General features: G+C 67.2%; 85 protein-coding genes, 3 tRNA genes and 1 pseudogene (1 of these 89 only partly in view). 35 read left to right on the top strand and 54 right to left on the bottom strand.

All coding sequences use genetic code 11. The annotated features are described in order from the left end of the window. Nucleotides 1-268 precede the first annotated feature (268 nt). Together RDCOP1_RS13940 and RDCOP1_RS13935 are read left to right on the top strand one after the other, a co-directional pair. Nucleotides 269-1,414, top strand: coding sequence for a DNA cytosine methyltransferase (locus RDCOP1_RS13940; RefSeq protein WP_072701421.1), 1,146 nt, complete (start codon nucleotides 269-271; stop codon nucleotides 1,412-1,414). Between the two features lie 22 nt (nucleotides 1,415-1,436). After that, nucleotides 1,437-1,928: a very short patch repair endonuclease gene (locus RDCOP1_RS13935; RefSeq protein WP_072701540.1), complete on the top strand. Its 492-nt coding sequence runs from the start codon at nucleotides 1,437-1,439 to the stop codon at nucleotides 1,926-1,928. 192 nt (nucleotides 1,929-2,120) lie between these two features. Here RDCOP1_RS13935 and RDCOP1_RS13930 read toward each other — a convergent pair whose 3' ends face one another. After that, nucleotides 2,121-3,269 (bottom strand): acyl-CoA dehydrogenase family protein, encoded by a 1,149-nt coding sequence (locus RDCOP1_RS13930; RefSeq protein WP_072701419.1) that lies wholly within the window; start codon nucleotides 3,267-3,269, stop codon nucleotides 2,121-2,123. Then, nucleotides 3,269-4,501 carry an acyl-CoA dehydrogenase family protein gene (locus RDCOP1_RS13925; RefSeq protein WP_072701538.1) on the bottom strand — a complete coding sequence of 411 codons (1,233 nt, stop codon included), beginning with the start codon at nucleotides 4,499-4,501 and terminating at the stop codon, nucleotides 3,269-3,271. Before RDCOP1_RS13925 ends, RDCOP1_RS13930 begins: the two co-directional genes overlap by 1 nt. 367 nt (nucleotides 4,502-4,868) lie before the next feature. Between RDCOP1_RS13925 and RDCOP1_RS13920 the strand changes: the two genes are divergently transcribed. Beyond that, nucleotides 4,869-5,762 (top strand): TIGR03619 family F420-dependent LLM class oxidoreductase, encoded by an 894-nt coding sequence (locus RDCOP1_RS13920; RefSeq protein ID WP_072701417.1) that lies wholly within the window; start codon nucleotides 4,869-4,871, stop codon nucleotides 5,760-5,762. Nucleotides 5,763-6,181: 419 nt separating this feature from the next. Here the strand turns inward: RDCOP1_RS13920 and ykgO are convergent, their stop codons facing one another. The 4 genes from ykgO to rpmB form a co-directional block, all read right to left on the bottom strand. Further along, on the bottom strand, nucleotides 6,182-6,304 hold the full coding sequence (gene ykgO, locus RDCOP1_RS13915) for a type B 50S ribosomal protein L36 (RefSeq protein WP_072701415.1): 123 nt from the start codon (nucleotides 6,302-6,304) through the stop codon (nucleotides 6,182-6,184). 148 nt (nucleotides 6,305-6,452) lie between these two features. After that, nucleotides 6,453-6,758, bottom strand: a complete 306-nt coding sequence (gene rpsN / locus RDCOP1_RS13910) for a 30S ribosomal protein S14 (RefSeq protein WP_072701413.1) — start codon at nucleotides 6,756-6,758, stop codon at nucleotides 6,453-6,455. Between the two features lie 2 nt (nucleotides 6,759-6,760). Then, entirely contained in the window at nucleotides 6,761-6,925 is a 165-nt protein-coding gene (gene rpmG, locus RDCOP1_RS13905; protein WP_072701411.1) for a 50S ribosomal protein L33, read from the bottom strand. Continuing rightward, complete coding sequence (rpmB, locus tag RDCOP1_RS13900) at nucleotides 6,925-7,161, bottom strand: 50S ribosomal protein L28 (RefSeq protein WP_072701409.1); 237 nt, start codon at nucleotides 7,159-7,161, stop codon at nucleotides 6,925-6,927. The genes rpmG and rpmB overlap by 1 nt, the downstream gene beginning before the upstream one ends. A 109-nt stretch (nucleotides 7,162-7,270) precedes the next feature. Here rpmB and mrf point away from each other — a divergent pair, with 109 nt between their 5' ends. From mrf to rpmF, 3 genes are read left to right on the top strand one after another with little or no spacing between them, the layout of a single operon-like run. Then, the gene (mrf, locus tag RDCOP1_RS13895) at nucleotides 7,271-8,485 is read left to right on the top strand and encodes a ribosome hibernation factor-recruiting GTPase MRF (RefSeq protein ID WP_084722608.1); all 1,215 of its coding nucleotides are present in this window, start codon (nucleotides 7,271-7,273) and stop codon (nucleotides 8,483-8,485) included. After that, nucleotides 8,482-8,733: a type B 50S ribosomal protein L31 gene (locus RDCOP1_RS13890; protein ID WP_072701405.1), complete on the top strand. Its 252-nt coding sequence runs from the start codon at nucleotides 8,482-8,484 to the stop codon at nucleotides 8,731-8,733. The genes mrf and RDCOP1_RS13890 overlap by 4 nt, the downstream gene beginning before the upstream one ends. Nucleotides 8,734-8,759: 26 nt before the next feature. After that, nucleotides 8,760-8,933 carry a 50S ribosomal protein L32 gene (gene rpmF / locus RDCOP1_RS13885; RefSeq protein ID WP_072701403.1) on the top strand — a complete coding sequence of 58 codons (174 nt, stop codon included), beginning with the start codon at nucleotides 8,760-8,762 and terminating at the stop codon, nucleotides 8,931-8,933. A gap of 301 nt (nucleotides 8,934-9,234) precedes the next feature. Here rpmF and RDCOP1_RS13880 read toward each other — a convergent pair. The 3 genes from RDCOP1_RS13880 to RDCOP1_RS13870 all read right to left on the bottom strand — a co-directional run bounded on the left by RDCOP1_RS13880 (nucleotide 9,235) and on the right by RDCOP1_RS13870 (nucleotide 10,073). Continuing rightward, nucleotides 9,235-9,307, bottom strand: a tRNA-Arg gene (locus RDCOP1_RS13880). A gap of 36 nt (nucleotides 9,308-9,343) precedes the next feature. Continuing rightward, a tRNA-Ser gene (locus RDCOP1_RS13875) sits at nucleotides 9,344-9,435 on the bottom strand. A gap of 74 nt (nucleotides 9,436-9,509) precedes the next feature. After that, complete coding sequence (locus RDCOP1_RS13870) at nucleotides 9,510-10,073, bottom strand: dienelactone hydrolase family protein (RefSeq protein ID WP_231922856.1); 564 nt, start codon at nucleotides 10,071-10,073, stop codon at nucleotides 9,510-9,512. Nucleotides 10,074-10,282: 209 nt separating this feature from the next. On the opposite strand from RDCOP1_RS13870, the gene hisC reads away from it, so the two are divergent. Then, nucleotides 10,283-11,362 carry a histidinol-phosphate transaminase gene (gene hisC, locus RDCOP1_RS13865; RefSeq protein WP_072701402.1) on the top strand — a complete coding sequence of 360 codons (1,080 nt, stop codon included), beginning with the start codon at nucleotides 10,283-10,285 and terminating at the stop codon, nucleotides 11,360-11,362. 100 nt (nucleotides 11,363-11,462) lie between these two features. After that, entirely contained in the window at nucleotides 11,463-13,148 is a 1,686-nt protein-coding gene (locus tag RDCOP1_RS13860) for a bifunctional metallophosphatase/5'-nucleotidase (protein ID WP_072701400.1), read from the top strand. Between the two features lie 9 nt (nucleotides 13,149-13,157). Here RDCOP1_RS13860 and RDCOP1_RS13855 read toward each other — a convergent pair whose 3' ends face one another. Then, nucleotides 13,158-14,126 carry an alpha/beta hydrolase gene (locus RDCOP1_RS13855; protein WP_072701398.1) on the bottom strand — a complete coding sequence of 323 codons (969 nt, stop codon included), beginning with the start codon at nucleotides 14,124-14,126 and terminating at the stop codon, nucleotides 13,158-13,160. A 183-nt stretch (nucleotides 14,127-14,309) separates the two neighbouring features. Between RDCOP1_RS13855 and RDCOP1_RS13850 the strand changes: the two genes are divergently transcribed. Next, complete coding sequence (locus tag RDCOP1_RS13850; protein ID WP_072701396.1) at nucleotides 14,310-14,723, top strand: flavodoxin domain-containing protein; 414 nt, start codon at nucleotides 14,310-14,312, stop codon at nucleotides 14,721-14,723. Between the two features lie 106 nt (nucleotides 14,724-14,829). Here RDCOP1_RS13850 and RDCOP1_RS13845 read toward each other — a convergent pair. Together RDCOP1_RS13845 and RDCOP1_RS13840 are read right to left on the bottom strand one after the other, a co-directional pair. Continuing rightward, nucleotides 14,830-14,914: transfer RNA gene (locus RDCOP1_RS13845), tRNA-Ser, on the bottom strand. A 28-nt stretch (nucleotides 14,915-14,942) separates the two neighbouring features. Then, a complete protein-coding gene (locus RDCOP1_RS13840; protein WP_072701394.1) occupies nucleotides 14,943-15,413 on the bottom strand; it encodes a MarR family winged helix-turn-helix transcriptional regulator in 471 nt (156 codons plus the stop codon). Nucleotides 15,414-15,520: 107 nt separating this feature from the next. On the opposite strand from RDCOP1_RS13840, the gene RDCOP1_RS13835 reads away from it, so the two are divergent. Continuing rightward, a complete protein-coding gene (locus tag RDCOP1_RS13835) occupies nucleotides 15,521-16,507 on the top strand; it encodes an NAD(P)H-quinone oxidoreductase (RefSeq protein ID WP_072701392.1) in 987 nt (328 codons plus the stop codon). A 4-nt stretch (nucleotides 16,508-16,511) separates the two neighbouring features. Here RDCOP1_RS13835 and RDCOP1_RS13830 read toward each other — a convergent pair whose 3' ends face one another. Beyond that, entirely contained in the window at nucleotides 16,512-17,711 is a 1,200-nt protein-coding gene (locus RDCOP1_RS13830; protein WP_072701391.1) for a cysteine desulfurase-like protein, read from the bottom strand. A gap of 177 nt (nucleotides 17,712-17,888) precedes the next feature. Here RDCOP1_RS13830 and RDCOP1_RS13825 point away from each other — a divergent pair, with 177 nt between their 5' ends. From RDCOP1_RS13825 to RDCOP1_RS13810, 4 genes are all read left to right on the top strand, one after another. Beyond that, nucleotides 17,889-18,467: a bacterial proteasome activator family protein gene (locus RDCOP1_RS13825; protein ID WP_072701389.1), complete on the top strand. Its 579-nt coding sequence runs from the start codon at nucleotides 17,889-17,891 to the stop codon at nucleotides 18,465-18,467. A gap of 44 nt (nucleotides 18,468-18,511) precedes the next feature. Further along, nucleotides 18,512-19,375 (top strand): galactan export ABC transporter ATP-binding subunit Wzt/RfbE, encoded by an 864-nt coding sequence (gene wzt / locus RDCOP1_RS13820; protein ID WP_111731686.1) that lies wholly within the window; start codon nucleotides 18,512-18,514, stop codon nucleotides 19,373-19,375. After that, on the top strand, nucleotides 19,368-20,264 hold the full coding sequence (gene glfT1 / locus RDCOP1_RS13815) for a galactofuranosyltransferase GlfT1 (RefSeq protein ID WP_231922857.1): 897 nt from the start codon (nucleotides 19,368-19,370) through the stop codon (nucleotides 20,262-20,264). Before wzt ends, glfT1 begins: the two co-directional genes overlap by 8 nt. A gap of 87 nt (nucleotides 20,265-20,351) precedes the next feature. Next, nucleotides 20,352-22,133 (top strand): AMP-dependent synthetase/ligase, encoded by a 1,782-nt coding sequence (locus RDCOP1_RS13810; protein ID WP_072701385.1) that lies wholly within the window; start codon nucleotides 20,352-20,354, stop codon nucleotides 22,131-22,133. Between the two features lie 91 nt (nucleotides 22,134-22,224). Here RDCOP1_RS13810 and RDCOP1_RS13805 read toward each other — a convergent pair whose 3' ends face one another. Then, nucleotides 22,225-22,803, bottom strand: coding sequence for a hypothetical protein (locus tag RDCOP1_RS13805; RefSeq protein WP_072701384.1), 579 nt, complete (start codon nucleotides 22,801-22,803; stop codon nucleotides 22,225-22,227). A 149-nt stretch (nucleotides 22,804-22,952) separates the two neighbouring features. Between RDCOP1_RS13805 and wzm the strand changes: the two genes are divergently transcribed. After that, on the top strand, nucleotides 22,953-23,798 hold the full coding sequence (gene wzm, locus RDCOP1_RS13800) for a galactan export ABC transporter permease subunit Wzm/RfbD (protein WP_084722607.1): 846 nt from the start codon (nucleotides 22,953-22,955) through the stop codon (nucleotides 23,796-23,798). Here wzm and RDCOP1_RS13795 read toward each other — a convergent pair. From RDCOP1_RS13795 to rfbB, 3 genes are all read right to left on the bottom strand, one after another. Beyond that, nucleotides 23,786-25,312: a glycosyltransferase family 39 protein gene (locus RDCOP1_RS13795; protein ID WP_072701382.1), complete on the bottom strand. Its 1,527-nt coding sequence runs from the start codon at nucleotides 25,310-25,312 to the stop codon at nucleotides 23,786-23,788. The genes wzm and RDCOP1_RS13795 overlap by 13 nt on opposite strands. Before the next feature lie 3 nt (nucleotides 25,313-25,315). Then, the gene (locus RDCOP1_RS13790; RefSeq protein WP_072701380.1) at nucleotides 25,316-27,220 is read right to left on the bottom strand and encodes a glycosyltransferase; all 1,905 of its coding nucleotides are present in this window, start codon (nucleotides 27,218-27,220) and stop codon (nucleotides 25,316-25,318) included. Nucleotides 27,221-27,364: 144 nt separating this feature from the next. Next, on the bottom strand, nucleotides 27,365-28,372 hold the full coding sequence (rfbB, locus tag RDCOP1_RS13785; protein WP_072701378.1) for a dTDP-glucose 4,6-dehydratase: 1,008 nt from the start codon (nucleotides 28,370-28,372) through the stop codon (nucleotides 27,365-27,367). Nucleotides 28,373-28,429: 57 nt separating this feature from the next. On the opposite strand from rfbB, the gene rfbA reads away from it, so the two are divergent. From rfbA to RDCOP1_RS13770, 3 genes are read left to right on the top strand one after another with little or no spacing between them, the layout of a single operon-like run. Beyond that, complete coding sequence (gene rfbA, locus RDCOP1_RS13780) at nucleotides 28,430-29,305, top strand: glucose-1-phosphate thymidylyltransferase RfbA (protein WP_072701376.1); 876 nt, start codon at nucleotides 28,430-28,432, stop codon at nucleotides 29,303-29,305. A gap of 3 nt (nucleotides 29,306-29,308) precedes the next feature. Then, nucleotides 29,309-29,890: a dTDP-4-dehydrorhamnose 3,5-epimerase gene (rfbC, locus tag RDCOP1_RS13775; RefSeq protein WP_072701374.1), complete on the top strand. Its 582-nt coding sequence runs from the start codon at nucleotides 29,309-29,311 to the stop codon at nucleotides 29,888-29,890. Between the two features lie 8 nt (nucleotides 29,891-29,898). Next, entirely contained in the window at nucleotides 29,899-30,861 is a 963-nt protein-coding gene (locus RDCOP1_RS13770; RefSeq protein WP_307718197.1) for a PDDEXK-like endonuclease domain-containing protein, read from the top strand. Nucleotides 30,862-30,909: 48 nt separating this feature from the next. Here RDCOP1_RS13770 and RDCOP1_RS13765 read toward each other — a convergent pair whose 3' ends face one another. Then, nucleotides 30,910-31,389, bottom strand: a complete 480-nt coding sequence (locus RDCOP1_RS13765; RefSeq protein WP_084722620.1) for a GtrA family protein — start codon at nucleotides 31,387-31,389, stop codon at nucleotides 30,910-30,912. A 72-nt stretch (nucleotides 31,390-31,461) separates the two neighbouring features. On the opposite strand from RDCOP1_RS13765, the gene RDCOP1_RS13760 reads away from it, so the two are divergent. The 4 genes from RDCOP1_RS13760 to RDCOP1_RS13745 all read left to right on the top strand — a co-directional run bounded on the left by RDCOP1_RS13760 (nucleotide 31,462) and on the right by RDCOP1_RS13745 (nucleotide 36,089). Next, on the top strand, nucleotides 31,462-31,839 hold the full coding sequence (locus RDCOP1_RS13760; RefSeq protein ID WP_072701528.1) for a VOC family protein: 378 nt from the start codon (nucleotides 31,462-31,464) through the stop codon (nucleotides 31,837-31,839). A gap of 47 nt (nucleotides 31,840-31,886) precedes the next feature. Further along, nucleotides 31,887-33,311 carry a decaprenylphosphoryl-beta-D-ribose oxidase gene (gene dprE1, locus RDCOP1_RS13755; protein ID WP_072701369.1) on the top strand — a complete coding sequence of 475 codons (1,425 nt, stop codon included), beginning with the start codon at nucleotides 31,887-31,889 and terminating at the stop codon, nucleotides 33,309-33,311. Further along, nucleotides 33,311-34,072 (top strand): decaprenylphospho-beta-D-erythro-pentofuranosid-2-ulose 2-reductase, encoded by a 762-nt coding sequence (dprE2, locus tag RDCOP1_RS13750; protein WP_072701367.1) that lies wholly within the window; start codon nucleotides 33,311-33,313, stop codon nucleotides 34,070-34,072. The genes dprE1 and dprE2 overlap by 1 nt, the downstream gene beginning before the upstream one ends. A 148-nt stretch (nucleotides 34,073-34,220) precedes the next feature. Continuing rightward, nucleotides 34,221-36,089, top strand: a complete 1,869-nt coding sequence (locus RDCOP1_RS13745) for a galactan 5-O-arabinofuranosyltransferase (RefSeq protein WP_072701526.1) — start codon at nucleotides 34,221-34,223, stop codon at nucleotides 36,087-36,089. Here RDCOP1_RS13745 and RDCOP1_RS13740 read toward each other — a convergent pair. Beyond that, nucleotides 36,067-36,495 (bottom strand): DoxX family protein, encoded by a 429-nt coding sequence (locus tag RDCOP1_RS13740; RefSeq protein ID WP_072701365.1) that lies wholly within the window; start codon nucleotides 36,493-36,495, stop codon nucleotides 36,067-36,069. The two genes, RDCOP1_RS13745 and RDCOP1_RS13740, sit on opposite strands and share 23 nt — an antisense overlap. Before the next feature lie 72 nt (nucleotides 36,496-36,567). After that, a complete protein-coding gene (locus tag RDCOP1_RS13735) occupies nucleotides 36,568-39,351 on the bottom strand; it encodes an FAD-binding and (Fe-S)-binding domain-containing protein (RefSeq protein WP_072701363.1) in 2,784 nt (927 codons plus the stop codon). A 120-nt stretch (nucleotides 39,352-39,471) separates the two neighbouring features. Here RDCOP1_RS13735 and RDCOP1_RS13730 point away from each other — a divergent pair, with 120 nt between their 5' ends. The 3 genes from RDCOP1_RS13730 (at nucleotide 39,472) to RDCOP1_RS13720 (ending at nucleotide 46,821) form a co-directional block, all read left to right on the top strand. Beyond that, nucleotides 39,472-42,756 carry an arabinosyltransferase domain-containing protein gene (locus RDCOP1_RS13730; protein ID WP_072701361.1) on the top strand — a complete coding sequence of 1,095 codons (3,285 nt, stop codon included), beginning with the start codon at nucleotides 39,472-39,474 and terminating at the stop codon, nucleotides 42,754-42,756. Nucleotides 42,757-42,800: 44 nt separating this feature from the next. Then, the gene (locus tag RDCOP1_RS13725) at nucleotides 42,801-46,109 is read left to right on the top strand and encodes an arabinosyltransferase domain-containing protein (protein ID WP_072701359.1); all 3,309 of its coding nucleotides are present in this window, start codon (nucleotides 42,801-42,803) and stop codon (nucleotides 46,107-46,109) included. A 70-nt stretch (nucleotides 46,110-46,179) separates the two neighbouring features. Then, nucleotides 46,180-46,821: a TetR/AcrR family transcriptional regulator gene (locus RDCOP1_RS13720; RefSeq protein ID WP_072701357.1), complete on the top strand. Its 642-nt coding sequence runs from the start codon at nucleotides 46,180-46,182 to the stop codon at nucleotides 46,819-46,821. A 76-nt stretch (nucleotides 46,822-46,897) separates the two neighbouring features. Here RDCOP1_RS13720 and RDCOP1_RS13715 read toward each other — a convergent pair whose 3' ends face one another. The 14 genes from RDCOP1_RS13715 to RDCOP1_RS13650 form a co-directional block, all read right to left on the bottom strand. Continuing rightward, nucleotides 46,898-48,442, bottom strand: a complete 1,545-nt coding sequence (locus RDCOP1_RS13715) for an acyl-CoA carboxylase subunit beta (protein ID WP_072701355.1) — start codon at nucleotides 48,440-48,442, stop codon at nucleotides 46,898-46,900. Between the two features lie 7 nt (nucleotides 48,443-48,449). Beyond that, on the bottom strand, nucleotides 48,450-53,423 hold the full coding sequence (gene pks13 / locus RDCOP1_RS13710) for a polyketide synthase Pks13 (RefSeq protein WP_072701524.1): 4,974 nt from the start codon (nucleotides 53,421-53,423) through the stop codon (nucleotides 48,450-48,452). A 51-nt stretch (nucleotides 53,424-53,474) separates the two neighbouring features. After that, on the bottom strand, nucleotides 53,475-55,364 hold the full coding sequence (gene fadD32 / locus RDCOP1_RS13705) for a long-chain-fatty-acid--AMP ligase FadD32 (RefSeq protein WP_072701353.1): 1,890 nt from the start codon (nucleotides 55,362-55,364) through the stop codon (nucleotides 53,475-53,477). 560 nt (nucleotides 55,365-55,924) lie between these two features. After that, nucleotides 55,925-56,887 (bottom strand): cutinase family protein, encoded by a 963-nt coding sequence (locus RDCOP1_RS13700; protein WP_072701351.1) that lies wholly within the window; start codon nucleotides 56,885-56,887, stop codon nucleotides 55,925-55,927. A gap of 14 nt (nucleotides 56,888-56,901) precedes the next feature. Then, a complete protein-coding gene (locus RDCOP1_RS13695) occupies nucleotides 56,902-57,447 on the bottom strand; it encodes a DUF732 domain-containing protein (RefSeq protein ID WP_072701349.1) in 546 nt (181 codons plus the stop codon). Between the two features lie 130 nt (nucleotides 57,448-57,577). Continuing rightward, nucleotides 57,578-59,506 (bottom strand): alpha/beta hydrolase-fold protein, encoded by a 1,929-nt coding sequence (locus RDCOP1_RS13690; protein WP_072701347.1) that lies wholly within the window; start codon nucleotides 59,504-59,506, stop codon nucleotides 57,578-57,580. A 216-nt stretch (nucleotides 59,507-59,722) separates the two neighbouring features. Beyond that, entirely contained in the window at nucleotides 59,723-60,733 is a 1,011-nt protein-coding gene (locus tag RDCOP1_RS13685) for an alpha/beta hydrolase (RefSeq protein WP_072701345.1), read from the bottom strand. A 255-nt stretch (nucleotides 60,734-60,988) separates the two neighbouring features. Continuing rightward, the gene (locus tag RDCOP1_RS13680; RefSeq protein ID WP_111731689.1) at nucleotides 60,989-62,818 is read right to left on the bottom strand and encodes an arabinofuranosyltransferase AftB family protein; all 1,830 of its coding nucleotides are present in this window, start codon (nucleotides 62,816-62,818) and stop codon (nucleotides 60,989-60,991) included. A gap of 118 nt (nucleotides 62,819-62,936) precedes the next feature. Then, nucleotides 62,937-63,842, bottom strand: coding sequence for a decaprenyl-phosphate phosphoribosyltransferase (locus RDCOP1_RS13675; RefSeq protein ID WP_072701342.1), 906 nt, complete (start codon nucleotides 63,840-63,842; stop codon nucleotides 62,937-62,939). Then, nucleotides 63,839-64,336 (bottom strand): phosphatase PAP2 family protein, encoded by a 498-nt coding sequence (locus tag RDCOP1_RS13670; protein ID WP_072701520.1) that lies wholly within the window; start codon nucleotides 64,334-64,336, stop codon nucleotides 63,839-63,841. Before RDCOP1_RS13670 ends, RDCOP1_RS13675 begins: the two co-directional genes overlap by 4 nt. 58 nt (nucleotides 64,337-64,394) lie before the next feature. Beyond that, the gene (locus tag RDCOP1_RS13665; RefSeq protein ID WP_072701340.1) at nucleotides 64,395-66,284 is read right to left on the bottom strand and encodes a glycosyltransferase; all 1,890 of its coding nucleotides are present in this window, start codon (nucleotides 66,282-66,284) and stop codon (nucleotides 64,395-64,397) included. Next, nucleotides 66,281-67,504: a UDP-galactopyranose mutase gene (glf, locus tag RDCOP1_RS13660; RefSeq protein ID WP_072701338.1), complete on the bottom strand. Its 1,224-nt coding sequence runs from the start codon at nucleotides 67,502-67,504 to the stop codon at nucleotides 66,281-66,283. Before glf ends, RDCOP1_RS13665 begins: the two co-directional genes overlap by 4 nt. A gap of 73 nt (nucleotides 67,505-67,577) precedes the next feature. After that, a complete protein-coding gene (locus RDCOP1_RS13655; protein WP_072701336.1) occupies nucleotides 67,578-68,333 on the bottom strand; it encodes a MerR family transcriptional regulator in 756 nt (251 codons plus the stop codon). Nucleotides 68,334-68,491: 158 nt separating this feature from the next. Next, the gene (locus RDCOP1_RS13650; RefSeq protein WP_072701334.1) at nucleotides 68,492-70,054 is read right to left on the bottom strand and encodes a SpoIID/LytB domain-containing protein; all 1,563 of its coding nucleotides are present in this window, start codon (nucleotides 70,052-70,054) and stop codon (nucleotides 68,492-68,494) included. A 291-nt stretch (nucleotides 70,055-70,345) separates the two neighbouring features. Between RDCOP1_RS13650 and RDCOP1_RS13645 the strand changes: the two genes are divergently transcribed. Further along, the gene (locus RDCOP1_RS13645; protein WP_072701332.1) at nucleotides 70,346-72,370 is read left to right on the top strand and encodes an N-acetylmuramoyl-L-alanine amidase; all 2,025 of its coding nucleotides are present in this window, start codon (nucleotides 70,346-70,348) and stop codon (nucleotides 72,368-72,370) included. 27 nt (nucleotides 72,371-72,397) lie between these two features. Here RDCOP1_RS13645 and RDCOP1_RS13640 read toward each other — a convergent pair whose 3' ends face one another. Together RDCOP1_RS13640 and RDCOP1_RS13635 are read right to left on the bottom strand one after the other, a co-directional pair. Next, a complete protein-coding gene (locus RDCOP1_RS13640) occupies nucleotides 72,398-73,219 on the bottom strand; it encodes a Cof-type HAD-IIB family hydrolase (RefSeq protein ID WP_072701516.1) in 822 nt (273 codons plus the stop codon). Between the two features lie 4 nt (nucleotides 73,220-73,223). Further along, the gene (locus tag RDCOP1_RS13635; protein WP_072701518.1) at nucleotides 73,224-74,021 is read right to left on the bottom strand and encodes a lysophospholipid acyltransferase family protein; all 798 of its coding nucleotides are present in this window, start codon (nucleotides 74,019-74,021) and stop codon (nucleotides 73,224-73,226) included. A gap of 125 nt (nucleotides 74,022-74,146) precedes the next feature. Here RDCOP1_RS13635 and RDCOP1_RS13630 point away from each other — a divergent pair, with 125 nt between their 5' ends. After that, entirely contained in the window at nucleotides 74,147-75,730 is a 1,584-nt protein-coding gene (locus RDCOP1_RS13630; protein ID WP_072701330.1) for a Rieske 2Fe-2S domain-containing protein, read from the top strand. Between the two features lie 19 nt (nucleotides 75,731-75,749). Here RDCOP1_RS13630 and RDCOP1_RS13625 read toward each other — a convergent pair whose 3' ends face one another. Further along, the gene (locus RDCOP1_RS13625; RefSeq protein ID WP_072701328.1) at nucleotides 75,750-76,769 is read right to left on the bottom strand and encodes a hypothetical protein; all 1,020 of its coding nucleotides are present in this window, start codon (nucleotides 76,767-76,769) and stop codon (nucleotides 75,750-75,752) included. A gap of 23 nt (nucleotides 76,770-76,792) precedes the next feature. Then, a complete protein-coding gene (locus RDCOP1_RS13620; protein WP_231922858.1) occupies nucleotides 76,793-77,986 on the bottom strand; it encodes an MFS transporter in 1,194 nt (397 codons plus the stop codon). 144 nt (nucleotides 77,987-78,130) lie between these two features. On the opposite strand from RDCOP1_RS13620, the gene RDCOP1_RS13615 reads away from it, so the two are divergent. Continuing rightward, nucleotides 78,131-78,604, top strand: a complete 474-nt coding sequence (locus tag RDCOP1_RS13615) for a PaaI family thioesterase (RefSeq protein ID WP_111731690.1) — start codon at nucleotides 78,131-78,133, stop codon at nucleotides 78,602-78,604. A 5-nt stretch (nucleotides 78,605-78,609) separates the two neighbouring features. On the opposite strand, the pseudogene RDCOP1_RS13610 reads toward RDCOP1_RS13615, so the two are convergent. Then, nucleotides 78,610-78,955, bottom strand: a pseudogene (locus tag RDCOP1_RS13610) (hypothetical protein); the annotation flags it as partial. Nucleotides 78,956-79,017: 62 nt separating this feature from the next. Here RDCOP1_RS13610 and RDCOP1_RS13605 point away from each other — a divergent pair. After that, nucleotides 79,018-79,584: a dTDP-4-dehydrorhamnose 3,5-epimerase family protein gene (locus RDCOP1_RS13605; RefSeq protein ID WP_072701325.1), complete on the top strand. Its 567-nt coding sequence runs from the start codon at nucleotides 79,018-79,020 to the stop codon at nucleotides 79,582-79,584. Nucleotides 79,585-79,607: 23 nt separating this feature from the next. Here RDCOP1_RS13605 and RDCOP1_RS13600 read toward each other — a convergent pair whose 3' ends face one another. The 3 genes from RDCOP1_RS13600 to RDCOP1_RS13590 all read right to left on the bottom strand — a co-directional run bounded on the left by RDCOP1_RS13600 (nucleotide 79,608) and on the right by RDCOP1_RS13590 (nucleotide 81,801). After that, a complete protein-coding gene (locus RDCOP1_RS13600) occupies nucleotides 79,608-79,823 on the bottom strand; it encodes a hypothetical protein (RefSeq protein ID WP_143152197.1) in 216 nt (71 codons plus the stop codon). A 315-nt stretch (nucleotides 79,824-80,138) separates the two neighbouring features. Further along, nucleotides 80,139-81,398, bottom strand: coding sequence for a serine--tRNA ligase (serS, locus tag RDCOP1_RS13595; RefSeq protein ID WP_072701321.1), 1,260 nt, complete (start codon nucleotides 81,396-81,398; stop codon nucleotides 80,139-80,141). A gap of 10 nt (nucleotides 81,399-81,408) precedes the next feature. After that, entirely contained in the window at nucleotides 81,409-81,801 is a 393-nt protein-coding gene (locus RDCOP1_RS13590) for an ankyrin repeat domain-containing protein (protein WP_072701319.1), read from the bottom strand. A 46-nt stretch (nucleotides 81,802-81,847) separates the two neighbouring features. Here RDCOP1_RS13590 and RDCOP1_RS13585 point away from each other — a divergent pair, with 46 nt between their 5' ends. Then, nucleotides 81,848-82,897 carry a septum formation family protein gene (locus tag RDCOP1_RS13585; protein ID WP_072701317.1) on the top strand — a complete coding sequence of 350 codons (1,050 nt, stop codon included), beginning with the start codon at nucleotides 81,848-81,850 and terminating at the stop codon, nucleotides 82,895-82,897. Between the two features lie 11 nt (nucleotides 82,898-82,908). Beyond that, nucleotides 82,909-83,247, top strand: coding sequence for a metallopeptidase family protein (locus tag RDCOP1_RS13580; RefSeq protein ID WP_084722618.1), 339 nt, complete (start codon nucleotides 82,909-82,911; stop codon nucleotides 83,245-83,247). 28 nt (nucleotides 83,248-83,275) lie between these two features. On the opposite strand, the gene RDCOP1_RS21525 is transcribed toward RDCOP1_RS13580, so the two are convergent. Then, on the bottom strand, nucleotides 83,276-83,437 hold the full coding sequence (locus RDCOP1_RS21525; protein ID WP_169848893.1) for a hypothetical protein: 162 nt from the start codon (nucleotides 83,435-83,437) through the stop codon (nucleotides 83,276-83,278). A gap of 199 nt (nucleotides 83,438-83,636) precedes the next feature. Between RDCOP1_RS21525 and RDCOP1_RS13575 the strand changes: the two genes are divergently transcribed. Then, a complete protein-coding gene (locus tag RDCOP1_RS13575) occupies nucleotides 83,637-84,038 on the top strand; it encodes a nuclear transport factor 2 family protein (RefSeq protein WP_072701314.1) in 402 nt (133 codons plus the stop codon). A gap of 27 nt (nucleotides 84,039-84,065) precedes the next feature. Continuing rightward, the gene (locus RDCOP1_RS13570; protein WP_072701312.1) at nucleotides 84,066-85,037 is read left to right on the top strand and encodes an NAD(P)H-dependent flavin oxidoreductase; all 972 of its coding nucleotides are present in this window, start codon (nucleotides 84,066-84,068) and stop codon (nucleotides 85,035-85,037) included. Between the two features lie 85 nt (nucleotides 85,038-85,122). Here the strand turns inward: RDCOP1_RS13570 and RDCOP1_RS13565 are convergent, their stop codons facing one another. From RDCOP1_RS13565 to RDCOP1_RS13535, 7 genes are all read right to left on the bottom strand, one after another. After that, nucleotides 85,123-85,410, bottom strand: coding sequence for a putative quinol monooxygenase (locus RDCOP1_RS13565; RefSeq protein WP_072701512.1), 288 nt, complete (start codon nucleotides 85,408-85,410; stop codon nucleotides 85,123-85,125). Nucleotides 85,411-85,528: 118 nt separating this feature from the next. Next, on the bottom strand, nucleotides 85,529-85,939 hold the full coding sequence (locus RDCOP1_RS13560; protein WP_072701310.1) for an NUDIX hydrolase: 411 nt from the start codon (nucleotides 85,937-85,939) through the stop codon (nucleotides 85,529-85,531). A gap of 41 nt (nucleotides 85,940-85,980) precedes the next feature. Continuing rightward, entirely contained in the window at nucleotides 85,981-86,382 is a 402-nt protein-coding gene (locus tag RDCOP1_RS13555; RefSeq protein WP_072701308.1) for a TIGR03668 family PPOX class F420-dependent oxidoreductase, read from the bottom strand. A 40-nt stretch (nucleotides 86,383-86,422) separates the two neighbouring features. Further along, nucleotides 86,423-87,181, bottom strand: coding sequence for an SDR family NAD(P)-dependent oxidoreductase (locus RDCOP1_RS13550; RefSeq protein ID WP_072701306.1), 759 nt, complete (start codon nucleotides 87,179-87,181; stop codon nucleotides 86,423-86,425). 106 nt (nucleotides 87,182-87,287) lie between these two features. Next, nucleotides 87,288-87,956, bottom strand: a complete 669-nt coding sequence (locus RDCOP1_RS13545) for a TetR/AcrR family transcriptional regulator (RefSeq protein ID WP_072701304.1) — start codon at nucleotides 87,954-87,956, stop codon at nucleotides 87,288-87,290. Between the two features lie 61 nt (nucleotides 87,957-88,017). Further along, nucleotides 88,018-88,779, bottom strand: a complete 762-nt coding sequence (locus tag RDCOP1_RS13540) for a 3-hydroxyacyl-CoA dehydrogenase (RefSeq protein WP_072701303.1) — start codon at nucleotides 88,777-88,779, stop codon at nucleotides 88,018-88,020. A 47-nt stretch (nucleotides 88,780-88,826) separates the two neighbouring features. Further along, nucleotides 88,827-90,020 (bottom strand): thiolase family protein, encoded by a 1,194-nt coding sequence (locus tag RDCOP1_RS13535; protein ID WP_072701301.1) that lies wholly within the window; start codon nucleotides 90,018-90,020, stop codon nucleotides 88,827-88,829. A gap of 249 nt (nucleotides 90,021-90,269) precedes the next feature. Between RDCOP1_RS13535 and RDCOP1_RS13530 the strand changes: the two genes are divergently transcribed. Further along, complete coding sequence (locus RDCOP1_RS13530) at nucleotides 90,270-91,049, top strand: enoyl-CoA hydratase (RefSeq protein ID WP_072701299.1); 780 nt, start codon at nucleotides 90,270-90,272, stop codon at nucleotides 91,047-91,049. A gap of 33 nt (nucleotides 91,050-91,082) precedes the next feature. On the opposite strand, the gene RDCOP1_RS13525 is transcribed toward RDCOP1_RS13530, so the two are convergent. From RDCOP1_RS13525 to RDCOP1_RS13510, 4 genes are all read right to left on the bottom strand, one after another. Beyond that, nucleotides 91,083-91,757 carry a TetR/AcrR family transcriptional regulator gene (locus tag RDCOP1_RS13525; protein WP_072701297.1) on the bottom strand — a complete coding sequence of 225 codons (675 nt, stop codon included), beginning with the start codon at nucleotides 91,755-91,757 and terminating at the stop codon, nucleotides 91,083-91,085. Nucleotides 91,758-91,915: 158 nt separating this feature from the next. After that, on the bottom strand, nucleotides 91,916-92,578 hold the full coding sequence (locus RDCOP1_RS13520; RefSeq protein WP_072701295.1) for a histidine phosphatase family protein: 663 nt from the start codon (nucleotides 92,576-92,578) through the stop codon (nucleotides 91,916-91,918). A gap of 2 nt (nucleotides 92,579-92,580) precedes the next feature. Next, the gene (pheA, locus tag RDCOP1_RS13515) at nucleotides 92,581-93,489 is read right to left on the bottom strand and encodes a prephenate dehydratase (RefSeq protein ID WP_072701293.1); all 909 of its coding nucleotides are present in this window, start codon (nucleotides 93,487-93,489) and stop codon (nucleotides 92,581-92,583) included. Between the two features lie 57 nt (nucleotides 93,490-93,546). After that, nucleotides 93,547-94,209: a hypothetical protein gene (locus RDCOP1_RS13510; RefSeq protein ID WP_072701291.1), complete on the bottom strand. Its 663-nt coding sequence runs from the start codon at nucleotides 94,207-94,209 to the stop codon at nucleotides 93,547-93,549. Between the two features lie 106 nt (nucleotides 94,210-94,315). Here RDCOP1_RS13510 and RDCOP1_RS13505 point away from each other — a divergent pair, with 106 nt between their 5' ends. Continuing rightward, on the top strand, nucleotides 94,316-94,987 hold the 5' portion of the coding sequence (locus RDCOP1_RS13505) for a DUF2470 domain-containing protein (RefSeq protein WP_072701289.1). 96 nt of this gene lie beyond the right edge of the window; 672 of the gene's 768 nt are visible here — the first part of the coding sequence; the start codon lies at nucleotides 94,316-94,318; its stop codon lies off the right edge, out of view.

Genomic DNA, 94,987 nt, shown 5'->3' with positions numbered 1-94,987 from the left:
CTGGTTTCTGGCGAAGGACCGGCCGATATCGTGCAACTTCGGAGGCGACGGCACCCGTCTACGCAGAGAAAGGGGTGCCTGCATGCGCCTGGCATCGCCGGCTCGTCCCCTGAGGAGCTGTCTGTATAGATAGGCCGAGATACATAGACCGAGATACATAGACCGAGCTCCACGCGTGTTCCTGCGTCGGCTCACAGATCGTCGTACTACTCGAGTAACGTTCTCGCTGAGTTGAGCGAGGAAGGGTGCCGTGACGTCGTCGGGGAACATGGTGGGGCTGTTCGCCGGAATCGGCGGTCTCGAGCTGGGGCTCGGGGAGAACGGGTGGAACACCGAACTCCTCTGTGAAGTCGACCCCGGCGCGCAAGCGGTGCTGCGTGCCCGGTTCCCCGATGTTCCCCTCCACCCCGACGTGACCCAGCTGCGCTCACTGCCGCAAGGAACAGAACTCGTAGCGGCCGGTTTCCCTTGTCAGGATCTGTCGCAGGCAGGCCGCACCGCCGGCATCACCGGAACCAAGTCGAGCCTCGTCGACGAGGTGTTCCGTCTGGTTCGGCGGAAGAACGGCCCCCGATGGCTGGTCATCGAAAATGTTCCGTTCATGCTCCAGCTCGGTCGCGGCGCCGCGATGCGCCACATCACCGATGCTCTCGAAGACCTCGGATACGCCTGGGCCTACCGGGTCGTCGACGCCCGGGCGTTCGGTCTTCCGCAGCGCAGGAACCGCGTCCTCATGGTTGCCTCCCGTACCGACGATCCCCGTGCTGTCCTGTTCGGGCAGGACGCGGGCCTGCCGGTCGACGGCAATCCGGACCTGCACCCGTGCGGTTTCTACTGGACCGAAGGTGTGCGCGGACTTGGCTGGGCAGTCAACGCCGTGCCGACCCTCAAGGGCGGTTCCACCCTCGGTATCGCCAGTCCGCCGGCCGTGCGCTTGCCGTCCGGCGAGATCGTGACGCCGGGACTGACAGACGCCGAACGGCTCCAGGGATTCGATCCCGACTGGACCGCACCCGCCACCCAGGCAGTGGGTGTGCGCACCGGACACCGCTGGCGACTGGTCGGCAATGCGGTCAGCGTCCGGATGGCGACCTGGGTGGGACACCGGCTGAGCCATCAGATCGACTACACCTCCGATCACGAGACACCTCTCGAACCCGGCGACGCCTGGCCGACCGCCGCCTGGGGTGCCCACCGCAAAGCGTTCCGCGTTCACGAATCGCAGTGGCCCGTCCACGAGCCCTACGAGGACCTCGGCGGATTCCTCGACGACGCGCGGTTGCTGTCCGCGCGCGCGACCGCCGGCTTTCTCCGGCGCGCTCGGTCGGGCAACCTGCGGTTCGTCCCCGGCTTTCTCGACGACGTCGAGAACCACCTGGACCGCATGGGCGGCTTCCCACAGGCTGCGGCATAACGGGAAGGGCACAGGAGTGGAGATGCATCCGTCCGATCAGCCGCGGCCCGCACGACCGCAGACAGACGCGCGCACCAGCGCACGGATGAGCCGTCAACGTCGGCGGGACACCGCTCCGGAAGTCGCCTTGCGTCGGGAACTCCATCGTCGCGGTCTGCGCTTCTACGTCGACCGGGCGCCGCTTCCGGGGGTGCGCAGACGCGCCGACCTGGTCTTTCCCCGGCGCCGGGTCGCGGTGTATGTGGACGGTTGCTTCTGGCACCGATGCCCGCTGCACGCGACCGATCCGAAGAACAATGCCCGGTGGTGGGCCGACAAGCTTGCCCGCAACGTCGAGCGCGACCGCGACACCGATTCCCGTCTGGCCGCAGCGGGGTGGACGGTCGTCCGGATCTGGGAACACGAGGATCCGATGACGGCGGCAACGCAGGTCGCGGATGCGCTCGCGCCGGTCGCACCACCCGCCGAGGACTCCCCGCCGGACGTCTCCGAGGAGGACTCCGATACCGATTGAGCAATTCTGCCGATGCGGCGAGCGGAGCTGCTGCGCTTCACTGGAGACATGTTCCAGCAGAAAACACACGCCCGACCGCTGCTCGACGACTCGATGACCAGCAAGTCGGACCTGATTCTCGTTGCCTCCATGGCCGTGATCGCGGCGATATGGTGGCTGCTGCTCTGACGCTCCCTCGGCGCCTCGTCCGCGTCAGGCCCTGGTGAGTTCTGCGTACCGCGCGACGTGGTGGTCGGCCGTACCGAACTCGTACTCGATTGTCGTCAGCCGCTTGAAGTAGTGCCCGACAGCCAGCTCCTCGGTCATCCCCATCCCGCCGTGCAACTGGACAGCATTCTGGCCGATGAAACGTGCCGCGCGACTGATGGTCGCCTTCGCGGCCGACACGGCCCGGGCGCGGGCCGGGCCGTCCGCGTCGAGATGCATGACCGCCAGGTATACGGCGGAGACGGCCTGCTCGAGTTCCATGTACATGTCGACCATGCGGTGCTGCAGCACCTGGAAACTGCCGATCGGCTGGCCGAACTGCTGTCGTTGTTTCGTGTACTCGACAGTGTCGGCGAGAACCTTTCGCATCAGACCCACTGCTTCTGCCGCCACCGCGGTGGTCGCTTCTTCGACAGCGCGCGACACGGACGGCCACGCACCACCTTCGTCGCCGAGCAGAGCGTCCGCGGGGAGGCGCAGGCCCGTGAAGGCCAGATCTGCCGCGCGTCGATCGTCGATCGTGCGATACGAGTGCATCTCCACTCCGGCCGGCGGGTTCGCAGGATCGAACTCGACCAGGAACAACGACACCCCCTCGGTGTCGCGCCGGTCACCGGAGGTGCGGGCCGTCACCAGCAGGTGGGTCGCGAGCGGCGCACTCGTGACGACGATCTTGGCACCGTCGACGACCCATTCGTCGCCGTCACGGCGCGCGGTGGTCATCACATCGTGGAAGGCGTAGCCGCTCGTCGGTTCGGTCGCCGCGAATGCCGTGACGGCGTCACCGGATGCGATCGATTCGAGGACGCCCTGAGCGCGGGACCCGCCGGCACGTTCGAGCATGCCGCCACCGAGAACCACCGTGTCCACGAAGGGCTCCACGACGAGGGCGTGCCCGAGTGCTTCGGCCACGACCATCAGTTCGACCGGGCCTCCGCTCATGCCCCCGACGTCTTCGGGAAGAGTGGCGCCGAGGATCCCGAGTTCCCGGGCGAAGGCGCGCCACACATCCGGTTGCCAGCCCTCGCCCGTGGTCACTGCCTTTCGGCTCCGGGCAAGGTCGTACCGGCTCGCAAGAAACTTGGTGATCGAATCACGAAGGAGTTCTTGTTCTTTGCTCAAACCGAAGTCCATCAGAGCCCCAATGCTGCTTTGGCGAGAATGTTTCGCTGAATCTCGTTGCTGCCGGCGTAGATAGATCCGGCACGGTCGTTGAAGTAGCGCAGCGGCGCCACCGCCTGCCATTCCTCACCGCTGACGTAACCGTCTGCGGGGGGCTCGTAGTCGGCGACGGGGCCACCGGGTGCGGTCACGTGCGGCTGGTACACGCGGCCCCGCGGTCCGGCGGCTTCGAGCGTCAGTTGTGTGAGCGTCTGGCTCAGCTCGGTGCCGAGCACCTTGAGCATGGACGACGCCGGGCCCGGGTCCTTGCCCGCGGACAATTCTGCGAGGGTGCGGTATTCGAGGATTTCCAGCACATCGGTGCGGATGCGAGCATCCGCAAGCTTTGCGGCGAATGCGGGATCGTCGACGAGCGGGCGGCCGTCGGGGCCGGGTTGTCCCGCCGCGGCAACCGCGATTCGCTCAGCCAATACCTGGAGGGCGGGCGCAGCAGCAGCTCCGCCGCGCTCGAACACGAGCAGGTATTTCGCGACCGTCCAGCCCTGGTCGATTTCGCCGAGGACGTTCTTCTTCGGCACCCGGACACCGTCGAAGAAGACCTGGTTCTGCACCTCTTCGCCGGAGGTCATCACGAGGGGGCGGATTTCGATGCCGGGTGAGGTCATGTCGATGAGCAGGAAAGTGATGCCCTGCTGCTTCCGCCCGGTCTTGGAGGTGCGCACGAGCGCGAACATCCAGTTCGCCTCGGTTGCATGGGTGGTCCAGATCTTGCTGCCGGTCACGACGAGGTCGTAGCCGTCGTCGACAGCACTCATGCTGAGCGAGGCGAGATCGGAACCGGATTCGGGTTCCGAGTAGCCCTGGCAGAAGAAGACATCACCCGTAAGGATGCCCGGCAGGAAGAAATCCTTCTGTTCCTGGGTGCCGTAGGCGACGATCGCATGCGCGACCATCCTGATGCCCATGGGCGACAACGACGGTGCGCCTGCGAGGATCGATTCGCGGCCGAAGATGTAGTGCTGCGTCTGTGTCCAGTCGCATCCTCCGTACTCCACCGGCCACGCCGGTGCAGCCCAGCCTCGCTCGTGGAGGATCCGCTGCCATTCCATGCTCGCCTTGTGGTCGGAATAGACGCTGGTGGCGAGTCGGCCGGCACGTCTCAGTTCCGGGGTGAGTTTCTCGTCGAGAAACGCGCGCACCTCGTCTCGGAAGGCGGCGTCGGCGTCGGACCACGCAAGTTCCATGTCTTCTCCCCCGCAGCGCGCGACCACCAATTCTCGGTAGATCGTGCGAATCATCGTTAACTTCTGGGCACTGGTGCGGAATCTACTGTCGTACGGCCAAGCTCGTCAATAGATCTCATTTACCCGGCACTACCGGCTTGATCGGCGTTTACGCCCGAATCGGACGGAAGCAGGCGACGGGGCGACTCCGACAAAAGGTGGTGAGACGTCGCATTCACTCGTGTGTGACAGGGGAAGATAGCCCTCACGACCATTGGTGACTGTCGTCACAACATGCTGTAGAACAAGCTTCTGGATAATCGACAAGATCACTCTCGGATTGGATACCCATGTCTCTCACACGACCCCGGTACACGGAGGTAGCCCGTTGAAGTTCTGGACCGGAACCGCATTCATGAAAACGACCGAGATGCCGGCCGTAGCGACCATGCTCGATCAGGCGGGATTCCACGGCGTACTCGTCTCGGACCACCTGATCTATCCGAAAGAGATGAAGACCGTCTATCCGGGGCACGAGAGCGGAAAGATGTTCTGGCACCCCGAAACCGACTGGCCCGACGCGTGGGTGCTCATCGGTGCGATGGCAGCGGTCACGGAGAACCTGCACTTCGGGAACAACGTCTACATCGCCCCGTCGCGGCCCATCCTCGAGGTCGTCAAGCAGGTGGGCACCGCCGCCGCGATCTCACACGGCCGCGTCTCCATCGGCCTCTCCGCCGGTTGGATGCGCGAGGAATTCGAGTTGCTGGGCCAGGACTTCGACAACCGCGGGCCACGCCTCAACGAGATGATCCTGGCACTGCGCGAACTGTGGAAGGGCGGATGGGTCTCCTTCAAGGGCGACTACTACGACATCCCCGAGATGACGATCGAGCCGCATCCGCCGTCTCCCGTGCCGATCCTGTGCGGAGGAGAATCCCCCGCCGCCCTCAAGCGTGCGGCCCGCTACTGCGACGGGTGGGTCGGCACCGCCTACACCATCGACGACGCGGAGAAATGGATCGAGCGGATCAACGGCTACCGCCGCGAATTCGGACGTGAGAATCAGCCGTTCGACATCATCGTCGGTCTACGCGACCAGCCGTCCACCGAGTTGTACAAGCGCGCCGAGAAGATCGGCATCACCGGCGTGATGTGCTCGCCGTGGGCGAACTGGGAAGCTACCCACTCCGGCGACCACGACCACCTGCTCGGAACTGCGGAGCGGTATCGCGAGCCCATCGAGCGTTTCGCGGAGGACATCATCGCGAAGCTGGTGTGACGAAGCCGGTGTGACAGCGCCTCTATGCGAAACGACCTCGCCGAGCTTCCGGCGAGGTCGTTTCGTGAGTGCGCCCGAAGGGATTCGAACCCCTGACCTTCCGTTATGAGTCACGTCATTTTCCGATCGATTCCGATGGACGCCGAGTAGTAGCAATCGATAGCGCCTACCAGCCCGTGATGCTCGCTGCTCACGCCGTGGCCCTGGTCGGGGTCACGGCGTTGATCGTCTTCGTCGAGACCACCGTGCACCGGTGTGGGCGCTGTGCCCGGCGGATCCGTAGCGCGCTGACGTATGTACCGCGGCGGTCCGACGTCACTTTGTCCACGGCGCCGGCGCCGGTCCCGGTCACCGGGTACCTCACAGGGGCATTCGGGACATCGCACTGTCGACCGGGCCGACGTGCGTGGGATAGGCCGTCAGCGCTGGCGGGCTTTGAACCGCGGATTGTGCTTGTTGATCACATACACCCGCCCGCGGCGGCGGACGACCTGGGAACCGGGTTGGTTCTTCAGGGACTTCAGTGATGCGCGGACTTTCATGTCGTGCCTCCTGGCCGGGGAATACTGCCTACGGGGCAGGTGTGCCCTCGTCGGCGTGGTGTCTTCGAGGTACTCAGCGGTGGGTGCCGGTGTACGGTCGCCTGCGTCTTCCTTTCAGGTCCTCGTTCGGGTGCCATCGTCGAGCGGGTTACCAGCTCGACTTGCGCACGCCGGGCAGATCGCCCCGGTGCGCCAGTTCACGCACCCGCACCCGCGAAAGGCCGAACTTGCGGAGGTGGCCGCGGGGGCGCCCGTCCGCGGCGTCGCGGTTGCGCACTCGCACCGGGCTGGCGTCGCGGGGCAGGCGCTGCAAGGAGGCCTGGGCGGCAGCTCGTTCCTCGGGGGTGCTCGCCGGCCGTCGCACGATCTCTTTGAGCTCGGCGCGCCGGTCAGCGTAGCGGGCCACGACCAGCCGGCGCTGCTCGTTGCGGGCGATCTTCGATTTTTTCGCCACGGCTATTTCTCCTCGCGGAACTCGACGTGCCGGCGCAGCACGGGGTCGTACTTGCGCAGCACGAGGCGGTCGGGATCGTTGCGGCGGTTCTTGCGGGTGACGTACGTGGTGCCGGTTCCGGCGGTCGAGCGCAATTTCGCGATCGGACGGATCTCGTTGCGGGCCATCAGATCTTCTCCCCTCGGGCGCGCAGTCGGGCGACGACGGCATCGATGCCGTCCCGGTCGATGGTCTTGATGCCCTTCGCCGAGACGGTCAGGGTGACCCGTCGCCTCTCGGAGGGCACGAAGTATGTCTTGCGCTGGATGTTGGGGTTCCAGCGCCGGGTGGTGCGGACGTGGGAATGAGACACGGTTTTTCCGAATGCGGGTATACGCCCGGTGACTTGGCAGTGCGCCGACACGGTGTCCTCTCCGTCGCCATCAGCGTTAGCGACAATCGTTTTCGACAAGCGTCGACCGGGACTGTACGCTCACCAAAAGCAAATGACAATCATTATCGAAAGGATTCCCGTGACGAGCCGGACACCGCTGATCCTCGTCGCCGGGTGGCGCGGACCGACCGAGCAGACCGCACACTCCCTGTTGCGACCCGGCACGATCGTCGTACGACACAACCTGGCCGACCTCCACGAAGGCATCGTGCGCCGCACCCTGACCACGGCCGACGACGAACGCGAAGAAATCCTCGAACTCACGCACGGCTGCGTCTCCTGCACGCTGCGCGAAGACCTGCTGCCGCTGCTGCGTCGCCTGCACGACCGCAGCAACGTCGACCGCATCGTGCTGCTGCTCGATCCCCTGATCGAACCCGAAGCACTGTGCTGGGCGATCGAACACCTCGTGGTCGCAGACATCGTCGGCCGAGTCGACGCGCCGGCCGCCCACGATGTGCGCATCGATGCCACGGTGACCTGCGTCGACGCCGACACCTGGCTCGCCGACGCCACCGGAGACGACGAACTCGACGACGACCGCACCACCGCGCAGGTCGTCGTCGGTCAGGTCGAGTTCGCCGACGCCCTCGTCGTCCGGCCGGGAGCCGACGGATGGCACCAGGCACGGCTGCACGCGGTCCTGTCGCGGCTCGCCCCCGATGCGCCCGTGATCTGGGGCGAGCACGGCGATGTGGAGAACCTGCTCCGGCGCATCCCGCCGACCGCACGGCGTGGAGCGGTCTCCGACGCGCACTCCCCCCTGCTGCGCGGCCAGCCACCGCTCGGGGAGGACTGCGGGATCGAGCTGTTCGAATTCTCCGCCCGTCGTCCCTTCCATCCCGGACGACTCCACGAGGCAATCGACGTCCTGCTCGACGGCGTGGTCCGCGTCCGCGGCCGGGCCTGGGTCGCCACGCAACCCGACAACGCCCTGCTCCTCGAGTCCGCCGGGAGCGGACTTCGCGCGGCGCACGCCGGGCCGTGGCTCGCCGCCATGACACCGGAACAACTCGACAAGACAAGTCCCGAACGGCAAGTCCTGGCGGCACTGCGCTGGGACGAGAACTACGGCGACCGCGACACCTCACTGGCGATCCTCACCCACGACGCCGATCCCGACGCGATCCGCACCGCGCTGCAGTGGGCATTGCTCACCGACACCGAATTCTCCCAGCCCCACCTGTGGGCGAGCTGGCCCGACCCATTCGGCGAATATCACGAAGACCCTTGTGAACCAACGACTCACACCGAACCGGAAACGTCACTGACCGAAGGAGAGCAACGCCGATGAAACCCGGAATCCACCCCGAGTACCACCCTGTCGTGTTTCAGGACGCCAACACCGGAACCGCATTTCTCACCCGCTCCACCGCCCGATCCGATCGGACGATCGAATGGTCCGACGGGAATACCTACCCGCTGATCATCGCGGACGTCACCAGCGCCTCGCACCCGTTCTGGACCGGAACGGCCCGGACACTCGACACCGCCGGCCGCGTCGAAAAATTCGAACGCAAGTACGGCCGCCGCCGTCCCTGATTCCGTCTCTTCGAAAGGAACTTGTCATGGCTGTACCCAAACGCCGCACCTCCCGCGCCAACACCCGCTCCCGGCGCTCCCAGTGGACCGCGGCCGTCCCCGCCCTCGTCCCGGTAACCGTCGACGGCGCCGTCCACCGGGTCCCACGGCGCCTGGTGAAGGCGGTGCACGCGGGCTTGCTCGACCCCCGGGAGCTCTGACCTGAACGGGCGGTGCGCCCGGTAGTCGATCGGGCCGGGTCCCGTTCCCGGTGACCGGATCGGTTCGATCTGCCGGTCAGCTGAGCGGCAGACCCGCGACCCGGCGGCCGGCCCGAAGGTCGGGAACGAGCAGATGCACCGGCGCGTCACCGTCCGCAACAGTCACGATCTCCGGAACGCAGTTGCCAGGCAAAAATTCCGACGGCGGCGGGCTGCCGCGACAGCCGTGTCGTCGGCACTCCTTATCACGACACGAGAAAGCCCCTCGTCAGCATTGCTGCTGATGAGGGGCTTTTCAGAGTGCGCCCGAAGGGATTCGAACCCCTAACCTTCTGATCCGTAGTCAGATGCTCTATCCGTTGAGCTACGGGCGCAAGTTATTCAATTGTCGTCAGTGACGGTACACCAACTGGCGGAGGCGAGAGGATTTGAACCTCCGGTCCCCGGTAAGGGGGACAACTCATTAGCAGTGAGTCCCATTCGGCCGCTCTGGCACGCCTCCTCGGGGATTCGAAGCTCTCGAACCGCCGGGACGAAAGATTACACATGGTCCGGCCTGAAACGCAAAACGGCTGGTCAGCGCAGGTGAGTGTCGAACCAGTCGAAGATGCGGCGACGCGCGTCGAGGATCGCCGCTTCGGAGGTGTCCGTCTCCGGATCGACCGAGTCGGTTTCGATCGGCGGTTCGTCGGGCCGGTGCGCGAGCCCTTCGTAGCTGACCACAAGCGCCGGGGCGTCCGACCGCCCCGCCGCTTCGCGCAGAGCATCGACCTCGGCCGGCGGCGTCTCGGGATCGTCGTCGCCGTACAGGCCGAGCCACGGCGCCCGCAGCGACCTCACAACGTCGACCAGAGGCCGGGCACCCTCCTTCACCGGTCGCACGATGCCGCGTGACCCCACGCTCACCACCGCGCCGACGACCCGTTCCGTGGCGACGTAGAGCGCAGCGGTGCCCGCGTCGTCGAATCCGAGCACACCGATCATGTCGGGGGCGATCCCCTGCTCCCTGATCCACTCGAACGTCGCGTCGGCGTTCGCGTAGAACAGCTCTCCGAAAGGCTCGGGGCTCGCCGCCTCGGGAGCATCCCGCGTGGGCTCGGGTGCGACGACGAGCCAGCTGTCGTCGGCGAGGCTCTCCATGAATCGGAGCAGAGTCGGTGGAAGCCGCTCCGAACGGTGCAATACCACGATGCTGCCGCGCGGCCTCGAATCCGGACGAATCACCGTCAGTGGTACATCCCCTGTACCACCGCTTTGCGGCGCAGCATCGTTGCTGATTTCCGGCATGCTGTCCACGATGACACGCCCACCGGGTACCCGCACGCAATCGTCGGGAGCATAATCGGCTGGTGACCCCTCGGACCCGACCCGATCTCGCCTCGATCCCGGCCTACGTTCCCGGACGCACGTTTCCCGGCGCTGTGAAGCTCGCCAGCAACGAGACGACATCCGGTCCGTTGCCCTCCGTGCGCGAGGCAATCCTCGAATCCGCGCTGGACGTGAACAGGTATCCGGACAACGGCGCGGTGGAGCTGATCGCGACGCTGTCGGAGCGCCTGCAGGTCCCCGCGGAGAACATCGCGGTGGGATGCGGGTCGGTGAGCTTGTGTCAGGAGCTCGTTCAGATCACCTGCGAGCCCGGCGACGAGGTGATCTTCCCGTGGCGATCGTTCGAGGCGTACCCGGTGGTCGTGGCCGTCGCGGCAGCGACGGCCGTACCCGTGGCGAACACCCCCGAGCACGGACACGACCTGAAAGCGATGCTCGCGGCGATCACGGACCGCACGCGTCTGATCTTCGTCTGTAATCCCAACAACCCGACCGGATCCCTGATCGGCAGAACCGAGCTGGAAGAGTTCCTCGACGCGGTTCCGGCGGATGTCGTCGTCGCGCTCGACGAGGCGTATTTCGAGTACGTTCGGCCCACTTCGAACGTCGACGTCGCGGACGGTCTCGAACTGGCGAAGAACCGCGACAACGTGGTCGTGCTGCGCACGTTCTCCAAGGCCTACGGACTCGCGGGTCTCCGGGTCGGGTACGCGGTCGCCGCTCCCGAACTCACCACGGCTCTGAGCAAGGTGCACACCCCGTTCTCGGTCAACACGATCGCGCAGAAAGCGGCGGTTGCGTCCCTCGCGGCCGCCGATGAACTGCTGGCGCGCACCGAGAGTGTCGTCGCCGAGCGGCACCGTGTGCGCGACGCGTTGCTCGAAGCCGGCTACGACGTACCCGGGAGCGGCGCGAATTTCCTCTGGTTGCCTCTCGGCGACCGGTCTGCGCCGTTCGCGGAGGCAGCGGCCGAGGCAGGCGTGATCCTGCGGAACTTCACCGGCGACGGCACGCGCGTGACGATCGGCGACCCGCACGAGAACGACCGCTTCCTCGCATTCGCGACGGGACCCGGCCGCGCGCTCGCAGGCATCGCGTGATCTGTGACGAGACCCAACCGTTATCCCCAGGTATCGGTGACGTGACCCTGCGCTGACACACTCGGGCGATTGGTACGAACCCGACCCCGGAGGCTGCTGCATGATCGGAGACAAGGCACGACGTGCCCTGTCCGCATGCGCTCTCACTGCAGCCCTATGTGCGGGCACCGCCGTTACGCCCGCCGGTGCCGCGTCCCAGAACACGGTGCCCGTGCGCATGATCGCATTCGGAGATCTCCACGGCAATCTCCTACCCCCGCAGGGGTCACGCAGCGAGGTGGTCCGGTCGGACGGCGCGTCAGTCGCCGCAGGTGGGGTAGCCCATCTTGCGGCCTACGTGCGCCAGCTGCGCGGCCAAGCAGAGCACTCGATGCTGTATGCGGTGGGCGACACCTGGGGTTCGTCGCCGCTCGAATCCGCGATGTTCCACGACGAACCCACCATCGAACTGCTCAACAATCTCGATGTCACCGCAGCCGCTCTCGGCAACCACGAACTCGACAACGGTTACGAGGAGCTCCAACGATTGCGGGACGGCGGATGCCACCCCGACGAAGGATGCCGGTACAGCGAGACGTTCGAGGGAGCCCGATTCCCTCTCCTCGCCGCGAACCTCACCAGAGCCGACGGAGCGCCCGCCGCGCTCCCGTTCAGCGTGAACTACGCCGACGGCATCCCGGTAGGCGTCATCGGCGTACTACCCAGCAACACACCGGAGTTCATCCGATCCGATGCCATCGCGGGCCTGAATTTCGGCGACGAGATCGAGGCCGTCGATCGGACCGCCGACATTCTCGATTCGCTCGGGGTCCGCGCGATCGTGCTGCTCTACAAAGGTGACATCGGTACCGGCGGAGAGAGCAACCCGTGCAATCCGGCCGACGGCCCCGCGAACGTCGTCGCCACCACCGTCTCCCCGAAGGTCGACCTGATCGTCACGTCCGACGGCGACAAGCATTTCAACTGCACTTATCCCGATCCTCTCGGCCGGCCACGCGCGGTCGTGCAGGGCGCCTCCCACGGACGCATCATCTCCGTCGCGGATCTGATGATCGATCGCGAGACCCGCGACGTGCAGCGGGATCACACCGTCACCTTCACCCAGGTCATCACCCACGACATCGAGCCGGATCCGGAAACCCAGGAGTTCGTCGCACGCGCGGTCGAGCTGTCCGATGAGGTCGCCGGACGCCGCGTCGGGTCTGCAGCGGACGACATCACGCGTGAACCCGGGCCCAGCGGCGAATCCGCACTGGGAAATCTCGTCGCCGATGCTCAGCTCGCAGCGGCCCGTTCGGCGGGAGCGCAAGTCGCCCTGACCAATCCGGGCGGTCTTCGCAGCGACCTCATGTGCGGCGAGAACGGAATGGTCACATACGGACAAACTTACGCAGCACAACCGTTCGGTAACCGCCTCCAGGTCCTCGAACTCACCGGCGCACAGCTGGACGAACTTCTCGAACAGCAATTCCAGACGACGGCGACCGGAGCACCCCTCGAATGGATCCTCGCGCCGTCATACAACTTTCGATACACCCTCGACCGCATCGCTCCACGAGGCGAACGCATCCGCGACATCACAATCGACGGTGAGGAAATCGATCCCGATCAGCACTACCGCGTCGTGGTCAACGATTTCCTCGCCGAAGGTGGAGACGGCTTCGACGTCTTCACCCAGGCGCGACATCGAACCGGCGCGGGTGAGGAACTCGATGCCCTCAACGCATACTTCGCGACCCAGGACCCGGTCGCCCCTCCCTCGACAGACCGCATTCACATGCACTGATATCGATTTCTACAGCCGGAGAGCGTTTTTCAGCGTCGGCCACGCCGTCTTTATGTCGTTCTGCCAGTACTCCCACGAGTGCGTGCCCCAGGGCCGATAGACGACGTCCGCCGGGATATCCAATTGCCGCAGGCGACGATCGAAAGTGATCGTGCACGCCAGTGTTCCGAACTCGAGCGGCGTCCCGCCGGACAGCAGATCTTCACCGAATCCGAGGTCGTTCGGTCCGACGAGACCGTTTCCGGTACTCAGGAAAACCTCTTTGCCCCTCAGCCGCTCGGCAAGGAGATACGAATCGTGTTCCTCCCAGACCGGGTCACCGGGTGGTCCCCACATGTTGTCCGGATTCCCACCCTTGTAGGCCACGGTTCCACGCACCGAATCGCGAGACGACTCGCGTGAGGTGTCGAAGCATCCGCTCAGTGCCGCAACGCCTCGATACAGGTCGGGGTGCCGCGTGATCAGGTTCATCGCGCCGGTTGCCCCCATCGATAATCCGGCGATCGCGTTTACTCCGTTGCCGTGGAACCGTTCGTCGATGATCGGGGGCAGTTCTTCCGTCAGGAAGGTCTCCCAGCGGTTGATACCGAGTACCGGGTCCGCAGTCCGCCAATCCGTGTAATAACTCGCGGTGCCACCGACCGGCAGCACGACATTGACGTTCTTGTCTGCGAAGAACTCCTCGATGTCGGTGCGCTGAGTCCACGTGCTTTCGCGGAACTCCGACTCCTCGCCCGCGCTGACCCCGTCGAGCAGGTACAACGTCGGACGGGGCCCGTCGCTCACAGGATGGAGCACCTGCACCCGGACGACGCGCTGCATGGCGGGCGAGAACACCTCGACGTCCGTCCGCCGGTCGCCTACCGGTGCTATCTGTTCGATCGCTGCGACGGCCGCCGGCTGGGCAGCTGCATACGACGGAAATCCCAACGTCGACAGCAAAACCACACCGAATGCAGTGGTGATTCTTTTCAGCATCGAACTCCCCGTCCCCCGACGATACGGATCTTGACCCCAGCCCGGACGCAGGTAGCGGCCAACCCGACTGGGAGCTGCCCAAGCCCCTTCCACGGGGATCGTGACACGTCCCGGGGGCAGCCGCAGCCGTACGGCTGTTGCATTCATGTTTCCCCGGTTCGTCCACGGGGAAACCCCGAAAGCATGACCGTACTCGTCGTAGCCGGGAGCAACCGAGGAGTGACTCATCAGGTCGCGGAGGTGATCGCAGAGTCGCTGGGCAGACGCGATATCGAGGTCACGCTGGGCGAGGTGGGCGATCTCGACCGCGTGGTGGAGTTCGAGGCCGTCATCATCGGGAGCGGAGCGGAGAGCGGTAAGTGGCCGGCCGAAGCCGGCGAACTGTGCCGGCGCTACGCGGACGCGCTGACTCAGCAGCAGGTGTGGTTGTTCTCCGCGCCGGTGGAGGAGAACAGCGCCATCCGCGGCGAGGTGGAAGTGCCCGAACTCCTGGCGGCTCTCGCCGCGCGCGATCACAAATACTTTCCGAGTCCTGATCCCGACGAGGTCATGGCCTGGACGTCGTTCATCGCGGACGAACTCGAGGGAAACAGCTGATACGCGCGGTCGATACTCCGTCCGCCCGTGCAGGCGGCCCACACCGTCCGACGACCGAGATACAACGAGCCCCCCACCTGTAGTCGCAGGTGAGGGGCTCGTCCGGCGGAAGCGGAGGGATTTGAACCCCCGTTGGTTTTACCCAAGCTCGCTTTCAAGGCGAGTGCATTCGGCCGCTCTGCCACGCTTCCGTCGCAAATCCTAACCGCATCGCGGGGGCTAGTGGTCGGCGAGGGCTTCGTCGATCCGGCCGAAGATCTGCGCGAGTGCCTTGACCTGGCTCTTGGAGAGCAGGCCGATGAGATTACAGCGCACATCGCGGACATGGGTGGGAGCGGCTTCGGCGAGCCGTCGGCGCCCTTCATCGGTGACGGAGGCCAGCACACCACGACCGTCGTCGGGGCACGACCCGCGCACGACCAGCTTCTGCTCCTCCATGCGGCGGATCTGATGCGTCAGGCGGCTACGCGACGAGAGGACACCGTCGGCGAGTTCGCTCATGCGGAGCGAGCCGTCCGGCGCCTCGGAAAGCAGGACCAGGATGCGGTACTCCGCCAACGACAATCCGTGTCGCTCCTGCAGATTTCGGTTGAGCACATCCATCAGGCGGGCGTTGCCGTCCATGTAGTTGCGCCAGGCGGTCTGCTCTTCCGCGGTCAACCAGTCCGGCTCGTCCTGTTCGCTCGTCACGCGGAAAGTCTAATCGCGCAGCCCGGTCGCAGGGTTCGCCGCGCGACGCGACGGGCACGCGGAGAGGGAATGACCACCCGCGGTGCGTACACGCTAGCGTCGGGGTCATGCACGCAATCGTCGTTACCGAACCCGGTGGTCCCGAGGTTCTCCGGTGGACCGAATATCCCGACCCCACGCTCGGCCCCGGCCAGGTCCTCCTCGATGTCGCAGCGACCGCAGTCAATCGCGCCGACCTTCTGCAACGTCGTGGTCTCTACCCGCCGCCTCCCGGCGCCAGCGAAATCCTCGGGCTCGAATGCTCGGGTGTGATCGCAGAACTCGGTGAGGGCGTGAGCGGCTGGAACATCGGCGACCACGTATGCGCGCTCCTGTCCGGAGGCGGTTACGCCGAACAGGTCGTCGTCTCGGCGGCCCAGCTTCTGCCGGTGCCGGCCGGAATCGATATCGCTGTGGCGGCGTCTCTCCCGGAGATCGCCTGCACCGTGTGGTCGAACGTGGTGATGACGGCGGGACTTCAACGCGGTGACGTGCTGCTCGTCCACGGGGGCGGCGGAGGTATCGGCACCCACGCGATCCAGGTCGGTAAGGCGCTCGGCGCAAAGGTCGCGGTCACCGCGTCGGCAGGGAAGCTCGACCGGTGCCGGGAACTCGGCGCGGATCTTGCGATCGACTATCGCAGCCAGGATTTCGTCACCGAGGTGCGCAACGCGTTCGGTGGTGCGGACGTGGTGCTCGACAACATGGGCGCCGCGTACCTGTCCCGCAACATCGATGTGCTCGCACCCGACGGTCGGCTCGTCGTGATCGGTATGCAGGGCGGCACCAAGGGCGAGATGAACTTCGCCAAGCTTCTCGCCAAGCGCGGGCACGTGATCGCAACGGGTCTGCGCGGTCGGCCGGACACAGGAAAGTCGGGCAAGAGCGCAATCGTCGCGTCGGTCCGCGAACACCTGTGGCCGCTGATCGAAGAGGCGAAGGTGCAGCCGGTGGTGCACGCGGAACTTCCCATCACGGAGGCGGCGCGAGCGCACGAGATGCTCGACGGGCCCGACACCGTCGGCAAGGTGGTACTACGGGTCGGACGAAGCTGACTCGTCAGAGGTTGCGCAACTCGCGGACGAGCTGGTCGATCTCGAAAGTGGTGGTGTAGGGCGCAAGGCCGACGCTGACGGCCCCGCCTTCGTCGCTCACTCCGAGCGAGTCGAGCAGCCGGCTCGTGCCGCGAGTGCTTGCCATCGTCTCGATCCGCCGGTCGGCCAGGTGTGCCGCGACCTTTTCCGCGGGCACACCCTCGACGGTGAAGCTGAGCGTGGGCACCCGGCTCGACGCCCTGCCCAGCACCATGACACCGGTGAGACTGTCGAGTTGCCGCAGCAGGCGATCGAACAGACCGTCCTGATAGTCCTGCATCGAGCTGATCGACGTTTCCAGACGGCTCCGGCGACTACCGGAGGCGGTGTCGTCGAGCGAGGCGAGGAAGTCGATGGAGGCGGGCAGTCCGGCCAGCAGACCGAACTGGTGCCCGCCGACCTCGAGCCGCTCGGGACCACGGGCATGCGGGTCGAGCGACATCGCGGGCACGCGATCGAGGTGGGAAGGGTCCCTGAAGACGAGGGCACCGAGTTGCGGGCCGCCCCACGCCGCGGCATCGACGGTGAGGATGTCGGCCCCGAGATCTTCCATGTCGATGTGGGCGTAGGGAGCCGCTGCGGCCGCGTCGACAACCATGAGTCCGCCGACTTCGTGGACGAGATCCGCGACCACCCGCACGTCGGGCGCCGACCCCACGATCGACGACGCCGCGGTGAGCGCGACCAGCCGGGTGGTCGACGTGATGAGTTCCTCGTATTGCCAGGTCGGCAGATCGCAGGTGTCGATCTCGATCTCCGCCCAGCGCACCCGCGCCCCGTACCTGCTCGCGACACGCAACCACGGCGCGATGTTCGCTTCGTCGTCGAGGCGGGAGAGCACCATTCCGGTACCGAGGCCGAGCTTGGAACTGAGTGCTTCGGCGAGCCACGCCAAGAGAACGGAATGACTGGGCCCGAGCACGACACCGTCGGGGTGGCCGCCCACCAGGTCGGCAATGGCGACGCGCGCGGCCTCGAGGATGCCGGCGCTACGGCGGGACGACGCGTGCCGTCCGGCGGCCGAAGACGAAGCATTCCGGAAGGCAGTCGACACCATGCGCGAGACCGCATCCGGGATCTGCATTCCCGCCTGCGGGTCGAGGTGAATCCAACCGTCGCCGAGCGAGGGTATGAGCCCCCGGATCCGGGCAACGTCGTAAGCCATGGCTGACACTCTAAAACCCTGTGTCAATCACCGTCGGCGCCGCCCGGGGTGCATACGGCCCCCGGGTGCCCGAGATCGGGTCCTCACGCACCGACGCGTGTCGGCACCGGACGGGAGATTTCCGGCGAGAACCATTGTGCCGTGACGATCGTCGGTGCGAGGGGACAGAATGGAGCCATGACGAATCCGGACAGCGACCAGGTTCTTGTGATCGGCCCCGACGGCCAACCCGTCCGTGTGCCCCGACTGGAAGCCCAGAGGGCCGACCCCGAGGCGGCGAAGGACGGCGAGGAAGGGAGTGGCGAAACCCTCGCCGACATGGTCGAACAGCCCGCGAAGGTCATGCGTATCGGCACGATGATCAAGCAACTTCTCGAAGAGGTCCGGGCCGCGCCGCTCGACGACGCGAGCCGTACCCGGCTCCGGGAGATCCATCGGTCCTCGATCCGTGAACTCGAACAGGGGCTCGCGCCGGAACTGCGGGACGAACTCGAGCGCCTCGCGCTGCCCTTCACCGACGACTCGGTCCCGTCCGATGCGGAACTCAGGATCGCGCAGGCCCAGCTCGTCGGTTGGCTGGAGGGGTTGTTCCACGGAATCCAGACGGCGTTGTTCGCCCAGCAGATGGCAGCCCGCGCACAACTCGAGCAGATGCGGCAGGGCGCGCTTCCTCCAGGGCTCGCCGGAGCGGTCGCCCGCGGCGGCGACCAGCCGGGTCCGGGCCCCGGGCACCCCGGCACCGGGCAATACCTGTAGGCACGCGGGGTACCCTCGGTACCCGTGTCAGCCTCTGGAGCCGCATCGTGACCCGTGTCAGCATCGAAACGCGCGACGCGTGCGTCGACTTCCCGATCTTCGACGCCAAGACGCGGTCGCTGAAGAAGGCGTTCCTCGGTAAAGCGGGCGGTGCGATCGGTCGCAACAATTCGGACGTCGTGGTCGTCGAGGCGCTCCGCGACATCACGATGTCGCTCGAGGAAGGCGACCGCGTCGGGCTCGTCGGGCACAACGGTGCGGGCAAGTCCACGCTGCTGCGCCTCCTGTCCGGCATCTACGAGCCGACTCGCGGATTCGCGCAGGTAAACGGCCGTGTCGCGCCGGTCTTCGACCTGGGCGTCGGCATGGACCCGGAGATCTCCGGCTACGAGAACATCATCATCCGCGGCATGTTCCTGGGCATGAGCCGCAAGAAGATGCTCACCAAGGTCGACGAGATCGCCGACTTCACCGAACTCGGCGACTACCTCAACATGCCGCTGCGCACGTATTCGACGGGGATGCGCGTGCGGGTCGCGCTCGGCGTCGTCACCAGCATCGATCCGGAGATCCTGCTGCTCGACGAAGGCATCGGCGCAGTCGACGCGGAATTCATGAAGAAGGCCAGGGTCCGGTTGCAGGATCTCGTCGCGCGCTCGGGCATCCTCGTCTTCGCAAGTCACTCGAACGAGTTCCTGGCGCAGTTGTGCGACCAGGCGATGTGGATCGACCACGGGCAGATCCGTGAGCGCGGCGACATCGAGCACGTCGTGCGGGCATACGAGGGCGACGAGGCCGGTGACCACGTGCGCACGGTCCTGCACGAACTCGAGCGTGAACGCGAAGCAGGCGGCGCACTGCGAAACGGCTCCGATGCGGCGGCTACGTCAGGCACCAACAGTGCCTGACGAATGCATCATCGGCGTCGTCGTCACCCACCGTCGCCGGGAACTGCTCGCCGAGTCGCTGAAGGTCCTGTCGACCCAGACCCGCCCGCTCGACCATCTCGTCGTCGTAGACAACGCCGACGAGGACGACGTCCGCGAACTCGTCGAGTCGGCCGACGTCCCCGCGACCTATCTGGGCTCCAAGCACAACCTCGGCGGGGCCGGCGGGTTCGCCCTGGGCATTCTGTACGCGCTGTCGCTCGGAGCCGACCGGGTGTGGCTCGCGGACGACGACGGTCGTCCCGAGGGACCCGACGTGCTCGCGACTCTCCTCGATTGCGCTCAACGCAACGGACTGGCCGAAGTATCGCCGGTGGTGTGCGACATCGCCGAACCCGATCGCCTGGCATTCCCGCTGCGACGCGGGGTCGTATGGCGGCGGTGGCGTCACGAGCTCGGTGACGAGGATCTGCTTCCCGGCATCGCGTCGCTGTTCAACGGGGCGCTGTTCACCGCCGCCGCGATCGACGCTGTGGGCGTGCCCGATCTGCGGTTGTTCGTCCGAGGCGACGAAGTGGAGGTGCATCGTCGCCTCGTCAGGTCGGGGTTACCGTTCGGTACCTGCCTGCAGACCGCATATCTGCATCCCGACGGCGCCGACGAATTCAAGCCGATTCTCGGCGGTCGCATGCACACCCAGTACCCGGACAACGAGACGAAGCGGTACTTCACCTACCGCAACCGCGGGTACCTGCTGTCCCAGCCCGGACTCCGGAAATTGTTGCCACAGGAGTGGATTCGTTTCGGCTGGTACTTCTTGGTGACGCGTCGCGACCCGGCGGGTCTGCGTGAGTGGGTGCGGTTGCGCAAGCTGGGACGGGAAGAGAAGTTCGAGCACCCAGCCCAATAGCGCTACCCCACAACGAATTACACGGTTTTGCCCACAGGCGTCGGCAGCTGGACCTACAGTAGCCGCCACCGTCTCTGGGAGCCTGCGATGACATCTCGTCTCGACTCACCGTCCACCCTCTGTGCCGCTTTTCAGGCCACAGCCGCGTCCTATCCCGATCACGTTGCCGTGCGGACTCCGGACAACTCCGTCCGTTACACCTGGCGCGAGTATTCCGAGAAGGTTCGCGCCCTCGCTGCCGGTCTCGCCGGTCTCGGTGTGCAGGCCGGCGACACCGTCGGCATCATGCTGACGAACCGCCCCGAATTCCATCTCGTCGACACTGCCGCCTTCCATCTCGGCGCGGTGCCGTTCTCGATCTACAACTCGCTGACCGCCGAGCAGATCGCCTATGTGCTCGGCAACGCCGGGAACCGCGTGATGATCTGCGAGGAGCAGTTCGTTCCCGTCTTGCAGCAGGCGATCGGCGACACGAAAGTCGAGCATCTGGTGTGCGTCGACGCGCAACCCGAGGGCACGCTGTCCCTCGAAGACGTAGAAGCAGCCGCCGACGAATCGTTCGACTTCGAGGCCGCGTGGAAGGCCGTACAGCCGTCCGACCTGCTCACTCTCATCTACACCTCGGGAACGACCGGCCCGCCGAAGGGCGTCGAACTCACGCACGCCAATCTCCTCGCCGAACTCGCCGCCACCACGACGTTCCTGCCCACCGGCCCCGACGACCGGATCGTGTCGTACCTCCCCGATGCCCACATCGCCAACCGCTGGGGCTCGCACTACTCGAGCATCTACAGCGGCATGCAGATCGTCACGCTCGACGACCTCAAGATGGCCATCGCGGTGCTGCCGAGCGTGCGACCGACGTTGTTCGGTGCGGTCCCCCAGGTCTGGTACAAGGTCAAAGCCGCGATCGACAAGACCCTCGCCGAGGAATCCAGCCCCGTGAAGAAGCGGCTCGCGCTCTGGGCGATCGACGTGGGACGCAAGCGCGCGCGACTGCAGTCCGACGGCAAGCCCGTGCCGAGGACGCTCGAGATGCAGCACGCCATCGCCGATAAACTGGTGTTGTCGGCCGTCCGCAAGAAGCTCGGGCTCGACGAGGTCCGCGCCGCGGTGACGGGTGCCGCCGCGATCTCCCCCGAGGTGCTCGAGTTCGTCCTGGCGCTCGGCATCCCGTGCTCCGAGGTGTGGGGCATGTCGGAGACGTCGTGCGTGGTGACGATGAACCCGCCCGAGAAGATCCGGATCGGCACTGTCGGCCAGGCCGTCCCCGGCGTCGAGATCAAGACCGCAGAGGACGGAGAGCTCCTTGTCCGCGGCCCGCTCATCATGCGTGGATACCGCAACGACCCGGTCAAGACCGCGGAAGCCGTCGACCCCGACGGCTGGCTGCACACCGGTGACATCGCGAGGATCGACGAAGACGGTTACGTGACCCTCATCGACCGCAAGAAGGAACTGATCGTCAACGCGGCCGGCAAGAACATGTCGCCCACCAACATCGAAGGGGCATTGCGGGCCGCGTGCCCGATCCTGGGTGGCGCTGCCGTCATCGGCAACGACCGTCCCTATATCGTCGCGCTGCTCGCACTCGACCCTGATGCGCTGCCCGTGTTCGCCGAGCAGAACGGGATCAGCGGGACCCACGAAGAACTGGCCCAGCACCCCGTCGTCCTCTCCGCAGTCGAAATGGCGGTGAAAGAGGCGAACGGCAAACTGTCGCGAGTCGAGCAGATCAAGAAGTACACCGTGCTGCCGACGATCTGGGAGCCGTCGGGCGACGAACTGACGCCCACGATGAAGCTCAAGCGCAAGCCGATCGACGCGAAGTATGCGGTGGAGATCGACGCGCTGTATGCGACGACATGACGTGAAGGGCATGTGATCGTCGCGGTGAACGGGGATCTACGCGTGTAATTTCGCGCGCGGATCCCCGTTCACCGCGCAAATGCCCGCGGCGTCAGACCGAGTTGCCGGCCGGCGCATTCGCGATCCGGTCGAGGACGGCCCGCGCGAGCCACCTGTTGTGGTGCTCGTCCGCGCCCTCCCCTTCGAGTTGTTCGGCCAGCCGGCGAATCGGTTGGCCGCTCTCGGAGAGTTCTTCGAATGCTCCGAGAGACGACTCGTCGAACAGATCCACGACTACGTCCACGGCGTCCGACGCCGCGGACTCGTCGGGACGGAAGCGCACGGCGGGAAGAGAAGCCGCCAGGGTGTCGAGCGACGTGCCTGCTTCATCCGCGAGCGCCGAGCGCGCGACGGCGACAGACGCGAGGCAGATCACCTGCCCGTCGGCACCCTCGGTGGGTTTCGCGAGCCGGAGGACTTCCACAGTCCCGACAGCGAGGGAGAACAGCGGCGCCTCCGCACCGTCGTCGGGAAGACAACTCACCGTCCATCGCTCGACCTCGCCGGCTGCCGGATCCTCGAACGCCGTGTCCAGGTAATAGGCGAGCAGGTCCAGCGACATCTCGTACAGGTCTTCGTCGCGTCGAAGCTCCAGGAAGTTCTCTTCCGACGCGGCCGGGTTGATAGCCATCGTTCTCCTGCTCATCCGGATTGATCCCCCGAGACTACGAGCCCACGACGCCGTGAGGCACGGCACGCTGACGCCGCCGGGTGCCCCCAACGGCGAATCGGGCCCACACGTGGTGGGAGCGGATCACCGCGCGGGTAGGCTCGGGCCCTGTGTCTGCACCCACCCATGTCGACGAACCGCTGGGAAAGTCTTCTCGGACGTTCCGGCGCGCGTTCCAGGATCTGCGCGACGGTTTCAACCACCGTGAGTTGTGGCTGTTGCTCGGCTGGCAGGACATCAAGCAGCGGTACCGGCGGTCCGTGCTCGGGCCGTTCTGGATCACCATCGCCACCGGTGTCTCGACGATCGCGATGGGCCTGCTGTACGGCACGCTGTTCAACCTCGACATCGCCGAGTTCCTGCCGTACGTCGCGCTCGGCTTCATCATCTGGAACCTGATCCAGGGGTCGATCCTCGAGGGTGCGGACGTCTTCATGTCCAACGAGGGGCTGATCAAGCAGCTCCCGACACCGCTGAGCGTGCACGTCTATCGGCTGGTGTGGCGACAGATGATCTTGTTCGCGCACAACATCGTGATCTACATCGGGATTTTCATCGTCTTCCCGCAGAACTTGAGCTGGACAGCCCTCGCGGCGATCCCCGCCCTCGGACTGATCGCGATCAACGCGGTGTGGATCTCGCTCGTCTTCGGCATCCTCTCCACCCGCTACCGCGACATCTCGCCGCTGCTCGGCAGCCTCGTGCAGTTGCTGTTCTTCATGACGCCGATCATCTGGACGGAAAAATCTCTCGCGGGCACGGGCAACGAAGATCGGGCGCGGATCGCGGAGATCAACCCGCTCTACCACTTCCTCGACATCGTCCGGACTCCTCTCCTCGGCGGCGACCAGCAGGTCTACCACTGGGTGATCGTGCTGATCATCACGGTGCTCGGATGGGGACTCGCGCTGCTCACCATGCGCAACTACCGGTCGCGCGTCGCCTACTGGGTGTGATCCCGCTCGAGTTCGACGAGCTGTAACCGGTTGACGGCCTCCTGGTCGGTGATCGAGAACCCGGCGTCGGCGAGCGCCCGATACGTTTCGGTATCGGTGAACCGGTATCGCTCGAACCGCCACCACACGTCGTTGGGATGCCACACCGTGAAGGGCGTGCCGCGGTCGCGATCCGCGATCACCCACAGCCTCGAGCACTGCGTTGCCGCCCGTTCGGCCAGTACCGAGGGCGGTACATCGGACGACCACAGGCTCACCCGCTCGGCGGCGGTCTGATCCAGCCCGACGTCCACCAGATCCTCGACCGCGTCGGGGCGTGCATCGGCGACCGCGCGCGGCGAGGTCGGCTGCCACGACACCGACGGCTCGAACGCGACGCAGTCGCCGGGCCGGGACATTTCCTTCAGCTTGTCCGCGACCACGCTGTAGTCCATCCCGCCGGCCTTGCCGAACGGCTGCCGTTGCGCCATGTACGCGGGAGCGGCGGCGAGCGCGACGGCAACCAGCAACACGAGCATCGTCCACCACCGGGTTGCTACGCGACTGGCCGCCCACCCCAGAAACAGCGTCATCGCGGGCACGGTGAACGACAGGTACCGGTCGAGATACATGTTGCTCGCAAGCAAGGAGTACGCCAGCAACAACGTCATGGGTACGGCCAATCCCGGCAACGCGAGCCACAGCAAGGTGCGCTCACCCGGCCGGACGCCCCGTACGGCGGCCGTCACCCCGCCCGCCACCGCGACGATCCAGCACAGCGCCGCCGCCCACGGTGCTTCCGGAAACCATTGCCCGACGATGATCGTGTAGACGACCGTCTCGTCGACCGGCGGAATCCACGACACCTGCTTCACCTGCGAGTAGGCCAGCACGAGGAACGGCAGCGACAGCACGATTCCGGCAGCGGCCGCGAGCACGAACCGCAATCGGTCACCGCGTCGCGACGCGCGGCCGCGGGTGACCGCCCACGTCGTCACCAGATGCCCGGCGACCACGGTCGCGGTGTAGACGAACATCATCGTCGCCACGGCTGCCACCACCGCGTACAGCACCCACCAGCGCGTCCGGCGACGCTGCAGGGCGAGTATCAGCACCAGCGACAGCACCGCCGCACATCCCACGGCAAACGCGTACGACCGCGCCTCGGTCGCCGCCCAGGTCACCCGCGGAAGAATCGCGAACAGCACACCCGCTGCCACAGCTGCGAGACGGCCGGCGAGAAACTGCGCAGTCGCCGTGACCGCGGCTGCCCCGACCCCGAGCGCCAGCGCGCCGGGTACGCGAGCGGCGAATTCACCCGTCCCGACGACAGCGAACCAACCGTGCAGCAGGATGTCGTGCAAGCCGTGCACGGCGTCCCACTCGGCGAGCAACTCCAGCAGATCACCGAAGGGCCGGTCGGCAGCCGAGACCGTTGCTGCCTCGTCCCACCAGAACGACGGAACCCACGAAAACGCGGCACCGACGAGCACGGTCACTCCCCCGATCAACAAGGGGAGCGACCACGCTTTCATAGGTCAGTCGTCGATGCCGTACAGCCGCGCCCAATTCTCGCGGCTCGTGAGCTTCGGCATCGCTTCCTGCCACACCGTCTTCATCCGGGGCGCTTCCTTGCGAAGCTGCCAGCACACCTTCGCGGCACGCTTGGCGAGGTCGAGCGCGGTGTCCTTGTCGCGGCGACGCACCCGCACCGCGTTCTGCGATGCGTCGGTGACCACAGCGCCGCCGAACAGCGAGACGTGCCACCAGTCGGCATAGTCCGCGGGGACGGTCACCGGGCGACGATCGACCCTGCCCGCGAGTTGCTGCACCGCCCGCTTGAGGAGCACGAGCCCCTCACGCTTCTTGTCTGGTTCGAAGTCCCACACCGACATCTGCGTGTGCGGATCGGATTCCTTCCCCACCTGCGACGCGGGAAGGGGCTTGGTTTCCGGGTAGCGGTCGCGCAACTCCCGCAGTTCCTTCAGGACCGATTGCCCACCGTCGTACAGGAAGTCGGGACCGGCCAGGAAGTCCTCGGCCGCCTTGATGAACGTCGCGGCCAGGCCGTACTGCATCGAGACGATGAGTTCGCTGATCTTGCGGAACAGGTACTTGGAGATGCCGGGTCCGTCGAAGCGCCCGTAGATCGCCGACACCACAAGACCGTTGCGGATGCTGAAATACCGCGCCCAGTCGTCGTAGTCCTTGAGGTAGAAGTCGGCGTGCCACACGCCCGCGTTCGGCAGAGTGACCGTCGGATGCCCGGCGAATCGCGCGCGGATGCCGTACTCGATGTCGTCCCACTGGAAGAACAACGGAATGGGCAGCCCGCAGTCGGCAATGATCTCGGCGGGCAGCAGGCACGTCCACCAGCCGTTCCAGCCGGCGTCGAACCGCGGATCCTGCTTCTTCTTGGTCAGGTCGACGCCCATCTTGGCGCCCGGAGTCAGAGCACCGGCTTTGATTTCGTCGAGCACCTCACGTTCTGCACTGACGTGCAGGACCTGGGGGTTGCTCAGCGACAGCATCTGGGCTCCGACGATCGTCGGCTGCACCGTCATGTTGGCGAACGCGTTCAGCCGCAACACCGACTCCGGCTCGCACAGGATGTCGTCGTCCATGACGATGACGTTGGCGTGCGCCGAATTGGCCGAGCGGGTGATCTCGTACATGCCACGGGAGAATCCACCGGCGCCACCGAGATTGGGCTGCGTCAGGTAGATGAGTTTGCTGCCGAGCTTTTCGGCGACCTCGTCGAACGCGGGACGCGACCGAACCTGATCGGTGCCCTGGTCGACGATGCACACCGCATCGATGTCGGCCATCGCCCCGTCGTCGGACGCCAGCGTGCCCACCGTGACGGTGCAGTCGTCGGCGCGGTTGAACGTGCAGATCACTACCGCGGCGGGTCGCAGGTGCTCGGGCGCCGCGACCGTCCAGCGTGCGTCGGAGACAAGCACCGAACCGTTGCTGGCCTCGGCCGCGAACCAGATCGCGCCGCCGTCGACGAAGCGCTCGATCGGCACCTCGAGGTCCAGTTCGCCCGAACCGGAAACGGTCTCGACGGTGACGACGCGCTCGCGGCCGCGGGCGTCGGACGCGTGTACGACAATTCGGGCACTACCCGAACACCCGTACGTGAGCTGCAGATTCACAGTCTTCACATCGGTCCAGCGCTGCCAGAAGCTGGCGGGGAACCTGCCGAAGTACGTGTTGGTATGAGCCGTCGCGCCGTCGGCCAGCTGGAGACCGTAACGGTCGGTGGCAGCGTCGCCCTTGGTGACTACGTACATCTTTCCGGGCACCCGCGGCGAAAGCGACGCGAAGACACCGCGTTGCACGATCAGCCGATCCCGGTGCACCGGTTCGCTGAGGGCGCCGTCCAGCGCGTCTGTGTTGCTTTCGATCGCTGTCGTGTCGCCGGCAGTTGCCTGCTCCATCGAGCTACTCCCCGCTAGTGGTCGATCCTGTTACGGATGCGACAGTAGCAGCGCAAATAGGTGTCATTACGGCACGTACACACACCTCGCGCGATTCATCCCGTTCGAACCTTTTGCCCCAAACGCGAAAGAACTGCAGGTCGCTCAAGCGCCGAGGATTCTTTCGTTGCGTTCGTACGCGGCCTCGGTGGCCGTTTTCTGTGGCATCCACCACGTCTCGTGCGTCCGGTACCACTCGATCGTCGCCGCCAGTCCCGCCCGGAAATCGCGGTAGCGCGGCTCCCACCCCAACTCAGTCCGCAGTCGCGTCGCGTCGATCGCATACCGCAGGTCGTGGCCGGGCCGGTCGGTGACGAAGTCGAACGCGTCCTTGTCCTGGCCGCACAACTCGAGCACGGTCTCGACGACAGTCCGGTTGTCGCTTTCCCCGTCCGCGCCGATCAGATAGGTCTCCCCGATCCGGCCCTTCTCGATGATCGTCCACACCGCACTGTTGTGGTCGTCGACGTGAATCCAGTCCCGCACGTTCGCGCCCGTGCCGTACAACTTGGGTCGCACCCCGGTCAGGACATTGGTGATCTGACGGGGAATGAACTTCTCGACATGCTGATACGGGCCGTAGTTGTTCGAGCAGTTCGAGATCGTCGCCCGCACCCCGAACGAACGCACCCACGCGCGCACCAGCAGGTCGGAGCCGGCCTTCGTCGACGAATACGGGCTCGACGGGTTGTAGGGGGTCTCCTCGGTGAACCTCGCCGGGTCGTCGAGTTCGAGATCGCCGTAGACCTCGTCCGTCGAGATGTGGTGATAGCGCACGTCGTACCGGCGGACCGCCTCGAGCAACGTGAAGGTGCCCACCACATTGGTGTGCACGAACGGAGTCGGGTCGGTCAGCGAGTTGTCGTTGTGCGATTCGGCGGCGAAGTGCACCACCAGGTCGGCGGTCGCGACGAGACGGTCGACGAGTTCGGGGTCGGCTATATCACCGTGGACGAAGGTGATCTTGTCCGCGACCGGATCGAGAGACGCACGGTTGCCGGCATAGGTGAGCTTGTCGAGCACCGTCACCTCGACGTCGGGGTGGTCGGCGACAGTCTGATGGACGAAGTTCGCGCCGATGAATCCGGCGCCGCCGGTGACGAGCAGCCTCATTCGCCAAACCCTACCGACAACTGCGCGTCGTCTCTCCGACATGGAACACTTGCCCGCATGCGCGGAATCATCCTGGCCGGCGGGACCGGTTCGCGACTGCACCCCATCACCCTGGGCATAAGCAAGCAGCTCACGCCCGTCTACGACAAGCCGATGATCTACTACCCCCTCTCGACGCTGATGCTGGCGGGCATCCGAGAGGTCCTCGTCATCACGACCCCCCACGACCTCGACCAGTTCCGGCGACTGCTCGGCGACGGGTCGCGGTTCGGGATCGAGCTGACCTACGCCACACAGCAACGGCCCGACGGGCTGGCTCAGGCCTTCGTGCTCGGCGCCGACCACATCGGCACCGAGTCGGTGGCACTGGTGCTGGGCGACAACATCTTCTACGGACCCGGCCTCGGTTCCCAGCTGACCCGGTTCGCCGACATCGACGGAGGCGCCGTATTCGCCTACCGTGTCTCCGACCCCGCGGCCTACGGGGTGGTCGAGTTCGATTCCGCCGGTCGCGCGCTGTCGCTCGAAGAAAAGCCGGTCGACCCGAAGTCGCCGTACGCGGTGCCGGGGCTGTATTTCTACGACAACGACGTCGTCGAGATTGCTCGCGGGTTGCGGCCGTCCCCGCGTGGCGAGTACGAGATCACCGACATCAACCGCACCTACCTCGAGGCGGGAAAGCTGCACGTCGAGGTGCTGCCACGGGGCACGGCGTGGCTCGACACCGGCACCTTCGATTCATTGCTCGACGCGTCGAACTACGTCCGCACCATCGAACAACGGCAGGGCCTGAAGATCGGCGCTCCCGAAGAGGTCGCGTGGCGTCGGGGATTCGTCACGGACGACGAATTACGCGCCTTGGCCGAGCCGTTGGCGAAATCCGGATACGGGCAGTATCTGCTCGATCTGCTGGAACGAGGAAGGGACTTCTAGGCGATGCAGTATCGCGAGTTGAAGATCGGCGGGGCGTGGGAGATCACGCCCGTAACGTTCGGCGACGAACGGGGTCTGTTCCTCGAGTGGTTCAAACAAGCAACCTTTCGCGAGGCAACCGGCCGGTCGCTGGAATCGGCCCAGGCGAACTGCTCGGTTTCGGCGGCCGGGGTACTGCGCGGCATCCACTACGCGGATGTCCCGCCGGGACAAGCGAAGTACGTGACGTGTGTGTCGGGTTCGGTACTCGATGTGGTCGTCGACCTGCGTGTCGGGTCGCCGACGTTCGGGCAGTGGGATTCGGTACTGCTCGACACGGCCGATCGCCGCGCGATCTTCCTGTCCGAAGGCCTCGGGCACGGTTTCCTTGCCCTGGAAGACAATTCGACGGTCATGTACCTGTGCTCGACGCCGTACGCCCCGGACCGGGAGCACGAAGTGAATCCGCTCGATCCGGAGATCGGGATCGACTGGCCGGTCGTGGGCCGGGACGGCAGCCCGCTCGAATACGAACTGTCGGCCAAGGATCGCGCCGCCCCCACCCTCGCGGAGGCACGCACTGCCGGGCGACTGCCCCTTCTCTGACTTCCTTGGTGGGATTGCGCCCGCTGAGCGGGCACTATTCCACCAAGGGCGAACCGCACCGGAACCTCTCGCACCCACGCCGCGTCGAACGAGGCATGGACCGCAAAGAGATCCACGCGATCATGGCCAGGCAGGACGGCGTGATCACCCGTACCCAGGCGCTCGGATGCGACATGAGTTCGACCTCGGTGGGCCGGGCCGTCGCTACAGGTGAATGGACGACGCTGGTGCCGGGCGTCTACCTGCGTTCCGACCGGGAGCGCACCGACGCCGTCGAACTGCGCGCGGCGGTGTACGGAGCCGGACAAGAAGCCGTGGCGTGGGGCCCGAGCGCGGCGTGGTGGCACGGATTGCTGGACCGGCCACCTGCCCGGCACTACGTCACCGTTCCCCACCACCGGATACGGTCGTGCACGCGTAGCACTCGTGTACGTCGGCGGGACCTGCACTGGAAAGACACCGTGATCGTCCGGAACCTGCCGTTGACGGCGTTGCCCCTCACCGTCCTCGAGGCCGCGACCGAGATGCCGAGCGGGTCGGTACTCATGGATCGTGCGCTTCAGCGGCACACCTCGCTCGAGGTTCTGCAACAGGTACATCGGCGCAACTCGGGACGGCACGGCGCTCGCGCGGCGTCACGCCTGCTGTGTTCAGCCGGTGACGGCGGGCATTCGGAGGCCGAGCGCACCCTGCACCGACTCCTGCGCGACGCGGGTCTGACGGGGTGGCGGGCACACGTGTGGAGTTGCGGGTTCGAGATCGACGTGGCGTTCGAGGCCCGGCGGGTTGCTGTCGAAGTGGACGGCTGGGCGTGGCACCGCGACGCTCATCGTCATCGCCGCGACGCCGAACGACAGAATGTACTGGTCAACGCAGGCTGGCACGTCCTGCGCTTCACCTGGCACACCTTGATCGAAGATCCCGACGGCGTCGTCCGGCAGATTCGGTCGGCTCTCGATGGCCGCCAGTGAAACCTCGGTGGGAAAGTGCCCGCCCAGCGGGCATCGACTCACCAAAGATCAGCGGATGCGGAAGATCACCACTCGCTGCACCACGAAGTTGATGACAGTGGCGGTGCCCTGCGCGACGACGAACGCGAACGGGGTGACCCACCACTGGTCGCCGAGCGAGTCGTTGAGCAGGCCGTTGATGCCGACCTGCGCGGCGAACGTCACGGCGTACAGCGCCACGACCGCGGCGAAGCGCACCTTGCTCGGTTCTGCCTTGAACGTCCATCGTCGGTTGATGAGATATGCGGTGGTGGTGCCCGCGACGAACGACAGCGCCTTGGCGCCGTCGCGAGTCACGCCGAGCGCCATGAGCAGCACGTACAGGCCGTAGTCGACGATCGCCGAGAGCCCACCCGTCAGCACGAACCGCACGAGTTGTGTCTTGAGTCCCAGCGCGTCGTCGGCTGTGGAGTCGGTCAGCGGCAATTCCGGAGCGAGCGGGGCGTGGTGTTCCGGCAACGGCTGCACGTGGTCATGGGGTTCGGGCACGCAGACGAGGGTAACGCCCGGACCGATCCGGCTGTTGACCTCGAGCCCGCTCGAGGTTGCACCATCGGATCCATGAGCATCGCACTGAACCACACCATCGTCCACGCAACGGACCCGAAGCGATCCGCGGTCTTCTTCTCGGAGATCCTCGGTCTCGGGTCGCCCACCCCTTACGGGCCGTTCGTCGTTGTGCAGGTCGACAACGATGTCTCCCTGGACTTCATGGCCGACCGCGGACCCGTCCGTTCGCAGCACTACGCCTTCCTGGTGGGGGAACAGGAATTCGACGACATTCTCGCCCGGATCCGGTCGCGTGACCTGGATTATTGGGCGGACCCATCGCACCGGACCAGGGGCGAGATCAACACTCGCGACGGAGGGCGCGGCGTGTACTGGGAGGATCCCGACGGCCACAACCTGGAAATCATCACAAAACCGTACGGAGGCTAGCCCCGCTCTTGCAGGGTGGGCCAGGCACGCGGGTAGCCTTTGTCCTGATGTCCACGACAGCTGCAGAGCAGGCGAGTGAGCCTCTCCCCACCCAGACCCGCACCCTGACCGGCTGGGGGCGCACCGCGCCGACCACCGCAGAGGTGCTCACCACGCCCGATGTCGAAGTGATCGCGCAGGCAGTCGCGCGCGTCGCGGAAGACAACGACTCCAAGCCGTCGCATCTGCGTCGCGGCGTCATCGCGCGCGGCCTCGGCCGCTCGTACGGCGACCCGGCCCAGAACGCGGGCGGCCTCGTCATCGACATGACGGCGCTGAACAAGATCCACAGCATCGACCGCGAATCGCGGCGAGTGATCGTCGACGGCGGCGTCGATCTCGATCAGCTGATGCGCGCCGCGCTGCCGTTCGGCCTGTGGGTACCGGTGCTCCCGGGAACACGACAGGTAACCGTCGGTGGAGCCATCGGCTCCGACATCCACGGCAAGAACCACCACAGCGCGGGCAGCTTCGGCAACCACGTGCGCTCGCTCGAGTTGCTCACCGCCGACGGGCAGATCCGGACCTGCACCCCCACCGGCCGCAATTCGAAATTGTTCTGGGCCACCGTCGGCGGCATGGGCCTGACCGGCATCATCCTCCGCGCGACCATCGAGATGACGCCCACGGAAACGGCGTACTTCATCGCCGACACCGCGCGCACCGAAAGTCTCGACGAGACGATCGCGCTGCACAGCGACGGTTCCGAGGAGAACTACGACTACTCGAGCGCCTGGTTCGACGCGATCTCCGCGCCGCCGAAGCTCGGACGCGCAGCGGTCTCGCGCGGTTCGCTCGCCACCCTCGACCAGCTGCCCAAGAAGCTGCAGAAGGATCCGCTGCGATTCTCGGGTTCGACGCTGCTGACCTTCCCCGACATCTTCCCCAACGGGCTGGCGAACAAGTTCGACTTCTCGATCGTCGGCGAGCTGTACTACCGGAAGACCAAGAACGCGACCGGCCAGATCCAGAATCTGACGCAGTTCTACCACCCGCTCGACCTGTTCGGTGAGTGGAACCGGGCCTACGGCTCCAAGGGCTTCCTGCAGTACCAGTTCGTGGTGCCGCCCGAGGCCGTCGAGGAGTTCAAGAAGATCATCTTCGACATCCAGCAGTCGGGGCACTACTCGTTCCTCAACGTGTTCAAGCTCTTCGGTGAGGGCAACAAGGCGCCGCTGAGCTTCCCCATGAAGGGCTGGAACGTCTGCGTGGACTTCCCGATCAAGGACGGGCTCAACGAGTTCGTCCGGGAACTCGACAAGCGGGTCCTCGAGTTCGGCGGCCGCCTCTACACCGCCAAGGATTCGCGCACCACGGCCGAGACGTTCCACGCCATGTATCCGCGCATCGACGAGTGGCTCAAGGTGCGCCGTTCGGTCGACCCCACCAATGTCTTCGCTTCCGATATGTCCAGAAGGTTGGAACTGCACTGATGATCAACGCCGTAGGTAACCCCCAGACCCTGCTGCTGCTCGGTGGCACCTCCGAGATCGGCCTGGCCATCGTCGAGGAATACCTGCGCAAGGCGCCGGCCCGTGTGATCCTTGCGGCGCTGCCCGGCGACTCGCGTCGCGAGGACGCGGTCACCCAGGCGAAGGCCGCGGGTGCGACGTCCGTCGACCTCATCGATTTCGATGCGCTGGACACCGCGAGCCATCCCGAGGTCATCGACCGGGCGTGGAGCGGCGGCGACGTCGACGTGGCGATCGTCGCGTTCGGCCTCGACGGCGATGCCGAGGAACTGTGGCAGGACCAGCGCAAAGCCGTACAGGTAGCGGGGGTCAACTACACCGCCGCGGTGTCGGTGGGCGTGCTGGTCGGACAGAAGATGAAGGCACAGGGCTTCGGGCACATCATCGCCATGTCGTCGGTGGCCGGTGAACGTGTCAAGCGCGCGAACTTCGTCTACGGCTCCACGAAGGCCGGACTCGACGGGTTCTACCTGGGCCTCGGCGAAGCTCTGGCGAAGTTCGGTCCGCGCGTGACGGTGGTGCGCCCCGGACAGGTGCGTACCCAGTTCAGCGCCCACGTCGACGAGGCGCCTCTGACCGTGAACAAGGAAGACGTCGCCAAGCTCGCGGTCGCGGCCTCCGACAAGGGCAAAGAGATCGTGTGGGCACCGGGCCCGTTCCGGTTCGTGATGATGATCCTGCGTCACGTCCCGCGCGCGATCTTCCGCAAGCTGCCGATCTAGTAGCCCCAGGGGAAGCCACGGGATCCCTGCACCCGTCGGGTCTCGTCGAGCCTGTTCATTAAGCTCGACAACCGTGACCGACGCGCCCGTGAGCTCCCCCGCCCTTCCCGTCGCTCCGTTCCGTCGGATCGCGGGCACCGTCGGCCGGATGGTCGCCGCGGTGCTCGTCGCGGCGGTGGTGTCGTCCGTCGGGTTGTTCGCGTTCGGCCGGGTGCAGTGGCCGGCGTTCAACTCGTCGAACGTCACCCAGGCGGTCACCACCGTCATGCAGGTGGCGGCGCTCGCCGCGCTGGGCCTGTCGATCTATCTGTTGCGTCGCCGCAGGTTCGTCCGGGGTGCGCGGGTCCTGTCGTGGGCGGCATTGTCGGGACTGGTCACCGCGACTCTCGGCATGCCACTCGCCGCGACCCGTCTGTATCTGCACGGCATCTCGGTCGATCAGGAATTCCGTACGGAGTTCCTCACGCGCCTGACCGACAGTCCGGCCCTGCGCGACATGACCTATGCGGATCTGCCGCCGTTCTACCCGGCTGGGTGGTTCTGGATCGGCGGGCGTGTGGCGAACGTTCTCGGCATGGACGGCTGGGAGGCGTTCAAGCCGTACGCGATCGGTTCGATCGCCGTCGCCGCGGTGCTCGCGCTGGTGCTGTGGTCGGAACTCGTCCGCTCCGATCTGGCGGTGCTGGTCGCGACGGCAACCACCGCGATCGTGCTGGCCTACGGATCCCCGGAGCCGTACGGCGCCGTGATCGCCCTGCTGCTCCCGCCCGCCCTCGTACTCGCGTGGGGGGCCCTGGCGCCTGTCGGTACCGGTCCCCGCAAGAACACTCGGCAGGGGTGGGGTGCGGCTGTCGGGACGGGGTTGTTCCTCGGGGTCGCTGCCACGTTCTACACGCTCTACCTGGGGCTGGCCGCGTTCGCGGTGACGGTGATGGCGGTCGCGGCGGCGATCCTCGCGCGCCGCGCCGGCGGATCGTGGCGGGCTGCTCTCCCCGTGCTGACGAAATTCGTCGTCATCGCCGCGATCGCGGCCCTCGTCGCGCTGATCGTGTGGGCACCGTTCTCGGCCGACGTGCTGACCGGCAAGACTCCCTCCGGATCCGGCACGGCGACCCACTACCTGCCCGAGGCCGGCGCGAAGCTGCCGTTGCCGATGTTCCACGCTTCGCTCGTCGGGTTGCTGTGCCTGCTGGGGACCGTCTGGCTGGTCGGCAGAGCGACGTCGTCGCGTCGTGCGCAGGCACTCGGACTCGGGGTGGTCGCCGTCTACCTGTGGTACCTCGCGTCGATGGCGTTCACGGTGCTCGGCAACACACTGCTGGCTTTCCGGCTCGAAGTCATCCTGCTGGTGTTGCTCGGCTCCGCCGGTGCGTTCGCGTTCGTCGACTTCTCCCGCTGGATCAGCCTGGCCACCAGTGACAATCCGCGCGTACGCCGTGTCCTCGTCGCGGTGGGCGCGCTCGGTGCGCTCGCCTTCGCGCAGAACATCCCGCAGGTTCTGACCCCCGAGATCAACCTCGCCTACAGCGACACCGACGGCAACGGTGAACGCGCCGAACAGCGTCCGCCCGGTGCCGCGTCGTACTTCGGTGAGGTGGACGAGGTGCTCACCTCCCAGCTCGGACCGGAACGCAGCGACTGGGTCGTCCTCACCGCCGACACCTCGTTCCTCGCCTACTACCCGTATTTCGGCTTCCAGGCGCTGACGTCGCACTACGCGAATCCGTTGGCGGACTTCGCCGGTCGCGCCGCTGCGATCGAGAGCTGGGCGGAACTGGGCTCGGCCGACGAACTGCTCGCCGCATGGGACGCGTTGCCGTGGCGAGCCCCCGACGCCATCGTGTTCCGGCAGAGCGCCGAGGGCTACACGCTGCGACTGGCCGAGGACGTGTATCCGAACGACCCCAACGTGCGTCGCTACACGGTGACCTTCCCCGAGGAGTTGTTCGACGACCCACGATTCACGGTCACCGAGGTCGGTCCGTTCGTGGTGGTCACGCGCGACGCAGGGGCATGATCGCCCGAACGCCGGTATCGCGCAGCCACAACGCGCCCCACACGAAGATTCCGACGTAGATCGGGAACAGCGTCGTGCTGACGATCGGCTGTTCGGTGAGCATATTGCTCGCCACCGCACCGCCGAGATAGCCGGTGAGCAGCACGGCGCCGAGGATCGACGTCACCGGCACCACGTAGAGCACCAGGCTTACGAGCAGTACGGCCCCGATCACCCTGTTCAGGCTCGGATCGAAGCCGAGATCGGCCATTGCGTCGCGCACCTGCGACGTGTTCATCAGATGAATCACCGAGTCGAACAGCAGTAACGCCACCACCAGTGCGGTGACGATCAGACCGGCGATGCGAGCGGACTTGGACGCGGCACCGTGCGCGGTGCTCGGAACTGAGTGCGATGTGATGGTCATGAGAGTCTCCCGTGGTAGATACGGCGACGATTCGGATGGTATTCCTACATCGACCCGCTCCACCTCCGGAATTCATCGCGACGGGAGACGCGACGCCAGAAGTTCGGCCAGATGAGTCCCGCGACGCGACGTCAGGTCGCCGATCTGAGTGCGGCACGAATACCCGTCGGCGAGCACGATGGTGTCGTCGGAGGCCGCCTCGACGGCGGGAACGAGCTGGGCACCGGCTATCGCGACGGAGACGTCGTAGTGCCCGCGCTCGACGCCGAAGTTGCCCGCCAGACCGCAGCACCCGCTGAGGCGCTGCACCTGTGCGCCGGCGTTCCGCAGCAGTGCGGCGTCGGCGCCCCACCCCATGACCGCGTGGTGATGGCAGTGCGGCTGGGCGACGATTCTGGTGCCCTCGAGCGACCGCGGCGTCCGGTCGCCGAGGAATTCGGCGAGGGTGGAGGTGCTTCCGGCGACGATCCGGGCCGGTTCGGAGCCGAGCAGCTCGACCGCGTCCGAGCGCAGCACCGCGGTACACGACGGTTCGAGCCCCACGATCGGCGTGCCGATCCGGAACAGTTCGGAGATGGTTCGGCCCAGTATCTTTCGCGCTGTTCCGAGCTGCCCGGTGGTGATCCACGTCAGCGCGCAGCACTGCTGCTCCTCGGTGATCAGCACCCGATGTCCGGCAGCTTCGAGCACCTCGACCGCCGCCACACCGACTTCGGGGGTGAAGTATTCGGTGAACGTGTCGACGAACAGCACCACCGGACGGCCCGCGCGCGACCGCTGCGCTGCGGTATCGGCGAACCAGCGGCGAAACGTGCGGGCCGCGATCACCGGGACGGTGCGCCGCCGGTCCATTCCCGCGAGCACGAGTCCGGCGGCCGCGACACCCGGAACCCGTGTGACGCTGTTGACCAGGCGTGGTGCGCGAGAGGCCAGGGCGGCCCAGCGCGGTAACCGTCCGAGACTGTAGTGCGAGATCGGGCGGCGTCGACCGCGATACGTCTGGTGCAGCACTTCGGATTTCCACGTTGCCATGTCGACGCCGGTCGGGCAGTCCGACAGGCAGCCTTTGCACGACAGGCACAGCTCGAGCGCGTCGTGTACTTCCTTCGACTTCCACGAGTCCGTGACGAGCGTGCCGTTGAGCATCTCCTGCAGCACCCTGGCCCGGCCACGCGTGGAGTCCTTCTCCTCGCGGGTCGCCAGATAGGACGGGCACATCACCCCGCCCGTCCCGCTGGTGTCGGCACGGCACTTGCCCACACCGGTGCAGCGGTGGACTGCCTGCGTGAAGTTTCCGCCGTCCTCGGAATAGCGGAACCCCAAGAGGTCGTTCACTTTCCGGGCGGCCGGTACCCGCAGGTCGACGTCGAGAGGTTGCGGATCGACCAGGACGCCGGGATTGAGCACGTTGTCGGGGTCGAACACGGACTTCACCGCACCGAACATCCGGATCGCCGCCGGGGAGTACATCAGCGGGAGGAGTTCGCTCCGAGCTCTGCCGTCACCGTGTTCCCCGGACATGGACCCGCCGTATTCGGCGACGAGTTGCCCCGCAGCGAAAAGGAACTCGCGGAACATGCCGGGAACCTCGAGCGGCACGTCGAGACGGATGTGGATGCAGCCGTCGGCGAAGTGCCCGTAGGGGTAGCCGGTGATGCCGTAGCTGTCGGTCAGTGCCTGGAAATCGCGCAGATATCCGCCGATGCGCTCCGGCGGCACGGCGGCGTCTTCCCACCCCGCGTGCGCGGGCAGACCCCGCGGGCTCCGCGCCGACAGTCCCGAGCCGTCCTCCCGGATCCGCCACAGCGCGTCCGCCCGCGCCTGGTCGTCGACGTGCAGCGTGTCCACCGCACCGGCCGCCTTCACGATTCCTCGCGCGCGCTCGCGCACCTCGTCGGCGTCGTCCCCCGCCAACTCGACGAACAACCACGCAGCACCGCGCGGCAACGGCGGCACCGCGTGCTGCCCACGACGCGCGCGAACGACGTCGACGATCCGGGAGTCGAGCCCCTCGCACGCCGTCGGGCGGAAACACAACAAGGTATGGGCCGCATTGCCGGCCGCAACGATGTCCGGATAACCGAGCACCACCATCGTGCGCACCGGCGGGTCCTCGACCAGGCGCAGCGTCGCCTCCGTCGTGATGCCGAGCGTTCCCTCGCTTCCGATCAGCAGGCCGCGCACGTCGAACCGATTTTCGGGCAGCAGGCATTCGAGCGCGTAACCGGACACCTGGCGCCCGAACCTGCCGAATTCGGTACGGACGGTCGCGAGATCGCGCGCGACTATCTCGCGCAGCGGTTCGAGGATCCGGTCGGTGCCGGGCAACGACAGCGGGTGCCCGGTGCCCGTGAGCACCTCGAGCCCGACCACGTTGTCGGACGTACGGCCGTACCCGAGCGCACGGGCACCACACGCGTTGTTGCCGATCATCCCGCCGATCGTGCAGCGATTGTGAGTGGACGGATCGGGGCCGAACCGGAGTCCGTACGGCGCAGCGGCCCGCTGGACCTCGGTCTGCACGACACCCGGCTGCACGCGGGCTGTGCGAGCGTCGGGATCTATCGACAGCACTCGGCCGAGATGCCGGGAGAAATCGAGCACGACGCCCGGGCCGACGGCGTTGCCCGCGAGGGAGGTGCCGGCACCGCGTGAGGTGATGGGCACGCCCTCGCGCCGGCACACGTCGAGGACGGCAGCGACCTCGTCGATCGATCGCGGACGCACCACGGCCTGCGGGGGCACGCGATAGAGAGAGGCGTCCGACGAATACATCGCTCTCGTGGTGGTGTCGTCACGGACCTCTGCGATCCCCGCGCCACGCAGCGCGCGGCCGATAGGCGTCGCAGTGTCCATGGTGTCCGATGCTAGTGGGGTCGGTGATGCGCGGGACCAGGTCGGAAGAACGCGCCACGCCGGAATGCTCGAGCAGTGTTGCAGCGGGCTCCTGATGCCTCTCGCCTAGCATCGAGCCTTGTGCCAGTCGAAACCCGAGCGCCCGAAAACAGATCTTCGCCCGATCCGACGTCGGGAATCCGCACGGCGCGAGTAGTCGCCATCGTGACGGGTCTGCTCGCTTTCGTGCTGGCAGTGAGCCTCCCGTTCCTCCCGGTCCGGCAGGAGACGACGAGCCTCGAGTGGCCGCAGAACGACTCGCTCGAGAACATCGAGGCGCCGCTCGTCTCGTACACGCCGCTTTCGCTGCGGGTGAGCGTTCCGTGTTCCGCGGCGGGTCTCCTCGGACCGGAGGGTGGCACCCTCATGTCCACCGTCCCCCCGAACGCGCCCGACGCGACCGACACCGCGCTCGTCATCAGGGCCGTCCCGGGCACGGACGGTAACCCCGGCGCGATCGAGGCCGTGTTGCGGAACCAAGTGCTGGTATCGACTCCTCTCGACGCGGCGTGCACTGCGGTCACTGTCGCGTCGAACTCGGAATTGACCGCCGCGTCGATCGTCGGCGCGGACCCGGCCGTGACCGTGGAAGTGACGGGCGATCTCCGCCCGCAGATGGTCGGCGTGTTCAGCGACCTGAACGGATCGTCCGAGGCCCTCACCTCGGGTGAGGCCGCTGAGCGGTTGTCGTTACGCGCCGAGATCGACACTCGATTCACATCGACACCCACGCTGCTCAAACTCGCCGCGATGATCCTGTGTGCCCTGTCGACGGTGGTGTCGCTGGTCGCGTTGCACCGCCTCGACAGCGTCGATCGGCGGCGCGCCCGCCGGTTCTTCCCGGCGCACTGGTGGCGATTCACCGTCGCCGACGGCGTAGTCGTGGGAACGCTGCTGGTGTGGCACGTCATCGGCGCCAACACCTCGGACGACGGCTACATCCTCAACATGGCCCGCGTGTCGGGCGACGCCGGGTACATGGCCAACTACTTCCGGTGGTTCGGTGTCCCCGAGGCACCCTTCGGGTGGTTCTACGACGTACTCGTCCTCTTCTCGCAGGTGTCGACGGCCAGTGTGTGGATGCGCCTGCCCACCCTCGTCGCGGCGATCCTGTGCTGGATGGTCATCAGCCGTGAGGTCATCCCGCGACTGGGCAATGCCGTCCGGCACAGCAAGGTTGCGTTGTGGACGGCGGGACTGGTGTTCCTCGCGTTCTGGCTCCCCTACAACAACGGCCTGCGTCCAGAACCGATCATCGCGGTCGGCGCGCTGCTGACGTGGTGCTCCATCGAACGCGCCGTTGCGACCGGCCGCATGCTTCCCGCCGCGATCGCCGTTCTCATCGCGGCCTTCTCCCTCGCGGCCGGGCCCACCGGGGTCATCTGCGTCGCCGCGCTCATCGCCGGCGCCCGTCCCCTCGTGAAAGCACTGGCGTCACGACGCCACCTCGTGGGGTGGGCACCGCTCGCACCGATCCTCGCGTCGGGCACGGTGGTTCTCATCGCGGTGTTCGCCGATCAGACTCTCGCGTCGGTGCTCGAGGCGACCCGGGTGCGGTCCGCGGTCGGTCCGAACGTGCCGTGGTTCGACGAACGGCTGCGCTGGGACGCTCTGCTGACCGTGTCGCCGGACGGTTCGGTCGCCCGCCGGTTCGGTGTCTTCGTGATGCTGCTGTGCCTGGTCGTGTGCGTCATGCTGATTCTCCGCAAGGGCCGCATCCCAGGTACCGCCATCGGTCCCTCGCGCCGCATCCTCGGCATCGTCTTCGCGTCGCTGCTGCTCATGATGCTCACGCCCACCAAGTGGACCCACCACTTCGGCGTCTACGCCGGACTCGCCGGGTCGATCGCCGCGCTGGCGGCCGTCGGGGTCGGCGCCGTCGGTATCCGTTCGCCGCGCAACCGTGCTCTGTTCACCGCGGGAGTGCTGTTCGTGCTCGCGATGGCGTTCACCGGCCCGAACGGCTGGTGGTACGTCTCGAGCTTCGGAGTTCCCTGGTGGGACAAACCGCCGTCGATCTCCGGGTACGCCTTCTCGACCGCGTTGCTGGGCCTGACCGTGGTCGCACTGCTCGTGGCCGCGTGGTTCCACCTGCGCGAACCGTTCGTCCCGCCCCGGCCCGAGCGCAACGGCCGGATGAAGGCACTCGCGTCGGCGCCGCTCACTCTTGTGGCAGCCGCCGTGGTGCTGTTCGAGATCATGTCGTTGCTCAAGGGAGCGGTCGCGCAGTACCCGGCGTATTCGATCGCGAAGTCCAACACCGCTGCTCTCCGCGGCGACAGCTGTGGCCTGGCAAACGAGGTCCTCGTCGAAACCGATCCGAACGCGACGATGCTTTCGCCGCTCGAGGGTTCGGTCGCCGATGCGCTCGGCGGCGGAACGTCGACGGGGTTCACACCCGACGGCGTCGCGTTCGACCTCACCGCCGACGCCGAGACGTCCACGACGGGTGGAGCGAACACCGTCGACTCCGAGGAGGGCGGCACCACCACCTCGACGGGGGCGGGCACCGGCGGTGGCCGGAGCGGCAACGAAGGGGTCAACGGCAGTACCGTGCGCCTTCCGTTCGGACTCGACCCGGCCACCACCCCGATTCTGGGCAGTTACCGGACCGGCGTGCAGCAGGCCGCCGAACTCGAGTCCGGCTGGTACGCGCTTCCCGAACGCACCGGCGACACCCCGCTGCTCGTCGTCACCGCCGCGGGCCGCGTGCACTACGTAGACCCGGACGGCGTGATCACCCCTGGACAGGATGTCCAGCTCGAGTTCGGTGTCACGTCGGGCAGTGAGGTGGCGCCGGTGGGCCGGATCTCCCCCATCGACATCGGCCCCTCGCCGTCCTGGCGAAACCTGCGGGTGCCCATGGACGCGGTCCCCGCCGACGCGGATGCCGTCCGCATCGTCATCGACGACGGCAACCTGGCGCCGGACCAGTGGGTCGCCGTCACGCCTCCTCGTCTGCCGCGGCTCGAGACACTGAACGAGGTCGTCGGGTCGCAGGCCCCGGTACTGCTCGACTGGTCGGTGGGCCTAGCCTTCCCCTGCCAGCGTCCGTTCGGTCATCGCAACGGCATCGCCGAGGTCCCCGAGTTCCGTATCCTGCCCGACCGGGTGGGCGCGGATGCGACGAACGGCTGGCAGGACGACATCGGTGGTGGCCCTCTCGGCTGGATACCGCTGCTGCTGACCGCCGAGACCGTGCCGACCTATCTGAACCACGACTGGGACCGCGACTGGGGTTCGCTCGAGCGGTATCGGCCGATCGCTCCCGCGACCGGTGCGACCGTCGAAACCGCCGAGGTCACGCGGTCCGGGTTGTGGAGTCCGGGGCGCGTCCGTGACGGGGTGCCTGTCCTGCTGGAATGAGGGCGTGTGCCGTCACACGTCGGCTGCCGATACCATCGGAACCCGTGCCCGACGACGTGACGACCGCCCCCGCTCCCAGCGCGACCCCGCTTCGGTCCGTCGGCGAGGATCTTCGTTCGCAGTACCGGACCGCGCGACTCGTCGCCGCTGTCGCCGGACTACTCGGTATCGTCCTCGCCGTAGCGACGCCGTTCCTGCCGGTGCGCGTCACCGAAGCGACGGCCACCTGGCCGCAGAACGGCTCTGTCACCGATATCGAACTGCCGCTGATGTCGCAGGTCCCGCTCCGGCTCGAGGCGACGATCCCGTGTGCGGCCGTCGGTGAACTCCCCGACTCGGGCGGCATGTTGCTGGCCACCGCACCCGCGAACGGGCAGGATGCCGCGCTCAACGCGATGTTCGTGCGGGTCGGTGAAGAGAACGTCGACGTACTCGACCGCAACGTCGTGGTCGCGACGGCACCGCGTGCCGACGTCGAGTCCAGTGCGTGCACCGAACTCCGCATCTACTCGGACGCCGACCGCACCACCGCCGAATTCGTCGGACTCTCCGACGAGAACGGCCTCCCGCGCGCCGGCGAACTCGGCGGCGACCTCCGGCCGCTCGTCGTGGGCGTATTCAGCGACCTGACCACCGCGGTGCCGGGGCTCGAGGTGAACGTGGACGTGGACTCGCGCTTCACGTCGTCACCCACCCTCGTCAAGTCGCTCGCGATGATCCTCGCGGTTCTGTCCACGGCGCTCGCACTCGCCGCACTGGCGAAGCTGGACGGCACCGACGGGCGCGGGCACCGACGCTTCCTGCCCGCCCGCTGGTGGAAGTTCAGCGGCGTCGACATCGTCGTGATCGTCACCCTCGTCGGCTGGCATTTCTTCGGCGCGAACACCTCCGACGACGGCTACCTCCTGACGATGGCCCGGGCGTCGGAGCACTCCGGATACATGGCCAACTACTTCCGGTGGTTCGGCGTCCCCGAAGCTCCGTTCGGCTGGTACTACGACGTCCTGGCCGCGTTCGCCAAGATCTCCACCGCGAGCCCGTGGATGCGACTGCCCGCGCTGCTCGCCGGCATCGTGTGCTGGATGGTCATCAGCCGCGAGGTGGTGCCCCGCCTCGGACGCGCGGTCCGCGAGAACCGGATCGCGCTGTGGACAGGCGGCCTGGTGTTCCTCGCGTTCTGGCTCCCCTACAACAACGGCCTGCGCCCCGAGCCGATCGTTGCCGTCGGCGCACTGCTCACGTGGTGCTCGATCGAGCGTGCGATCGCCACCGGCCGGTTGCTACCCGCGGCGACGGCCGTGATCATCGGCGCGTTCACCTTGGCGGCCGCGCCGACCGGACTGATGTGTATCGCCGCGCTGATCGCCGGTCTCCGGCCCATGACGCGCATCGTCGTCCGCCGCCACCGCGAAGTCGGCACGCTGCCACTGCTCGCTCCCATCGGCGCGGCGGGAGTACTGGTCCTGGTCGTGGTGTTCTCGGACCAGACCCTCGCAGCGGTCCTCGAGGCCACCCGCGTGCGCACCATCATCGGACCGAACGAAGAGTGGTGGAACGACTTCCTCCGCTACTACTACCTGATGGTGCAGACCGTCGACGGTTCGCTTGCCCGCCGCTTCGCGTTCCTCGTGATGCTGCTGTGCCTGTTCACGACGTTGCTTGTGCTGCTGCGCCGACGGAAGATCCCCGGCGTCGCGATGAGCCCGTCGTGGCGTCTGCTGGGCATCGTCTTCGGAACCGTGTTCTTCATGATGTTCAACCCCACGAAGTGGACGCACCACTTCGGGGCGTACGCAGGCATCGCCGGCTCGCTCGCCGCGCTGACGGCCGTGCTCGTCTCCGCGAGCGCCCTACGCTCGCGACGGAACCGCACGATCTTCCTCGCGGGTCTGCTCTTCGTTCTCGCGGTGTCGTTCGCCGGCATCAACGGCTGGTGGTACGTGTCGAGTTACGGCGTGCCGTGGTTCGACAAGACCGTCTCGTTCCAGGGCACACAGTCGAGTTCGGTGTTCCTGATCCTGTTCGGCGCGGCCCTCGTCCTCGTCGCGTGGCAGTACCTGCGCGAAGGTTATGCGGCACCGCCCGAGAAACCGACGACGCGCAAGGGCCGCCGTATCCGGATGTTCGCGGCCGCGCCGCTGACCGTCGTCGCCGCGGTGATGGTGCTGTTCGAGGTGCTTTCGCTGCTCAAGGGCGCGGTGGCCCAGTACCCGGCCTACTCGCTCGCACGCTCCAACATCGGTGCGCTCACCGGCGACACCTGCGGCCTCGCCGGCGACGTGCTCGTCGAGATGGATCCGAATCAGGGTCGGCTAGAACCGATCTCGGACCCCGCCGCCCCGCCCGCCGGTGGCGATCCGCTCGCCGGGTCCTCGCCGCGCGGTTTCAGCCCCGACGGCGTGCCGTCCGACCTGACCGCCGACTATGTCGAGGTCAAGCCCGGACAGGGCAACACCGACAACCAGAGCGTCGGCCCGACGTTCGAAACCGGTTCCGGCGGCGGCACCACCGGCGGACGGGGCGCGCAGACCGTCAACGGCAGCACCGTGCGCCTGCCGTTCGGACTCGATCCGGCCGTCACCCCGGTGCTCGGCAGCTACCAGCAGGGCATCCAGGAACCGGCGAGCCTGACCTCGAGCTGGTACCAGCTTCCCGAGCGCGCCGACGAATCGCCGCTGATCGTGCTCTCCGCTGCCGGTCGCGTCTGGTCGTACGACGACACCGGCGCGCTGAACTACGGACAGTCGCTGCTCGTCGAGTACGGCACGCGCCTGCCCGACGGAACAGTCGAGGCGAAGGGCACCTACCTGCCGCGTGACATCGGTCCGGCACCGTCGTGGCGGAACCTGCGCGTGCCGATCGCGGATCTGCCGGAGGACACCGACGCGGTGCGGGTCGTCGCAAACGATCCCAACCTCACCGGCGACCAGTGGCTCGCCTTCACGCCGCCGCGTGTGCCTGTGCTCGACACGCTCGACAACGTGATCGGATCCGAGCAACCCATCCTCCTGGACTGGGCTGTGGGCCTGCAGTTCCCGTGCCAGCGGCCGTTCGACCACTGGGCGGGTGTCGCCGAGATGCCGAACTACCGGATCCTTCCCGACCGGCCGCTCGCGGTGTCGTCGACGGATACCTGGCAGGCTGCGGACAACGGCGGACCGCTCGGATTCACCGAAGTCCTCGCCCGTCCCGAGCAGATCCCCACGTACCTGAACAACGACTGGGCACGTGACTGGGGTTCGCTGGAGCGGTACGTCCCGAGCTACCCCGACGCGGTCCCTGCGGACCTCACGACCACCGAGGCGAACCGTTCGGGGCTATGGAAGCCCGCCTCGATGCGCGTGTACGAGTAGCGTCCACCGGCCTCGCGGCGAAAGTCGCGGGGCCGTCCGGAACTGCGTTCCGTACACCTAGAATGCGGGAGTGAGCATCGAGAACTCCCAGGACGCGTCGACGCTGTCGCCCCGAGCGACCCAAGCGGTGAGGCGGAGCCTGACCCCGCGTCAGGAGGCCGCGAGTCGCGACGTGGATCGGTTGATCCGCGCCGGCCGCGAGCTGATCACGCAGGGTGCCCCTGCACGCGTGGCGGACATCGTCACCGCCGCAGGGTTGTCGAACGACGCGTTCTACCGCTACTTCCGCAGCAAGAGCGACTTCGTCGACGCGGTGGTCGAGGAGGGCAGCCAACGTCTCCTGAACTACCTGCGCCACAAGATGAGCGCGGCGCAGACCCCGGACGAAGCGCTCCGGGCGGGCATCGCAGCGGTCCTCAATCAGGCCGTGAATCCCGAGATCGGCGCCGCGACCCGCAATGTCGTCGCGGCGGGTGGCGGGCGGTCTCATGCTCCGAAGGTTCGCGAAGACCTCGAGTTCGCCCTCGCGGACGTCCTCGCCGGCCCGATCCGCGAACTCGGCTCGACCGATCCCGAACGGGACTCGCTCGCCACATCCATCCTGCTGCTCGCGTCCATGGAACACCTGCTCTGGCGCGACATCTCCACGTTCGATGCCGACGCCGAAGTCGAGCACATCGTCGGCTACGTGCGGCGCGGGCTCGCGACCTAGCGGGCAGACACGAATGCCGTAGCGGCTGCACGGAAAGTGCAGCAGCTACGGCATCGTCGTCACGAGATGCGCTCGATCAGAGCGGCAACAGGTGGTGCTTGCGCGGGTTCTTGAACACCGTCTTGTCCCGCAGCAGATTCAGCGCACGCCGGATCTCGAGCCGCGTCGAAGCCGGGTCGATGACCGCATCGATGTAACCGCGCTCGGCCGCGATGTACGGCGTCGCGACATGCTCGTTGTAGAAGTTGATGAGCTGCCGGCGGACGGCGGGAGCGTTGTCACCGGCCTCCGCGATCTGCTTGCGTCCGATGACGGCAACAGCCGACTCTGCGCCCATCACCGCGATGCGGGCCGTCGGCCACGCGAAGTTGATGTCGGCGCCGAGTTGCTTGGAACCCATCACCGCGTAACCGCCGCCGTACGACTTGCGCACCACGACAGTCACCTTCGGCACGGATGCTTCCACGTACGAGAACAGGAACCGGCCGCCTCGCTTGATGACGCCGATCTTCTCCTGCTCCACGCCGGGAAGGAAGCCCGGGGTGTCGACGACGAATACCAGCGGGATGCTGTAGGCGTCGCAGACCCGCACGAAATGCGCTGCTTTGTCGGCTGCGGCCGCATCGAGCGCACCCGACAGGAACAGAGGCTGGTTGGCGACGACGCCCACCGGACGGCCGTCGACGCGGGCATACCCGGTGATGATGTTCGCCGCCGTCTGCGAACGCACTTCGAAGAAATCGCCGTCGTCGAAGATCTTGAGCAGGATGTCGTGCATGTCGTAGCCGGAGTTGTCGGCGTCGGGCATGAACGAATCGAGTTCGAGGTCGTCGGGCGTGATCTCCGGTTCGAGACCGGGATTGACGACCGGCGGCTTCTCCTGCGCGTTCGACGGCATGTAGCTCAGGTACTGGCGCACCCAGTCGAACGCGGCCTTCTCGTCCGGCGCGACGTGGTGCACGTTGCCGTATTCGGCTTGCTTACGGGCACTTCCGAGTTCGTGGAGGCTGACGTCCTCACCGGTGACGGCTTTGATGACGTCCGGCCCGGTGACGAACATGTACGCCTCTTCGGTGGCGACCACGACGTCGGTGTTGATCGGCGCGTACACGGCACCGCCGGCGCACTTGCCGACGATCACCGAGATCTGCGGGCACAGGCCGGACAGCGGCTCGGTCCGCTTACCGATCTCGCCGTACCACGCGAGCGAGGTGACGGCGTCCTGCACGCGGGCACCGCCGGAATCGTTGATGCCCACGACGGGGCAGCCGATCTTCAGTGCGTAGTCGAGGACTGCGGAAACCTTGCGGCCGAACATCTCTCCGACGCTGCCGCCGAGAACGGTCTGGTCGTGCGAAAAGACGGCGACGGGACGTCCATCGACGGTGCCGTGCCCGACGACGACGGCGTCGCCGTAGAAGGCGTCCTCGCGTCCGGGCGTCTTCATCAGCGCGCCGATCTCGACGAAGCTTCCCTTGTCGAGGAGCATGTCGATGCGTTCACGCGCGCTCGGAATGCCCTTCTTCGCGCGCTTGGCGATTGCGATCTCGCCCGCGGGCTCCTGTGCGATCTCCAGTTTCTGGCGCAGCTCGGCCAGCTTTTCTGCCGTGGTGGTGGTCACTACTCGTTCAGCTCCTCGAGGCCTCGATGGCGGCCAGCTTACGGGTCAGGTCTGCTCCCACCTTGGCGATGTACGGCTCGTCGACAATCTGCAGGTGATCGCCACCGACAGACACGATCTCCAAGTTCGCGACGACGTCTCCCCAGCCACCGTCGGGCTGCCGGGTGCCGAACGCCGGCTCGAGATCGATGGCGTCGTCGTGGTAGCGGTCGGCCATGTAGAGAACGACATCGCCGTCGTAGGTGTCCAGCTCAGCTGTCTGGATCGCACGGTTGTCGAGCCACGAGGTGCGCTGGTGTTCGATGATGCCCCCGGGGATCTCGACACCGCTCATCTCGAGCAGGCCCATGAGGATACCGATCTGTTCCTCGTCGCTCTCGGCCTCCGCCAGAAGGTCGAACGGCAGCGGTGCGTCGATGCCGTAGGTCTTCTTCGCGAACCGCGCGTAGCGCTGCCAGCGTTTTCTGATTTCGTCGGGCGTGTTCTCGACCTTCTCGCCCGCCATGACGGTGTCGATCAGTCCGACGACACGCACGTCCTTGCCACGCTCGCGGAGCAGTCGCGCCACCGCGTAGGCGAGAACGCCGCCGAGCGACCAGCCGTACAGCACGTACGGGCCGTCACCCTGGATCTCCTCGATGAGCGGCAGATAGACCTTGGCGCGTTCCTCGATCGGTCCCTCGGTGCGCTCGAATCCGTACATCGGCGTGTCGGCGGGAAGCCGCTTGAGCAGCGGTTCGTACGCCACGGTCGAGCCACCTGCGGGGTGGAACACGAAGACCGGCACCGCAGCCGAACCTTCGGGGCGCGGCCGCAGCGCACGCACGAGTCCGTCGATGCGGTCGGAAGATTCGAGATATCCGCGCACGACGTCCGCGAGTTTCTCGATGGTCGCGGCGCCACGGACGTCCTCGACGGTGATGGCGCCGCCGGAACGCTCCGTCAGACGGGCGGCCAGCTTCTCGGCCTTCTCGTCGTCGAGCACGGGAAGCGTGTTGAAGATGCTCTTCGCGGACCGGCCGGTGACGACCGCCCACGACGCGAACGTCAATCGTTCCGCGGCGTCACGCGGAGGTACGTCGACGCCACCGTCGTCCGTCGTCTCCACCGTCGCCGTGTCGGCTGCGGCGGTGGGCGCGGTCTCCGGCTCGGCAGTCGCTGCGTCTGCCAGGATCTGCTCGGCTTCGGCGAGGACGGTCGTGTCCTCCACCGAGGGCTGCGCAGGCTCGCTGTCGGCTGCAGCGTCTTCCGTGGCCGCGTCTTCTGCGGCCTCGGCCGCACGCTCGGCAGCCTTGTCCGCCGCCTGCTGCTCGGCGAGAGCCGCGACCTCTTCGCGGTTCTCCACCGCGTACCGCAGATACTTCGCGACATCGCGCAGGCTGGCGTCCTTGACCGCCGAGATCTGCAGCTGAGGAATGTCGAACTCGTACTCCACGCGGTTCTTGATCCGAACCGCCATGAGCGAATCCAGGCCCAGCTCGATGAGCGGAATCTCCACCGGCAGGTCTTCCGGGGCGTATCCCATCGACTCCGCGACGATCAGCGCGAGCCGATCCTCGAGGGTCTGCGAGCCGGCCGGATCCCATTTGTCGCCGGCAGTGTCCGCGATCTCGGCGCTGTCCTCGTCCGGGCGGGCCGCTGCCACGGGCGCGGCGACCGGCGCGGACAAGACCTCACCGGAGGTGACGACACCCTCGTGGACGAGCGTGAACCCGTCGTCGCCGAGGGCGTGTACCTGGAGCGACGCGCCACCGGGATGACAGGTGAGCGTGGTGGTGACGGTGCCTGCTGCCGGAACCGGTGCGTGCGGCATCGACGCGGTGAGCGTCACGTCCGCGAGCACCTGCGAGGCTGCCGCCACGACCAGAGCGGCGGGGTCGGTGACGGCCGAAGCCTGGACCTCCCACACGTGCCGGCCGTCGGGAAGCGCGACGTGCGCACCGGGGACGCGGCTGTTGCCCGCCGAACCGATGCGGGCCTCGACCCAGTACGGCTTGCGCAGGAACGCGGTCCGCGGGATGTCGGCGTAACCGCCCGCCGGGAGCAGGCTCCCGAGGTCCACGGAGTGCCCGTGCACGTACAGCTGCGCGAGTGCGAGGAGTACGCCGAGCGACTCGTCTTCCTTGCGCTTGAGCGTCTGGATGAACTGGCCGTCCTGCACACCCGCATCGAACGCGGTGGACGCGACGGACATGAGCGTCGCGGGGTTCGCGTTCAGCTCGACGAAGGTGGTGTGCCCGTCGGACAGTGCCTGGCGCACCGCCTGCGTGAAGTACACGCTGTGGCGCATCCCCTTGGTCCAGTAGTCGACGCCGTGGATGCCCTCGTGCCCGGGCCGGTACAGCGTCTCCTGGTCGACCGAGGAGTACACGGCGACCTTCAGCTTGTGCGGCTCGATGCCGGCGAGCTCGGCGGCGAGCTCCCCGAGGATGGGGTCGACCTGCGAGGTGTGGCTCGCACCCTTGGTCTGGAGGACCCGGGCGAACTTCTCTTCGGCCTCGGCCCGGGCGACGATCGTGTTGACCTCGTCCTGCGGGCCACCGATGACCGTGTGCGTCGGCGCGGCGTACACGCACACCTCGAGGTGCGGGAAGTCCGAGAGCACCGCGGTGATCTCGTCGGCGCTGTATTCGACCAGCGCCATCAGCCGGATGTCGTCGCCCTCGAGCTGGCCTTCCGCTTCGCCCATTAGGCGCGAGCGGGCGCAGATGACGCGGACCGCGTCTTCGAGCGAAAGGCCACCCGAGATGTAGGCGCCGGCGGCCTCGCCCATCGAGTGCCCGACGATCGCGGCGGGCTCGGCGCCGTGGTGGCGCAGGACCGCAGCGAGGCCGATCTGGATGGTGAAGATGCCGACCTGGGCGGTCTCGACGTCGTAGTCCTGGCTGTCGTCGAGGAACTTCTCCGTCATGGAGTAACCCGACTCGTCGACGATCAGTTCGTCGACCTCGTCGACGGCGCGGGCGAAGACCGGGTTTTCGAGGTAGAGCTGCTTGGCCATCTTCCGGTGCTGGGCACCGAACCCGGACAGCACCCACACGGGCCCGGCAGAGGCCGGCGCGTCGGCGGTGAACACTCCCTGAGCCGGCTTGCCCGCAGCGACGGCGCGAAGACCGGCGATGGCTTCGGCGCGGTCGGCGGCGACCACCACTGCGCGGGAGCGACCATGGTTGCGACGCGCGAGCGTGCGCGCCACGTCGGCGAGCGGCGTCGTGCTGCCCTTCTCGGTCTCGAGCCAGTCCGCGAGGTCGGCTGCGGCGCGGCGGCGACGCGACGGCATCGGAGCGGACACCGCGAGCACGACCGGCAGTTCACGAGCCGGTTCGGAGGGGACCTCCGCTGCCTCGGGGACGGCGTCGGGAACGATCTCGACCTCGGCCTCGGCTGCTTCCTGCCCCTGGGGACCGGTGTATTCGCGCACGACGACATGCGCGTTGGTGCCACCGAATCCGAAACCGGAGATACCGGCGACGGCCCGGCCCGAGTAGCGGGGCCACTTCGCACCCTCGGGGATGACCTGAAGATGTGCCTTGTCGAACGGGATGTACGGGTTGGGCGCGGTGTAGTTGAGCGTGGGAGGAAGCTCGTTCTCCTGCATCGCGAGAACGACCTTGATCAGTCCCGCAGCACCGGCGGCCGACTCGAGGTGACCGAAGTTGGTCTTCGCCGAACCGAGCAGCACCGGCTTGTCGGCGTCGCGGCCGCGGCCGACGACCCGTCCGAGCGCGTCGGCTTCGATCGGATCACCGAGCACCGTGCCGGTGCCGTGTGCCTCGATGTAGTCGACACCCGACGGCAGGATCTGTGCATCCCGGTACGCCCGGCGCAGCACGTCGACCTGCGCCTCGGGGTTCGGGGCGGCAAGACCGTTGGAACGGCCGTCCTGGTTGACGGCGGTACCGGCGATGACGGCGAGGATGTCGTCACCGTCGCGCTCGGCGTCCTCGAGGCGCTTGAGCACGACGAGACCGCCGCCCTCGGCACGGATCATGCCGTCGGCGTCGGCCGAGAAAGCCTTGATGCGACCGTCGGGTGCCATCACGCCGAGTTCGTCGAAGCCGAGAGTTCCGGCCGGTGCGAGGAGCATGTTGACGCCACCGGCAAGTGCGACGTCGGCCTCACCGCCGCGCAGGGCACGGACCGCCTGATGCACCGCGACCAGCGACGACGAGCACGCAGTGTCGAGGGTGACCGAGGGGCCGTGGAAATCGTAGAAGTAGGAGACGCGGTTGGCGATGACCGCAGTCGACGTGCCCGTCAGCGCGTACGGGTGCGCAACGGAGGGGTCGACGGACGCGAGCAGCATGTAGTCGCTCGCGGAACTGCCGATGAAGACTCCGACCGAACCACCCTTGAGGTCACTCGGCGGAATGTGCGCGTGCTCGAGCGCCTCCCACGTCAGTTCGAGCGCGAGACGCTGCTGCGGGTCGACCATCTCGACCTCGCGCGGCGACATCGCGAAGAACTCGGCGTCGAAACCCTTGACGTCGTCGAGGTAACCACCGCGGGTGTTGGCCTTGCGGATCGAGTCACGCACGGCCGGATCGCCCTCGAACTCCGACCAGCGGCCCTCGGGCAGATCGCAGATGGCGTCGCGGCCGGAAGAGAGCAGGTCCCACATTTCGTCGGGGGTCCGGATGTTGCCCGGGAAACGCGTCGACAGACCCACGATCGCGATGTCCTTGGACATCCCGGTGGGCCGCACCGCATAGCTCGCGGCGTCGTCCACGTCCTCCGGTCGTTCCGGCTCCCCCTCGATGATGCGGGTGGCCAGCGACGCGATGGTCGGATGCTGGTACGCGATCGTCGCGTTCAGGGTGACGTCGAGGAGTTCCTCGATCTCACCGCTCAGGGCCACGGCGTCGCGGGACGACAGCCCGAACTCTTCGAGCGGACGGTCGTCCGTGATCTGCGAGACCGGCTGGCCGGTCGTGTCCGCGATCCAGTTCCGCAGCCAGTCGCGCAGTTCCGCAACGGTCATTTCCATGTCAGCCATCAACCCACCACGCTACCCGGGAACGAGAACATCACTTCACACGCTGTCGGGGAACGCCTGCTGCTGGTGTCCCCCACGCAGCGTTCCCTCGATGTAGGCGGCCTTGCAGGCACGCCGTGCGATCTTTCCGCTGGACGTACGGGGAATCGACCCCGCGGGAACGAGCAGTACGTCGCGGGCGGTCACGCCGTGGCGGGCCGAGATGGCGGCGCGCACCGCATCGGCGACCGGCTGCGGATCCACCTTGCCCGCACCGGGTGCGCGCTCGGCGACCACGACGAGCTGTTCGGACGAATCGTCGGCATCGAACTCCAGACCCGACGCCGAGTTCTCGAACACGACCTGCGGGAGCTGGTTGGCCGGAACTGCGAACGCTGCCACGAATCCGGGGCGCAGCGCGGGGCTGGCCTCCTGGGCCGAGTATTCGAGATCCTGAGGATAATGGTTGCGGCCGTCGACGATGACGAGGTCCTTGACGCGACCGGTGATGTAGAGCTCACCGTCGACGTACACGCCGTAGTCGCCTGTGCGGAGCCACATCGCGTCGTCGGGTGTGCCGTCGGCGTGGCTGCCCTCGGGAAGCCGCTGTGTGATCTTGTTGTGGAAGGTCTCGTCGGTTTCGGTCTTGCGACCCCAGTAACCGATGCCGATGTTGTCGCCGCGCAGCCAGATCTCGCCGACGTGCTCGTCGGGCACCTCTGCGCCGGTTTCGGCGTCGACGATCGCAGCCCACTGGCTGATCGACACGAACCCGCACGAGACCTGGGGGATCGCATTCGCGGTGTCCCGGTCGACGCGCACGATGCGTCCGGCGTTGAGTTCGTCGCGGTCGACGTAGATGACCTTCGCTTCGTCACTGTGCTTGGTGGACGAGACGAACAGGGTGGCCTCGGCCATCCCGTAGGACGGCTTGATCGCCGTCTTGGGCAGGCCGTAGGGCGCGAACGCCTCGTTGAACTTGCGCATCGACGACGTGGTCACCGGCTCGCTGCCGTTGATCAGACCGATCACGTTGCTCAGATCGAGGGTCTCGCCGTCCTTCGGCAGGCCGCGGGCGGCGGCGTGTTCGAAGGCGAAGTTGGGCGCGGCGGCGAACGTGCCGGCACCGTCGGAGACCGCTGCGAGTTCACGGATCCAGCGGCCGGGCCGCGCGACGAACGCCCGCGGGCTCATGATCGTGATGTATTTGCCGCCGATCGCGGGCAGGATCACCGTGAGCAGTCCCATGTCGTGGAACAGCGGCAGCCAGGTCACGCCTCGGGAGGTCTCGTTGAGCTCGATCGAGTCGGCCATCTGGATGACGTTGGTCAGCACCGAACGGTGGGTGATCTCGACACCGGCGGGAACACGGGTCGAACCGGACGTGTACTGCAGGTAGGCGATGTCGTCGGTGGAGACGTCGGGGCGGGTCCACGAGTCGGCCAGCGTGTCCGGGATGGCGTCGACGGCGATCACGCGGGGGCGCTGCGCGGCCGGAAGCGGGCGGAAGAACTGCCGGACACCTGCGGCCGACGAGGTGGCGGTGAGGATGGCGCTCGGGGTGCAGTCGCCGAGAACGGCGTGCAGGCGGTCGGTGTGGCCGGGCTCGTCCGGGTCGAACAGCGGTACGGCGATGACGCCGGCGTAGATCGCAGCGAAGAAGGACACCACGTAGTCGAGACCCTGCGGTGCGAGGATCGCAACGCGGTCACCCGGATCGGTGACCTGCTGCAACCGTGCGGCGATGGCCTTGAGTCGGACGCCGAACTGGTTCCACGTCAGTTCGTGGACCTCGCCGTCCCGTTCCCGTGAGTAGTCGATGTAGCGGTATGCCGTCTCGTCACCGTTGGAGGCCACGTGCTGCTCGAGGTGATCGAGCAGCGTGTTCCCCTCCGGCAACGTGATGCGGCCGTTTTCATCGATGAACTCTTCGAACCCGACGCTCAATTCCTTCTCCCTGTCGAAGCGATCCCACAACCACTCGACATGGTTGCGCCCCTAACTCGTCCTTGCGCTGCCAGATCATCGAACCGAACATCGACAACAGCGTCTGCGTGCGACCCACCGAACGTGTTCATCGGTCCGAGATCACGGATATGTTACAGATCGGCATCGCTCGCCCACCCCGCGAATACCGAAATCGACGCGACCAGTGCTTCCGCCTTGTCGGGGAAGTCACCAACATACGACATCGTCGGCCCACCGCGCACATTCGGCGGTCGGTGGACGCCATGTTCCCATGTCGCGTTCGGGCGCCGGTGCGATTCGCACACACGCGGCCTGCCCGCTGAGCCGAGGTTGCCGGTGCGGGAACGACCCGTCGCGGGGCGGGCTGCTGCCGCTCCGTCGCTGGCTCCCATCGAACCTCTTCTCATGTGGCGGTCGTCGATCACCGCGAACTCGGGCCGGCCGGGCGTGCCGGGCGGGATGAGTCTAGAGGCCGATGGGCGGGCGACCGAACCCGGTGGTGACGACCGACACTACCGGTGAGTAACTCTCGAGTCGTCTTACTCCTCGGCGGGGTGGGGTGCTTCCTCGATCAACTCGGTCGCCCACGACGTGATCCACTGCGTCGCGGTGGTGCCGTTCTCGTCGACCACATACGTGTTGTACTGCGCGTGGATCGGATTGTTGACGTACTCGAGAATCCGGGGAGCGGCAGTCGCCCAGTTGGACGGATTGAACGCATTCGGCGGAGCATCGCAGATGCTGTCTGTCGGCGCGCAGATCTGGATCGTGCGGTCGTCGAGCGAACCGAACCCGCCTGCTCGTGCGCCCGTCATCGTGATGCCCGGCAGCCGCAGTCCGTCGAGCGACAATTCCGCGCCCACTCCTGCGACGGGCTGTCCGATGTCCGTTCCCGACGCACCGTCGCGACGGCCGTCAGCGATCAACGCGACCCCCAGAACGCGATCGGCGGGAACTGGGCCGTTGCCTGCACCGATCTGCGAAGCGATATCACCCACGATGACCGCGCCCTGCGAAAAGCCTGTGAGCACATAGTTCGTCAGCGGGCATTCGGCGAAGCGCTGCGCCAGGATCTCCGTGGTCGCAGCCGTGCCGGCACCGCGACTGTTGTTGTAGGACTGCTGACCGTCCGGCGGGATGGCGATCGGGTTCGAGAACTGGGCGACGTACGGGACGGTGTAGACGTCCGCGCGCTGGGGATCGAACTGTTCCTGGAGCGGACGCGTCACGTTCAGCATCAGCGACATCGGATTGGCGGCCGGATTGTAGGGATCGTCGCCGATGGCGGATTCCCACGTTCCCGGCACAGCCACGACCTGCACATCCGGGCACGAGGCCGGTTGCGACTGCGTCTCGTCGGTACCCGGAGGCGTGGGAGTCGGACCGGGCAGGTCCAGGCGCCCGGCAAGCAGGTACCAGAGCACCAGCACGACGGCCAGGAGGAGCAGTGCCCCCAGGACCACGATTCTGCGTCCACTACGACGCTGCTTCGTCCTGACCATCGTGCCGACCCTTCCTAGCTGCAGTACGTGTCGCCCGCGACGGCGATGTAGGTGTCCGCCGTTGCCGCGGCCTGCTCCTCGGTGATGTCCCCGCCGGAGGTTACCGACTCGCTGCCGACCAGCGCAGTGACGAAGGTCTTGACCTCGGACGGGGATCCGCCCTGCGTCTGGGCGCTGCAGATGTAGTCGGCGATGCTGATCGCCCCGGCATCGTCGGAGGGCTCGACGCCCTCGGCGCGCAGCGCGGCGAGGAATTCCTCGCCCTTCGCGTTCGGAGCGGCCGCTCCGCCACCGGGGGCAGGTTCTGCGGCGGCCGGAGGCGCGGACTGCTCACCGTCGGCTGCGCTGGAGCTTGCCGTGGTCTCGTCCGAGGTGGTCGCATCCGTGTCGTCGGCCGCGGACGTCGTGCTGGTGGACGTCGTCACGCTCGTCGTCGTGGCCGGTGTGCTCGTTGCGGTGGAGTCGTCGCTTCCGCAGGCGGACAGAACTGCGGTGGCGGCCATTGCCGCGGCGAGTGCGCCGAAGACGCGGGTGGAGCGCGAGCGGGTCCGTGCAGGCATGGGGTGGTGTCCTCACATCCGGTATCGAGCAGAACTGGAACAGGGTGCGACCCAGGCTACATAGCGCACGCGCGGCCGTACGGAGCGCCTGGCCCCGCCGGCCGCGCGTGCGGCAGCAGTCTGCGATTCGCTACGGGGTCAGCGTGACCTCGCCGCCGTCGACGGTGACGAAACCGTTCTGGAAATTCTGCTGGATGCCACGTCCGCTCTCGGCCGGGAACTCCTCGCCGACCGGGTACCCGAACCGGCCGTTCTCGGCGCCCTCCGCGTCCCACGCCTCGAGCACCTTGCCTCGCACCGGCCAGGCGCCGGTGGGCTCGCTCCAGTAGATGCGCCCGTTCTGGAAGTTGCCGACACGGCCGTTGTCCTTGGCGACCTGTTCGCTCGAGGTCGGGTAACCGAGCACTCCACCCTCGTAACCGAGGCGGCTGTACCGGTCCATGATCATGCCCAGCACCGCGTGTGCGCCGGTCTGCTCCGACCAGTACATCGCACCGATCTCGAAGCCCTGCACGACACCTCGGCCGTCGGGGGTTCTCGCCTCGTCGAGCACGGGGTACCCGAGGGGACCGCTCTCCCAGCCCTGCCGCTTCCACTCCTCGAAAATGGCGCCGCGCACCGGGTGCGCACCGTGTTCGGGGGTCCAGTAGATCGCACCGTTGCGGAAGTGGTTGAACCGGCTGCGGCCGTCCGCGGTGCCGCGTTCCTCGGTGGTCGGGTAACCGAGCACCCCCGCCGGTCCGCCGTTGCCCTGGTAGACGCCGCCGATCGCGCCCGCGACCGGGACGGTCACTCCGTCGGACGAGAAGACGCGCCCGAACCTGAAGTCCTGCACGGTGCCACCGGCGACCGGGTATTCCGCGGTGAGGCAGTCGCCCAGCCACGGGCCGGCACCGGCAACGTCTGCGATGGCTCCGGCGGGCGCACATGCCGGCTTCTCCACCTCGACACCGAGTGTGTTCGCAAGCTGCGGCCACAACTGGTGCAGCTCGAACTCCCAGTACTTCCACGTATGAGTGCCCGACGGCCGGTACACGATCTGCGCCGGGATGCCGATCTTCTTCAGCTTGGTCGCGAACGACTGGGACGTCAGGCGCGACAAGATCTCGAGGCCCATGCCTGCGTAATTGGTGCTGACGCCGGGAACGCTCGACGGGTCGTCGTACGGACCGGCACTACCGCTTCCGCTCGACACGTACAGGCTCACGCCTCGCAGTTTGTCGGCGAGAAGATACGGATCGTGGGCTTTCCAGCCCTCGCCGCCGGGCTCACCCCACATCGCCTCGGAGTCGAATCCGCCCGCGTCCTGCATCGCATAGTGGATCGCCTCGGGCATGCCGAGCGTCGTGGTGGTGAGAATGCCCGAGAGCGACGCCGCGAACTGCGCGAATCCGGGATTGCGCGCCGGCAGGAACATCGCCGCCGTTCCACCCATGGACAGGCCCACGACACCGCGCTTGTCGGTGCTACGCCAGTCCTTCTCGAGAATCGGCGGGAGTTCCTTGGTCAGGAACGTCTCCCACTTGTAGTTCTGGCCGTTGTTCTGGTCCACCCAGTCGGAGTAGAAACTGGACTGCCCACCGACCGGAAGGACGACGTTGACGTTCTTGTCGGCGAAGAAAGCCTCGGCATCGGTCTCGAGGGTCCAGCCGCTCTGATCGTCGCGGGCGCGCATGCCGTCGAGCATGAAGACCGAGGGGAATCGCTTCTCGGGCGCGATGTTCCAGTCGCGGGCGAGGAGCATCTGCACCTGGATGGGCGTACCCATCGACGGGGAGTCGATCCAGAGCGCGACACGGCGATCCGTGAGCCAGTCCACCGCGCGCACCGTCGCACCGGATGCGTTCTGGCCGACGGGGTCGGCTTGTGCCGCGAGCGGTTCCGCGGATGCGACCGAGACGGTGGTGGCCCCGGCGGCCAGCGGTGCCACGAGCGCGGCGGCGAGCAAACCGAGTGCGCGCCGCTTCGCGAATCCCACGGATCGTCTTCCGCCACTTTCGGGACGCGCGCTGCCGCCCGATCTTCTCCGGTGACCGCCAAGCTCGGTTCGCATCTGCATCGCTCGCTTCCTGCGTTGCCGGGGCGCCCGCGCGGGCGCTCGCTGTGCCGGATGACCCCCGTCCCGAATCTTGTTTGTACACGTAAACGAGTTGATCGCGGGGGTGCCGCGCTGTGACTGATGAGAAGATTGTGGCAGAAAGCGCAGCGCCGCCCATCACCTTTCGGTGATGGGCGGCGTTGTGCGAAGCAGTGCTACCGGATAGCTACCGGGAGATCAGAAGGCGTTGAGCGCCTCGAGGATCTGCGGGCGAGCCTTCCACAGCTCGTCTTCCCAGTACTTCCACGCGTGGGTTCCGCGCGACGGGAACTCGAAGGTAGCGGGGATACCGAGGGTTGCCAGCTTGACCTGGAAGGCGCGGGTCTGGACCAGCGAGAGTGCCTCGAGGCCCATGGCGTTGGCCGTGTTGTAGAAGCCGGCGAAGCCTTCCGGGTTGTCGTGCTGGCCGGGCAGGCCGCTCGCCGCCGAGATGTAGAGGGACAGGCCCTCGAGCTTGGGGGCGAACACGAACGGGTCGTTGCGCAGCCACGACGGGCTCCACGGCGGGCCCCACATGGCGTCGACGTTGAAGCGTCCGGCATCGAGCATCGCGACGCGGATGGCCTCACGCATACCCGGAGCCGACAGGTTCAGGTAGCCCGACAGCGACGACGCGAACTTGAACTGGTCGCGGTGGTAAGCAGCCAGCGTCAGAGCGGCGGAGCCACCCATCGAGAGGCCGAGGATGCCGTTGTTGCTGCGCGAGACGCCACGGGTGGCGAGGTAGTCGGGCAGCTGCTGGGTCAGGAACGTCTCCCACTTGTAGGTGATGTCCTGGCTGTTGAGATTGCTGGGCGAGTACCAGTCGGTGTAGAAGCTCGCCTGGCCGCCGACCGGCATGACCAAGCTGACGTTGTCGTTGGAGAACTGCTGGAGAGCATTCGTCTCGAACGTCCACGCGTTGGCGTCGTCGCGGGCGCGCAGTCCGTCGAGCATGTAGAGCGCTGCGTCACCGCCACGGGCGGCCCACTGGATCTGGACCTTGATCGGGCCCATGTCGGAATCGACGAAGACCTCTTCGAATCCTCCGGCCGGCGCACGGTGCGAGACCGGGGCGCTCTGGGCCGGTGCGGCGACAGCCGCGGAGGTTCCGGCAACACCGGCGGCAACGGGCAATACCAGCGCCACGGCGGCGGTGCCGAGCAGGCGCCTACGAAGGCCCTGCGACAACCTGGGGACAAAACGCATGAACAATGCTCACTTTCTCGATCAGCGGCGTCCGCGTTTCGCGTCCCCCGTGAATACCCGGCGTTCGACGACCGCGGGCGGTCGCCACAAGTCACACTGCGGTCAAGACTGTAAAGGACGGCGTGATCTCTGACAAACCCTGAATTCTGAGGTCCTGGGCTTGCGTCGAACCGCCGTCCCCGGCGGCGGTTGCCGCCGTTATCCGACCGTAATCTGCCGTGATACTAGCGAGACCAGGGAGTCAAGCCAACTCGGTCATCCACCCGGGGGCGGGATCGGTAGATCGCACCGCTGGATTTCGTACTCCGGCACCCGGTCGATCCGGTACCCCGCGTACTCGAAGGCGTTGCGCAGGTTCCGCTTGAACAGCGGCCACGTCAGCTCGGCACCGGACGAATCCAGCAATTCTCGCGTCTCCGGACAGGTGAGCGCGAGTTTGGCATTCGCCACCCACTCCTCGTCGAGGTACGGAGGCAGCCACGGATACCTGTCGACCATCCCCGATTCGGCCACAACCCAGTCCGGATACAGGATCTTGTCGTGCCCGATCCGCCCGTCCTCGAGGCGTTCGGTGTGCGCGGCGAGCGGATATGCCAGGCCCATCTGGTCGACCACCCGGACGTCTAGCCCGACATTCATGCTCGTCATGCCCAGGTTCAGAAAAAAGACCGTGTGCCCCGCTCCGCCCGGCGGAATCGGTTCCGGGGGTGGAACGACATCCCACGCGTCGTACGCCGGTGTGGGCAGCAGGAGGCCCCCGTTCGGTGTGTTCGCGATCGTCGAGACCATCGCGCGCATCCGCGGGTAGTCGAGGTAGTCCTCGGCCCGGATCGGGTGGAGATGTCCGGTGTTGAGCGAATAGAAGGCTCGCTCGTCGACGATGCCCGATCGGCCGACGACAGCGCCCTCCGGCATTCCCGTCGTGTTCGACGCGAAGAAAGCCCAGAGCACCGTGCCGGCCCACAGCACCGCGACCGCGGCGGCGATGCGGGTCGGGCGATTGTTTCCGAGTCCGGAGCGGTCGGGCACCTGGAGCGGTATCACCGCGATCGGCAGCAGCAGGCAGAACAGGGGCGGGAGCAGTACCCGGCCGTGCATGAAGTCGCCGCCGACACGCAGCGAATACAGCATGAGCAGGACGCCGCACACCAGAATCAGTACGACGACGGCGGTGGGGGTGCGCAGGGCCTTCCGGCCCGTCGAGACCAGAGTGCGCATGTCGGTGCCGCGTGCCGGGAACCTCGCGCGCACGCCGCGACCGCTACCGGTAGACAGCAGCACCACCGCGGCAACCGCGACAAGGAAGAGCAACGGGAGCCAGAGCAGGTACGGCAGGGCCAGGTTGCCCAGATATTCGAAGCCCTGCGACCACTTCGCACCGCCCGCGTCCTTCGAGACCGCGGTGTTCGGGTACGGCAGACCGTAGTAGCCCATCCGCCAGATCTGATAGACCACCGGGACCGCGCCGGCGACCGCAACCATCGCGACGCGCACACGCCACGTCAGTCCGTCCGCGAGGAACAGCACAGCGAGGGTGAGACCCGCGACGATCGCCAGTTCGGGTCGCACCAGGGGGCCGAGTCCGGCGACGAAAGCAGTGCCGAGGATTCCCACGGTGCCGGGCAGGGCGCGCTCACCGGCCGGGTCGGGCGTCGCCCACCGGACCATGAGCAGCCACACCAACGCGAGCCAGCAGATCACCAGGCACGTCTCGAGCCCGGACGTCGCGAAGTCCCGGGCCGGGGGCACCGCGATGTAGACGAGCGCACCGGCGGGCAGCAGCAGGACCGTGCCCGTCGCTGCGCGCAGACGCCACCGGTACAACCGCGCCGCACCGAGCATCGCCAGGACGACAGCGGTCGTCGACAACACCAGCGCGAGTCCGAGCACGACGTATTCGAGCCGGATTCCGGTGAGCCACCCGGTGCCGTAGACGATGTAGGTCCAGGCCGTGGAGGTGTTGGCCTCGACGCGTTCGCCCGCGTTGAAGACCGGGCCGTATCCCGCGAGCAGGTTCCGCACCGTGCGCAGGACGATGAGCCCGTCGTCGGCGATCCACCGGCGCTCCCACGCACCCCAGAACATCAGCAGCGCCGAGAGAGCCACGCCCCCGGCGAACACTCCCCGCGCGACACCCCGCGGCAGGCCGGGCCGGTGTACATCCGACCTGGCCACCGCGTTGTCGTCGACGTCGTTCACGACGTCAGAAGAGGTAGACAGCACCACCGACCACCAGAATCCAGGCGATCGCCAAGAACTGCAGGACACGGTCCTTCAGCGCGATCTCTTCCGGTTCCCCGGCTTCACCACCGTCGACGTCCACCGCGTACCGGAGGATCGCCACGACGAACGGCACCATCGAGATGGCGTACCAGTTCGTGTCGGCGCGGCTGTCCTGTTCGAACGCCCACAGGCCGTAGCAGAGCACGACGGCCGTTGCGGCCACCGTCCACACGAAGCGCAGGTAGGTCTCGGTGTAGTACTCGAGCGACTTGCGGATCTTGGCGCCGGTGCGGGCCGCGAGACGCAACTCGGCGTACCGCTTGCCCGCCGCCATGAACAGCGATCCGAACGCCATGATCAGCAAGAACCACTGCGACAGCGGGATCTCCGCGGCGACACCGCCCGCGATGGCCCGGATCAGGAAGCCCGACGAGACGATGCAGATGTCGAGGACGGCCTGATGCTTGAGGCCGAAGCAGTACGCGAGCTGGATGCCGATGTAGACGGCCATGACGACCGCGAGCTGCCAGTTCGCGAGGAACGACAACAGGATCGAGGCGACCAGAAGGACGACGGCGATCATGTAGGCGAGTCGCACCGGCAGGATGCCGGCAGCGATCGGGCGGAACCGCTTGGTGGGGTGTGCACGGTCGGCTTCGACGTCCAGCGCATCGTTCACCAGGTAGATGCCGGACGCTGCCATGCAGAACACGACGAACGCGAGCGCGACGGGCAGCAGCACGTCGAGCTGCGTGACCGATCCCGCAGCCATCGGTGCCGCGAGCACCAGGACGTTCTTGACCCACTGCCGCGGGCGCACTGCCTTGACGATTCCCGCAGGCAGGGTTTTCGGGGCCTCCTTGACGGTGACCGGTTCCTCGCTCATCGCTCTCCAAACTTCTTCTCTGCCTGCACCACAACGGCTGCGGACGCCGCACCCAGTGCCGCGCCGGCCAGGACGTCCGTCGGATAGTGCACGCCGAGAACGAGGCGCGACAGCAGCATGGGCGGCACAAGCACCGCGGGAAAGGGTAGCCCGGTGACTCGCGCGAGCAGCACGGCAGCCGCGGTCGTGGAGGTCGCGTGGGACGAGGGGAAACTCAGCCTGCTCGGCGTCGACACGTTGACCTGCACCGACGGGTCGGACGGTCGGCGACGGCGCACCACCCGCTTGATGACGATGGAGGCTGCATGGGCTCCGACGGCACCGACCGCGACACTCGCCCACTGACGGCGGCGCTTGCGGTCGACCACGGCTCCGAGTCCGCCGACGGCGACCCAGCCGAGCGCGTGCTCACCGAAGTGCGACAGACCGCGCGCCGCCGAGATCGCGGCCGGGGTGCTGCCGACGGAAGCCTGCACGGTCTGCAGGATCCGGATTTCGGTGTCGGTGCTCTTCCAGCGACCTGTGCGAGCGCACTCGGCCGGACTCGTCTTGCTAGTTTCCGGCGCCGAAGACACGCTCCCACTCCTCCTTGCTGGTCAGGGCGGGAACCGCGTCCCGGTACCGCTTCTTCATCTCGGGGAACCGGCGCGCAAGCTCACGACGCAGGCGAAGCGCCTCGCTCAGCAGGGCCTGGGCCTGCGCACGGTCGCGCTTACGGTAGACGACGCCCCGTCCGTCCGCGGTGGTGACGGTCACACCGTCGACCTGGGACAGCAGGAACCAGCGCGCGTCGATCGTCGGCACGTTGAGCTGGGGGCGGTTGTGGTGCTCGGCGTTCTCCGGGCGGAGGTTGTGCAGCACCCCCTTGGCCAGACGCTTGACCTTGGCGGCCGCGCCCTCGGGGAGACCGACCGCGCCGACCTCCGCACCCGATGCCATCGGCAGTTCGGTCGAGGAAGGAAGCACCACCGCGTCGGAGAAGTTCTTCCGCAGGGCGTGCACCTCGCCGAGGGCCCGGGGCAGCAGGTCGAACAACTGTTCCGGCCCGGCGAGGAAGTCCTCGATGGCCTTGTTCTGGATCGCGACCGTGGAGTACTCGAGGCACACCAGGTGCTTGACGGTGGCCTTGACGGTGTCCAGGACCAGCGCCTTGGCATCGCCGTCCATGTGCATCGCGGCGACGACCAGCCGATTGCGCAGATGGAAGTACGCCTGCCAGTCGATGGCGTCGTCCTTGTCGCTCCAGGCCATGTGCCAGATCGCGGCACCGGGCATGGTCACGGTCGGGAAGCCGGCGGCACGGGCCCGCAGGCCGTACTCGGCGTCGTCCCACTTGATGAACAGTGGCAGCGGCTGCCCGATCTCCTCCGCGACGACCCGCGGGATCACGCACATCCACCAGCCGTTGAAGTCGACGTCGATGCGGCGGTGCAGCAGCTTCGAGTTCTCGCGATCGTGCAGCGGCTTGGTCGCGAAATCGTGGTCGTACTCGACGTTCGGCGCGGCACTCCACATGAAGTTCCCGCGGTTGACGACCTCGCCCATCGTGTGCAGGTGGCTGCGTTCCTGCAGGTTGAGCATCTGCCCGCCGACCAGCATCGGCTTCTTCGCGAACCGCGACAGTGCCAGCGCGCGCAGCACCGAATCCGGTTCGATCTCGATGTCGTCGTCCATGAACAGGATGAACGGCGAATCGGTGGTCTTCAGCGCCTCGTACATGATGCGGCTGTAGCCGCCGGAACCACCGAGGTTGCCCTGGTCGTGGATGACGAGTCGATCGCCGAAGGGCGCGGCAGCCTCGGCGAAGTCCGCTTCGTCGCGCACCTTGCGGGTGCCCTGGTCGGGGATGATCACCGCGTCCACGACATCCATGACCAGCGGGTCGGACGCGAGGGCACGCAGCGCCTTGACGCAGTCCGCGGGCCGGTTGAACGTCGGGATGCCCACGGCGACGGACGCGCGGCCCTCGGCCTCGACCGGCGAGTACCAGCCGGCCGAGTGCATCGTGACGTCGGTGTCGGTCGTGATGTCGAACCAGATCCAGCCGCCGTCCTCGAAGGGCGCGAGCTCGATCCCGAGTTCGACGAGGACCCGGTCACCGGAGAATTCACTGCCGGTGACATGGATACGGCTCGCGTCGGCCTTGCTGCGGTAGATGTCGACGCGTCCGTGACCGGTGAGCTCGAGGCGCAGTACGACCGACGTCAACGTGCTCCAGCGCCGCCAATAGCTCGCCGGGAACGCATTGAAGTAGGTGCACAGCGACACCTCGGACTCGGCGCCGATCGCCAGCGCGGTGCGGGTCGTCGCGTGCGCGCGCCGTGCGTTGGTCGGCGATTCCTCCAGGTAGAGGGTGCGTACGTCGAGGGGCTCACCCGGCCGGGGCAGGATGATCCGCTGAAGAAGGGTCTTACCGAGCAGGCCCGGCTCGACGGCGCTCACGAAGCGTCACCGGCGATCGGGGCTCCCGATTCGAAGTGCGGCACGAGGACATTGTCGAACATCGACAGGGCGCTGGCGATCGCCATGTGCATGTCGAGGTACTGGTAGGTCCCGAGCCGGCCGCCGAACAGCACATTGTTCTCGGCGGCTTCCTTCTTCGCGAGTTCGCGGTACGCGCTCAGCTTCGCGCGGTCCTCCGCAGTGTTGATCGGGTAGTACGGCTCGTCGTCGTCGCCCGCGAACCGCGAGTATTCGCGCATGATGACCGTCTTGTCTGCCGGGTAGCTGTCACGCTCGGGATGGAAGTGCCGGAACTCGTGGATCCGGGTGTACGGCACGTCGGCGTCGTTGTAGTTCATCACCGGGGTGCCCTGGAAGTCGCCGCAGTCGCTCAGGACCTCGGTTTCGAAGTCGAGGGTGCGCCAGCCGAGCTTGCCCTCGGTGTCGTCGAAGTACCGATCGAGCGGGCCGGTGTAGACGACGGGGGCGTCGGGGCTCGCGGCGCGGATCTCGTCGCGGACGTCGAACCAGTCGGTGTCGAGGCGAACCTCGATGCGGTCGTCCTTCGCCATGTTCTCGAGCCACGCGGTGTAGCCGTCGACCGGCAGACCCTCGTAGGTGTCGTTGAAGTAGCGGTTGTCGAACGTGTACCGGACCGGAAGCCGGGTGATGTTGCCCGCCGGGAGTTCCTTCGGGTCGGTCTGCCACTGCTTGGCGGTGTAGTCGCGCACGAATGCCTCGTAGAGCGGGCGGCCGATGAGGGAGATCGCCTTCTCCTCGAGGTTCTTCGCCTCGGCCGAGTCGATCTCCGCGGCCTGCTCCTTGATCAGTTCCCGCGCCTCGGCCGGCGAGAAGTAGCGGCCGAAGAACTGGGAGACGAGACCGAGACCCATGGGGAACTGGTAGGCCTGGCCCTTGTGCATCGCGAAGACGCGGTGCTGGTAGCTCGTGAAGTCGGTGAACTGGTTGACGTAGTCCCACACGCGCTTGTTCGACGTGTGGAAGAGGTGGGCACCGTACTTGTGGATTTCGATACCCGTTTCGGGCTCGGGTTCCGAGTACGCATTGCCGCCGAGATGGTAGCGGCGCTCGACGACGAGGACTCGTTTGCCGAGCTGCGTGGCGGCCCGCTCGGCGATCGTCAGTCCGAAGAATCCGGAGCCGACGACGATCAGGTCGTACTCACCGGTGGAGGGCTGGGGCGCTGATGCAGCAGTCACGGAGAACCAGGGTAAGCGACCGGGTCGCGAACGTGCCGGTTCGGTCCGTCACCGGACCGGCCGGACGCTCCGCTCACACGTATCGGTGCAGCGTGTCGCGAACGAACGCGGCTCCGTCGGGCCCGCCGTAGGTCGCGGCGAACCGTTCGTCCGCCACGTACATGTCGGCGAGGCCGAGCACGTACTCGCGGCTGATCCCCTCCGCGGTGCCGTAACCGGGGGTACCGGGGACCGACGACAACCACTCGATGTGACGGCGCGCGAGTTCTCTGGCTCGGGGATCGGACGGGTCCACCCCCGCGTCGGCGGCGGCTACCCAGTCCGCCGTCAGTTGCTCGGCTCGGGACTGCCACTCGCTACGCTCGTTCGCGCCCATGCCGCGCCACCAGCGGTCGCTGTCGTCGTACGCGTCCTTGCCCCACCGCTCGATCACCTCGTCCCCGTGTCGGGTGTGATCGAAACCGTCGAATACTTCGTCTGCCATGAGTTCTTCTCCTTGTTCCGTCTTCGTGAGGGTGCTGCGCACCGCGCGGATGCGCTTCTCGAGTTGCCGGCGCTCGTGTTCCAGCAGGTCGAGGTGAGTGCGGAGCGCGGCCGTGGTGTCTTCGTGCCCGTCGAGCACCTCCCGGATCGCGGGGAGTCCCAGGCCGAGATCACGCAGCAGCAGGATGCGCTGCAACCGGACCAGTGCGGCGGCGTCGTAGAACCGCATGCCGTTGCTGCCGGTGCGGCTGGGGGCGAGCACTCCGACGTCGCCGTAGTGCCGCAACGTCCGGCTGGTGACACCCGCACTCCGGGCCAGTTCCTGGATCGACCACTCCTGCGGCATCGTCCCTCTCCTTCTGCCTTTCCCAGCGTGCATCTTGACGCTGCGTCAATGTCAACCCTCGGTCTGCAGACGGGCGGGCGGTCGTCCGGGACGGTCGGGGCGGAGATGCGGAAAGGGGCGGACCGCGACGGTCCGCCCCTTCGTGCCTGCTCGTATCGCTACTCGCTGCTACCCGCTTTCGGCAGCCAGTCCTTCAGGAAACTCGCGTCGATCACCTGCGCGCCGAGTTCCGGCGTCCAGACGATCACGCCCCCGGTGAAGAACCGGAACTTGCCCAGTTCGTCGGGCAGCATCAACTCCGGGCCGACCGGGGTGCCCAGGACACCTTCGACGCCACCGAGTTCGAAGAACTTGGCCTCGATGTCCGAGGCGCCGTTCCCGCTGCCGAACGGATCGATAGCCACCTCGGGACCCGGTTCGGGGGCTGGGGAGCTCGGCGGGGCGGGCAGATCTGCACCTTCGGCGATCGTGAACCAATCCGAACGCAGACCGAGCTTGGCGCGGGCCTCGGCACCCGTCGTCTCGATGGTGCGGTCGCTCCCGACCACGCGCACGCGGGTGACGCGCCCGCCGTCTGCACCGAGATTGTTGCGGGCGAGGACCTCGAACGCCTGGAGTTCACCGACGCCGAATGCGGTGCCGATCTCGCCCGCGGTCAGGGTCTTCGCCCAGGCCCGGTTGGGAGCCACCTTGTCGCCGGCATCCTCGACGGGCGGGAAGGTACCTCCGGCGCTGTAGCCGCCGGTCGACGCGGAGAACTCGCTGCGGACGACGGCACCGTCCTTCATCAGCACCACGCCGCGCGTGGTGCGCACACCGTCGTCGGTGCGGGAGTCTTCGGCGCCCGACCCGGTGTACACCTGGCAGTCGGTGGTGTCGCAGGTCTGCCAGAATTCGTGCCGCTTCTCGGCGAGTGCGTACGAGCGGGCCGCGATCGCCTGGGCGCGCAATGCTTCTGCGCCACCGCTGTCGGCCCAGCCGGGAAGCGCTTCCGCGGGAACGACACTCCGCAGATAGTCCTCGACGGACAAGCGGTTCACCGTTCGCGCCGCCGCTCCGTCGAGCACCACGCCGAGAGCTCCGCGGTACGCGGTGTCGCTCCCGCACAGCTTCAGGTGCTCTCCGGCAGGGCGGTCCTCACCGAGATCGATCGGATCGGCCCACGGCACGTCGGTTGCGCTTTGCCACAGCACTTCTCCGCTGCACCCGGACGTGACGACGACGTTCGCACCGCCGCCCGGGGTGGGTGTGAGGTGGGCGACCTCGCCCGCCACGATCTGTCTTCCGGCGACCCGGAGACCCGAGTCGGAGTACACGTCGAGCGAGCGATCGTCCTGCCCGGTCAGGCGCACCGCGATCATCGAATCGTCGACCGTGCCGAGCGTCGTTCCGCCGTAGTAGTGGGCGATGATGCGTTCGGCCGTCCAGCCTTCCTGGGCGTAGCCGTACGCTCCCCACTGGCCCATGCCGCGGCCGTGTCCGTGGCCGAAGCCCGAGAACGTATAGGGGGTGTCGGCCGAGACCGCTTCCACGACCCCGGGCGAATCGGTCCGACCCTGCTGCACCACGGCGCCGACCGCCGTGCCGACGACCAGGGCCGGCGCGAGCCCGATCACCGCGAGACGCGCGACCGAGGGTCGCCACCCGTTGCGCAGCGGTCGGCCGACGATGATGCGCCCCCGGCGAAACTTTCCCCTGCGACCGATGGATTGTGGTGCCATGGCGTTCCGCTCCCTCGTTCTCGCACTCCGGACGACGCACTACTCGCGGACAACTGCGATCGGACATTTCAGACTGATCCTCAAGCTCAGGTTGAGGCTTAAGGTTTTCGGGGTCTAGTGTGACAAGAGTGACCCACCAAAGCAACACAAGTCACAACAGTCACAAGGGCATCACAAGTTGCATCGATTCGCGGCCATTTCGCTCTCTAGAGACGGTCCGCGATAGAGGATTCCGACCTGTCCGATCCCGTCCGAAGTCCGCAGATCTACACGAACAGGGAGTTGCAAACAGTGCCGCATCGCCGCCCTAAGCCGTCGATCGTCCTGGGTGCCGTCGCCGCCCTGGCCGTCGCCACGCCCTTTGCCGTGTCCGGACTCACCACGGGACCGGCGGAGATTCGCACCACCAGCGACTCCGTCGAATCCGTCAGTCCCGACATCGCGGAGATCGTGCTCGCGTCCGTACCGGACCTGGTCATCCCGCTCGAGGAACTGACGGGGCTCAATCTGCCCGACGTCGGCCTCGGAGAGCTCATCGACGGGCTCCCGCAGATCACCACCGCTCCCGATCCGAACGGGGGTCCCATCGCCCGTGTCGGCGCCACGGTCAAGGAACTCACCCGCGAGGCGCCGTTCAGCCTCGTCGCGCTGGCTGCCGACGACATCGCCGCCACCGACGCACTGATCCGGGCGCAGAACAACGACGGTTCGTGGGGTCCGTGGTCGGCCACCGAACCGCTCGAGTCGAGCCGCAACGACACCGCCGGCGACGCGCGCCGTGGCACCGAACCGATCTTCGTGGGCGCGACCCGCGCGGTGCAGGTCCTGCTCACGCCGCGTCCCGGCCCCGAGCCCGCCCTCGCCGGCGCGGAAGCACCCCCGGCAGAGGCACCCGCACCGGAGACCCCCGACGCCCCCGCGCCCGTGGACGAGGCACCCGTGCCGGTCGCCGAGAGTGCCGGGCCGGCACCGGAACTCGGTTACGTACCCGCATCCTCGTCGAAACCGCTGCGCAGCCAGGATCCCGTGGCCGCGAGCGTCGAAGGTGTCAGCGCAGTACTGATCGATCCGGGTACCGGCGCGGCCGACGACCGGCTCGGCGACATCGCCGCACCGCTCGGCAACTCGGGACTGAAGGTCATCAGCCGGTCGCAGTGGGGCGCCGACGAATCCCTGCGCTGCCAGAGCGCGACGTACGACGACTCGCTCGGTGGCGCCACCGTGCACCACACCGCGGGAAGCAACAACTACTCGAAGGCCGAGTCCGCCGGGATCGTCCGCGCCATCTACGCGTACCACTCGCAGACACTCGGGTGGTGCGACATCGGATACAACGTGCTCGTCGACAAGTACGGCCAGGTCTTCGAGGGCCGCGCGGGCGGTCTCGACCGCAACGTGCAGGGCGCCCACGCGGGCGGCTTCAACGAGAACACCGTCGGCATCGCGATGATGGGCGACTTCTCCAACGCCACGCCGCCGGACGTGACAGTCCAGAACGTGGGCAACTACCTCGGCTGGCGACTCTCCGCAGCCGGTCTCGATCCGAAGGGCCGCACGACGATGTACTCGGAGGGCACGTCGTTCACGCCGTACCCGCGTGGGGCGGCCGTGGATCTGCCGATCATCTTCGCGCACCGCGACGTCGGCAACACCACCTGCCCAGGCGACGGCGGCTACGCGCAGATGAACAAGATCCGCGACATCGCGGCAGCAGCGGCGAAGGGCCGGCCGGCCGCGCCGTCACCGGTCGTCGCGAACAATCCTCCGGCCGGTTCGGCTCCCGGCACCGGAGCGCTGCCGGCCGGTTCGAACGAGGGAACAGTCGAGAACGTCCAGGCACTGGTCGCGGAGTTGACGCGGCTCGCCGAGAACAATCCACTCGCCCGCAAGTGGGTCGCGGAGGGCGGCGAAACCGGTCGCCTCGGCACGGCTGTGTCGTCGATCGCACCCGCCAAGGGCGGCTTCGAGCACGCCCGGTTCGTCAACGGCGCCCTCTACTCGTCCCCCGGGGGCGAGGTGTGGGCGGTGCTCGGCGAGATCTACAAGGCGTGGGAGGAATACGGACTCGACACTGGTGAGCTGGGGTTGCCCACCAGTGACGAGTACCGGGTGCCGGACGGCTGGCGTTCGGACTTCGAGTTCGGTTCGCTGATCTTCAACGAGGCCACCGGGGTCGTCACCAAGGTGCTGCGCGCCTACAACGACGCCTACGAGCAGTCGATGCAGGGTCAGCCGGCCGACGTCGCAGTGCCCGCATCCGAGGATGCGGCGGCGCCTGCGCCGGAACCGGCACCCGAACCGGTGCCCGTGGGCTGAGTCCCCCGGTCTACCGGTAGCAACGAATCACTGCCACCAGCGTTCGAGGATCCGAGCAACACCGTCCTCGTCGTTGGTGGCAGTGATTTCGTCGGCCACCGACTTGGCGTCGGGATGCGCGTTCTCCATCGCGACACCGTGACGGGCCATCGACAGCATCGGAATGTCGTTGGGCATGTCCCCGAAGGCCACGATGCGATCGTCGGGCACCTCGAGATGACGTGCGAGTTCACGCAACCCCGACGCCTTCGTCACGCCGGCCGCAGAAATCTCGATCAATCCGTTGGTCGTCGAATAGGTGACGTCGACGAGCCCGTGGAGCTTCGGCGCGATCGCCTCGGCCATCTCACGGCTCGTCGCGTCGGCCAGCCGGACCAGCAGCTTGACGGCGGGCTCGGCGATCACTTCGTGCTCGGCGAGTTCGGTGTTGTCCGGGTTGAGCCAGGCATGTTCGTAACCGGGAGCACTGACGAACTGTGGGGTCGCGGCGTCGTGCGCGCTCTCGCCCACGCGCTCGGCTGCGAGACCACATCCGGGGAGTACCGCGGCGGCCACCTCGGCGACCCACGCGAGTTCGTCGGCCCGGAGCACCGCCGCGCTGAGCACGCGATCGGTCGCGCTGTCGTAGAGCACGGCGCCGTTCGCGCACACCGCGAGCGGTGCGAACCCTAGTTGCTCGACGACCGGCGAGATCCATCGTGGCGGACGCCCCGTGGCCAGAACGAAGGGCGTCCCGGAGTCGACGACGGCGTGCACCGCAGCCCGCGTGCGGTCGGACACCTGCTCGGACTTGTCGATCAGGGTCCCGTCGACATCGGTGGCGACGAGGCTGGGGCGCTGGGAACTCACTCCGTCATTCTGCCGAAACGCCACGGTCGCCGCTGTCCGGGCCACCGCGCTCGGTCCGCTCGCGTTCCTTGCGGGCCCTGCGTTCCGCCGCGACACGCTCGTCCTCGGCGGTGGCTTCTTCGAGGGTCGGTGCCGATCCACCGAGACGGCGCGGCACCCAATAGGCGCCCGGCTCGTGGTGATACGAGTCCTGCACCTCGTGGAGCATCTGCTCCATCGTCGCGTGCAGTTCCTCGGTCATGGCCGCGGGCGGCAGATACGGCGGGATCGGGGCGCCCACCTTGATCGTGATGGGCGTGTTGGTGCGGCCCAGACGCTTGGGGTGGCCCTTGGTCCACACCCGCTGCGATCCCCAGATGATCATGGGGATGACGGGCACACCCGCCTCCTCGGCCATTCGCGCCGCGCCCGTCTTGAACTTCTTCAGCTCGAAGCTTCGGCTGATGGTCTCCTCGGGGAACACGCCCACCAGTTCTCCCGCACGAAGCGCTTCGACTGCGAGGCGGTAGGAGTCGCCGGCGTCACCACGGTCGACAGGGATGTGCTTCATCGCCCGCATCATCGGCCCGGAGATCTTGTTGTCGAAGACCTCTTTCTTCGCCATGAATCGCACGTAGCGCTTCGCGGGACGGCGGGCGGGCAGACCCGCGTAGGTGAAGTCCATGTAGCCGGTGTGGTTGATCGCGATGACCGCACCTCCGGTCGCGGGAATGTGCTCCTCGCCGGTGACGGAGAATTTCAGTCCCTGGCCTGCGAACAGAGTGCGCGCGATGCCGATGATCGTCCGGTAGAAGGGTTCCACGTCGGCCAGCGTAGCCGGGTCACCGATGCGGTGCCGCACCCGTGGCCCCGGCGGGCTGCCGCATGTCTCCACGGCCTCTCCACTTACCCTGGAGGTACATAGGTCAGCACGTCAGGAGGCAACGAGTGCAGATCACCAGCGTCGGCCACGCCGGGTTCCATATCCGGACCGAGGCGGGCTCCATTCTCTGCGATCCTTGGGTCAATCCCGCTTATTTCGCGTCCTGGGTGCCGTTTCCCGACAACACGAGCCTCGACTGGGACGCCCTCGGCGACGTCGACTATCTCTACGTATCGCATCTGCACAAGGATCACTTCGATCCCGGGACACTGAGGGATCACGTCCGCAAGGACGCCACCGTGCTGCTGCCCGATTATCCGGTGCCGGATCTGCGCCGCGAACTCGAGGCACTCGGCTTCACGAAGTTCTACGAGACCACCGATTCGGTGAAGCACCGGATCAGCGAGGCCGGCATTCGGGACGCGCCCGACGCCCCCCTCGAGCCGGGCGAACTCGACATCATGATCATCGCGATGCGCGCGCCCGCGGACGGCCCCATCGGCGACTCCGGACTCGTCGTCTCGGACGGCGAGACCACCGTGTTCAACATGAACGACGCGCGCCCGATCGACATGGACCCGATGCACGACGCGTTCGGGCACATCGACATCCACCTGCTGCAGTTCTCCGGTGCCATCTGGTACCCGATGGTCTACGACATCCCGAAGAAGACGAAGGCCAACTTCGGCAAGCAGAAGCGCCAGCGCGGCATGGACCGTTGCCGCAGTTACATCGAGCAGGTCGGCGCCACGTGGATCGTCCCGTCCGCCGGGCCACCCGTCTTCCTCGACGACGAATTGCGCTCGCTCAACGACGATCACGGCGACGAAGGCAACATCTTCCCCGACCAGCAGGTGTTCCTCGAGCAGTTGCGCATCCACGGGCGCGACGGTGGCCTGCTGATGATTCCGGGTTCGGTCGTGGACCTCGCCGGGAGCGAGAAGATGACGCTCGCCCACCCGATGCCCGAGGCCGAGGTCGAGGCGATCTTCACGAACAAGGCCGCCTACATCGAGGACATGGCGCGGCGCTTCGCGCCGGTCATCGCCGCGGAGAAGGCCAAGTGGGCGCCTGCCGAGGGGGAACCTCTGCTGCCCGCCCTGAAGGCGAAGTTCGAGCCGATCATGGCGCAGTCCGATCTCATCTGTGACGGCATCGGTTACCCGGTCGGCCTCGTGATGGGCGACGAGACCGTGGTGCTCGACTTCCCCAAGCGCATCGTCCGCGAGCCCGTCGAGGGAGAAGGCAAGTACCGCTACGGTTTCCGCATTGCGCCGGAGATCGTCCGCACCGTGCTGCGCGACGACGAGCCGGACTGGGTCAACACGATCTTCCTCTCGACACGCTTCACCACGTGGCGGGTCGGCGGGTACAACGAATTCCTGTACACGTTCTTCAAATGCCTCACCGACGAGCGCATCGCGTACGCGGACGGCTGGTTCGCGGAGGCGCACGACGACACCGCGTCGATCGAAATGAGCGGCTACGAGATCCAGCGGCGCTGCCCGCACCTCAAGGCCGATCTGTCGAAGTTCGGTGTGGTGGACGGCACCACACTCACCTGCAACCTCCACGGCTGGCAGTGGGATCTCGAGTCGGGGCGGTGCAAGACCTCCAAGGGCCACGAACTGCGCAGCAGCAAGGTCTGACGGGCACCGCCCCGTCCGATCAGCGCACCGCGGCCCGCCGCCCGTGCGCTGCTGCCGGCCGTATCCCGGCCGGCAGCAGCGCCGCGGCCGCGAGCGCGACGGCACCCAAAGCGATCAGCGCATAGGGCCACCAGCGCTTCGCCGCGACCCCGGTTTCGGCTGCGTCCTGTGCGCCGGCCGCGACCTGTTCCGGCGACCCGACGGATGCCTGCGACCCCGGCGCGGGAAGCGCTCCCGTCGCGTCACGCACGTTCTCCGAAATCCCCTTCACGACATTGCCCACCGGCTCGACTCCGCCGACGAGCCGGCCGGTGCCGTCGACCAGCTGACGACCGCCGTCGTCGAGCTGCATCAGGCCGTCGCGCAACTGCCGGGAACCTTCGGCAGCCTGCGACATGCCCGCGACGAATTGTGCTTCCGGATCTGTCAATTCGTAGGAAAGCTGGTTGGCGCCGTCGCGCAGCTGCCCGAGTTGGTCGAGGGTGTCGGGTCCGAGACCCTGAGTGTTCAGCATGTCGACGAGTGCGCGCAGTTCGCCGGCGGTGCCCGCCGAGACGGGATCGCCGCTCGCGGCGAGGGTATCGGCGACGACGGAGAGCCGTGCCGTCACCGATCCCTGCATCTCTCCGAAGCCCGTGAGGCGGGTGACCACCTCGTCGACGCCCGCCGAGATCTGCGAGGCACCGTCCCCGAGTTGCCCGACTCCGCCTTCGAGTTGCCCGAGCCCGTCCGCGAGTTGCTTACCGCCCTCGTGCGCCTGCGTGAGTCCGTCCGCGAGTTGTATTGCGCCCGCGTCGAGTTGTCGGCTTCCATCCGCGAGTTGCCCCACTCCACCGTTGAGCAGCGCGAGCGGGAGACTGGCCTGCTGGAGGGTGCTGCGCGCATCGTCGACCGAGGTCGAATCCGTCGTAGCGGTGGCGTCGGTGGTGCCGGCGACAACCACCACCTGCGAGTCGTCGGTGTAGGCGAACACCGAGCCGCTCCCGATCAGGACGGCGCCGGCCGCGAACAGGGAAACTGGGAGAAAACGGGCATACATGCTCGGTAATGTAGGCCGAGGAGTTAAGGGCTTCCTGAGGGCTCCTCCACCGCGGCGGGAGGCAGCGCCCGGCCGGCCACCGCTCCCAGCACGAGCAGCGGCAGCATCGCACCCGCGACGAGAACCGAGAACGGCAGCCACACCGACCCGAGCGCGAACCCCGCGAACAACGCCACCGACGCGATCTCGCTCGTGACTCCCACGACCGACGACACCGTCGCACGCGCACGCCCCGACATGGACGCCTGGAGTCGTGCTTCGGCCACGATCGCCGTGTGGTGCAGGGCGCCGTAGCCGATGCCGACAGCCACGAAACCCGCGATGTCCCCTGCGAGAGCACCCGCGGCGAGAACGAGTGCGCCGGTCACCACGATCGCACCCAGCGTCCGGCCGCCCATCCGGGCACCGAGCCCAGCCGTGGCCGCACCCACGACCTGTCCGACGACGGTGATCGCCACGAGGACCGGCACGAACTCGGTGGTCGCACCGTCCTCGCGTGCGAGCAGACCGAAGTACTCGTCGAAGGCAAGACACGCCAGCAGCGCAGCCGCCAGCACGACCGCGCGGCGCACGACGGCGTCGGTGCGGACCTCGGCGGCGCCGGAGCGGAGGCTTGCGAGGTACCGGGCCGCGAAAGTGCCGCCCGACCCGCCGATCTCGTCGGCTTCGATCGATTTCGCGGCCGCGGGGAAGGTGAACACGAGCAGGGTCCCGGCGACGGTGATTGCCACCGACACCCAGCCGACGAGCGCGTAACCCCCGAGCCCGAACAGCGGGGCCGCGGACAGGGTCGCGACGAACACGCACACCATCTCACCGGCGCCGGCAAATCCCATCACCGCCGCGTAGCGATGTTCACCTCCGCGCGCGGCCAGTTCGTCGTAGACGAGGGCTTCGAACGTGCCGGACTTCAGCGACTCGCTGATCCCCCACACCGCGAATCCGGCAGCGAAGCCCCAGTACGTCGGCCACACGAGCCACATCGTGAACGCGGCGGTGAGCAGGGCTCCGCTCGCGGCGAGGAGAGCGCGGCGCGAGGCGGTGTCCGCCCAGGCGCCGGACGGCACCTCGGTGACGAAGGCGACCACCGACCACAGGACGAAGAGCGAGGAGATGCTGCCGGCGCTGAGCCCGTGGTCCTCGAAGAACAGGGCGTACAGGCCGTAGAAGGGCACGAGTTCGCGTGTCGAGGCGTAGACAACTGCACGGACGGACACCGCCCGGCAGGACACGGAATCGTTCGCTTCGGATCAACGTCGTCGGCGCATGGTCACAGGGTGCCACGCGGTCCGGCGACTGTCACTCCCCTGCGTGGCATCGGATACGGTCGGACGGTGACCGAGGACAACGCACCCGAGCGTATGCGCAGCTACACCTGGGAGGATCCCGCGCCGACGTCCGCTGCCAACCGCGAGATGCAGGGCCTGGACTTCCTACGGGGAATGATCGACGGTTCCATCCCGCACCACCCGACGGCACGAACCCTCGGGTTCACCGTCACCGACGCCCGCGAAGGGTTCGTCGAGGTGTGTATCGAACCCCGGGAATTCCACGCCAACGCCGTCGGCAGCGTCCACGGCGGCGTACTCGCGACGATGTTCGACACCGCGATGGGGCTGAGTGTGTCGAGCACGCTCGAGGCCGGGGTGGGATACACCACGCTCGACCTGCAGGTCCGGTACATAAGGCCGATCCAGCCCGGACAGTCCGCCGTGCGCGTCCACGGGTTCTGCGAGCACACCGGCCGTCGCACCGCGACCGCGCGGGGCGAGGCGCGCGACGTCGACGGCCGACTGCTCGCCACCGCGTCCTCGACCTGCCTGATTCTGCGCTGAACCCGTCGGAGGCCGGGGCCGCCCGTCAACGGGAGCCACGTCCCCCCGTGCGGGCTCCCGAATTCGAGGACGGTGTCCCCGGGCGGACTCCGCGACTGTACGCACCGCGTCGGCAGCCTGGAGTTCCAACGCCAGCAGTTCGACCCCGCGTGGCTCATCGGGCACGGTATCGTCGTCGGCGAGCTGGGCGAGTCCGCACGCCGGGCAGAGGTCCAGCGCAAGCGGATGCGCGGACTCCTCCGGGCCGGCCGGTGTGCCTGCGGGCGGAAAGTGGTCGGCCTGCGGAACGGCGCCGAGATCGAGGACCCGCACCCCGCCCGCTGCGCGGCACCCCCGGCACCGGCTCGTCATATCGAATTCCTTTGCGGTGGTAGCGGTTGCGTCCATACCGTTCGGTCCGGCACGATGAGCGGGTGCGAATCGACACGACGGGCCTGACCGATGTTCTGGTGCTGCGACCCGAACTCTTCCGCGACGAACGCGGAGTGTTCACGCGCACGTTCGACGCCGCGCTGTTCGACCTCTACCTCGACGAAACTCCCGGTTCTCCCGCAACCCGCGCCAGCGACTTCCTCCAGGATTCGCAGTCGCGGTCGCACCGCGGGGTCATCCGCGGGATGCACGGCCGCGCGGGGCGAGGCGAAGCCAAACTCGTGCGCTGCGCGCGCGGCGCGGTCCACGACGTGCTCGTCGACATCCGGAAGGATTCCCCGACCTTCGGGCGAAAGGAAGCCTTCCTTCTCGACGACGAGGACTTCGCCCACCTGTTCGTCCCGCCGGGGTTCCTCCACGGGTTCCAGGCCCTGACGGAAGCGGCCGATGTGTGTTACCGAATCGACCGGCCGCACGACCCGCTCGAAGACCTGGCCGTCGCATACGACGATCCCGACCTCGACATCGAGTGGCCGTTGCCGGTCGCCGCGATCAGCGCGCGGGATGCGTCGGCGGGCACGTGGCAGGATCTGGTCGCCCGGCTCTGACGCGCGGTGGTTCGGTTGCACCCTCACCCACCCGTCGTCACCGGCTGGGGGTCGCGCTGGACTCGCAGGGTGTCGTCGACGAGGTCCCGGTTCCTCAGCATCTCGAGGTGGGCGAGCCGGATGTACCGCTGGGTGAAGGCGTCACCCGTCATCCCGTAGGCGAGATACGCGCGGTACAGTTCGTCGGCCCCTTCCGGAACGGTCCATCGGACGACGTTGTCTCCGAATGCTTTTCGCATCGCCGAGAAGTCCACCCGGTACGAGCGGGGGTCGGGACCGCTCCCCCCGTGATCAGCACCTCGGATCCCGGTACCGCCTCGGCCACCGCGTCGGCTGTCTCCCGGGCGAAGTCGCTGTAGCACAACGGTTCTGTGACCGCGATGTTCGGCAGGCCGAGCAGCGGCGGGAGCAGAACTTCCCGGACGACGGGGTCGAGATGCGCGGGAAGCAGGCACGAGGTAGGCGTCGGAGCCAAGTGCAGCGACGCCAGATGGGAGGTCAGTCGGCGATAAAACCGACTTCATCCCCCAAATGTGCGGTGCAGCCCGAGCGGCTCAGACGACGGGTTCCAGAACCTCCCGGCCGACGAAGGGAACGAGCGCGGCGGGAACCTTCACCGACCCGTCGGCCTGCTGGTGGTTCTCGAGTAGCGCGACGAGCCACCGGGTGGTCGCGAGCGTCCCGTTGAGGGTCGCTGCGATCTGCGGTTTGCCGTTCTCGTCGCGGTACCGGATGTTCAGGCGACGAGCCTGGAACGTCGTGCAATTCGATGTGGACGTGAGCTCGCGGTACCGCTCCTGGGTGGGAACCCAGGCTTCGCAGTCGAACTTGCGTGCCGCCGACGAACCGAGGTCGCCACCGGCGATGTCGATGACCCGGTACGGGACGTCGATCGAGGCGAGCATCTCGCGCTCCCACGACAGCAGGCGCTGATGCTCGGCGACGGCGTCCTCGGGCTTGCAGTAGACGAACATCTCCACCTTGTCGAACTGGTGGACACGGATGATGCCGCGAGTGTCCTTGCCGTAGCTGCCGGCCTCGCGGCGGAAGCACGACGACCAGCCCGCGTACCGCTTCGGGCCCTTCTCCAGGTCCAGGATCTCGCCCGAGTGATAGCCCGCGAGCGGCACCTCGGAGGTACCGACGAGGTACAGATCGTCCTCTTCGAGGTGGTACACCTCGTCGGCGTGCTGCCCGAGGAACCCGGTGCCCTGCATCACCTCGGGGCGCACGAGCACCGGCGGGATCATCATCGTGAAGCCGTTCGCGGTGGCCTTCTGCGCGGCGAGCTGAAGCAGGCCGAGTTGCAGCAGGGCGCCGTACCCGGTGAGGAAATAGAACCGCGCACCCGAGACCTTGGCTCCGCGTTCCATGTCGATCAGCCCGAGCGACTCGCCGAGCGCGAGGTGATCCTTGGGCTCGAAGTCGAAGGTCGGAAGTTCACCGACGGTCTCGAGGGTGACGAAATCGTCCTCGCCACCGGCGGGCGCACCCTCCACGACGTTGGAGATCGCGAGGTGGGCGCGCTCCCGGGTCTGCTCGGCCGCATTCTGCTCGACTTCGAGTTCCTTGACCTTGGCGGCCAACTCCTTCGCACCCTCGAGCAGTGCGGCCCGCTCCTCAGGGGACGCCTGACCGACCTTCTTGCCCAGCGCCTTCTGCTCGGCACGGGCGTTGTCGCCGGCGAGCACCGCAGCGCGGCGGGCCGTATCGGCCTCGAGCAGGGTGTCGACCAGGCCGGGGTCTTCGCCGCGGGTGCGCTGCGATTCACGGACGACGTCGGGATTCTCGCGGAGGAACTTGAGGTCGATCACGAGGGGAAGCCTACCGCTGCCACAGTTCCAGGTACTCGTCGCGCCCGAACATCTTGGCCGTATCGATCGCAGTGGGATGCCCGAGGTTCGGATCGGCACCGGCTTCGGAAAGCACTCGGACGACCTCGTCGGCGCCCTTGAACACGGCGCCCGCGAGCGGCGACTGCCCCTTGTCGTTGAGCCGGTCGAGGTCGGCGCCCCGCTCGGCGAGCGTCCGAACCGCATCCGCATGACCGTGGTACGCCGCGAGCATCACCAGCGTGTCGCCGGAGTGATTGGTGAGGTTCGCCGGCACGCCCGCGTCGATGTACTCGGCGAGTGTGGCAGCGTCGCCGGCGCGCGCGGCGTCGAACATATGCTGGGCAATCTCGAGAATCTGCGGATCTATAGGCTGTTCGGTCATGATCCGACGCTACCGCCGGCCGCGCGAACGGGCATGATGGACCGTGATGGCCGAAGAACGTAAGCAGCAGCCCGAACGACGTCCGCCTTCCGCGAGACTGACCCGCCGCGCGCTGATATTCGTCGCGGTGGGTGCGGTACTGGCGGCGGTCGCGAGTTTCGTCGTGGCGGGATTCGAGGGCTCGAGCGACGGAGACGGAGACACCGGGCGGCGGGTGGCCCCCACCGGGGCGGTTGCGGGTGAAGCGTTCGGAACGGCCGCCGCGGGTGACTGCCTCACCTGGACGGCCCTCGACGCCAGTGATCTCACCAAGGTCGACTGCGAGCAGACGCACCTGTTCGAGGTGGTCGCCGACATCGACCTGAGCAACTACCCGGGCGCGGAATGGGGACCCGGCTCGAGGTTCCCCTCCGTGATGCGGTTCACCGCCCTGCGCGACGAACTCTGCGTTCCGGCGGCCATGGACTATCTCGAGAGCCGATTCGACCCGGTGGGCAAGTTCAGCGTCGGTCTGATCAACCCCGGCGAGGCCGGCTGGGCCGCAGGCGAGCGCACGCTGCGGTGCGGTCTGCAGTTCTCGTCGACGACCGGCAATCTTCTCCCCATCCAGGGCAGGGTGGCCGACCAGGATCAGTCGCGCGCTTGGGACGTCGGAGTGTGCATCGGCATCAACAACGGCATTCCCGCCGACCCGGTCGACTGTGCGAAGCCGCACGCGTTCGAGGTGGTCGCCACCGTCGATCTGTCGTCGCAGTTCCCCGAGGGGCTGCCGAGTATCGAAGATCAGGACCGGTACCTCGAGGAGACGTGTACCCGGCTGGTCGGCGAGTACCTGGGTGACCCGCAGGCGCTCCGCAACAAGACTCTCACGTTGTTCTGGGACAACCTGGGATACGACAGCTGGCTCGCCGGGAGCCGCAAGGTCAACTGCTCGATCGGCAAGCAGGTCGAGGGCGGGGGCTTCGCGTCCATCACCGGCTCGGCCAAGGGCGACATCCTCATCGACGGCCAGCCGCCGGTCGCGCCGGAGCCGTTGCCGGAGGGCCGGTCGTTGCCGAGCCCGCTGCCGGGTGCCTTCCCCCTGCCGGGGCGTTGATGGGCGTCCAGATGAGCAACGAGCACTTCGAAGAGCTCGTCTCGGAGGCCCTCGACGAGATCCCGGCCGAACTCGCCCGTGCCATCGACAACGTGGTGATACTCGTCGAGCCCAGGCACGACGAGGAGCCGGATCTGCTGGGTCTGTATCAGGGGATCGCGCTCACCGACCGCGACAGTCACTACGCCGGGTCGCTACCGGACACGATCTCGATCTATCGGGATGCGATTCTCGACATCTGCCACACGGACGACGACGTCGTGCACGAGGTGCTGGTGACGGTGGTCCACGAGATCGCCCACTACTTCGGAATCGAAGAAGAGCGCCTCCACCAGCTGGGCTGGGGGTAGGCGCTCTCCGGCCGGTGCGTCCGGGGCGCTACTCGGCCCGTCGCGCGCCGGCCTCGACCAGGTTCGCGTTCTTGGCCTTACGCTGCATGAAATGCGGGTTGACGGTCGAGATCACGAGCAGGATCAGGGTGCCCACGGCCACGACAGCGATCGAAAGCACGACGACGATCATGCCGAAGAGTTCAAACATCCCGGTTACCTCCACTTTCGATGTCACGGCGAGGCACGCGACACGCGCCGCCCCATCGTACCTTAGCCTCCACGCCTGCGCCGGACGGGACCGGGACCCCGAGTGACGTGCTGCCGAAGCCGAGAATGAACAGTCACTGTTGACCGTTTAACTGCCTGACTCTACGCTCGGACCCGACCCCAACCGAGAGGCGAACCACGTGACGCACTCCGCCCGCCCTGCCGCGATCGCCGGTTGGCATCGCGTGGTCGAGACGAACGACCTCGAAGCACTCGACGCGCTCGTCGCCGACGAGGCCGTGTTCCTCTCGCCGGCCGTGTTCACCCCGCAGGAGGGCAAGACCAAGACGGTCGCATACCTCCGGGCGGCATTGACCGTGTTCGGCGGCGACACCGGGTTCCGGTACGTCGGCGAATGGTACGGCCCGAATTCGGCGGTGCTCGAGTTCGTCGCCGACCTCGACGGCATCCACGTCAACGGTGTGGACCTGATCGAGTGGGACGACCAGGACCGGATCGTCCGGTTCAAGGTCATGATCCGCCCCGTGAAGGGTTTGCAGGCACTGATCCCCCGCATGGCGGCACAACTAGAGCAAGCCTGAATCCACCGACCCACAGGAGTTCCGTACATGAGTCTGCCGCCGATCCTGCAGGACCGCCTGCGTCTGCCCGTCGTGGCGTCGCCGATGTTCATCGTCTCCAACCCCGATCTCGTGATCGCACAGTGCGCCGCGGGAGTCGTCGGGTCGTTCCCGTCGCTCAACGCCCGTCCCCACGCGCAACTGCGCGAGTGGCTCACCAAGATCACCGAGACACTCGCCGCGTACGATGCCGAGAACCCCGAGACGCCGTCCGCCCCGTACGCGGTGAACCTCATCGTGCACAAGTCCAACGACCGTCTCGAAGAGGACCTCGCGACGATCGTCGAGTTCCAGGTGCCTCTCGTCATCACGTCCCTCGGCGCACGCACCGATGTCAACGACGCGATCCATTCGTACGGCGGCATCGTCCTGCACGACGTCATCGACAACCGGTACGCGAAGAAGGCGATCGAGAAGGGCGCCGACGGTCTGATCGCCGTCGCCACGGGCGCCGGTGGACACGCGGGCACGCAGTCCCCGTTCGCCCTGGTGCAAGAGATCCGGAGCTGGTTCGACGGGCCGCTGCTGCTCTCGGGCGCCATCGCGCACGGTAACTCGATCCTCGCCGCGCAGGCGGCCGGCGCGGACCTCGCCTACATCGGGTCTGCGTTCATCGCGACGACGGAGGCGCACGCCCAGGACGAGTACAAGCAGATGCTCGTGGAGTCGTCGGCCTCAGACATCGTCTACACCAACCTTTTCAGCGGGGTACACGCGAACTACCTGCGCGGCAGCATCAGCCGGGCGGGCATGGACCCCGACAACCTCGCCACCTCGGATCCTTCGGCGATGAACCTCGGTGACGACAAGAGCGAACCCGGCGGCACCGCCAAGGCGTGGCGCGACATCTGGGGAGCGGGTCAGGGTATCGCCGTCATCGACGAGGTTGCGCCCACCGCGCGCGTCGTCGAACGTCTTGCCGACGAATACGCCGCGGCCCGTAAGCGCCTGGCGCTCTGACGGTTCGAAGACGACCCTGCGGGTTCGTGCGACACGACAGCGTGGCATGCCTCGGCATGCCACGCTGTCGTCTTCGGGGTGCGACTCAGAGGGTCGTGTACTGCGTGAGCTTCGGTGCTCCGGCCAGAAGCGGACCGAGATCGGTGATGGCGCCCTCGCCCGCCCGGAACTTGCGGTACGCGGCATCGTGCTCGGCCGAACGCCACTTCTCGACGACGACCCAGCGCGCCTCGTTGGTCCGGTCCACCAGAATTTCGATGCCGTCGCACCCGTCGAACGCGCGGGTCTCGCCGAGCACACGGTCCATGACCGTCTTCGCGTCGTCGAGCGCATCGGCCTTGAATTCGAGTTCGAGCAGAGCGGTGAGCGCCATGAAGAGTCCTTCCGTACGAGCGTCGTGCATGCGGTACTTACCGAGCCCACATTTCCCGAATGTCGAGAACCGCGCAATACCGATCCGGTAATGGCACTTCCGCTACGAGGGAAACCGGTCAGCGCGCAATCGCCGGGAGCACGAAGTGCTCGAGCAGAGGGGCGAGATCGCCGGGCAGGGGCAGACGCTCCGGGTCCAGCCACCGCATCTCCTCGATCTCCGCCGCGCTGCCTACGATCCCGACGGAAGGGTGCTCGAACACGGTTCCCTCGATCTTCCAGCCGGGTTCGTTGGCCGCATCCGCCAGGAACACCCCGATCGGTCGCAGCGCACCCGAGTCGAGCATCGCCCCGACCTCTTCCGCGCACTCACGCACCGCGGCCTCGGCCGCCGACTCGCCGGGCTCGGGCTTGCCGCCGGGGAGCATGAACCGGGAGGTGTTGCGCTTGCGCACGGTCAGCACCTGCCCCTCCGCGTTCCGGAGCACGACCGCGCTGACACGGATGAGTTTTTCGGGGGAATCGGACACCCGACCATCGTATGACCAGGGCTGCAGGACCGGCTGCGGACTCACGCCGACCATGCTCGCCAGCGCAGCCCGGCGATGGTGATCACCGGTCCCGGTGGTCGTTTCGACTGGTACTGCGGGTATTTGCGTGCCAGCGCATCGAGGCCGGTGACGCCCGCATCGGTGTCCGCCGCGTGGACCGTGGCGAAGCCGTCGACCCGGATCCACCACAGCTGCGACCAATCGTCGCTGTAGTGGTCGACCAGCACACTCACGCGGGGGTTCGCTGCGATGTCTGTGAGGCGACGTAGCCGCCGGGTGGTCTTCGGCTTGTCGTCGACACAGGTGTGGATCGCATCGCCGTCGAGGGCGAACACGATCGGGATCAGGTGGGGTTCTCCGGACTCGTCTGCGGTGGCCAGGCGGGCCACCCGGGCTTCGGTGACGCGCCGGCGGACGTCCATGCGCCTCACCGTAGTCTCCGGCACAGCCGACGGCCGCGGATCAGAACATGCTGTAACCGCCGTCGATCACCGTGGCGCTTCCGGTCTGGAACGAGGAGGCGTCGCTCGCGAGATACACGGCGATTCCCTCGAAATCCTCCGGCCGCCCCCAGCGCCCGAGCGGCACGCGGGCGATGACGTTGCTGTTGAACACGTCCGATTCCTGCAGGGGCCCGGTCATGTCGGTCGCGATCCAGCCCGGAAGCACACTGTTGACCCGGATCCCGTAGCGCGCGAGTTCGACGGCGCACCCGTTGGCGAGTGCGAGCACCGCGGCCTTGCTCGCGCCGTACGCCTGGTTGCGTCCGGCACCCTGCAACGCCCCGAGGCTGGACGTCACGATGATCGACCCTCCGGTCCCCTGACCCACCAGCACCTTCGACGTCTCACGCAGGGTGAAGTACGCCCCCTCGGCATTGGTAGCCATGACCTTCCGGTACTGCTCCGTCGAAGACTCGTGAAACTTCTGCAGACCCGCACCGATTCCCGCGTTCACGATCACCGTGTCCAGTCCACCGAGTTCGTCGACGGTTGCCGCGACCCCGTCCGTCACGGCTTGCTCGTCGGACACGTCGACCGAGCGGGTCGTGACCCGGCCGCCGAGGCCGCCCAGTTCGTCGGCTGCCCGCGCGAGTTTGACTGAGTCGCGTCCCCAGAGTGCGATGTCGGCCCCGGCACGCGCGAGACCCCGCGCCATACCGAGACCGAGCCCGGCAGACCCACCGGTCACCAGCGCACGCCTACCTGTCAGATCGAACATGGAGATCCTCCCCCGTTATGGATTACGCGAACCCGGCCATGACGCCCGACCCGCCGCACTCCTCGGGAACGCCGAGCCTCGTGATCGGCGTCGAACAAAGTGCGCGTCATCTGCCTTCGTCTCCCGGAGTGTCAGGGGCGTATCCCACGATGCGCAGTGCGATCACGGTGTAGCGGCGGGCTACCTCGTCCGGCGTGAGCGGGCCGTCGAGTCGGTACCAGCGGGCGACGGACCGACACATGCCGAGAAGTGCCCGCACCGTCTCCTCGATGTCGTCGACGTCGAACACCCGCGAATCCACGCCGCCCCGCACCAGGCCCAGCATGATCGTTTCGAGGCGTTTGCGGGTCGCGGCATATGCCCGCCGATTGTCGGGCGAAATGTGCCGCACCTCGGAATCGAGCGCCGATCGCTTGGCCCGGTGCGTCATGTCGAGTACGAGCGCGTCGACGGCGTTGGCGAATCGGGCGACCACATCGTCGCGGCCGTCCGCGACTGCGGCGGTGACGCGGTCGACGAGGTCGTTGACCGCGGCGTCGAGCAGGGTGACGAGAACGGCTTCCTTGCTCTCGTAGTGGTAGTACAGCGCCGGTACGGTCACGCCGACCCTGCCGGCGAGGTCGCGGACGGTCGCGCCGTGGAAACCGTTCTCGCTGAACGCGTCCAACGCGTGGGTGAGGATGGGGTCGAGTTCGAGCAGGCCGAACTCCCGCCAGCTCACGAACTGAGGTGCCGTCCGCTCCGCAGAGCCGAGCGCCCCGGATGTCGCGGCCATCGACCCCCCTCCCGTCACGTCGCCCCGGCCGCAGAGCAGCCGGTGAGTTCTTCCGCTGGATTCAGCGCGGGGCCATGCGGATGGCACCGTCGAGGCGGATGACCTCGCCGTTGAGCATCGGGTTGGACACGATGTGCGCGGCCAGCGCGCCGTACTCGGACGGATCACCGAGACGCGCGGGGTGCGGAACCTGCTGGCCGAGGGAGGCCTGGGCCTCTTCCGGCAGCGAACCGAGCAGCGGCGTCTTGAACAGGCCGGGTGCGATGGTGACGACGCGGATCAGGAGCGAGGCGAGGTCGCGGGCGATCGGCAGGGTCATACCGACGACACCGCCCTTCGACGCCGAGTACGCGGCCTGACCGATCTGCCCGTCGAAGGCCGCAACGGAGGCGGTGTTGATGATGACGCCCCGCTCGCCGTCGACCGGCTCGGTCTTCGCGATCCGCTCGGCGGCGAGGCGGATGACGTTGAATGTGCCGAAGAGATTGACCTCGACGACCTTCTTGAACGCGTCGAGCGGGAATGCGCCCTTCTTGCTCACGGTCTTGACGGCGTTGCCGATACCGGCGCAGTTCACGGCGACGCGCAGCGGGCCAAGGGACTCGGCGAGATCGAGCGCCTCGGTGACCGCGGCCTCGTCGGTGACGTCGGCCGCGGCGAAGCGGACTCGGTCGCCGAGTTCCTTGGCGATGGTCTCGCCGTTGGAGGAGGGCAGGTCGATGATCACGACCTGCGCTCCGTCGGCGAGCAGAGCCTTGACGGTGGCGAGGCCGAGGCCGGAGGCACCACCGGTGACGACGGCGACGCTGTCGTTGACGATCATGAAGAACCTTTCGCTGTAGGTGATCGGACCGTGAATTTCGGTACGGGTCAGAGACGTTCGATGACGGTGGCGTTCGCCATTCCCGCGCCTTCGCACATGGTCTGCAATCCGTAGCGGCCGCCGGTGGCCTCGAGGGTGCTCACCAGCGTGGTGAGCAGGCGGGTGCCCGACGATCCGAGTGCGTGGCCGAGGGCGATCGCGCCGCCCCACCGGTTCAGCTTCTCCTGGTCGGCATCGAACTCGTCGGCCCACATCAGGGGGACGGGAGCGAATGCCTCGTTGACCTCGTACGAGTCGATGTCGTCGACGGAGAGTCCCGACTTGGCGAGCACCTTGTGCGTGGCGGGAATGGGTGCGGTGAGCATGTAGAGCGGGTCGTCGGCGGCGACGGCGAACGAGTGGAACCGTGCTCGCGGGGTCAGGCCCAGCTTGTTCGCGGCTTCCTCGCTCATGATGAGGACGGCCGACGCACCGTCGGTGAACGGCGACGAGTTGCCGGGGGTGATGACCCACTGGGCTTCGGGGAATCGGGCGGCGTAGCCGTCGGTGTGAAAAGACGGACGCAGCCCGGCGAGACCGTCGACGGTGGTCGAGGCGCGGACCGTCTCGTCCACGGTGTGGACGATCTTCTCGCCGTCGGCGTTCGTGACGGTGATCGGGGCGATCTCCCGGTCGAAGTTGCCGGCAGCGGCAGCGGCGGCGGCGCGCTGGTGTGAACGCGCGGAGTAGGAGTCGACGGCGTCACGGTCGAAACCCCACTTCGCGGCGATGAGTTCCGCCGAAATACCTTGGTTGACAAGACCTTCGGGATATCGCGCGGCGACACCGGGGCCGAACGAGTCCTGGCCGATCGAGGATGTGCCCATCGGGATGCGGCTCATCGACTCCACGCCGCACGCGATGACGATGTCGTATGCGCCTGCGATGACACCCTGTGCGGCGAAGTGCGCGGCCTGCTGGCTCGATCCGCACTGCCGATCGATGGTGGTGGCGGGCACCGAGTCGGGGAATCCGGCCGACAGCAGCGCCGACCGCGAAATGTTGAGTGCCTGCTCCCCGACCTGCTGCACGCAACCGCCGATGACGTCGTCGACGAGGGCGGGATCGAGGTCGTTGCGCTCGACGAGCGAACGCAGGACGTGTGCGAGGAGTTCGACGGGATGGGTGCCGGACAGCGCACCACCGGGCTTGCCTTTGCCGACGGCGGTACGGACCACATCGACGATGACGGCGTTTGCCATGACGTTCCTTCCGATCGGAAACGATGCAGGTCCGGGCCGAGACTGCGGAGTGCGGAGTGCGGCACGCCCGACGGCTTCGCCCCACGTGTGTACCTATCGATCGCTAAGATGTCTATCACGTACTTAGCGCTCGGTCAACGAATCTCTGTAGCTAGCGCACGATAAGTAGGTCTGATAGGGATGGTCCAGCGATCTTCTGTCGCGTGAACTCTCCGCTCGGCCACCGGACCACGACTCGAGGAGAACCACATGACCACCGAAGCACCGGGCGTCGAATCGAGGATCGACGACGGCATCCTGCACGTGACGATCGACCGGCCCGCCCGCCTGAACGCGGTCGGAACCGCCACCCTGACTGCCGTGGCCGAGGCATTCGACAAGTGCGCCGACGACCCCACCGTGCGCGCCGCGGTCCTCACTGGCAGCGGACGGGCGTTCTGCTCGGGTGCCGACATCTCCGGACGCGACCTGAGCGCTCCCCCCGCGCCCGACACCATCGACGCCGCGAACCGGGTCACCGCGACCATCCGGGACTTTCCGCGACCGGTCGTCGGTGCGGTCAACGGTGTCACCGCAGGAGTCGGTGTGTCGCTCGCGCTCGCCTGCGACCTCACGGTCGCGAAGGAATCCGCGTACTTCCTCCTCGCGTTCACGAGGATCGGCCTGATGCCGGACGGTGGTGCCACGGCGCTCGTCGCGGCGTCCATCGGCCGGGCCCGCGCCATGCGGATGGCGATGCTGGCCGAACGGCTTCCCGCACGGGAAGCGCTCGCATCCGGCCTGATCGCCGACGTCTATCCCGACGACGGTTTCGACGACGCCGTCGGCGAACTGCTCACGCGGCTCGCGGCCGGGCCGTCGGCTGCGCTGGCGTCGACCAAGGAGGCGATCAACGCTGCCACGCTCACCGAGCTCGGTAGCGCGTTCGGCCGTGAACGTGCAGGTCAGCTCGATCTTCTCGCCGGCGCGGACTTCGCCGAAGGCGTAGCCGCGTTCCAGGAGAAGCGCACCGCCGAGTTCCGGCGCTAGCGCACCGCCGAGTTCCGGCGCTAGCGCGGCCCGTCAGAGCGGGGCGCGCCGGGCACCCACCGTCTTGAGCGCGATCGCCACATACTTCTCCGCGACCGCTTCGGGGCTCAGCGTGCCTTCCGCGTGGTACCAGCGGGGGATCGATTGGCACATGCCGAGCAGCGCCCGGGTGGTCTCGGCCGGGTCGTCGACTTCGAAATCGCCCGTCGCCGAGCCCTCCTCGACGATCTCGCGCACCAGCTGCTCGATGCCCTTGCGAACCGCCCGATACCGCTGACGGTTCTCGGGGCTGAGATAACGAGCCTCACCCTCGAGTGCGGCGAGCGCCGAACGCATCGTCATCCGCAACACGATCGCCTCGATCACGTTGGCCAGTCGGCGCACCGGATCACCGGCACCCTCGGCGGCGGCGGCGTGCGCTCGCGAGAGCACATCGCTGGTCGAAAGTTCGAGCAGCGCGATGAGGAGTCCTTCTTTGTTCTCGTGGTGGTAGTACAGAGCCGGCACCGTGACCCCGACACGCCGCGCGATCTCCCGCACGGATGTCCCGTGGAAGCCCGTCTCGTAGAACGCGTCGAGTGCTGCCGACAGGATCGGGCTCAGGTCCAGCGGCTGCAGCGTCCGCCAATCGGCGTGGGCGCTCTCCCCGTCCGGCTCGACACGACGGCCCTCGAGCCGGTCGACGGCATCGTCGGTGGAACCATCCATGTACCGCACCCAACCTACCGATCGTTACTTCATCCGGACGGCTCGACGATACCTGCCGGTTTCGGCCGCGAACGAGCGACACCGCCGCGCGGCACCATCACCGGAAGCACGGGGAGGGCGGACACGAACAGCGGGGATTCGGGCGGATCTACGCGATCTCAGCCCATCGGGTCGTCGGCCCCGGCGCGGTGGGTGTCGTGGAACGGGCCGGTGAACGAGCCCCATCGCACGCACTCCCAGCCACCACCGGGCACCGGCACGAGTTCCACGGTCTCGGTGTTCGCCAGATGGTTGCCGGTGGCGAACCCGCCCGGGACCTTGCCGAGGTACGCCGCGACGAGCCGGATCGCGGCGCCGTGACTGACGACCACCACATCCCCGGACCCCGCATCGAGATGATCGGCGCGCAACGACTCGACCACCGGCACGAACCGATCGAGCACGTCGAGCGCGGATTCCCCGCCGGGCACCCGAGTGCGCAGGTCACCGCTGTGCCATTCCTCGTAGACCTTCATGAACAGTCGGTGCGACTCCTCGTCGCTGCGGTCCTCGAGTTCGCCGGCCTGCACCTCGTGGACTCCGTCGCGGACCTCGGTCGCGAGCCCGACTGCGGGCGCGACCTGCTCCGCGGTCTGCCGCGCACGTATCGCCCGCGACGCCACGAGAAGCGAGGGACCGCGGTCGACGAGGTTACGTCCGAGGGTCCGCGCCTGTTCGATCCCGAGGTCGGTCAGTTCCGCCCCGGGCAGTTTGGTGTCGAGGCGACGTGCGACGTTCGCCACCGTCTGCCCGTGCCGGGCCAGTATCAGTTTGCCGCTCACGGCTACTCCTCTCCGCAGCGCAGTCTTTCCAGCCACTGCGCGTCGTCGTCGTCGGAGACGGGCGGTACCCCGTGCTCGGACACTGCCGCCCACGAACCGAGGAAGCGTACCTGCGCGAAACGGTGCAGAGCCTTGAGTGCCTCCGCGACGAGCGGGTCGTCGATATGGCCCACCCAGTCCAGATGGAAGAAGTAGGTCCCGTAATCCTTGCGGGTGGGACGGGATTCGATGCGGGTGAGGTCGATGCCTCGGGTCGCGAGTTCCGTCATGGCCCGTACCAGCGAACCCGGGACGTTCGGAAGTTGCAGGATCACCGACGTGCGATCGCACCCGGTGCGCTCCGGGATCGGACCCGGGCGGGTGACGAGCACGAACCGGGTGCGTGCACCGGCGAAATCGGCGACGCCGTCCGCCAGGACGGCGAGACCGAGCCGTTGTCCGGCCAGCGCGGTCGCAACCCCGGCGTCGACCTTGCCGGATGCCACGTCCTCCGCGGCCCCGGCATTGGACGATGCCGTGACGATCTCCGCGGCGGGCAAGTTGTCGGCGATCCACTTCCTCACCTGGGCGGCCGCGACGGGATACGCGCCGACGGTCGCGACGTCCTCTGGGGCGACACCGGGGCGGGTGACCACCGTGAAGGCGATGTCGAGTTCGGTTTCCGCGACGATCTGGAGTCGCGCGCCCAGCGAGAGTGCGTCCATCGTCGGGGGGACGGACCCCTCCACCGAACTCTCGATCGGCACGACCGCACCGTCGACCTCGCCGTTGCGCAGCAGTTCCAGCGCGGCAGGAGGGCTGGCTGCCACGACTCGCTCGACGGGCGCGTCGAAGGCGCCGAGGTTCTCGAAACGGTCGAGGGCCATCTCCGTGAACGTTCCCGACGGACCGAAATAGGCGATGCGTGGCACGCCTACGAGATTACGCAACTCGCGTCCGCATTCCGCGGTGTCGGGTGACGCCGCCGTTCAGCCGGGTGACAATCCCAGCTCGGCGAGTTCACGTCCGACCCGGTCGGGGTCGTCGACTTCGATCGCCAGGAGGATCTCCCGCAGCGCAGCCGCCGCTTCCGGGATCAGCCGTTGCAGCCGGGGCACGTCGGGCGAGGCGAGTGCCTCCCGGATGTCGAATCCGCTCAGGGACGCCGCGGTCGCGGACAGCAACGCCACCACCTCGGCGGTACCGGTCGCGCGGGCGACATAACCGGTGTCGGCGTGGGCGAGGACGGCAAGAAAGTCGGAGACCGCACCGCGCCCGTGTCCCGCGGGCAGACCCGGAATATGCCCGGCCTCGGTGAGGGCACGTGCGGTGTCGGCGAGCGATTCGTCGGGTCCGTCCGCGTACACGATCAGCGGCGCGGGGGCGGTGAACTCCAGCACGTGGCACAGGTCGTCGGTCGAGCAGTCGATCTGGTAGCGAAGCGGTCGCCAGCCCGCCGGCTCGGGGCGAGGTCCGGACGTGTCGAGTTCGACGACGAGGTCGCGGGACGGTGGGGCCGTGATCGTCCCGGCCGGGACGATCGGGGCACCGAGCAGCGGCCCGGCGGCGGCCTCGGCGCTCTCCGGCGAGTCGTACCGTCCGGTCAGCAACCCGTCGAGCAGTCCGCGCGGCTCGTCGCGGGAGGGCGGCATTCCGAGAGGAAGGGGGATCGGCACAGATCCCAGATTAGACCCCGGGCTCTTGCGGCCACGATCCCCGTGACTTAGGTTTGCCTCACCTACTTGCAGGAGGGTTGCCATGCACACCACCACGTCCACCGCCGTCCCCGCGCCGACCACGGCCGAACGCGTGCGCACCGCCCTCATCCGCGCCGACACCACCCACCTCGCCGTCGACGGCTGCGATCCGATTCCCACCACGGTCCACCACCTCCACACCGACGACGACGTCGCGATCGTGGTGCCCGCGAACAGCACCGCCGTCGCAATGGCCCGGCGAGCCGCCACCGGGCTTCCCGCCGTCCTCGAACTCACCGACCATTCACCGCTGGCCCTCCGCAACCCCGTGCGCTCCCTCATCTGGCTCAGCGGCATCCTGCACACCGTCGAGGAACCCCGTCTGCTCGCCGCGGAAATCGCGGAAACCCTCCCGCACCCTGAACTTCTCGACGTCGGCCACCGATCCGAACTGCTCCGGTTGAGCCTGAGTTCCGTCGTCGCCGCCGACACGACGGGTGCCGAAGCCGTGAACGTCGTGGACGTGCTCGAAGCCGCACCCGATCCGTTCGCCGCACTCGAGACCGCATGGCTCGAGCACCTCGAGGCAGAGCACGCAGACCTCGTCGTCCGAATCGCACGTCGTATCCCGGAAGCGCAGCGCGGCGGACGGATTCGCCCACTGGGCATCGACCGTTACGGCGTCCGCCTGCGCATCGAATCCGGCCGGGGAGATCACGACGTGCGCATCCCG

It is taken from the genome of Rhodococcus coprophilus NBRC 100603 (assembly GCF_001895045.1).
In the GTDB taxonomy this organism is placed as follows: Bacteria; Actinomycetota; Actinomycetes; order Mycobacteriales; family Mycobacteriaceae; genus Rhodococcus; species Rhodococcus coprophilus.
The sequence above is the reverse complement of the archived record's forward strand: the minus strand, read 5'-3'. Positions and strand labels throughout refer to the sequence as shown.

What these genes read in the sequence shown, in the direction of transcription:
- RDCOP1_RS13940 (WP_072701421.1), top strand. Translation starts at nt 269, where the DNA reads ATGGTGGGGCTGTTCGCCGGAATCGGCGGTCTCGAGCTGGGGCTCGGG.
- RDCOP1_RS13935 (WP_072701540.1), top strand. Translation starts at nt 1,437, where the DNA reads ATGCATCCGTCCGATCAGCCGCGGCCCGCACGACCGCAGACAGACGCG.
- RDCOP1_RS13930 (WP_072701419.1), bottom strand. Translation starts at nt 3,269, where the DNA reads ATGGACTTCGGTTTGAGCAAAGAACAAGAACTCCTTCGTGATTCGATC.
- RDCOP1_RS13925 (WP_072701538.1), bottom strand. Translation starts at nt 4,501, where the DNA reads ATGGAACTTGCGTGGTCCGACGCCGACGCCGCCTTCCGAGACGAGGTG.
- ykgO (WP_072701415.1), bottom strand. Translation starts at nt 6,304, where the DNA reads ATGAAAGTCCGCGCATCACTGAAGTCCCTGAAGAACCAACCCGGTTCC.
- rpmG (WP_072701411.1), bottom strand. Translation starts at nt 6,925, where the DNA reads ATGGCCCGCAACGAGATCCGTCCGATCGCGAAATTGCGCTCGACCGCC.
- RDCOP1_RS13890 (WP_072701405.1), top strand. Translation starts at nt 8,482, where the DNA reads ATGAAACCCGGAATCCACCCCGAGTACCACCCTGTCGTGTTTCAGGAC.
- rpmF (WP_072701403.1), top strand. Translation starts at nt 8,760, where the DNA reads ATGGCTGTACCCAAACGCCGCACCTCCCGCGCCAACACCCGCTCCCGG.
- RDCOP1_RS13870 (WP_231922856.1), bottom strand. Translation starts at nt 10,073, where the DNA reads ATGGAGAGCCTCGCCGACGACAGCTGGCTCGTCGTCGCACCCGAGCCC.
- RDCOP1_RS13860 (WP_072701400.1), top strand. Translation starts at nt 11,463, where the DNA reads ATGATCGGAGACAAGGCACGACGTGCCCTGTCCGCATGCGCTCTCACT.
- RDCOP1_RS13855 (WP_072701398.1), bottom strand. Translation starts at nt 14,126, where the DNA reads ATGCTGAAAAGAATCACCACTGCATTCGGTGTGGTTTTGCTGTCGACG.
- RDCOP1_RS13850 (WP_072701396.1), top strand. Translation starts at nt 14,310, where the DNA reads ATGACCGTACTCGTCGTAGCCGGGAGCAACCGAGGAGTGACTCATCAG.
- RDCOP1_RS13835 (WP_072701392.1), top strand. Translation starts at nt 15,521, where the DNA reads ATGCACGCAATCGTCGTTACCGAACCCGGTGGTCCCGAGGTTCTCCGG.
- RDCOP1_RS13830 (WP_072701391.1), bottom strand. Translation starts at nt 17,711, where the DNA reads ATGGCTTACGACGTTGCCCGGATCCGGGGGCTCATACCCTCGCTCGGC.
- RDCOP1_RS13825 (WP_072701389.1), top strand. Translation starts at nt 17,889, where the DNA reads ATGACGAATCCGGACAGCGACCAGGTTCTTGTGATCGGCCCCGACGGC.
- RDCOP1_RS13810 (WP_072701385.1), top strand. Translation starts at nt 20,352, where the DNA reads ATGACATCTCGTCTCGACTCACCGTCCACCCTCTGTGCCGCTTTTCAG.
- RDCOP1_RS13805 (WP_072701384.1), bottom strand. Translation starts at nt 22,803, where the DNA reads ATGGCTATCAACCCGGCCGCGTCGGAAGAGAACTTCCTGGAGCTTCGA.
- RDCOP1_RS13795 (WP_072701382.1), bottom strand. Translation starts at nt 25,312, where the DNA reads ATGAAAGCGTGGTCGCTCCCCTTGTTGATCGGGGGAGTGACCGTGCTC.
- RDCOP1_RS13790 (WP_072701380.1), bottom strand. Translation starts at nt 27,220, where the DNA reads ATGGAGCAGGCAACTGCCGGCGACACGACAGCGATCGAAAGCAACACA.
- rfbB (WP_072701378.1), bottom strand. Translation starts at nt 28,372, where the DNA reads ATGAGGCTGCTCGTCACCGGCGGCGCCGGATTCATCGGCGCGAACTTC.
- rfbA (WP_072701376.1), top strand. Translation starts at nt 28,430, where the DNA reads ATGCGCGGAATCATCCTGGCCGGCGGGACCGGTTCGCGACTGCACCCC.
- rfbC (WP_072701374.1), top strand. Translation starts at nt 29,309, where the DNA reads ATGCAGTATCGCGAGTTGAAGATCGGCGGGGCGTGGGAGATCACGCCC.
- RDCOP1_RS13760 (WP_072701528.1), top strand. Translation starts at nt 31,462, where the DNA reads ATGAGCATCGCACTGAACCACACCATCGTCCACGCAACGGACCCGAAG.
- dprE1 (WP_072701369.1), top strand. Translation starts at nt 31,887, where the DNA reads ATGTCCACGACAGCTGCAGAGCAGGCGAGTGAGCCTCTCCCCACCCAG.
- dprE2 (WP_072701367.1), top strand. Translation starts at nt 33,311, where the DNA reads ATGATCAACGCCGTAGGTAACCCCCAGACCCTGCTGCTGCTCGGTGGC.
- RDCOP1_RS13745 (WP_072701526.1), top strand. Translation starts at nt 34,221, where the DNA reads ATGGTCGCCGCGGTGCTCGTCGCGGCGGTGGTGTCGTCCGTCGGGTTG.
- RDCOP1_RS13740 (WP_072701365.1), bottom strand. Translation starts at nt 36,495, where the DNA reads ATGACCATCACATCGCACTCAGTTCCGAGCACCGCGCACGGTGCCGCG.
- RDCOP1_RS13735 (WP_072701363.1), bottom strand. Translation starts at nt 39,351, where the DNA reads ATGGACACTGCGACGCCTATCGGCCGCGCGCTGCGTGGCGCGGGGATC.
- pks13 (WP_072701524.1), bottom strand. Translation starts at nt 53,423, where the DNA reads ATGACCGTTGCGGAACTGCGCGACTGGCTGCGGAACTGGATCGCGGAC.
- RDCOP1_RS13700 (WP_072701351.1), bottom strand. Translation starts at nt 56,887, where the DNA reads ATGGTCAGGACGAAGCAGCGTCGTAGTGGACGCAGAATCGTGGTCCTG.
- RDCOP1_RS13695 (WP_072701349.1), bottom strand. Translation starts at nt 57,447, where the DNA reads ATGCCTGCACGGACCCGCTCGCGCTCCACCCGCGTCTTCGGCGCACTC.
- RDCOP1_RS13690 (WP_072701347.1), bottom strand. Translation starts at nt 59,506, where the DNA reads ATGCAGATGCGAACCGAGCTTGGCGGTCACCGGAGAAGATCGGGCGGC.
- RDCOP1_RS13685 (WP_072701345.1), bottom strand. Translation starts at nt 60,733, where the DNA reads ATGCGTTTTGTCCCCAGGTTGTCGCAGGGCCTTCGTAGGCGCCTGCTC.
- RDCOP1_RS13680 (WP_111731689.1), bottom strand. Translation starts at nt 62,818, where the DNA reads ATGTTCTGGGGTGCGTGGGAGCGCCGGTGGATCGCCGACGACGGGCTC.
- RDCOP1_RS13675 (WP_072701342.1), bottom strand. Translation starts at nt 63,842, where the DNA reads ATGAGCGAGGAACCGGTCACCGTCAAGGAGGCCCCGAAAACCCTGCCT.
- RDCOP1_RS13655 (WP_072701336.1), bottom strand. Translation starts at nt 68,333, where the DNA reads ATGCCGCAGGAGTGGTCGATCCAGGAACTGGCCCGGAGTGCGGGTGTC.
- RDCOP1_RS13650 (WP_072701334.1), bottom strand. Translation starts at nt 70,054, where the DNA reads ATGGCACCACAATCCATCGGTCGCAGGGGAAAGTTTCGCCGGGGGCGC.
- RDCOP1_RS13625 (WP_072701328.1), bottom strand. Translation starts at nt 76,769, where the DNA reads ATGTATGCCCGTTTTCTCCCAGTTTCCCTGTTCGCGGCCGGCGCCGTC.
- RDCOP1_RS13615 (WP_111731690.1), top strand. Translation starts at nt 78,131, where the DNA reads ATGCGCAGCTACACCTGGGAGGATCCCGCGCCGACGTCCGCTGCCAAC.
- RDCOP1_RS13600 (WP_143152197.1), bottom strand. Translation starts at nt 79,823, where the DNA reads ATGCGAAAAGCATTCGGAGACAACGTCGTCCGATGGACCGTTCCGGAA.
- RDCOP1_RS13590 (WP_072701319.1), bottom strand. Translation starts at nt 81,801, where the DNA reads ATGACCGAACAGCCTATAGATCCGCAGATTCTCGAGATTGCCCAGCAT.
- RDCOP1_RS13585 (WP_072701317.1), top strand. Translation starts at nt 81,848, where the DNA reads ATGGCCGAAGAACGTAAGCAGCAGCCCGAACGACGTCCGCCTTCCGCG.
- RDCOP1_RS13580 (WP_084722618.1), top strand. Translation starts at nt 82,909, where the DNA reads ATGAGCAACGAGCACTTCGAAGAGCTCGTCTCGGAGGCCCTCGACGAG.
- RDCOP1_RS21525 (WP_169848893.1), bottom strand. Translation starts at nt 83,437, where the DNA reads ATGTTTGAACTCTTCGGCATGATCGTCGTCGTGCTTTCGATCGCTGTC.
- RDCOP1_RS13570 (WP_072701312.1), top strand. Translation starts at nt 84,066, where the DNA reads ATGAGTCTGCCGCCGATCCTGCAGGACCGCCTGCGTCTGCCCGTCGTG.
- RDCOP1_RS13565 (WP_072701512.1), bottom strand. Translation starts at nt 85,410, where the DNA reads ATGGCGCTCACCGCTCTGCTCGAACTCGAATTCAAGGCCGATGCGCTC.
- RDCOP1_RS13555 (WP_072701308.1), bottom strand. Translation starts at nt 86,382, where the DNA reads ATGGACGTCCGCCGGCGCGTCACCGAAGCCCGGGTGGCCCGCCTGGCC.
- RDCOP1_RS13550 (WP_072701306.1), bottom strand. Translation starts at nt 87,181, where the DNA reads ATGTTCGATCTGACAGGTAGGCGTGCGCTGGTGACCGGTGGGTCTGCC.
- RDCOP1_RS13545 (WP_072701304.1), bottom strand. Translation starts at nt 87,956, where the DNA reads ATGGCCGCGACATCCGGGGCGCTCGGCTCTGCGGAGCGGACGGCACCT.
- RDCOP1_RS13540 (WP_072701303.1), bottom strand. Translation starts at nt 88,779, where the DNA reads ATGATCGTCAACGACAGCGTCGCCGTCGTCACCGGTGGTGCCTCCGGC.
- RDCOP1_RS13535 (WP_072701301.1), bottom strand. Translation starts at nt 90,020, where the DNA reads ATGGCAAACGCCGTCATCGTCGATGTGGTCCGTACCGCCGTCGGCAAA.
- RDCOP1_RS13530 (WP_072701299.1), top strand. Translation starts at nt 90,270, where the DNA reads ATGACCACCGAAGCACCGGGCGTCGAATCGAGGATCGACGACGGCATC.
- RDCOP1_RS13525 (WP_072701297.1), bottom strand. Translation starts at nt 91,757, where the DNA reads ATGGATGGTTCCACCGACGATGCCGTCGACCGGCTCGAGGGCCGTCGT.
- RDCOP1_RS13510 (WP_072701291.1), bottom strand. Translation starts at nt 94,209, where the DNA reads ATGCCGCCCTCCCGCGACGAGCCGCGCGGACTGCTCGACGGGTTGCTG.